This window comes from Streptomyces sp. NPDC029292, assembly GCF_055569295.1.
Map to the genome: position 1 here is coordinate 113,359 of NZ_JBVHXR010000008.1, position 113,305 is coordinate 226,663.

The 113,305-nt window shown below is 70.6% G+C and carries 97 protein-coding genes and 8 pseudogenes (2 of these 105 running past the window's edge); 53 read left to right on the forward strand and 52 right to left on the reverse strand.

The window, feature by feature from the left end; all coding sequences use genetic code 11:
* The 3 genes from ACZ4WS_RS19290 to ACZ4WS_RS19300 all read right to left on the reverse strand — a co-directional run.
* Positions 1–686, reverse strand: the 5' portion of a protein-coding gene (locus ACZ4WS_RS19290) for an ABC transporter substrate-binding protein (RefSeq protein ID WP_467981871.1). It extends 580 nt beyond the left edge of the window; only the first 686 of its 1,266 coding nucleotides appear in the window; it begins with the start codon at positions 684–686; the stop codon falls past the left edge of the window.
* Between the two features lie 390 nt (positions 687–1,076).
* On the reverse strand, positions 1,077–2,342 hold the full coding sequence (locus ACZ4WS_RS19295) for an ROK family transcriptional regulator (RefSeq protein ID WP_467981873.1): 1,266 nt from the start codon (positions 2,340–2,342) through the stop codon (positions 1,077–1,079).
* Positions 2,343–2,481: 139 nt separating this feature from the next.
* Complete coding sequence (locus tag ACZ4WS_RS19300) at positions 2,482–3,732, reverse strand: FAD-binding protein (RefSeq protein WP_467981875.1); 1,251 nt, start codon at positions 3,730–3,732, stop codon at positions 2,482–2,484.
* Between the two features lie 257 nt (positions 3,733–3,989).
* On the opposite strand from ACZ4WS_RS19300, the gene ACZ4WS_RS19305 reads away from it, so the two are divergent.
* The 4 genes from ACZ4WS_RS19305 to ACZ4WS_RS19320 all read left to right on the forward strand — a co-directional run bounded on the left by ACZ4WS_RS19305 (position 3,990) and on the right by ACZ4WS_RS19320 (position 9,356).
* Positions 3,990–4,997: a hydroxyacid dehydrogenase gene (locus tag ACZ4WS_RS19305; RefSeq protein ID WP_467981877.1), complete on the forward strand. Its 1,008-nt coding sequence runs from the start codon at positions 3,990–3,992 to the stop codon at positions 4,995–4,997.
* 299 nt (positions 4,998–5,296) lie between these two features.
* Complete coding sequence (locus ACZ4WS_RS19310; RefSeq protein WP_467981878.1) at positions 5,297–5,959, forward strand: pyridoxamine 5'-phosphate oxidase family protein; 663 nt, start codon at positions 5,297–5,299, stop codon at positions 5,957–5,959.
* A gap of 81 nt (positions 5,960–6,040) precedes the next feature.
* On the forward strand, positions 6,041–7,360 hold the full coding sequence (locus ACZ4WS_RS19315; RefSeq protein ID WP_467981879.1) for a radical SAM protein: 1,320 nt from the start codon (positions 6,041–6,043) through the stop codon (positions 7,358–7,360).
* Between the two features lie 499 nt (positions 7,361–7,859).
* Complete coding sequence (locus ACZ4WS_RS19320) at positions 7,860–9,356, forward strand: cellulose binding domain-containing protein (protein WP_467981881.1); 1,497 nt, start codon at positions 7,860–7,862, stop codon at positions 9,354–9,356.
* On the opposite strand, the gene ACZ4WS_RS19325 is transcribed toward ACZ4WS_RS19320, so the two are convergent.
* The 4 genes from ACZ4WS_RS19325 to ACZ4WS_RS19340 all read right to left on the reverse strand — a co-directional run bounded on the left by ACZ4WS_RS19325 (position 9,319) and on the right by ACZ4WS_RS19340 (position 12,608).
* On the reverse strand, positions 9,319–9,654 hold the full coding sequence (locus tag ACZ4WS_RS19325) for a hypothetical protein (protein ID WP_467981883.1): 336 nt from the start codon (positions 9,652–9,654) through the stop codon (positions 9,319–9,321). The two genes, ACZ4WS_RS19320 and ACZ4WS_RS19325, sit on opposite strands and share 38 nt — an antisense overlap.
* Positions 9,655–9,672: 18 nt before the next feature.
* The gene (locus ACZ4WS_RS19330) at positions 9,673–10,674 is read right to left on the reverse strand and encodes an ABC transporter substrate-binding protein (RefSeq protein ID WP_467981885.1); all 1,002 of its coding nucleotides are present in this window, start codon (positions 10,672–10,674) and stop codon (positions 9,673–9,675) included.
* 93 nt (positions 10,675–10,767) lie between these two features.
* Positions 10,768–11,829, reverse strand: coding sequence for an ABC transporter permease (locus ACZ4WS_RS19335; RefSeq protein ID WP_467981886.1), 1,062 nt, complete (start codon positions 11,827–11,829; stop codon positions 10,768–10,770).
* Positions 11,826–12,608 (reverse strand): ATP-binding cassette domain-containing protein, encoded by a 783-nt coding sequence (locus ACZ4WS_RS19340; protein ID WP_467982244.1) that lies wholly within the window; start codon positions 12,606–12,608, stop codon positions 11,826–11,828. The genes ACZ4WS_RS19335 and ACZ4WS_RS19340 overlap by 4 nt, the downstream gene beginning before the upstream one ends.
* Positions 12,609–12,815: 207 nt before the next feature.
* On the opposite strand from ACZ4WS_RS19340, the gene ACZ4WS_RS19345 reads away from it, so the two are divergent.
* The 3 genes from ACZ4WS_RS19345 to ACZ4WS_RS19355 all read left to right on the forward strand — a co-directional run bounded on the left by ACZ4WS_RS19345 (position 12,816) and on the right by ACZ4WS_RS19355 (position 16,890).
* Entirely contained in the window at positions 12,816–13,814 is a 999-nt protein-coding gene (locus ACZ4WS_RS19345) for a LacI family DNA-binding transcriptional regulator (RefSeq protein WP_467981888.1), read from the forward strand.
* A 295-nt stretch (positions 13,815–14,109) separates the two neighbouring features.
* The gene (rsgA, locus tag ACZ4WS_RS19350) at positions 14,110–15,210 is read left to right on the forward strand and encodes a ribosome small subunit-dependent GTPase A (RefSeq protein ID WP_467981890.1); all 1,101 of its coding nucleotides are present in this window, start codon (positions 14,110–14,112) and stop codon (positions 15,208–15,210) included.
* A 231-nt stretch (positions 15,211–15,441) separates the two neighbouring features.
* Positions 15,442–16,890 carry a DNA-3-methyladenine glycosylase 2 family protein gene (locus ACZ4WS_RS19355; RefSeq protein WP_467982246.1) on the forward strand — a complete coding sequence of 483 codons (1,449 nt, stop codon included), beginning with the start codon at positions 15,442–15,444 and terminating at the stop codon, positions 16,888–16,890.
* Here ACZ4WS_RS19355 and ACZ4WS_RS19360 read toward each other — a convergent pair.
* Entirely contained in the window at positions 16,887–17,627 is a 741-nt protein-coding gene (locus ACZ4WS_RS19360) for a Type 1 glutamine amidotransferase-like domain-containing protein (RefSeq protein WP_467981891.1), read from the reverse strand. The two genes, ACZ4WS_RS19355 and ACZ4WS_RS19360, sit on opposite strands and share 4 nt — an antisense overlap.
* An 81-nt stretch (positions 17,628–17,708) precedes the next feature.
* Positions 17,709–18,077, reverse strand: coding sequence for a PPOX class F420-dependent oxidoreductase (locus ACZ4WS_RS19365; protein WP_467981893.1), 369 nt, complete (start codon positions 18,075–18,077; stop codon positions 17,709–17,711).
* A gap of 141 nt (positions 18,078–18,218) precedes the next feature.
* Between ACZ4WS_RS19365 and ACZ4WS_RS19370 the strand changes: the two genes are divergently transcribed.
* Entirely contained in the window at positions 18,219–19,457 is a 1,239-nt protein-coding gene (locus ACZ4WS_RS19370; protein WP_467981896.1) for an SGNH/GDSL hydrolase family protein, read from the forward strand.
* Between the two features lie 30 nt (positions 19,458–19,487).
* Here ACZ4WS_RS19370 and ACZ4WS_RS19375 read toward each other — a convergent pair whose 3' ends face one another.
* The 3 genes from ACZ4WS_RS19375 to ACZ4WS_RS19385 form a co-directional block, all read right to left on the reverse strand.
* A complete protein-coding gene (locus ACZ4WS_RS19375; RefSeq protein WP_467981898.1) occupies positions 19,488–21,803 on the reverse strand; it encodes a glycosyl hydrolase family 95 catalytic domain-containing protein in 2,316 nt (771 codons plus the stop codon).
* 161 nt (positions 21,804–21,964) lie between these two features.
* Positions 21,965–22,447, reverse strand: coding sequence for a DUF456 domain-containing protein (locus tag ACZ4WS_RS19380; RefSeq protein WP_467981901.1), 483 nt, complete (start codon positions 22,445–22,447; stop codon positions 21,965–21,967).
* A 36-nt stretch (positions 22,448–22,483) separates the two neighbouring features.
* Complete coding sequence (locus ACZ4WS_RS19385; RefSeq protein ID WP_467981902.1) at positions 22,484–23,464, reverse strand: winged helix-turn-helix transcriptional regulator; 981 nt, start codon at positions 23,462–23,464, stop codon at positions 22,484–22,486.
* Positions 23,465–23,745: 281 nt separating this feature from the next.
* Between ACZ4WS_RS19385 and ACZ4WS_RS19390 the strand changes: the two genes are divergently transcribed.
* From ACZ4WS_RS19390 to ACZ4WS_RS19405, 4 genes are all read left to right on the forward strand, one after another.
* On the forward strand, positions 23,746–27,489 hold the full coding sequence (locus ACZ4WS_RS19390; RefSeq protein WP_467981904.1) for a S8 family peptidase: 3,744 nt from the start codon (positions 23,746–23,748) through the stop codon (positions 27,487–27,489).
* 204 nt (positions 27,490–27,693) lie between these two features.
* Positions 27,694–29,535 (forward strand): protein phosphatase 2C domain-containing protein, encoded by a 1,842-nt coding sequence (locus ACZ4WS_RS19395; protein ID WP_467981906.1) that lies wholly within the window; start codon positions 27,694–27,696, stop codon positions 29,533–29,535.
* Between the two features lie 75 nt (positions 29,536–29,610).
* Positions 29,611–31,353, forward strand: a complete 1,743-nt coding sequence (locus ACZ4WS_RS19400; RefSeq protein WP_467981907.1) for a pyruvate dehydrogenase — start codon at positions 29,611–29,613, stop codon at positions 31,351–31,353.
* Positions 31,354–31,400: 47 nt separating this feature from the next.
* Positions 31,401–31,958 carry a GNAT family N-acetyltransferase gene (locus ACZ4WS_RS19405; RefSeq protein WP_467982248.1) on the forward strand — a complete coding sequence of 186 codons (558 nt, stop codon included), beginning with the start codon at positions 31,401–31,403 and terminating at the stop codon, positions 31,956–31,958.
* 162 nt (positions 31,959–32,120) lie between these two features.
* On the opposite strand, the gene ACZ4WS_RS19410 is transcribed toward ACZ4WS_RS19405, so the two are convergent.
* On the reverse strand, positions 32,121–35,129 hold the full coding sequence (locus tag ACZ4WS_RS19410) for an alpha-mannosidase (protein WP_467981909.1): 3,009 nt from the start codon (positions 35,127–35,129) through the stop codon (positions 32,121–32,123).
* Between the two features lie 186 nt (positions 35,130–35,315).
* On the opposite strand from ACZ4WS_RS19410, the gene ACZ4WS_RS19415 reads away from it, so the two are divergent.
* Entirely contained in the window at positions 35,316–35,798 is a 483-nt protein-coding gene (locus ACZ4WS_RS19415) for an ATP-binding protein (RefSeq protein WP_467981911.1), read from the forward strand.
* Between the two features lie 72 nt (positions 35,799–35,870).
* Here the strand turns inward: ACZ4WS_RS19415 and ACZ4WS_RS19420 are convergent, their stop codons facing one another.
* Entirely contained in the window at positions 35,871–36,911 is a 1,041-nt protein-coding gene (locus tag ACZ4WS_RS19420; RefSeq protein ID WP_467981913.1) for a DUF2637 domain-containing protein, read from the reverse strand.
* 327 nt (positions 36,912–37,238) lie between these two features.
* Positions 37,239–38,117 carry a (2Fe-2S)-binding protein gene (locus ACZ4WS_RS19425; RefSeq protein ID WP_467981914.1) on the reverse strand — a complete coding sequence of 293 codons (879 nt, stop codon included), beginning with the start codon at positions 38,115–38,117 and terminating at the stop codon, positions 37,239–37,241.
* 156 nt (positions 38,118–38,273) lie between these two features.
* On the opposite strand from ACZ4WS_RS19425, the gene ACZ4WS_RS19430 reads away from it, so the two are divergent.
* From ACZ4WS_RS19430 to ACZ4WS_RS19440, 3 genes are all read left to right on the forward strand, one after another.
* Positions 38,274–39,131, forward strand: coding sequence for a GntR family transcriptional regulator (locus tag ACZ4WS_RS19430; RefSeq protein ID WP_467981916.1), 858 nt, complete (start codon positions 38,274–38,276; stop codon positions 39,129–39,131).
* 77 nt (positions 39,132–39,208) lie between these two features.
* A complete protein-coding gene (locus ACZ4WS_RS19435; protein WP_467981918.1) occupies positions 39,209–39,676 on the forward strand; it encodes a hypothetical protein in 468 nt (155 codons plus the stop codon).
* A 146-nt stretch (positions 39,677–39,822) separates the two neighbouring features.
* On the forward strand, positions 39,823–40,113 hold the full coding sequence (locus ACZ4WS_RS19440; RefSeq protein WP_467981920.1) for a hypothetical protein: 291 nt from the start codon (positions 39,823–39,825) through the stop codon (positions 40,111–40,113).
* A gap of 133 nt (positions 40,114–40,246) precedes the next feature.
* Here the strand turns inward: ACZ4WS_RS19440 and ACZ4WS_RS19445 are convergent, their stop codons facing one another.
* Together ACZ4WS_RS19445 and ACZ4WS_RS19450 are read right to left on the reverse strand one after the other, a co-directional pair.
* Complete coding sequence (locus tag ACZ4WS_RS19445; protein ID WP_467981922.1) at positions 40,247–41,020, reverse strand: hypothetical protein; 774 nt, start codon at positions 41,018–41,020, stop codon at positions 40,247–40,249.
* Between the two features lie 149 nt (positions 41,021–41,169).
* Positions 41,170–42,843, reverse strand: a complete 1,674-nt coding sequence (locus tag ACZ4WS_RS19450) for a PucR family transcriptional regulator (protein ID WP_467981924.1) — start codon at positions 42,841–42,843, stop codon at positions 41,170–41,172.
* A 385-nt stretch (positions 42,844–43,228) separates the two neighbouring features.
* On the opposite strand from ACZ4WS_RS19450, the gene ACZ4WS_RS19455 reads away from it, so the two are divergent.
* From ACZ4WS_RS19455 to ACZ4WS_RS19475, 5 genes are all read left to right on the forward strand, one after another.
* Positions 43,229–44,119 (forward strand): FAD binding domain-containing protein, encoded by an 891-nt coding sequence (locus ACZ4WS_RS19455; RefSeq protein ID WP_467981926.1) that lies wholly within the window; start codon positions 43,229–43,231, stop codon positions 44,117–44,119.
* Positions 44,119–44,721: a (2Fe-2S)-binding protein gene (locus tag ACZ4WS_RS19460; RefSeq protein WP_467981928.1), complete on the forward strand. Its 603-nt coding sequence runs from the start codon at positions 44,119–44,121 to the stop codon at positions 44,719–44,721. Before ACZ4WS_RS19455 ends, ACZ4WS_RS19460 begins: the two co-directional genes overlap by 1 nt.
* Before the next feature lie 2 nt (positions 44,722–44,723).
* On the forward strand, positions 44,724–47,111 hold the full coding sequence (locus ACZ4WS_RS19465) for a xanthine dehydrogenase family protein molybdopterin-binding subunit (RefSeq protein ID WP_467981930.1): 2,388 nt from the start codon (positions 44,724–44,726) through the stop codon (positions 47,109–47,111).
* A gap of 254 nt (positions 47,112–47,365) precedes the next feature.
* On the forward strand, positions 47,366–48,823 hold the full coding sequence (locus tag ACZ4WS_RS19470; protein ID WP_467981932.1) for an NCS2 family permease: 1,458 nt from the start codon (positions 47,366–47,368) through the stop codon (positions 48,821–48,823).
* Positions 48,824–48,888: 65 nt separating this feature from the next.
* Positions 48,889–50,040, forward strand: coding sequence for an XdhC family protein (locus ACZ4WS_RS19475; RefSeq protein WP_467981933.1), 1,152 nt, complete (start codon positions 48,889–48,891; stop codon positions 50,038–50,040).
* An 8-nt stretch (positions 50,041–50,048) separates the two neighbouring features.
* Here the strand turns inward: ACZ4WS_RS19475 and ACZ4WS_RS19480 are convergent, their stop codons facing one another.
* Positions 50,049–50,216, reverse strand: coding sequence for a hypothetical protein (locus ACZ4WS_RS19480; protein WP_467981934.1), 168 nt, complete (start codon positions 50,214–50,216; stop codon positions 50,049–50,051).
* A complete protein-coding gene (locus ACZ4WS_RS19485) occupies positions 50,213–50,482 on the reverse strand; it encodes a hypothetical protein (protein ID WP_467981936.1) in 270 nt (89 codons plus the stop codon). Before ACZ4WS_RS19485 ends, ACZ4WS_RS19480 begins: the two co-directional genes overlap by 4 nt.
* Before the next feature lie 226 nt (positions 50,483–50,708).
* On the opposite strand from ACZ4WS_RS19485, the gene ACZ4WS_RS19490 reads away from it, so the two are divergent.
* Positions 50,709–51,881 carry a glycoside hydrolase family 6 protein gene (locus ACZ4WS_RS19490; protein ID WP_467981938.1) on the forward strand — a complete coding sequence of 391 codons (1,173 nt, stop codon included), beginning with the start codon at positions 50,709–50,711 and terminating at the stop codon, positions 51,879–51,881.
* Between the two features lie 22 nt (positions 51,882–51,903).
* Here ACZ4WS_RS19490 and ACZ4WS_RS19495 read toward each other — a convergent pair whose 3' ends face one another.
* Positions 51,904–52,131 carry a hypothetical protein gene (locus ACZ4WS_RS19495; RefSeq protein ID WP_467981940.1) on the reverse strand — a complete coding sequence of 76 codons (228 nt, stop codon included), beginning with the start codon at positions 52,129–52,131 and terminating at the stop codon, positions 51,904–51,906.
* A 583-nt stretch (positions 52,132–52,714) separates the two neighbouring features.
* Between ACZ4WS_RS19495 and ACZ4WS_RS19500 the strand changes: the two genes are divergently transcribed.
* Entirely contained in the window at positions 52,715–52,999 is a 285-nt protein-coding gene (locus tag ACZ4WS_RS19500) for a hypothetical protein (RefSeq protein ID WP_467981942.1), read from the forward strand.
* 101 nt (positions 53,000–53,100) lie between these two features.
* Here ACZ4WS_RS19500 and ACZ4WS_RS19505 read toward each other — a convergent pair whose 3' ends face one another.
* Both ACZ4WS_RS19505 and ACZ4WS_RS19510 read right to left on the reverse strand, forming a co-directional pair.
* Complete coding sequence (locus ACZ4WS_RS19505; RefSeq protein ID WP_467981943.1) at positions 53,101–53,952, reverse strand: helix-turn-helix domain-containing protein; 852 nt, start codon at positions 53,950–53,952, stop codon at positions 53,101–53,103.
* A gap of 15 nt (positions 53,953–53,967) precedes the next feature.
* Positions 53,968–54,723: a DUF6879 family protein gene (locus ACZ4WS_RS19510; protein WP_467981945.1), complete on the reverse strand. Its 756-nt coding sequence runs from the start codon at positions 54,721–54,723 to the stop codon at positions 53,968–53,970.
* 171 nt (positions 54,724–54,894) lie between these two features.
* Between ACZ4WS_RS19510 and ACZ4WS_RS19515 the strand changes: the two genes are divergently transcribed.
* The 7 genes and pseudogenes from ACZ4WS_RS19515 (at position 54,895) to ACZ4WS_RS19545 (ending at position 57,957) form a co-directional block, all read left to right on the forward strand.
* The gene (locus ACZ4WS_RS19515; protein WP_467981947.1) at positions 54,895–55,101 is read left to right on the forward strand and encodes a hypothetical protein; all 207 of its coding nucleotides are present in this window, start codon (positions 54,895–54,897) and stop codon (positions 55,099–55,101) included.
* Entirely contained in the window at positions 55,098–55,319 is a 222-nt protein-coding gene (locus tag ACZ4WS_RS19520; protein ID WP_467981948.1) for a hypothetical protein, read from the forward strand. The genes ACZ4WS_RS19515 and ACZ4WS_RS19520 overlap by 4 nt, the downstream gene beginning before the upstream one ends.
* Positions 55,316–55,504: a hypothetical protein gene (locus tag ACZ4WS_RS19525; protein ID WP_467981950.1), complete on the forward strand. Its 189-nt coding sequence runs from the start codon at positions 55,316–55,318 to the stop codon at positions 55,502–55,504. Before ACZ4WS_RS19520 ends, ACZ4WS_RS19525 begins: the two co-directional genes overlap by 4 nt.
* Complete coding sequence (locus tag ACZ4WS_RS19530; protein WP_467981951.1) at positions 55,501–55,707, forward strand: hypothetical protein; 207 nt, start codon at positions 55,501–55,503, stop codon at positions 55,705–55,707. The genes ACZ4WS_RS19525 and ACZ4WS_RS19530 overlap by 4 nt, the downstream gene beginning before the upstream one ends.
* Before the next feature lie 544 nt (positions 55,708–56,251).
* On the forward strand, positions 56,252–56,428 hold the full coding sequence (locus ACZ4WS_RS19535) for a hypothetical protein (RefSeq protein ID WP_467981953.1): 177 nt from the start codon (positions 56,252–56,254) through the stop codon (positions 56,426–56,428).
* 106 nt (positions 56,429–56,534) lie between these two features.
* Positions 56,535–56,716 (forward strand): annotated as a pseudogene (locus ACZ4WS_RS19540) (cytochrome P450); the annotation flags it as partial.
* Positions 56,717–56,739: 23 nt separating this feature from the next.
* Positions 56,740–57,957 carry a cytochrome P450 family protein gene (locus tag ACZ4WS_RS19545; protein ID WP_467981955.1) on the forward strand — a complete coding sequence of 406 codons (1,218 nt, stop codon included), beginning with the start codon at positions 56,740–56,742 and terminating at the stop codon, positions 57,955–57,957.
* A 7-nt stretch (positions 57,958–57,964) separates the two neighbouring features.
* On the opposite strand, the gene ACZ4WS_RS19550 is transcribed toward ACZ4WS_RS19545, so the two are convergent.
* Both ACZ4WS_RS19550 and tnpA read right to left on the reverse strand, forming a co-directional pair.
* Positions 57,965–58,753 (reverse strand): polysaccharide deacetylase family protein, encoded by a 789-nt coding sequence (locus tag ACZ4WS_RS19550; protein ID WP_467981958.1) that lies wholly within the window; start codon positions 58,751–58,753, stop codon positions 57,965–57,967.
* 223 nt (positions 58,754–58,976) lie between these two features.
* Positions 58,977–59,390, reverse strand: a pseudogene (gene tnpA, locus ACZ4WS_RS19555) (IS200/IS605 family transposase).
* Positions 59,391–59,415: 25 nt separating this feature from the next.
* Here tnpA and ACZ4WS_RS19560 point away from each other — a divergent pair.
* A complete protein-coding gene (locus ACZ4WS_RS19560; RefSeq protein WP_467981960.1) occupies positions 59,416–60,639 on the forward strand; it encodes an RNA-guided endonuclease InsQ/TnpB family protein in 1,224 nt (407 codons plus the stop codon).
* A gap of 56 nt (positions 60,640–60,695) precedes the next feature.
* Here the strand turns inward: ACZ4WS_RS19560 and ACZ4WS_RS19565 are convergent, their stop codons facing one another.
* From ACZ4WS_RS19565 to ACZ4WS_RS19585, 5 genes are all read right to left on the reverse strand, one after another.
* Positions 60,696–62,141, reverse strand: a complete 1,446-nt coding sequence (locus ACZ4WS_RS19565) for a family 43 glycosylhydrolase (protein ID WP_467981961.1) — start codon at positions 62,139–62,141, stop codon at positions 60,696–60,698.
* Between the two features lie 18 nt (positions 62,142–62,159).
* Positions 62,160–63,644: a family 43 glycosylhydrolase gene (locus ACZ4WS_RS19570; RefSeq protein ID WP_467981963.1), complete on the reverse strand. Its 1,485-nt coding sequence runs from the start codon at positions 63,642–63,644 to the stop codon at positions 62,160–62,162.
* 173 nt (positions 63,645–63,817) lie between these two features.
* Positions 63,818–64,540 (reverse strand): FAD:protein FMN transferase, encoded by a 723-nt coding sequence (locus ACZ4WS_RS19575; RefSeq protein WP_467981965.1) that lies wholly within the window; start codon positions 64,538–64,540, stop codon positions 63,818–63,820.
* A gap of 1 nt (position 64,541) precedes the next feature.
* Complete coding sequence (locus ACZ4WS_RS19580; protein WP_467982250.1) at positions 64,542–64,979, reverse strand: FMN-binding protein; 438 nt, start codon at positions 64,977–64,979, stop codon at positions 64,542–64,544.
* A gap of 25 nt (positions 64,980–65,004) precedes the next feature.
* Positions 65,005–66,342 (reverse strand): ferredoxin reductase family protein, encoded by a 1,338-nt coding sequence (locus ACZ4WS_RS19585; protein ID WP_467981966.1) that lies wholly within the window; start codon positions 66,340–66,342, stop codon positions 65,005–65,007.
* Between the two features lie 152 nt (positions 66,343–66,494).
* Here ACZ4WS_RS19585 and ACZ4WS_RS19590 point away from each other — a divergent pair, with 152 nt between their 5' ends.
* The 3 genes from ACZ4WS_RS19590 to ACZ4WS_RS19600 are packed head-to-tail and all read left to right on the forward strand — an operon-like array spanning position 66,495 to position 69,304.
* Complete coding sequence (locus tag ACZ4WS_RS19590) at positions 66,495–67,199, forward strand: response regulator transcription factor (protein WP_467981968.1); 705 nt, start codon at positions 66,495–66,497, stop codon at positions 67,197–67,199.
* Positions 67,196–68,662, forward strand: coding sequence for a sensor histidine kinase (locus ACZ4WS_RS19595; protein WP_467981970.1), 1,467 nt, complete (start codon positions 67,196–67,198; stop codon positions 68,660–68,662). The genes ACZ4WS_RS19590 and ACZ4WS_RS19595 overlap by 4 nt, the downstream gene beginning before the upstream one ends.
* Positions 68,663–68,686: 24 nt before the next feature.
* Positions 68,687–69,304, forward strand: a complete 618-nt coding sequence (locus ACZ4WS_RS19600) for a PadR family transcriptional regulator (protein WP_467981972.1) — start codon at positions 68,687–68,689, stop codon at positions 69,302–69,304.
* Positions 69,305–69,587: 283 nt separating this feature from the next.
* Here the strand turns inward: ACZ4WS_RS19600 and ACZ4WS_RS19605 are convergent, their stop codons facing one another.
* The gene (locus tag ACZ4WS_RS19605; RefSeq protein WP_467981973.1) at positions 69,588–70,310 is read right to left on the reverse strand and encodes an FAD binding domain-containing protein; all 723 of its coding nucleotides are present in this window, start codon (positions 70,308–70,310) and stop codon (positions 69,588–69,590) included.
* 161 nt (positions 70,311–70,471) lie between these two features.
* Here ACZ4WS_RS19605 and ACZ4WS_RS19610 point away from each other — a divergent pair.
* Positions 70,472–70,685: pseudogene (locus ACZ4WS_RS19610) on the forward strand (enoyl-CoA hydratase); the annotation flags it as partial.
* A gap of 31 nt (positions 70,686–70,716) precedes the next feature.
* Here the strand turns inward: ACZ4WS_RS19610 and meaB are convergent.
* From meaB to ACZ4WS_RS19625, 3 genes are read right to left on the reverse strand one after another with little or no spacing between them, the layout of a single operon-like run.
* Positions 70,717–71,748, reverse strand: a complete 1,032-nt coding sequence (meaB, locus tag ACZ4WS_RS19615) for a methylmalonyl Co-A mutase-associated GTPase MeaB (protein WP_467981974.1) — start codon at positions 71,746–71,748, stop codon at positions 70,717–70,719.
* Positions 71,749–71,753: 5 nt separating this feature from the next.
* Positions 71,754–73,928 carry a methylmalonyl-CoA mutase gene (gene scpA / locus ACZ4WS_RS19620; protein ID WP_467981975.1) on the reverse strand — a complete coding sequence of 725 codons (2,175 nt, stop codon included), beginning with the start codon at positions 73,926–73,928 and terminating at the stop codon, positions 71,754–71,756.
* Positions 73,928–75,733: a methylmalonyl-CoA mutase family protein gene (locus ACZ4WS_RS19625; protein ID WP_467981977.1), complete on the reverse strand. Its 1,806-nt coding sequence runs from the start codon at positions 75,731–75,733 to the stop codon at positions 73,928–73,930. Before ACZ4WS_RS19625 ends, scpA begins: the two co-directional genes overlap by 1 nt.
* A 421-nt stretch (positions 75,734–76,154) precedes the next feature.
* Here ACZ4WS_RS19625 and ACZ4WS_RS19630 point away from each other — a divergent pair, with 421 nt between their 5' ends.
* The 4 genes from ACZ4WS_RS19630 (at position 76,155) to ACZ4WS_RS19645 (ending at position 79,271) form a co-directional block, all read left to right on the forward strand.
* Entirely contained in the window at positions 76,155–76,892 is a 738-nt protein-coding gene (locus ACZ4WS_RS19630; RefSeq protein WP_467981979.1) for a flavodoxin family protein, read from the forward strand.
* An 8-nt stretch (positions 76,893–76,900) separates the two neighbouring features.
* Positions 76,901–78,157 carry a molybdopterin-dependent oxidoreductase gene (locus ACZ4WS_RS19635; protein WP_467981980.1) on the forward strand — a complete coding sequence of 419 codons (1,257 nt, stop codon included), beginning with the start codon at positions 76,901–76,903 and terminating at the stop codon, positions 78,155–78,157.
* A complete protein-coding gene (locus tag ACZ4WS_RS19640) occupies positions 78,157–78,636 on the forward strand; it encodes a hypothetical protein (protein ID WP_467981982.1) in 480 nt (159 codons plus the stop codon). The genes ACZ4WS_RS19635 and ACZ4WS_RS19640 overlap by 1 nt, the downstream gene beginning before the upstream one ends.
* A gap of 128 nt (positions 78,637–78,764) precedes the next feature.
* On the forward strand, positions 78,765–79,271 hold the full coding sequence (locus ACZ4WS_RS19645; RefSeq protein WP_467981983.1) for a MarR family winged helix-turn-helix transcriptional regulator: 507 nt from the start codon (positions 78,765–78,767) through the stop codon (positions 79,269–79,271).
* A gap of 502 nt (positions 79,272–79,773) precedes the next feature.
* Here the strand turns inward: ACZ4WS_RS19645 and ACZ4WS_RS19650 are convergent.
* From ACZ4WS_RS19650 to ACZ4WS_RS19665, 4 genes and pseudogenes are all read right to left on the reverse strand, one after another.
* The gene (locus ACZ4WS_RS19650; protein ID WP_467981985.1) at positions 79,774–80,514 is read right to left on the reverse strand and encodes a DUF4142 domain-containing protein; all 741 of its coding nucleotides are present in this window, start codon (positions 80,512–80,514) and stop codon (positions 79,774–79,776) included.
* Between the two features lie 355 nt (positions 80,515–80,869).
* Positions 80,870–81,060 (reverse strand): annotated as a pseudogene (locus tag ACZ4WS_RS19655) (CorA family divalent cation transporter); the annotation flags it as partial.
* Positions 81,061–81,563: 503 nt separating this feature from the next.
* Positions 81,564–83,048, reverse strand: a complete 1,485-nt coding sequence (locus ACZ4WS_RS19660) for a nucleobase:cation symporter-2 family protein (protein ID WP_467981986.1) — start codon at positions 83,046–83,048, stop codon at positions 81,564–81,566.
* Between the two features lie 289 nt (positions 83,049–83,337).
* The gene (locus tag ACZ4WS_RS19665) at positions 83,338–84,060 is read right to left on the reverse strand and encodes a helix-turn-helix domain-containing protein (RefSeq protein WP_467981988.1); all 723 of its coding nucleotides are present in this window, start codon (positions 84,058–84,060) and stop codon (positions 83,338–83,340) included.
* Between the two features lie 497 nt (positions 84,061–84,557).
* On the opposite strand from ACZ4WS_RS19665, the gene ACZ4WS_RS19670 reads away from it, so the two are divergent.
* The 5 genes and pseudogenes from ACZ4WS_RS19670 to ACZ4WS_RS19690 form a co-directional block, all read left to right on the forward strand.
* Positions 84,558–85,871 carry a nucleobase:cation symporter-2 family protein gene (locus ACZ4WS_RS19670; protein ID WP_467982252.1) on the forward strand — a complete coding sequence of 438 codons (1,314 nt, stop codon included), beginning with the start codon at positions 84,558–84,560 and terminating at the stop codon, positions 85,869–85,871.
* A gap of 104 nt (positions 85,872–85,975) precedes the next feature.
* Complete coding sequence (locus ACZ4WS_RS19675) at positions 85,976–86,581, forward strand: carbohydrate ABC transporter permease (RefSeq protein WP_467981990.1); 606 nt, start codon at positions 85,976–85,978, stop codon at positions 86,579–86,581.
* A 69-nt stretch (positions 86,582–86,650) separates the two neighbouring features.
* Positions 86,651–87,217, forward strand: coding sequence for a sugar phosphate isomerase/epimerase family protein (locus ACZ4WS_RS19680; RefSeq protein WP_467981993.1), 567 nt, complete (start codon positions 86,651–86,653; stop codon positions 87,215–87,217).
* A gap of 21 nt (positions 87,218–87,238) precedes the next feature.
* Positions 87,239–87,784: pseudogene (locus ACZ4WS_RS19685) on the forward strand (hypothetical protein); the annotation flags it as partial.
* Positions 87,669–88,283 (forward strand): annotated as a pseudogene (locus tag ACZ4WS_RS19690) (polysaccharide lyase family 8 super-sandwich domain-containing protein); the annotation flags it as partial. The pseudogenes ACZ4WS_RS19685 and ACZ4WS_RS19690, both read left to right, overlap by 116 nt.
* Before the next feature lie 509 nt (positions 88,284–88,792).
* Here ACZ4WS_RS19690 and ACZ4WS_RS19695 read toward each other — a convergent pair.
* Positions 88,793–89,953: a magnesium and cobalt transport protein CorA gene (locus tag ACZ4WS_RS19695; protein WP_467981995.1), complete on the reverse strand. Its 1,161-nt coding sequence runs from the start codon at positions 89,951–89,953 to the stop codon at positions 88,793–88,795.
* A 172-nt stretch (positions 89,954–90,125) separates the two neighbouring features.
* Between ACZ4WS_RS19695 and ACZ4WS_RS19700 the strand changes: the two genes are divergently transcribed.
* Positions 90,126–91,229 carry a winged helix DNA-binding domain-containing protein gene (locus ACZ4WS_RS19700; RefSeq protein ID WP_467981997.1) on the forward strand — a complete coding sequence of 368 codons (1,104 nt, stop codon included), beginning with the start codon at positions 90,126–90,128 and terminating at the stop codon, positions 91,227–91,229.
* Positions 91,230–91,250: 21 nt separating this feature from the next.
* On the opposite strand, the gene ACZ4WS_RS19705 is transcribed toward ACZ4WS_RS19700, so the two are convergent.
* Positions 91,251–91,898, reverse strand: coding sequence for a LysE family translocator (locus ACZ4WS_RS19705; protein WP_467981999.1), 648 nt, complete (start codon positions 91,896–91,898; stop codon positions 91,251–91,253).
* A 63-nt stretch (positions 91,899–91,961) separates the two neighbouring features.
* Between ACZ4WS_RS19705 and ACZ4WS_RS19710 the strand changes: the two genes are divergently transcribed.
* Positions 91,962–92,837, forward strand: a complete 876-nt coding sequence (locus tag ACZ4WS_RS19710) for a LysR family transcriptional regulator (protein WP_467982001.1) — start codon at positions 91,962–91,964, stop codon at positions 92,835–92,837.
* On the opposite strand, the gene ACZ4WS_RS19715 is transcribed toward ACZ4WS_RS19710, so the two are convergent.
* A complete protein-coding gene (locus ACZ4WS_RS19715) occupies positions 92,825–92,947 on the reverse strand; it encodes a hypothetical protein (RefSeq protein ID WP_467982003.1) in 123 nt (40 codons plus the stop codon). The genes ACZ4WS_RS19710 and ACZ4WS_RS19715 overlap by 13 nt on opposite strands.
* Here ACZ4WS_RS19715 and dmpI point away from each other — a divergent pair.
* Positions 92,946–93,128 (forward strand): 4-oxalocrotonate tautomerase DmpI, encoded by a 183-nt coding sequence (gene dmpI / locus ACZ4WS_RS19720; protein ID WP_467982006.1) that lies wholly within the window; start codon positions 92,946–92,948, stop codon positions 93,126–93,128. The genes ACZ4WS_RS19715 and dmpI overlap by 2 nt on opposite strands.
* Before the next feature lie 100 nt (positions 93,129–93,228).
* On the opposite strand, the gene ACZ4WS_RS19725 is transcribed toward dmpI, so the two are convergent.
* From ACZ4WS_RS19725 to ACZ4WS_RS19735, 3 genes are all read right to left on the reverse strand, one after another.
* Positions 93,229–94,017 (reverse strand): S1 family peptidase, encoded by a 789-nt coding sequence (locus tag ACZ4WS_RS19725; RefSeq protein ID WP_467982008.1) that lies wholly within the window; start codon positions 94,015–94,017, stop codon positions 93,229–93,231.
* A gap of 259 nt (positions 94,018–94,276) precedes the next feature.
* Positions 94,277–97,126: an ATP-binding protein gene (locus ACZ4WS_RS19730; RefSeq protein ID WP_467982009.1), complete on the reverse strand. Its 2,850-nt coding sequence runs from the start codon at positions 97,124–97,126 to the stop codon at positions 94,277–94,279.
* Positions 97,127–97,320: 194 nt separating this feature from the next.
* Positions 97,321–98,157, reverse strand: coding sequence for a response regulator transcription factor (locus tag ACZ4WS_RS19735; protein ID WP_467982011.1), 837 nt, complete (start codon positions 98,155–98,157; stop codon positions 97,321–97,323).
* A gap of 103 nt (positions 98,158–98,260) precedes the next feature.
* On the opposite strand from ACZ4WS_RS19735, the pseudogene ACZ4WS_RS19740 reads away from it, so the two are divergent.
* Both ACZ4WS_RS19740 and ACZ4WS_RS19745 read left to right on the forward strand, forming a co-directional pair.
* A pseudogene (locus ACZ4WS_RS19740) lies at positions 98,261–98,755 on the forward strand (AMP-binding protein); the annotation flags it as partial.
* A pseudogene (locus ACZ4WS_RS19745) lies at positions 98,752–99,291 on the forward strand (AMP-binding enzyme); the annotation flags it as partial. The pseudogenes ACZ4WS_RS19740 and ACZ4WS_RS19745, both read left to right, overlap by 4 nt.
* A 27-nt stretch (positions 99,292–99,318) precedes the next feature.
* On the opposite strand, the gene ACZ4WS_RS19750 reads toward ACZ4WS_RS19745, so the two are convergent.
* Positions 99,319–99,663 (reverse strand): hypothetical protein, encoded by a 345-nt coding sequence (locus ACZ4WS_RS19750; protein ID WP_467982013.1) that lies wholly within the window; start codon positions 99,661–99,663, stop codon positions 99,319–99,321.
* Positions 99,664–99,873: 210 nt separating this feature from the next.
* On the opposite strand from ACZ4WS_RS19750, the gene ACZ4WS_RS19755 reads away from it, so the two are divergent.
* Both ACZ4WS_RS19755 and ACZ4WS_RS19760 read left to right on the forward strand, forming a co-directional pair.
* Entirely contained in the window at positions 99,874–100,530 is a 657-nt protein-coding gene (locus tag ACZ4WS_RS19755; RefSeq protein ID WP_467982015.1) for a response regulator, read from the forward strand.
* A 51-nt stretch (positions 100,531–100,581) separates the two neighbouring features.
* On the forward strand, positions 100,582–102,540 hold the full coding sequence (locus ACZ4WS_RS19760) for a histidine kinase (RefSeq protein WP_467982017.1): 1,959 nt from the start codon (positions 100,582–100,584) through the stop codon (positions 102,538–102,540).
* Positions 102,541–102,596: 56 nt separating this feature from the next.
* Here the strand turns inward: ACZ4WS_RS19760 and ACZ4WS_RS19765 are convergent, their stop codons facing one another.
* Positions 102,597–103,478 (reverse strand): hypothetical protein, encoded by an 882-nt coding sequence (locus ACZ4WS_RS19765; protein WP_467982018.1) that lies wholly within the window; start codon positions 103,476–103,478, stop codon positions 102,597–102,599.
* Positions 103,479–103,729: 251 nt separating this feature from the next.
* Here ACZ4WS_RS19765 and gcl point away from each other — a divergent pair, with 251 nt between their 5' ends.
* Positions 103,730–105,514, forward strand: a complete 1,785-nt coding sequence (gene gcl, locus ACZ4WS_RS19770; protein WP_467982020.1) for a glyoxylate carboligase — start codon at positions 103,730–103,732, stop codon at positions 105,512–105,514.
* Positions 105,515–105,764: 250 nt separating this feature from the next.
* Here gcl and ACZ4WS_RS19775 read toward each other — a convergent pair whose 3' ends face one another.
* Positions 105,765–105,989 (reverse strand): hypothetical protein, encoded by a 225-nt coding sequence (locus ACZ4WS_RS19775; RefSeq protein ID WP_467982022.1) that lies wholly within the window; start codon positions 105,987–105,989, stop codon positions 105,765–105,767.
* Between the two features lie 93 nt (positions 105,990–106,082).
* Here ACZ4WS_RS19775 and ACZ4WS_RS19780 point away from each other — a divergent pair, with 93 nt between their 5' ends.
* Positions 106,083–107,327 (forward strand): Shedu anti-phage system protein SduA domain-containing protein, encoded by a 1,245-nt coding sequence (locus ACZ4WS_RS19780; protein WP_467982254.1) that lies wholly within the window; start codon positions 106,083–106,085, stop codon positions 107,325–107,327.
* 318 nt (positions 107,328–107,645) lie between these two features.
* Here the strand turns inward: ACZ4WS_RS19780 and ACZ4WS_RS19785 are convergent, their stop codons facing one another.
* The 6 genes from ACZ4WS_RS19785 to ACZ4WS_RS19810 form a co-directional block, all read right to left on the reverse strand.
* On the reverse strand, positions 107,646–109,103 hold the full coding sequence (locus ACZ4WS_RS19785; protein ID WP_467982023.1) for a catalase: 1,458 nt from the start codon (positions 109,101–109,103) through the stop codon (positions 107,646–107,648).
* 170 nt (positions 109,104–109,273) lie between these two features.
* A complete protein-coding gene (locus ACZ4WS_RS19790; RefSeq protein ID WP_467982025.1) occupies positions 109,274–110,167 on the reverse strand; it encodes a 2-hydroxy-3-oxopropionate reductase in 894 nt (297 codons plus the stop codon).
* A 44-nt stretch (positions 110,168–110,211) separates the two neighbouring features.
* Positions 110,212–111,051, reverse strand: a complete 840-nt coding sequence (locus tag ACZ4WS_RS19795; RefSeq protein ID WP_467982027.1) for a TIM barrel protein — start codon at positions 111,049–111,051, stop codon at positions 110,212–110,214.
* Between the two features lie 180 nt (positions 111,052–111,231).
* The gene (locus ACZ4WS_RS19800; RefSeq protein ID WP_467982029.1) at positions 111,232–112,095 is read right to left on the reverse strand and encodes a hypothetical protein; all 864 of its coding nucleotides are present in this window, start codon (positions 112,093–112,095) and stop codon (positions 111,232–111,234) included.
* A 34-nt stretch (positions 112,096–112,129) separates the two neighbouring features.
* On the reverse strand, positions 112,130–112,657 hold the full coding sequence (locus ACZ4WS_RS19805; RefSeq protein ID WP_467982256.1) for a hypothetical protein: 528 nt from the start codon (positions 112,655–112,657) through the stop codon (positions 112,130–112,132).
* A 38-nt stretch (positions 112,658–112,695) separates the two neighbouring features.
* On the reverse strand, positions 112,696–113,305 hold the 3' end of the coding sequence (locus ACZ4WS_RS19810; protein WP_467982030.1) for an MCE family protein. The gene runs 668 nt beyond the window's last position; only the last 610 of its 1,278 coding nucleotides appear in the window; its start codon lies off the right edge, out of view; its stop codon occupies positions 112,696–112,698.

Below are 113,305 nucleotides of genomic sequence, written 5' to 3' on the forward strand. Positions count from 1 at the left end.
CCTTCCTTGACCCCGTCGGTGTGGTAGGCGATCTGGTTCTTGTCGTCGAGGGTGTCGGCGCCGGCCGACCAGATCAGCGGGTTGATGACCGCGTGCAGGTCGTTGCCGAGGAACAGGCCCTTGACTTTGTCGGTGGTGAGCTTGGCGGCCGCCTCGATCAGCTCGTCGAGCGTGGTCGGGACCTTGACGCCCGCCTTCTCCAGCAGCGAGGGCCGGTAGAAGAAGAACTGCGGGTCGTCGATCATCCGGACGCCGTATATCTTGCCGTCCACCGTGTGCGACGCGATGTCGGCCGGGTTGAAGTCGTCCTTGACCGGGTTGATGATGTCGCTCAGGTCCGCCACCTGGCCGCTCTTGACGAGCTGGATCTGCGGGTGGAACTCGAAGAGGTCGGGCGCGTTCTTGGTGAGCAGCGAGGCGAAGAGCTTGCTCTCGAAGTTGGAGCCGGTGATCCACTGCGTGGTCACGTTGGCCTTGTCGTAGGCCTTCGCGTACTTCTTGATGGCCTGCTCGGTGCCGGCCTCACCGTACGCGTGGAAGTACTGAACCAGGCTCTTGCCCGAACTCCCGCCTCCGGAACGCCCGTTGTTGCTGCCGCACGCGGCCAGCGGGCCGAGGGCGGCGAGGCCCGCGGCGGCCCGCAGTACGGATCGACGGTCCCAGTTGCTGCTGCTCATTGCCGACATGCTGACGTCCTTGTCTCGAGTACGGCTGCGGCTCAGTCGCTGAGTCGGTGATGGCTCAATTCGTGCTGCGGTGCGGGACGTTAACCTTCGGCTAAGCCTTCGGCAAGGGGTTGGACGAAGCCTGTTCGAAGTGTTGTGGAGGGTTCGGGATACCGGACATGGCGGCATGCGGGCCGCCGCAGCAGCGGCCCGCAGCCCTCAACTCACCTCTGTGGGCGCTCCTGCTTGTTACTGCCTGGACCAGGCCCCGTTGGCATCACTGATCCTCAACGGAGCACTCCGGGCGGGCAGTCGGCGACGAAGCGGGAAACCCCATGGCGCGAGCCGTAGGAATCCGCCCTCATGCACGAGTGGGGAGGCAGCCAAGTGCATCCCTTCCGTCGTCATGCGTCACGAAGGCGGTGCTGTACGGCTCCTTGCCGGGGTGGCGGTGCGACGCGGGGCGGTCCTGCCGCCCGCGGGTTTCTGGCCCACTGAGGTGAGGGCTCCCTCGAGGGCGAACGTCGCGGCGCCCAGGCAGACCGGATCGGTGGGGATGGGGGAGAGGACGATCTCGGTGGCGGCGAGCGGGCGGCGCAGCGCGTGCCGGGAGACGGCCTCGCGCACCTCGTGCAGCAGCGGCTCGCCGAGCGTGGCCGCGACCCAGCTGCTGAGCACGACCACCTCGGGGTTGAGGAGGTTCACCAGGTCGGAGATGCCGGCACCGAGGTAACGGGCGGTGTCCCGCACGACCTTGAGCGCCACGGGATCCTGCGCGGCGACACCCCGGGCGAGCGCGTTGATCGTGGCGGTCTGGTCCTCGGGGTGCAGCAGGGTGCTGCGCGGGCTCAACTCCCGCAGGTTCAGCATGATTCCGGGTGCCCCGACGTACGTCTCCACGCACCCGTGGTTGCCGCAGTGGCACAGCCGGCCGTCCAGCACCAGCGTCGTATGGCCCCATTCGCCCGCGCTGTTGCTGACCCCGCGGTGCAGCCCGCCGCCCAGCGTGAGCCCGGCGCCAACTCCCGTGCCCAGATTGACGACCACGGCGTCACCGCGCCCGCGCGCCGCGCCGAACCAGAGCTCGGCGACCGCGCAGGCGCGCAACGGATTGTCGAGGTACAGCGGGTAGGCGATGTGCTCGGCGAGCAGATCGAGCAGCGGCACATCGTGCCAGTCCCAGTTCGGGGCGTACTCGGAGACACCGCCCTCGCGGTCCACCTGACCCGGCACGCTCACCCCGACGCCGAGGACGCGCGCGCCCTCGACCCCGGCCTGCGCGACCACCGAGCCGACGGCCGCCGCGACATGCCCGACGACCTGCTCCGGGCGGCTCTCACCGGGGCGCATGTCCTCGTCGGCGCGGGCCAGCACGTTCAGTGCGAGGTCGAACAGCTCGACGCGGACGTACGTCTCCGCGATGTCGACGCCGATCAACGCGCCCCCCGACGCGTTGACGGCCACGAGTCCCCGAGGGCGGCCCCCCGCGGAGTCCTCGAACCCGACCTCGGTCAGCATCCCGAGGTCGAGCAGCTCACCGACGAGCGTGGCGACCGTGGCCAGGCTGAGCCCGGTGGCGGCCGCCAACTCCTGCCGTGAGGTGGGAGATTCGGCGATGATCTGGCGAAGTACCTCATAGCGGTTCGCGGTGCGGATGTCGCGTGATGTGCGCTTCACCGGATGTGCCACCTCGATCCCTCCGAACCACGACAGGTTCACTGCGCCCCACAGCGGGGCCACGGCGGCCCATGGCGGGGCGCTCGGCGGCCGCGGCGCGGCGCAAGGCTATGGCCTGGGGCGGACTTTCGACAAGGGGTTAGGAAAGGGGGTAGAGAAAGTTCCGTACGAAGGTGTTGGTGAACTTGCCCGCGGGGTCGAGGGAATCGGCCAGTGCCCGGAACTCGCCCAGCCGCGGGTACCGCCCGCGCAGCACCGCCGAAGGCACCGTGAACACCTTGCCCCAGTGCGGCCGGGGATCGAACGGCTCCAGCGCCTCCTCCACGCGCCGTACCACCGGCAGCACGGCCTCCGTGTCCTCGATCCAGGTGAAGTGCAGGGCGACGGTGTCCCGCCCGTACGCCGGGCTCAGCCACTGGCGGTCGGCGGCGACGGTGCGCACCTCACAGATCTGGAGCACCGGCGCGATCGTCGCGCGGATCTCGTCGAGGGCGTGCAGTGCGGCCAGGGCGTCCGAGCGCGGCAGCAGATACTCGGACTGGAGCTCGGCCCCGCTGCTCGGGGTGAACTCGGCCCGGAAATGCGGGAGTCGCTCGTGCCACGGCCCGGGGACACCGAACTGCTCGGTGCAGTTCTCCGCCGGCATTCCCGGCACGGGGTGCATCGCCTCGGTGGCGGGCGCGGCCCACGGGAACTCCGGCAGCGACTGGTCGGTGCGTCGCTTCAGCCACACCTGCCGGAAGCCCGGCCGCCCCCAGTCGGTGAACAGACTCACGCTGTACGCCGTCGCCGCCACCGACTCGAAGTCCAGCCCGGCGAGGGGGAGTTCGGTGAAGACGTGCTGGCTCACCTCGAAGTCCGGCTCCAGGTCGAGGGTGAGCGCGGTGACGACACCGAGCGCGCCCAGCGAGGTCACGGCGCCGTCGAAACGCTCGTCGCCCCGGCCGATCATCACGGTCGAGCCGTCGGCCGTGACCAGCTCGACCTCGCGTACGGCGGAGGCGAGCGAACCGTTCGTGATCCCCGAGCCGTGCGTGCCGGTCGCCACCGAGCCCGCCACGGAGATGTGCGGCAGGGACGCCATGTTGTGCAGCGCGAACCCGTGCTCGTGCACCCGGCGGGCGAGTTCGGCGTACCGGACGCCGCCCGCGACCCGTACCGTACGGGCCGTCGTGTCGACGTCCACGGCGGGCGGCAGCGCGGTCAACGAGAGCAGGACGCCGTCGCCGCCCGGCTCGGCGATCTCGTTGAACGAGTGCCCGCTGCCCAGGACGCGCACCCGCGCGCTGTCCGCGACCAGCGCGCCGAGCGCGTCGAGGGAGTGCGGCCGGTGCAGCTCCTTGGCGGTGTACGTGATGTTGCCGGCCCAGTTGGTCAGGGTCTCGGTCATCCCTGTCGTCCCTCCCCGGGAAATTGCCGTTCGCGGCCCGTGTGATGCCACCTGGGGAAACTACCTCGCGATGTCCGGGGCGGGTCGACCCGCCCGGGTCACCCCACCGACGCTCCCGTCCACCCACGGACGCTCCCGTCTCCTCACGGACCCTCCCGTCGCCTCACCGCCCCGTCCATTGACCCTCTCGCTCGGCCGCACCTACCGTAGAGACCGGTTGCTATCAGTGGAGTCACCGAGCCGGAAGGTCACCTCTCTTGCCCGAGCGTCCTCAGGCTGTATTCGCCATGTCCGCGCAGAATGTGCCGCAGATCTTCCCTCCGGAGGTGCTGGCCCGTCTGCGTGACGCCGTAGAAATCGATCCCGCTCTGGTGGCCGAGGACTTCACCGATCCACGGGTGCGCGAAGTCCTCGCCAGGACCGAGATCCTGATCACCGGCTGGGGCTGCCCGAAGCTCGACGAGGCCACGCTGGACGCGGCGCCGAAACTGCGTGCCGTGCTGCACGCCGCCGGTTCCGTCAAGAGTTTCACCACGCCCGCGGTCTGGGGGCGCGGGCTCGTCGTCTCGTCGGCGGCCGGGGCCAACGCGCTGCCCGTGGCCGAGTACACGCTCGCCATGATCCTGCTCACGGGCAAGGACCTCTTCACATACCGGGACCGCCTCCGTACCGAACGCGCCTTCCCGTACGGGGAGATCGTGCCGGGCATCGGCAACTTCGGCCGCCGTGTGGGCATCGTCGGAGCCTCCCGCATCGGCCGACGGCTCATCGAGCTGCTGCGGCCCTTCGATCTGCGGGTGAGCCTCGCCGACCCGTACGTCGACGAGGCCGGGGCCGCCGCACTCGGTGTCCCCCTGCTGCCGCTCGACGACCTGCTCGGCGGCAGCGACATCGTGACCGTCCACGCCCCGCAGACCGCCGAGACCCGGCACATGATCGGCCGCCGCGAACTCGCCCTGATGCCCACCGGGTCGGTGCTCATCAACACCTCGCGCGGCGCGCTCGTCGACCACGACGCCCTCACCGACGAGCTGCGCGCCGCCCGACTCAGCGCCATCCTCGACGTCACCGACCCCGAGCCGCTGCCCCCCGACTCCCCGCTCTACGACCTCCCCAACGCGTTCATCACTCCGCACCTCGCGGGATCCCAGGGGAACGAGGTCGCCCGGCTCGGCCTCACGGTGGTGGAGGAAGTCGAACGGCTGCTCGCAGGGCGTGAGTTGGCCTTTCGGGTGGACCGTGACGGGCTGGGGCGGGCGGCGTGACGGGAAGTTCCGCGGGCGGGCGTTGGATCACTGGACCGGGGGCGGCTCCTCGTTGTCGAGCGACGCCGAAGTTCACCCGTCCCGCGCACTTCCACGCACCTGCTGCCATGTGGGCACCGTGACGCGGGGCCGACCCCGGGGACAGGGCCATCCGGTCCGCATGCGCCTAGTGGTCGTCCTCCAGATGGAGCTTGAGCAGGTCCCGCAGGGTGCTGCGGATTTCGTTGTCTCGTGGCTCATGCGTGACTGATGTCGTCAATTTGTGGCGCCTTGCATGCGATATCGGTAGCTTCTTGCCCATGACGTACGGCCCCCTCCCTGAAACCGACCTCACTCGCCACCGCCGCCTCCGCGAGCAGGGCAGCCTCGATCGCGCCGACCTCGACGCCATCCTCGACGCGGGATTCATCTGCCATCTCGGAGTGATCGTCGAGGGGCGGCCGGTCGTCGTGCCGACCGTGTACGGGCGGGACGAGACGCAGCTTTACGTGCACGGCTCGGTGGCCAGCCGGAGTCTTTCCGGGTCGGCGCCCGTGTGTGTCACCGTCACGCATGTGGACGGGCTCGTGCTCGCGCGGTCCGTGTTCGAGCATGGGGTGAACTATCGGAGCGCGATGATCCACGGCGTGCCGCGCAAGGTCACCGACCCGGAGGAGAAGGCCGAAGGTCTGCGGCGGCTCACCGAGCACGCCACGCCCGGTCAGTGGGACTACGCGCGCAGGCCCAGCCGCAAGGAGCTGGCCGCGACCACCCTGCTCGCGCTGTCCCTCCAGGAGGCCTCGGTGAAGATCCGTACAGGCGCTCCGGACGACGGGGACGGGCCCGACGCCGCACTGGGCCTGTGGGCCGGGACCCTGCCGCTGGCCTCGACCTGGGGCGCGCCCGAGCCCGACCGGCTGCTGCCGCCGGAGCTGGCCCCTCCGGCGCACATCGCGCGGCGCGAGGGGACCCGGCACGGCTGACGCCCAGGCAGGGGCATACCGTGAGGAGTCGAGCACAGAGCCGGGAGTCACCGGACGCGAGCCGGGAGCGAGGAGAACGGGATGGGCAGCCGCACCGCGCTGGTCGAGGATCTGATGGAGCGGTTTCCGCACGTGCCGCGCGAAGCGGTCTTCAAGGAGGACCTGCTCCGTGGGGGAGTGGCCTTCGACGATTCGGCGCTCTCCGACAACGAGGACGGGGACGTCAAGCCGAAGTCGTACTTCATCTTCTCCTTCGACCACGGCACCCTGCCCGAGCTGGGCGAGGCGGCGCTGCGGCGACCGCCCGAGGAGATCATCCTCACGGGCGGCCCGTACGACCTGCGGCGGACCGTGGTGTCCGTGCGCGTGAATCCGGCCTCGCCGTACCGGGTGGCGGCGGACCCGGACGGGATGCTCGGGCTCTACCTCGACGGGAAGCGGATCTCGGACGTCGGGGTGCCGCCGATGCCCGAGTACTACCGGCACACCCTCTCCAACGGGAAGTCCGTGATGGAGGTGGCCCCGACGATCCAGTGGGGGTATCTCATCTACCTCACCGTCTTCCGCGTCTGCCAGTACTTCGGCGCCAAGGAGGAGTGCCAGTACTGCGACATCAACCACAACTGGCGCCAGCACAAGGCGGCCGGACGCCCGTACACCGGCGTCAAGGACGTCGAAGAGGTCCTCGAAGCGCTGGAGATCATCGACCGGTACGACACCGCGAAGGCGTCCACCGCGTACACCCTCACCGGTGGTGCGATCACCTCGAAGCTGCAGGGGCGCGACGAGGCCGACTTCTACGGGCACTACGCCAAGGCCATCGAGGAGCGCTTCCCGGGGCGTTGGATCGGCAAGGTCGTCGCGCAGGCGCTGCCCCGGGACGACGTGCAGCGCTTCAAGGACTACGGGGTGCAGATCTACCACCCCAACTATGAGGTGTGGGACCGGCGGCTCTTCGAGCTGTACTGCCCCGGCAAGGAGCGCTACGTCGGCCGCGACGAGTGGCACAAGCGCATCCTCGACTCGGCGGAGATCTTCGGCCCCCGCAATGTCATCCCCAACTTCGTGGCGGGCGTGGAGATGGCCGAGCCCTTCGGCTTCACGACGGTCGACGAGGCCATCGCGTCGACGACCGAGGGCCTGCGCTTCTTCATGTCGCACGGCATCACGCCCCGCTTCACCACCTGGTGCCCGGAGCCGACCACCCCGCTCGGCAAGGCCAACCCGCAGGGCGCGCCGCTGGAGTACCACATCCGCCTCCTGGAGGCCTACCGCTCCACGATGGAGGACTTCGGCCTCTCCTCGCCGCCCGGATACGGCGAGCCCGGCCCCGGGCGAGCGGTGTTCTCCGTCAGCTCCTTCATGGACAGTCTTCCGGCGGAAGAAGGCACCCGGGTGTAATCCGCGCCGCCGGACATTGAGGGGTGTCACCCCGGGCAGGGAGTCGTCCCGGATGCCGATCCCGTGGTGCCGGCCCGCATCCTGGCCACCGACCCGCGGGCGGGTCGGTGGCGCCCGCCACGGCACCGGCCGCCCACCCGCCGCCGGGTCGTGGACACCACCGCGCTCGCCGGACGGCGGCATCGAGAGTCCCGTCAATGTCGACGGGAATCGAGACGTCCCGGCCTTCCTTGCGTACAACACTCGGGACGCCGGCGACTGGGCGACCTGCAAGGCCGAAGCACATCGCAGCGCATGGCATCGCATGGCATGCATCGCACCGCACAAGCGGTGCGATGCAACCGCTTGCCGCATCATTTGAATACGTCGCTTGTCAGTTGTGTGGGAACCGTGAAAGGCTCGGGCACCGTCGTGAGACGGGTCCCCAACTCCCTTGTGTCGATGCCGAGTTGGGAATTGCATGACTTCGCACATGAAAGCAGCGGATGCAGGAGCCCCCATGCCCGACCTGCCGACCCCCCAGGACGCCGCCGAGGCCGCGCTGTTCTCGGAGTGCTGGGACGCGGTCCTGTCGTACGCCGATCTGTGCACGTCCGGCTCCGCCGGGGCCACCCAGCTGGCCACCGAGGCGTTCACGCACGGCATTCGTGAGGCGCGCGCCGTCGATGCGGGAACGAGGAGCACCGGACGCAGGACACTCCGGTTGCCCCGAATTCCCTTGCTGCTGACGTCGGTTCGGACCACGGCCGCCGTCTGGGAGGCGCACGGGCAGGGCCACCGCCTCGACCCCGACCTCAGGCTGTGGCTCAACTCCGAGAAGGCCGCCCGCTACACCGGGCCGCCGCTGCACCGCCCGCTGGCGCTGCGCGGCCTCAGGGACATGCAGGAACCGGACGCGGCGCTGCTGTGGCTGGCCGAGGTCGAGGCGCTGCCGTTGCCCGCGGTGGCCCGGCGGCTCGGCCTCGACCCGGCGGCCGCCAGCGAGGAACTCGCCCAGGTGCGGGCGCTGTTCAGGGACCGGTGCCATCGCAATCACCTCGACACACCGATGGACGCCAACTGCCGCAGCTACGCCCGGCTGCTCGACGCGGTCACCCGCTCGCCCGGCGCAGAGACGCCCGAGGACCTCTCGCGGCATCTCGCCCGCTGCGTGGAGTGCTCGGAGGCGGCCGCCTGTCTGCGGCTGCACGGCGGCGGGCTGCCCGCGGCGCTCGCGGGCGGGGTGATCGGCTGGGGCGGCCTCGCGTATCTGGAGCGCCGGCGCCGGGCCGCCGAGGCCGGCCTGGCGGGCGGCCGTACCGACGCGACCGTGGACACCGGCATCGCCGAGGGCAAGGTGGCCGGGCCCCGCATAGGCCGCACGGGTTTACTGGTCGCGGCGGTCATCGTGTCGGCGCTCGCCCTCGCGGTCTCGCTGATGCCCTTCGGCGGTTCCACGGACGGAGGAGCCTCCGCGCGCGGCGACTCGGCGGACCGGCAGCCGGTGGCCGACCCGGCCCCGTCGTCCCCCTCGGCCACCACCCGCCCCGCGGGCTCGCTGGTCTCGCCCCCCGACCCGTCGGAGTCGGCGAACGGCGACACCACGAACCCCGACACCACGAACCCCGACACCGAACCCCAGGGCACGTCCTCGTCCCCGGCCCACACGGGCGACAGCTCGGCGAGCCCCACGAAGAGCGGGTCCTGCGAGGTCAAGTACGAGATCGTCAATCAGTGGCCGGACGGCTTCCAGGCCACCGTCACCGTCACCTCCGCCAAGGCCCTCGCCACCTGGGACGTCGCCTGGACCTTCGACGACGGCCAGCGCGTCAGCCAGATGTGGGACGGCACCTTCGTCCAGCACGACTCCCGGGTGACCACCACCGCCGCCGACTACAACAAGACCGTCCAGGCCGGCGGCTCCTTCGCCGTCGGCTTCCTCGCCTCCTGGCACGACAAGAACACATCGCCGGACAACTTCACACTGAACGGCGGGAGTTGCGCGACGGCCGGCTGACGACGCCGGTGCGCACCACCGACCTGTCGGGAGTCTCCGGCATGCCGACGGCCAGCAGCCCACCGAAGGCGCCGCGGCCCGCGTCGCCGTCCCGCGCCCGGCGCAGCGCCGTGAGCGTCGGAATGTACGAGGAGACGACCCGGTCCGGCACCGACGAGGCCTCGGCCTGCCCCGCCGTACCCGGTGGGTCATCGCCTTGACCGAGGTGACCGACATGAAAGTGGTCAAGTCCTGCCCGTGACGACGGCTCCGGGCACACCGGGTGGACCCGCCGGATGAGCGGAAGAGCGGGGTCCACCCGGTCGCTGTGCGCCGGTCAGCAGCCCGACTTGTAGAAGTACTTGCTGATCGCGGGTTCGTTCATGTTGGCCTTGGTGATGGCGACCATGTTGGTGCCGACCGACTTGCTGACGGCCTTGCCCTCGAAGGCGGCGGCGAGCTGGTCGACGGCCTCCTTGCCGATCGCCGCCGGATCCTGGGCGACCAGGACCTGCAGGGTGCCCGCCTTGAGCGCGGCGATCTCGTCGGGTTCGGCGTCGAAGGCGGCGACCTTCACGGTGCCCTGCTTGCCGGCCTGCTTGAGGCCGGTGGCGATGCCCTGGCCGGTGTTGGTGTTGCCCGCGAAGACGCCTCCCAGGTCGGGGTGGGCCGCCAGCGTCGACTGGATCTGGGAGGCCGCGGTGGCCGGCAGGTCGTTGTCGTAGAGGGTGGGCAGCAGCTTGATCTTCGGATACTTGGCCATCTCCTCGGTGAAGCCCTTGATCCGGGCGTCGGTGGTGGAGACGCCGGGCTTGACGCTGATCACGATGGCCGAGCCCTTCTCGTTCATCAGCTTGGCGAGCGCGTCGGCGGCCACCCGTCCGCCCTTCTCGTTGTCGGACGAGATGCGGGTGATGCCGATCGACGAGTCGCTGACCGTGGTGTCCACGAGCGCGACCTTGGTTCCGGACGACTGGATCTGCTTGAGCGAAGGGGTGAGCGCGCTGGTGTCGACCGGCGAGATCATCAGCCCGTCGGGCCGGGCCGCCGCGACGGAGTCGAGAAGGGGGCGCTGGACCGACACGTCCCACTGCGCGGAACCGTCGGCGGTGAAGTCCATGCCCTTGGCCTTGGCCTCGGTCTGCGCGGCGCACTTCATGGTGATGTAGAAGGGATCGCTCTTCACACCGGTGATCAGCCTGACTTTCTTGCCGGCGGCGCCGCCCGCCGACCCCGAACTTCCGCTGTCGCTCGACGAGCTGCATGCGGCGGCGCCGGCGAGGGCCAGCACGGCACCTGCGGCGACCAGGACCCTGCGCTTGCTGCGAATGCTCGGCATAACGGTGTTCTCCTTAGCGTGGGCTTGCTGTTTCGGCACACGTGGGGTGTTGAGGCGGATGGAGGTGGTCATGCGTTGCGGCGGACGGGGTGGTCATGCGCGCTCTCGGGTCCTCCTGCGCATCTGGTCGATGTAGACGGCCGCGACCAGCACGACGCCCACCGCGACGTCCTGCCAGTACTGCTGGACGCCGATGACGATCAGTCCGGTCGTGAGCACCGCGGGGATGAACACGCCGATGACGGTGCCCAGCACCGATCCGCGCCCACCGAACAGGCTGGTACCGCCGAGGACCACGGCGGTGATCACCTTCAGGTTGTCGGTGGAGTGTCCGGCGATGGATGTCGTGCCGTACGAGGCCAGCCACATCACCGCGCCCAGTCCGGCCAGCAGGCCCATCAGCCCGTACACCTTGATCAGGTGCCGCCCCACCGGGATGCCCGCGCGCCGTACGGCGGTCGGGTTGGATCCGATCGCCAGGGTGTAGTTGCCGAACTTCGTACCGCCGAGCAGCGCGCCGAACAGGGCGGTGACCACCGCGGCGAGGATCACCATCCACGGGATGCCGAGCACCTTGCCGAAGCCGAGGCTGTTCTGCAGGTGGGCGGCGGCCGCACCGGCCGGATCCTGGCCGCCGGTGGCGAGTTCGGCCAGCCCCAGCGCCGCGCCCAGGCCGCCGAGCGTCACGATCAGCGGGGGCACCTTCCCGGTCGCCACCACCGCTCCCTGCAACGCGCCCCACGCGGTGCCGACGGCAAGAGCGATGAGGACACAGACCGCCACCGTGCCCCAGCCGGCGGTGGGCCCGCCGTGGTGGATGTTGTATTCGCCCGCGGCCACCGCGGCCAGGACCAGGACCGAGCCGATCGACAGGTCGATGCCCGCGGTGATGATCACGTACGTCATGCCGACGCCGAGAACCAGGTAGATGGCCGCGTTGACGGCGATCTGCGTGAGGTCGTACGTGGTGAAGAACTTGCCGGGAGCGGCGATGGTGAAGAACGCGACCAGCGCCGCGAGGATCACGAAAGTCCACAGTTCACTGATCGAGGCCGCCCGCCGCAGCCATGTGGGTACGGCGATCCCTCCACTGGCGGACCGGGGCGGATCCTGCACCGGTGCGGCCGGCTGGGTTTCCTGGCTGTCGGCGGTCATCGCCCGTCCTCCGATTCCGTCGCACCGGCCGGGCCGAGGGCTCCGTTCGTCGGCGCGGCGCCGTCCAGCGATCCGGTCATGGCCCCGACGAGTTCCTCGATCGTGGTGTCGGCCGCGGTGAACGAGGCGACCCGTCGACCCAGCCGCAGCACCTCGACCCGGTCCGCCACCGACAGCACCTCGGGCATGTTGTGGCTGATCAGCACCACGCAGATGCCCTGGTCGGCGACCCTTCGCACGGTCTCCAGGACGCGGGCGCGCTGCACGACACCCAGAGCGGCGGTCGGCTCGTCCATGAAGATGACCTTGTTGGCGAACGCGACCGCGCGAGCCACGGCCACGGACTGACGCTGCCCTCCCGACAACGTTGTCACAGCTGCCGTCACGTCCTTGAGTTCGACGCCGAGTTCGGCGAACGCCTTGACCGCCTGCCGTCGCATCGCGGGTCGGTCAAGGACGCCCAGGCGGCCGAGCAGGCCACCGCGCAGGAGCTCCCTGCCGAGGTACAGATTGGCCGCCGCATCCAGATCGGGTGCCAACGACAGATCCTGGTAGACGGTCTCAACGCCGCGGCGCTGCGCGTCCATTGGCCCGGCGAACCGAACCGGCACCCCTTCCAGGCGGACTTCGCCGCCGTCAGGGACGATCACGCCCGACAGTACGTTCACCAAAGTCGACTTGCCGGCGCCATTGTCACCGATCAGCGCTACGACCTCTCCGGGGTACGCCGTGAAATCGGCGCCCTGGAGCGCCTGGACGTGGCCGAAACGCTTGACCACGCCATGTGCCGTGAGAAGTGGTTCCCTTGCAGAGGCCATGTGGTGCCTTCTGGTTGGTATCGTTAACAGCTCGTCGATTCTGGGAGGCCCGTGGGTGGGCGTCAAGGGTCGGGTACGAACGGGAAGTTGTGCGGACACCGTCGGCACCACAATGCCGGTCGCACCGGATGAGATCTGGGAGGACGCGGCGTGGCCACGCGGCCCAGGATGAAAGACGTAGCCGCGGAAGCGGGCGTCAGCGTGATGACGGTGTCCCGGGTCGTCAACGGCGATGCGGGCGTGGCGCCACAGACCGCCGCGCGAGTCGAGGCCGCGGTCCGCAAGTTGGGCTACCAGCGCGACGACGTGGCCCGCCAACTGCGCCGCACCGATCAGTTGAGCCAGACCATCGGGCTGATGGTCGACAACGTCGCCGACCCCTTCATGGCCGCCGTCGCATCGGCCGCCGAGGACGTCGCCCGCCAGCGCGGCAGCATGGTGCTCATCGGCTCCAGCCGTGCCGACCTGCGCCGGGAACGGGAGGTCATCGCGGCCTTCACCGCTCGCCGCGTCGACGGGCTGATCCTCACCCCGGTCGTGGGCAGCCACCGCTTCCTGCGCTCGGCCCAGGAGCAAGGGACCAAGATCGTGTGCGTGGACAGGGCGGCACCCGGCCTGGATGCGGACGCCGTGGTGGTGGACAACTTCGGCGCGGTGAAGGAGGCCGTCCACCACCTGATCGCGCACGGCCACCGCCGCATCGGCTACGTCGGCGACAAGCAGGAGATCTGGACCTTCGGCGAACGCCACCGGGGTTATCTGGCAGCGCTGGAGGCCGAGGGCATCGACGCGGACCCGGCGATCGTCCGGCAGGGACTGAGGTCGGGCCCGGACGCCGCCCGGGCCGTCACCGAGATCCTCTCCTCGCCCGAGCCCCCCACGGCGGTACTGGCCGGCAATGAAGTCCTCGCGTTCGGGGCGCTGGCCGTCCTGCCCCCCGACATCGCGTTTCTCAGCTTCGACGACTTCGCCCTGGCCGCGCAGTTGACTCCGCCGGTCACCGTCATCGCCCAGGACCCGGTCGCGCTCGCGACGAGCGCCGCCCATCTCCTGTTCGCCCGCATCCACGGGGACACCTCCCCGTCCCGCACCGTCGTCATGCCCACCGAACTGATCCGGCGAGGGTCGGGGGAGATCCTGGGTCCCCATGCGCCGCACGGGCGTTGACCTGGAAGCAGGGCAAGGCGACGTGGGCGGGGGCGCGACAGGACGTGGGCGGGGGCGCGGTAATTCGGTGGCGCCTCGGTCCGGATGTCTTTATCTTGGGTGTCGTTCGCACGGCGGCGGTGGCCGCCGTTGTCGGCCGAGCGAGGAAAGGGAGGTGTGACCGTGATGGCTGTCTCTGTGATGGGCGCTGCCCGCATCCCGAAGTTCATCAAGTCCACCTCCGTGGCCGCCGGCTGACCTTCCTCTTCCTTCGCGCCTGAGCGCGTGCCGGGGCCGCCCTTGTGAAGGGTCTCCCTTGACTTCCAGCTCTGCCTCTTCTGTCTTTTCCGCGCTCGCTCCCTATGGCTGGGACGACGCATGGGCGGACGAGTTCGCCCCGTACGACTCCGAAGGGCTGATCGCCGGACGAGTGATCCGGGTCGACCGCGGTCAGTGCGACGTGGTCACCGCCGACGGGGTGATGCGCGCGGACACCGCGTTCGTCACGCCGCACGATCCGATGCGGGTCGTGTGCACCGGTGACTGGGTCGCCGTCGAACCCGCGGGCAACCCGCGCTACGTACGGACGTATCTGCCGCGCCGTACCGCCTTCGTACGCTCCACCTCCTCCAAGCGCTCCGAGGGGCAGATCCTCGCCGCCAACGTCGACTACGCGGTCGTGGCCGTGTCACTCGCCATGGAACTCGACCTCGGTCGCATCGAACGCTTCCTGGCCCTGGCCTGGGAGTCCGGCGCACAGCCCGTGGTCGTGCTGAGCAAGGCCGACCTGGTGCCCGACGCGGCGACGCTCGGGCATCTCGTCCAGGACGTGGAGACGGCGGCGCCGGGCGTGCCGGTGCTGCCGGTCAGCTCCACCAGCGGAGAGGGCCTCGATGTGCTGGAGGCCGTTCTCTCCGGTGGGACGAGCGTCCTGCTCGGGCAGTCCGGCGCGGGCAAGTCGACCCTCGCCAACGCGCTCCTCGGCGAGGACGTCATGGAGGTGCAGGCCGCTCGTGACGTGGACGGCAAGGGCCGCCACACCACGACGACCCGCAACCTCCTCGTCCTGCCGGGTGGAGGTGTCCTCATCGACACCCCGGGGCTGCGGGGCGTCGGCCTCTGGGACGCCGAGAGCGGTGTCGGCCAGGTCTTCTCCGAGATCGAGGAACTCGCCGCGGGGTGCCGATTCCAGGACTGCGCCCACGTTGTCGAGCCCGGGTGCGCCGTCCTTGCCGCCGTCGACTCCGGCACCCTGCCGGAACGCCGCCTCGACAGCTACCGCAAGCTCCTCCGCGAGAACGAGCGCATCGTCGCCAAGACGGACGCGCGGCTGCGGGCCGAGATCCTGCGGGGCTGGAAGCGGAAGGGGGCGGAGGGGAAGGCGGCGATGGAGGCGAAGCGGGGGCGTTGGCAGTAGGGTTTTCGCCCCCGCCGCCCCTACCCTCCCCCACTCTCGGCTTCGCTCGAGCGGGGGGGACCCCATCGTCCCCGGGGGCTGCCGCCCCCAGACCCCCGCTGTCGGCCTGAACGGCCTCGTCCTCAAACGCCGGAGGGGCTAAAACATTTCAGCCCCTCCGGCGTTTGCCTTCAACGCCATGTCCGTTTTCCGCCAGCCCCGCGGCGAGCGGCACCGCACACTGGAAGGGTGATTGACGAGGAGACCGGATACGAGGCGGTGCGGAGCCGGGACGCCCGGTTCGACGGGGAGTTCTTCTTCGCTGTGGAGACGACGGGGATCTACTGTCGGCCGAGCTGCCCGGCGGTGACGCCGAAGCGGCAGAACGTCCGGTACTACGCGACCGCGGCCGCCGCGCAGGGCTCGGGCTTCCGGGCCTGCCGCAGATGCCGCCCGGACGCCGTACCGGGGTCCGCGGAGTGGAACGTACGGGCCGATGTGGTGGGCCGGGCCATGCGCATGATCGGGGACGGCGTCGTCGACCGCGAGGGCGTCGGAGGTCTCGCGACGCGGCTCGGGTACAGCACCCGCCAGGTGCAGCGCCAGCTCACCGCGGAGGTCGGCGCGGGCCCCGTCGCCCTGGCCCGCGCCCAGCGCGCCCACACCGCGCGGGTGCTGCTCCAGACCACCGGCCTCCCGATCACGGAGATCGCGTTCGCGGCCGGGTTCGCCAGTGTGCGGCAGTTCAACGACACGATCCGCGCGGTCTACGCGTCGACGCCCAGCGAGCTGCGCGCGGCCGCCCCGCGCACCGGCACCCCAGCCCGGCGCACGGCCACCCCGACCGCCGGTATCCCGCTGCGCCTGGCCTACCGGGGGCCGTACCAGTCCACCGCCGTCTTCGACCTCCTCGCCGCCGAGGCTGTCGCCGGGATCGAGGAGGTCGGCGGCGCCCGCGGCCGCCGTACCTACCGGCGCACCCTCCGCCTTCCGTACGGCACCGGAATCGTCGCGGTGGACGAGCGTGCGGACGGGGGCACGGGCCGTCCCGCACCCACCGACGCCGCCCACCCCGGCGGCTGGCTCGACGCCCGCCTCCACCTCACCGACCTCCGCGATCTCACCACCGCCGTCCAGCGGCTGCGGCGGCTGTTCGACCTCGACGCCGATCCGTACGCCGTGGACGAGCGGCTGGGAGCCGACCCGATGCTGGGGCCCCTGGTGGCGGCACGTCCGGGGCTGCGGTCGCCGGGTGCCGCCGATCCGGACGAGCTGGCCGTGCGCGCGCTTGTGGGGGCGGCGGAGGCCGAGCGGCTGGTGCGGCGGTACGGGAAGGCGCTGGACGCCCCGTGCTCCACGCTCACCCATGTGTTCCCGGAACCGGCCGTCCTCGCGGAGGCCGAACCGGACGGCACCCTCGGTGCCCTGACGGCCGCCCTCGCCGACGGTGCTCTGCGGCTGGACGCGGGCGCCGACCGTGACGACGCGCAGGAGACGCTGCTGACACTGGCGGGCATGGACGAGCGGACCGCCGCCGTCATCCGCACCCGCGCCCTGGGCGATCCCGACGTGGCCCCGCCCGACGAGGACGTACCGGACGCCTGGCGGCCGTGGCGTTCCTACGCCGTGCAACACCTCAGGGTTGCAAAGGAGTTGGGACAAATTCTCCAAAGGCCCCCCGGGAGCCCGGAAGGTTCCTAGTCCCGCGGCGGCGGCAACAGGCGTGGCTCGACGCGCTCCTCGACGGCCGAGTCGCCCGCGCGGCGGACGACGTACGCGCCCTTCCCGGGTATCTCGGTGACGGCCTCCACGAGTCGGGTGCCGCGGTAGACCAGACCCACTCCGTCGTCGGTGCAGTGGGTGACGGGCAACGTGCCGTCGGCGACGAGCCGGTGCACCAGCGGGCGGCGGCCCTGGTCACTGTCGTAGTGGACGCCGTTGCCGTAGGGCAGATAGCCGAGTCCGTCGGTGAGCGGGCGCAGTTCGGGTCCGAAGGAGTCGGTGGTGCCGCCCTGGAACCAGCAGATCGACCCGGCGCTCACCCCGCTGAGGACGACCCCGGCTTCCCAGGCGCGCCGGAAGATCGCGTCGAGCCCGTGCACGCGCCACACGGCGAGCAGGTTCGCGGCCGAACCGCCCATGACCCACACGACGTCCTGTTCGAGCACCGATCCCTCGATGTCCTCGAGGTTGGGCATCGGGAAGAGGTGGAGCGGGGTCAGGTCGAAGCCCGCCACGCGCGCGGCCTCGCTCATACGGGTGGTGAAGTGCTCGGCGTCACCGATCGCCGTCCCGACGTACATGACACGGGGCCGGCGCCCCCGGACGCCCGACAGCTCGACCGCGTGATGCACGAGGGCGTCGAAGGTCAGCCTGGTGCGGTCTCCGAGGCGGTGACCACCCGAGGTGGCCAGGATGGTGGGCTCGGCGGCGGTCATGGTCGGTGACCTTACCAAGCCGTCCAGGGCGCGCGATCTTCAATGTCCCCTGTCTTCACGGGTGTTGATCGGCGAGGTGCCTCAGTCCTCCAGCCCCCAGCTGTGGATCCGCTTCGGGTGGATCCGGATCAGCTCCTCGCTGAAGTGCGGCCCCAACTCGTGTGGCCCGGTGAGGAGTTCGGCCTCGCCGCGGATGTCGATGCCGCGTACCTTCCACGGCTGGAAGCTGACGATGTCGTCGACGACCAGGGCGACCTTCGGGTTCTTCTGCAGGTTGCGCCACTTCTTGGTGGTCCCCATGGCGTAGCCGCCGATCAGGATCGTCCCGTCGTCCTGCGGGAAGAACCCGACCGGGTTCGCCTGCGGCTGCCCGTGGGCGTCGACGCTGGCCAGCCTCCCCAGCGGCTGCGATGTGAGGTACGCGCGCTCTGCCTCGCTGAATTGGGTCATGACAGCAGCCAAACACGCGCGTGCGGGCCGCGCATCGGGTCGTGGCCCTAGGACCAGGGATGTATGAGGGACGTACTACGGGTGCGGCCAATGGTGTGACAGTGCGTTGAGGGGGCCGATGGCCAGGGAAACCATGCCCCCATGACCCGCGCGATCAAGGTCCGGCACCTCCTCGCCACCCTGGTGACAGCCCTGACGCTCGCCCCGCCGGCCGTGAGCGCCGACGCGGGGCCCGCTCCCGCCGCCCATCGCACGCCCCGCCGGACCTGGACCGGCACCTGGGAAGCCGCCGCCTCCGGCACCGCCCCCGCACTGCCCGGCGCCTCGATCCGCAACGTCGTGCACACCAGCGTCGGCGGCACCGCCGCCCGTGTCCGGATTTCCAACCGGCTCGGCACGGCACCGCTCCAACTCGCTGCCGTCACCGTCGCGTTGCAGCGTCCGGGCGCGCCCGGGAGCCCGGACGCCGTCCCGGGATCCCTGCGCACCGCCACCTTCGCCGGCGCCCGATCGGTGACGATCCCCGTGGGCAGAGACGTGGTCACCGACCCCGTCGCCCTCCCGGTCCCCGCCGACGCCAACCTCCTGATCTCGGTCCACACCCCCGCCGACTCGGGGCCGGCGACGTACCACCGCTCCGCCCTCCAGGCCAACTTCCTGGCCCGCGGGGGCAATCGGACCGCCGACGAGAGCGGCGCCGCCTACACCGCCGCCCTCGGCAACTGGTACTACGTGACCGGAGTCGACGTGCTCGGCCCGTCCGAGGCGGGCAGCGTGGTCGCGCTCGGCGACTCCATCACCGATGGCTCCGGCTCGACGTTCGGCGCCAACCACCGCTGGCCCGACCGGCTCGCCGACCGCCTGCGGCACCTCCCGCCGCACCGCAGAGCCGGCGTCCTCAACGCGGGGATCGCCGGAAACCGCGTCCTGTTCGACGGCCGCGGCCCCAGCGCCCTGTCCCGGCTCGACGCCGACGTCCTCTCCCGCACCGGCGTACGCGCGGTGATCTTCCTGGAGGGCATCAACGACATCAAGGGCACGCCGGAACAGACGAACCCCCGCGCCTTGGAGGACGCCTACCGGCGCATCGTGCGCCGCGCCCACGCCCATGGCCTTCGCGTCATCGGCGCCACGATCACCCCGTACGGCGGCCACAGCGCGTACACGGAGAAGCGCGAGGAGGTGCGCCGAGCGGTCAACGCGGCCATCCGCGCAGGCGGGCTGTTCGACGCGGTCGCGGACTTCGACGCCGCCGTCCGCGACCCGTCCCACCCGAACCGGATCCTGCCCGCCTACGACCCGGGCGACCACCTCCACTTCAACGACGCGGGCATGAGGGCGATGGCCGACACGATCGACCTGACCGCCCTCGCTCCCTAGCGTCTGGCTTTGGAAGGGCCTGTCTTTGGATCAGGCCGCCCCCGGCAGTCCCCACCTTGGTGCTGCCTCGTTCGGCGCGACCGGCGCGACGGTGAGGTCCGGCCGGTCACCCTTCGCCGTGATCAGCGCCGACTCGCCCTTGCGCAGGGCCACTTGGACCGCGCCGTCGCCCACCTCCTCGTACAGCAGCGGCCGTCCCCGTCCGTCCCGTACCTCGATCGCGCCCGCGATGCCATGCCGTACGACGCAGGGGGCGCCCGCCTCGCTGACCAGCCGGACCCAGCGGGTCGCCCCGCCCTCGCGTACCGCGCTCAGCAGAAAGGCGCCCTGCGTACGGAAGTTGTGGATCACCAGGTCCGCCCAGGCCGCGGGCAGGGCCGGGAAGACCCGGATGGTGCCGCCCCACGACTGGCAGACCATGTCGTGCAGGGACTGGGCGGCCGAGAGCGGGGTCTCGATGACCGGGCCCGACTCCTTGTACATGGTGTTGGCCTGGATGAAGCGGGTCATCAGCTCGCCGAGATACTTCAGTGCGTCCTCGCCCTTGCCGAGCAGCGCGGACATCGACGCGGCGCCGGTGAAGGTGTAGCCCTGGAGCGCGCCCTCGAAGCCGACCCAGTGCGCCAACGACGTCTCGATCAGGGCCCGTTCGTCGGAGGTGCGGCCGGTCAGCTCGTACAGCGGGTACACGGCGAGCAGGTGTGAGTAGTGGCGGTGCGACTTCGCGAAGGGGATGTCCGCGCCGATCATGAAACCGTTGGCGTCGGTCGGATACGCCACCCGCCTGGCGAGCACCTCGCGCCAGCGTGGCGCCAACTCGTCGTCGATGCCGAGGAGTTCGGCCGACTCCAGAAGGGTGCGGCAGCCCCATGTCAGCAGCATCAGGTCGTAGTTGCAGTCGCGCGAGTTGCCGCCGTACTCGGGGGAGAAGGTGGCGGGAAGGTGCAGCCTGCCGTCGGTGCCCGGCTCCAGGAAGTGCAGGTAGTAGTTGATCGCCTTGCGGAGCAGGGGGAACAGGACGTCCCGGAGGATCGACTCCTCCATGGTGTGGCGGTAGCTGAGCCAGACGTTGTGCAGGGCCCACGTGAGGTTGCCGACCTCGGGAGTCGGCGGGTCCTGGCCCGGGATGCCGACGCCGTAGCCGGTGAGGGTGCCCGCCGCGCCGTTGACCAGCTGCGGGTCCGTGGTGCGCGGGATGCCGAGCGAGTCGCCGCGGTACTGGGTGGCGACCTCTTTGGAGAGGTTGTCCCGGAACTCGCTCAAAGCCCTGGTCACCGCGTCGAGTTCGAGGTGGTTCGCGCCGTGGATCAGCCAGTACTCCAGCTGCACGTTGAGGTTCCACCATGTGTTCGGCCACGGCGTGGACTCCAGCCAGGGCCCGCTCGTCGCCATCACGGGCGCGTCGCGCCGGGCGGCGGACGCCGTCTTGTAGAGCTGGATCCAGTAGAAGCGCTGGATGCGCGCGTCGGGGAGGGAGAGGAAGCTCTTGCGGTAGTAGGCCTGCCACCAGGCGCGATGCGCCACGGCCAGTGCGGAGTACGGGAGTTGGGCGGCGTCCAGGACAGCCTTCAGCGCGCGGTCGAGGGCCGTGGCCTTCGGGTACGAGTGCGCCACGTGTGCGTACAGCGTCCGCGTCGTGCCCCGTGTCCGCTCCCGCCACGCGGTCACGTGCTGCCCGCCCGACAGCAGCGGCTGTACGGCGGCCCAGGTGCCGTCGTGCTCGCCGACCTCAGCGGGCGGGTTGCCCTGGTAGCCGTCCGGCAGCGGCTTGAACGCGGCGCGCGGGCTGATCGCGTCCGCCGGATGGAACACCCACCGGAAGTCGCGTTCGCCCTCGCTCGGTGTCACCTCCACGGCGAGGACCGAGCGGGAGGTATGCACCAGGGCGCGCAGCGTGAGCGTGCCCCGGTCCGTGGTGAGCGTGCCGCTCAGCTCGGCGTCGCGCAGCCCGAGCCGCCAGTCCAGTCCCGTGATCGTGCCCACCGGCTCCAGCGTGAAGTACCCGATGGGCAGGCGGGCGAGCCCGAAGAGCGAGCCGAACTCGGGGCGGTGGTCCTGCACCTCGGAGTGCTGCACGTTGAAGCGCACGGCGCGCGTCTCGGCTCCGGGCTCCGCGTAGATCCCGGAGCCGAGGAAGCCGTTGCCGAGGTACGGGCCCTCGTACCAGGTCTTCGGCATCCGCTGCCAGAGCAGGTCGGCGTCGTCGAGGACCGCCTTCCAGGGATCGGCCGGGGGCGCGGCCTCCCGGCCCGCCGCCCCGGCCTGCGTGGGCAGGCCCCCGGCGAGCAGCGCCCCTCCCAGGGCGGATCCGGTGGCGAGCACGGTACGTCTTGACGGGCTGGGCATCGCGCCTCCTGGCGGCTCATACGGCAACGTACGCACGGTGATTCATCGGAGCTATCCCAGATCGCAACCTAGGGATGGTGCGGTGAGTGGTCAATGGTCGGGGAGAGATCCGATGTGTTGATGCGTACGTGAATGACGGCCGTCTCACTGGACGGGAGGCCTCAGCGCCAGATCACCGCACCCAGCCACGCCCCCATGATCAGCAGACAGGCGAACAGCTCCGTGAGCACGCTCCACCCGCCCGACCGCATCGCGGTCCGCACGGCGGCCACCGCGTGCCCGTGTCCCCCGAGCCGCAGCCGTTCGGAGAGGTAGATCCCGCCGAGGAAGCCGGGTATCGCGCCGAGCACCGGCACCAGAACGAAGCCGAGGAGCGCCCCGGCCCCGGCGTACACCGCCATTCGGGTGGTGGCCCCGCCGGCGCGCAGTCGTCGGGGAGGCAGCATCCAGCGGACCGCCTGGGACAGCAGCAGGACCACGGTCGCGCCCACGAGGACGGCCCAGGAGAGCGCCTGCGGGTCGCTCAGCGCCCACCACAGGACCGCGGCCCAGACGAGCCACGACCCCGGGACGCCGGGCACCAGTACTCCGGACAGGCCGAGCAGGATCACCACGCCGACCAGCAGGAGTTCCCACACTCCCATCTGCCCAGGGTGCCGGAGCGGGCGGGAAAGCGCAGGTCAGTCCCGCGCCACCCAGCCCCGCTCGTACGCGTGCCAGCCCAGCTGGAGCCGTGTCGTCACGCCCGTCAGCTCCATCAGCCGCTTGACCCGGCGCTGCACGGTCCGCAGCCCCAGATCCAGCTGCTTGGCGACGCTCGCGTCGGTCAGCCCGGCGAGCAGCAGCGACAGGATCTCCAGGTCGGTGCCGTCCGGGCCGTCCTGCTCCTGCTCCGTCACGCCCCGGCTGCCGAGCCGTAGCGGCAGCGCCTCCCGCCACACCGACTCGAACAGGCCCGACAGCAGTTCCAGCAACCCGCTCGCGTGCACGACCAGCGCGGCGGGCTCCGCGCTGTGCGCGGTGAGCGGCACCATCGCGAGCGCCCGGTCGGCGATCACCAGCTTGGTCGGCACCTGGTCCACGACCCGCACCTGCTCGTCCCGGCTCAGCGCGGCCGACAGCTCGGTGATCCCGTTGGGCAGGTCGAGGACCGCCCGCTCGACCACCACCCGGTAGCCGACGCCGCGCCCCGCTGCCTGCTCCTCCGCGTCGTTGTCCATCCCGGACACCACGACCGGGTTCCCGGTGACCAGCGCGCATACCTCCTCGCTCGCGCCGAGCTGGAGCTGCAGGAACCGCTGGGAGACCGCCGCCGCGCCGATCACCACCTCGACCAGGTCGTGCACGGCGGGCTCTGCGGCCTGCGCCCGGTACTCCTCGGCGAGCAGCGCGGCCGCCAGCTCCGCCTTCTCCAGCTCGTGCCGCTGCTGGGTGAGGAGTGCGCCGAGGGCGACCCCGGGCGGCGCCGCGACCCAGCGGCCGGGCCGGGCCGACGACTGGGCGGCGAGACCGTGCCGCTCCAGGCGGCGCAGCGCGCGCTCCGTGTCGTACTCGCCGAGCGTGAGCCGCCGCGCGAGATCGGGCACGTCGGCGGCGCCCACGGACACCAGTGCCCGGTACGCCGACTCGTGCGTGTCGTCCAGGCCTATCGCTCCCAGCATGCGGCGACGTCCCTCCCCAAGGATCCGTTCCGGCCGGTGGGTGGCGTCCGTGGCGGAAAACGGCCACGGCGCAAACCCGCCTCGGCACATCATCGCCGCACCACCCGGCTCTCTGACAAGCTCACGCCACCGCAGCATCAACCACCGCCCGTAATGCCCTGCTTGGGCCTGCTCGGCCTGCGCGGATGCGAGCCTCACGGGCTCGTGCGGACAGGGCCTCACCGGCTCGTGCGGACACGGGTGGAGCGATCTTGGGGAGTGGGATTTTGGGGAAAGCGACAGTGCGTACGGCTCTGGGCGCGGCGACCGCCGCCGTCCTGGCCGTCACGACCGCCGTGCCCGCAGGGGCCGCGCACGCCACGAACGTGCCCGCGGGGGCCGTGCAGAACACGAACGTGCCCGCAGGGGCCGCACAGGACACGAAGAGGCCACTGACCGGTAGCGAGGCCACCGCCTCGGGCGCCGTCGTCACACTTGTCACGGGCGACCGCGTCCTGGTGACGAAGGACGGGGCGACCGCCCTGCCCGGTGCGGACGGCACCACTCCCTTCACCCAGACCCGGCAGTCCGGCAAGGACCTGTACGTCTACCCCGAGGGCGCCGTGGCGGCCATCGCGGCGGGCCGCGTCGACGAGGAACTCTTCAACGTCACCGGTCTGGTCCGGCAGGGCTACGACGACGCGCACAGCGCGACGTTGCCGCTCATCGCCACGTACGACACGTCGGTCGCGCGGAGCGCCCCGGTCACCCCGCGCGGCGCGGAGCGCGGTCTCGTCCTCGACCCGATCGACGGTGTCGCGCTCAAGGCCGACAAGAAGAAGGCCGCCGAGTTCTGGGCCGACGTCACCAACTCCCGTACGCGGGCGGCCGGTGACCTGAAGAAGCTGTGGCTCGACGAGAAGGTGCAGGCCACCCTCGACCGCTCCACGAAGCAGGTGCACGCCCCCGAGGCCTGGGCCGCGGGCTACGACGGCAAGGGCACCAAGGTCGCCGTCCTGGACACCGGAGTCGACTCGGACCACCCCGACCTCAAGGGCCGGATCGCCGCGTCCAAGAACTTCACCGACTCCGAGGACGCGAGCGACCACCAGGGCCACGGCACCCACACCACGTCCACGGTCGGCGGCACGGGCGCGGCGAGCGGCGGCAAGAAGAAGGGCGTCGCCCCCGGAGCCGACCTGCTCAACGGCAAGGTCCTCAATGACTACGGCTCCGGTGAGACCTCGTGGATCATCGCCGGCATGCAGTGGGCGGTCGACCAGGGCGCCGACGTCGTGTCGATGAGCCTCGGCAACCCGGCCCGGACCGACTGCACCGACCCGATGGCCCAGGCCACCGAGGAACTCGCCCAGTCGGCCAAGAACACCCTCTTCGTCATCGCGGCCGGCAACACCGGGCCCGCCAACAACACCGTCTCATCGCCGGGTTGTGCGCCCAGCGTCCTCACCGTCGGCGCCGTCGACCGCGACGACTCCACGGCGTCCTTCTCCAGCCGCGGCCCGGCCTACGGCTCGCACACCCTCAAGCCGGAGATCACCGCGCCGGGCGTGGGCATCTCGGCCGCCAACGCGGGCGGCCGCGGCGTCTACGCCTACCAGTCCATGAGCGGTACGTCGATGGCGACCCCGCACGTCGCGGGCGCCGCCGCCATCGTCAAGGAGCGCCACCCCGGCTGGAACGCCCAGCAGATCAAGGCGGCCCTCGTCTCCTCCGCCGACGCGGACATACCCGGCGACGTACGCGAGACCGGCGGCGGACGCCTGGACGTGAAGGCCGCGATCGACCAGACCGTGCTCGGCGCGCCCGCCGTGCAGGGCGGCACCTTCAACTGGCCGCAGGACGCCGGCGACCGTACGACGGTCGACGTGCCGTACACGAACACGACCGACACGTCAGTGCAGTTGAAGCTTGACCTGAGCGGTGTCACCGGCAACGACGGCTCCGCCGTACGCTCCTCGATCGCCCGGCTCGGCGCGCGCTCCGTCGCCGTCCCCGCGGGCGCCACCGTCAAGGTCCCGATGACGCTGGACCCGGACGCGTCGCTGACCAGCGCCCAGTACGGCGATATCACCGGCCGGGTCCTCGCCACCGCCGACGGCGTCACCGTCTCGACCCCCTTCTCCCTCTACGTCCAGCCGGAGACCGTCACCCTGCGCGTCAAGCTCGTCGACCGACTGGGCAAGCCCGCGAACGGGGCCTCGTCCCTGGACCTGATCGGCACGGACGACGCGAGCGGCGAACGGCGCTTCAACGAGGGCGCGAGCGACCAGACGTACGAGATACGCCCCGGCAGCTACTTCCTCTCCAGCTTCATCGCGACCCCCGAGAGGGAGGGCACGCTGCTCAACTCCCTCTCGTACATGGCCCGTCCGCAGCTCGACATCCGCAAGGACACCACCGTCGTCCTCGACGCCCGCACGGCGCACAAGCTGAGCGTCAAGACGGACAAGGCCTCCGAACTCCGGGGAGCCACCCTCGGGTTCGCCCGCTCCTGGGGCGACACCTGGCTGCACGCGGGGACCGCGGCGGGCGGACGTGCCCTGCGCGGTTACTACGCCTCCGTCAGCGGCCGGGCGAGCGACGGCACCTTCGAGTTCGACAGCTTCTGGCGGGCAGTCGCTCCGCAGATCTCCGAACTCGCCGTCGTGGGCGGGAAGTTGCTGCATCCCGTGACCGGCTCCACCACTTCCGCCAACCTCGACGGGACCGGACAGGCGCAGCTCGTCGACGCCAAGTCGGGCACGGCGGAGGACCTGGCGGGCGCCAAGGGGAAGATCGCCCTCGTCAAGCTGCCGGACAGCGGCAGCGCGTCGGCCGTCGCGGCGGCGGCGAAGACGGCGGGCGCGCTCGCGGTCCTCGCCTACCGCGAGGCACCCGGCCGCTGGTACCCGGCCACCGGATTCACCGGCGGACCGCTGCCCGTCCTCGCCATCCCGACCGAGGAAGCGACAGCCCTGCTCGCCGCCGGCGACGTGACCCTGCGCTGGAAGGCCACCGCCAAGAGTCCGTACGTCTACAACCTGGCCTTCCCGGAGACGGGCCAGATCCACGACGACCGGACCTACCGCGTCCATGACCGTGACCTGGCGGCCACCAGCGCCACCTACCGCGCCATGGGCACCGCCACCGACTACATCGACCTGCCCGCCGTCACCCGCCCGAGCGGACTCACCGGCTACTTCGGCGACTTGGAGACCGTGCCCGCGCCATTCCAGCGCACCGAGTACTACTCGGCGGGCACGACCGGCTGGGAGCACGAGGTGTCCAGCAGCTTCCCGTGGGGCGAGTTCATGATCGACCCGGTGCGTACGTACGAGAAGGGGGAGCGGCGGACCGAGGAGTGGTACGGGGGAGTGCTCTCGCCGGTGGCGCCCCTCGACTCCTCGGGTGAGCAGGCGCTCGCCGCCGAGCGGCAGGGCAATCTGATCGGGGTCGCTCCCGGGTTCTGGGGCGACGCCCAACACCAGGGCGTGCAGGGGAGTTTCGGGGACATCGGCTCCATGGAGCTGAAGCGCGACGGGGAGACCATCGGCGACAGCCCCTTCCCCTCCGGAGTGTTCGAGGTCCCGGCCGACGACTCCTCGTACCAACTCACCCTCACCACGATGAAGATCGGCTCGCGGGTCTGGAACCGATCCCCGCGGACGGTCACCACCTGGTCCTTCCGCTCGCATCTCGACGAGGACGCGTACTCACAGGGAATCCCGCTGCTCTTCCCGCGTTACGAGCTCCCCGAGGACGGTCTCAAGACGCTGGCGGCGCGCGACGGCCAGCGGATCTCGCTGACCGCGACCGGCCACGCGGGGTACACGCCCGGTGCGCTGACCTCGGTGAAGCTGGCGTACTCGTACGACGGCGGAGAGACCTGGACGCAGGCCGAGACCGCGCAGCGGGACGGCCGGTGGACGGCGACCGTGAATCACAGCGAAGCCTCAGGAAAGCAGGTCACACTCAGGGCCGAACTGACCGACAGCTTCGGCAACTCGGTCGTCCAGACCGTGACCCGGGCCTACGACGTGCGCTAGGCCCCGGTCACCCCGGCACCGCCGGGCGGTTCTCCCGTGGGGGGTGGAACCGCCCGGCGGTTTCTTTCCGGACTCTTTTCGGGCCGGCCGCTCTCGCATTGCCGTTCGAGGCGTCGTCCGACACGCCGTTCGACAATCAGTCCCCTGGCCGGTTTTTCCGGATGCCCCGTTTTCATCCGGCTCTCGCGGTGGACAATTAGGGGCATGAGCCAGCAGGGGGAGAAGCCCACCGGTCATGAGGACGACTGGTGGGGGCAGTTGTACGACGACTCCACCGAGGACACGGGACCCGTGTCCGCGGCGGATTCCCTCGACGACCGGTTCGCGTCGGCCGCCGGGACGGTGGGGCTGGGGGCTGCACCGCGACCGGATTCGACCGAGCTTGAGCTTGAACGTGGGGGTGAGCGCGGGCTCGAGGCCGAGTCCGGGCCCCGGCCCGAGGGGGATTTCGATGTCCCGCCTCAGCCGGAGCGGCCTCCTGCCCCGCAGGGACTGCCTCCTGCCTTGCGGGGACAGCCTCCTGGCGTGCCGGAGGGGCCACCCGCCGTACCGCAACAGTCACCTGCTCTTCCGGAGCGGCCCTCCGCCCTACCGGAGCAGTCTCCCGCCGTGCCGGACCAGCGCGCCGGTGGCTCCGGGGCCTGGCCCGGCGCGACGCCGCGTGGTGAGGGGCCGCGCGGTGAGGGCGGGCGCGGTGCGGGGCCGGCGCCGCGCCCCGGCCGGTGGGAGCGCGATGACGTCCCCGGGGCGAGCGCCGACCCCGGCCCGCTCCAGCGCAGTGGTCTCACCCCGCAGCCCGCCCCCTGGGCGCCCCCGCCGGCCGATCCGCCGGCTCCCGCGACGTTTCCGCCCGGGCCGACACCGCCGGGATTCCGCGCGCAGGAGCCCCCGAGCCGTCCGTCCACGGAGCCGCCCGTCGCGGCGGTGCCCGGGTCGAGGGCGCCCGCGGACGCGCCACCGCTCCCCGCCACGGCCCCGGGCGACACCGTGCCCCTCGCCCCGGCCGACGCCCCGCGACCCGGCTCCGCCCCGCAGGACACGCCGCCCCGCGAGCCCGCCCTCTCCGTCCCCCACCAGCCACCCGCCGTCGACCACGTGGGCTCCGGCCCGCCCACCTACGACGCCGAGCCGACCGCGCTCCCGCCCGCGGACCCGGACGACCTGGACGACCTGGTCGCCGACACGGTGCTGGACGGGGCGCACTACGGGACCAGCACCCTGCGCGCGGTGTCCGTGCGCGGGGACTCCGCGCGCTACCGGGGCGAGCCGCGCCGGGACTCGCTGCTCACCGCACGGTTCGGGACGGGGGAGCAGGCGCTGGTGCTCGTGGCGATGGCGACCGGGGCCCGGGCCACGCCGGACGCGCACCGGGCGGCCGCCGAGGCGTGCCAGTGGATCGGGCGGGCCGTGGGCCGCAGCCACGCGCAGCTGGCCGAGGACATCCGGGCCGCCCGGCGCGGGGACCTCAAGTCCGGGCTGCACCGGCTCACCGACCGCAGCCTCGGCAAGCTGCGGGCGACCGCGGCCGAGCAGGGCATCGAACCCGAGGAGTACACCGCCAGCCTGCGGTGCCTGCTGCTGCCCGCCGACCCGGAGTGCCGTACGCGCGTCTTCTTCGGCGTCGGGGCCGGGGGCCTGTTCCGGTTGCGGGACGGCGAGTGGCAGGACATCGAGCCGCGGGTCGCGGAGGCCACCGGCGATGCCGTCGTCGGCTTCGGATCGCTGCCCCACGAGACGCCCGAGGGCGACCGGCTCACCATGGACCTGGGCATCACGACGCCCCCGAGCCCGTACGAGCCCGCCCCCGTGCCACCCCGTGACCCCTTCCGTTTCCGCGCCTCCGTAGCCCGCCCGGGTGACACGCTGCTGCTCTGCACCGGCGGCCTGGCGGAGCCCCTGCGCGGCGAACCCGAGCTCGCCGAACATCTGACGACGCGGTGGTCGGCGGGGGAACCGCCGGGCCTCGCGGCGTTCCTCGCGGACACCCTGGTACGGGTCAAGGGGTACGCCGACGATCGGACGGCCGCGGCTGTTTGGGAGGCGTAATCGCGCTCCCTGTGAATTCATGGACCCAAGGGATGGACCCGAGGGATCCCAGGATCACAAAGGGGTGCGTGCAGCATGGCCAAGCAGAACGTCGCCGAGCAGTTTGTCGACATCCTCGTCCGTGCGGGCGTCAAACGTCTGTACGGAGTCGTCGGCGACAGCCTCAACCCGGTCGTGGACGCGATCCGGCGCAACTCCGCGATCGACTGGATCCACGTCCGGCACGAGGAGACCGCCGCCTTCGCCGCGGGCGCGGAGGCGCAGATCACCGGCAAGCTCACCGCCTGCGCGGGCTCCTGCGGCCCCGGCAACCTCCACCTCATCAACGGCCTGTACGACGCCCACCGCTCCATGGCCCCGGTCCTCGCCCTCGCCTCGCACATCCCCTCCAGCGAGATCGGCCTCGGCTACTTCCAGGAGACCCACCCCGACCAGCTCTTCCGCGAGTGCAGTCACTACAGCGAACTGATCTCCAGCCCGAAGCAGATGCCGAGGCTGCTCCAGACGGCCATCCAGCACGCGGTGGGCCAGTCGGGCGTCAGCGTCGTGTCCCTCCCCGGCGACATCGCCTCCGAGCCCGCCCCGGACAAGGCCGTCGAGACCGCCCTCGTCACGTCCCGGCCCAGTGTCCGCCCCGGCGACGCCGAGATCGACAAGCTCGTCGCGATGATCGACGAGGCCGACAAGGTCACGCTCTTCTGCGGCAGTGGCACGGCGGGCGGGCACGCCGAGGTGATGGAGTTCGCGGAGAAGATCAAGTCCCCGGTCGGGCACGCGCTGCGGGGCAAGGAATGGATCCAGTACGACAACCCCTTCGACGTCGGCATGAGCGGACTCCTCGGCTACGGCGCCGCCTACGAGGCCACCCACGAGTGCGACCTCCTGATCCTGCTCGGCACCGACTTCCCGTACAACGCGTTCCTGCCCGACGACGTCAAGATCGCCCAAGTCGACGTCCGGCCCGAGCGCTTGGGCCGCCGCTCCAAGCTGGACCTGGCGGTCTGGGGCGATGTGAAGGAGACCTTGCGCTGTCTCATCCCGCGGGTGAAGCCCAAGGAGAACCGGCGCTTTCTCGACAAGATGCTGAAGAAACACGCCGACACGCTCGAAGGCGTCGTCAAGGCGTATACGAGGAAGGTCGAGAAGCACGTCCCGATCCACCCCGAGTACGTCGCCGCCGTGCTCGACGAACTCGCCGCCGAGGACGCGGTGTTCACGGTCGATACCGGCATGTGCAATGTCTGGGCGGCCCGCTACATCTCGCCCAACGGCCGCCGCCGCGTCATCGGTTCGTTCTCGCACGGCTCGATGGCGAACGCGCTGCCGATGGCGATCGGCGCCCAGTTCACCGACCGGAACCGGCAGGTCGTCTCGATGTCCGGCGACGGTGGATTCTCCATGCTGATGGGCGACTTCCTCACCCTCGTCCAGCACGACCTGCCGGTGAAGGTCGTCCTCTTCAACAACTCCTCCCTGAGCATGGTCGAGTTGGAGATGCTGGTGGCCGGTCTTCCCTCGTACGGCACGACGAACAAGAACCCCGACTTCGCCGCGGTGGCCCGCGCCTGCGGCGCGTACGGCGTCCGCGTCGAGAAGCCCAAGCAGCTCGCGGGCGCCCTGAAGGACGCCTTCAAACACAAGGGCCCGGCCCTCGTGGACATCGTCACCGACCCCAACGCCCTGTCCATCCCGCCGAAGATCAGCGCGGAGATGGTGACGGGCTTCGCACTGTCCGCGTCGAAGATGGTGCTGGACGGCGGGGTCGGCCGCATGGTGCAGATGGCCCGCTCCAATCTGCGGAACGTGCCGCGGCCTTAGCCTGTCGCTCGACGTCGGGTGCGCGCCGCAGCGTGATCAAATGGGGGATGGCTTCATTCTGGACTGGCAAGCGGGTACGCCTGCGCGGTATAGAGCCCGACGACTGGACCGCGTTCATGCGCTTCGCCCATGACGAGGAGCGGTTGGGGGACCTGTTGCACGCCCCCCGTTCCGCCGAGGGCTACCGTGCCTGGACGAAGGAGCAGGCCGCCGGCAACCCCGATGGCGACTGCTTCCAGTTGGCGGTCGAAGCCGTCGACACGGGGGAAATGGTCGGTACGGTCGGCTCGCACCACGCCGATCCACGTGCGGGCCGGTTCGAGTACGGCGTCACGATGGGCGCTGATCATCGGCGTAAGGGCTACGCGGCGGAAGCCGTGGTGATGCTGCTGCGCTTCATGTTCGCCGAGCGGCGCTTTCACAAGTGCGGAGCGCGGGTCTTCGCACACAACGAGGCATCGCTGGCACTTCAACGTCGGCTCGGTTTCATCGAGGAGGGCCGCCTCCGCGATCACGCGTTCTTCGCCGGCCGGCACCACGATGTCGTCATCATGGGCATGCTCGCCGACGAGTTCGCCCGACTGCATTCGATGGGCGAACTGTGAGCCGGCTTCAGCTGGTGAGAGGGACCCACTGGCGGTTGGCGTACCAGTACCGGGGCAGATCCCTACGGTGCTCCGCACCGCAGCCAGTGGGCACACCTTGTACGGCTCCGCCGGACAGGAATCCGCGACCCTCCGCGTAGCACAGCCCGCCCCGGCCGGGGCCTACGCCGGGCGCAACCGCAGCGTGAGGATCTGGAACGGCCGCAGCTCGAAGTCCGACGGGGCTTCGTGCAGCGGCCGTTCCAGCAGGTCGGTCACCTCGGCCCGCGCCACCGCGAAGCCCGTGCTCAGCCTGGCCCGCGCGCGCCCGCCCCGGGACTCGTACAGCCGGACCACCACATCGCCGCTGCGGTCCTCCGCGAGCTTGACCGACTCGATGGTGACGGCCGGGTTGTCCACGCCGACCAGCGGATCGAGCGAGGGAGCCTCGGCCGCCCGCAGCGGCAGGTTCAGCGCGAGCCCCTCCGCGACGGCGTCCCCCACGCCCGCCCCCGGCAGCAGCGCGTACGTGAACCGGTGCGTGCCCAGGTCCGTCTCCGGGTCCGGGCTGTGCGGGGCGCGCAGAAGGGTCAGCCGTACGGTGGTGCCGAGGCCCTCGGGGTGCGGAACGCGGGTCACATCATGGCCGTACGTCGAGTCGTTGAGCACCGCGACCCCGTACGCCTCCTCCGCGACCCGCAGCCAGCGGTGGGCGCAGATCTCGAAACGGGCGGCGTCCCAGCCGGTGTTGGTGTGGGTGGGGCGGTGCACGTGCCCGAACTGGATCTCGGCGGCGGACCGTTCGGCGTGCACGTCCAGCGGGAAGGCGGCCTTGAGCACCTTCTCCGACTCCTGCCAGTCGATGTCCGTCACGATGTCGAGGCGGCGGCTCGCGGCGCTCAGCCGGATCTCCTGGGTGACGCGGGACTTGCCGAAGACGCGGATGACGCGCACCACCGCCCGCAGCGGCCCGCTCTCCACGAGTTCCACCGACTCGGCGGCCGTCAGATCCGTGTGCGTGCGCCGGTAGTGCCGGTCGATGTCCCAGGCGTCCCACGCGTTGGGGTGGTCCGGGTGCAGCTGGAGGAGGTTGCCGGGTCCGCTGAGCACTTCCCGGTCCGCCGTCCGGTCCCGGACCGAGGAGAGCAGCCCGTCGCGGTCGACCGTCACGCGCAGCCACCCGTTCTCCAACAGGATCGAGCCATGCGCCCGTTCCGCCCGGACACCCTCGGTGTCCACGGCCGGGCGGGCCGCGCTCCCCAGCCCCGGCACGGTCACCAGCTCGTCCCCGACCACCTCCGTGCGCTCGTACGGCGAGGCGTTCAGCACCGTGGGCGAGCCCGGCCCCAGCGCCCGTACCGCCTCCGCCGTGATCTCCGCCAGCTCCGCCAGTACCCGCGCGTACGTCTCCCGCGCCTCACGGTGCACCCACGCGATCGACGAGCCCGGCAGGATGTCGTGGAACTGGTGCAGCAGCACCGTCTTCCAGAGCCGGTCGAGGGCGTCGTACGGGTAGGCGTACGACGGATCGCGCACGGCCGCCGCCGTGCACCACAACTCGGCCTCGCGCAGGGCGTGTTCGCAGCGCCGGTTGCCCTGCTTGGTCTTCGCCTGGGTGGTGTACGTGGCCCGGTGCAGCTCGAGATAGAGCTCGCCGGACCACACCGGAGCGAGCGGGCCGTACTCCTCCTCGGCGGCCGCGAAGAACGCCGACGGCTTCTCGATCTCGACGCGCGGCGAGCCCTCCAGGGACCGCAATCGCCGGGCCTTCTCCAGCATTTCGCGGGTCGGGCCGCCTCCGCCGTCGCCCCAGCCGAAGGGGACGAGGGAGCGGGTCGCGCGGCCCTTGTCGGCAAAGTTGCGTTCCGCGTGGGCGAGTTCGCGGGCGTGGAACTGTGAGTTGCACGTGTCCACGGGCGGGAAGTGGGTGAAGACGCGGGTGCCGTCGATGCCCTCCCACCAGAAGGTGTGGTGCGGCATCTTGTTGGACTGGTTCCAGCTCAGCTTCTGGGTGAGGAACCAGCGGACGCCCGCGAGCTTCGCCAGCTGCGGGAAGGCGGCCGTGTAGCCGAAGGAGTCGGGCAGCCAGATCTCCTCGGTCTCGACGCCCAGCTCCTCCTGGAAGAACCGCTTGCCGTGCACGATCTGCCGGGCCAGCGCCTCGCCGCCGGGCATGTTGGCGTCGGACTCGACCCACATGGAGCCGACGGGAGCCCAATTCCCCTGCCCCACCGCCTTCTTGATGCGCTGCCAGATGTGCGGCTGGTGCTCCTTGACCCAGGCGTACTGCTGGGCCTGCGAGCAGGCGAAGACCAGCTCCGGGTAGTCGCGGGCCAGCGCGGTGACATTGGCGAAGGTGCGGGAGGCCTTGCGGACCGTCTCGCGCAGCGGCCACAGCCATGCCGAGTCGATGTGCGCGTGACCGGCCGCCGAGATCCGGTGCGCGCTCGCCGAGGCGGGCCGGGACAGGATGTCCGTGAGCCGGGACCGCGCGGCGCCCGCCGTGCCGGCGACGTCGTGCAGGTCGAGAGCGTCCAGCATGTCCTCGAGGGCGCGCAGGATCTCGTGCCGCCGCGACCGGTCCGCGGGCAGCTCGTGCATCAGCTCCGACAGCACCTCGGCGTCGAGGACCAGCCGCCACACGTCCTCGTCGAGTACGGCGAGATCGGCAGCCGCGAATCGGTAGATGGGCCGATCGCCCGCGGTCAGCACGTCCCCGAGGAGCGTAGGCTCGAAGCCGTGCAGGACGGCCGGGTTGGCCGCCGCCTCCAGCAGCAGATGGACCGCCTCCCCTCCCCTTGCGGGCGCTCCGACGGTCAGGTGCCGGTTGCGTGGATGGATGCCCTTGAGGGGGACGCCCGCCGCGTCGTACAGGAGGCCCTCCGCCTGGAAACCGGGCCCGTCCCCCGTGAACCCGGGGTCGACCAGCACCTCCACCTGGCGGCCCGCCCACTCCTCGGGCACCCGGCCCTCGATGCGGAACCAACTCGTCGACCAGGGCTTTCCCCAGACCGTACCGGTCGTGAAGGGCTCGTACGCGGCCTGGAGTGCCTGGTCGACCGGGACCGGCTCGCCGGGCAGATGCCACACGGACAGCACCAGCGGCACCCGGTCCGCGTACTGCGCGGGGCGCAGGAACTGCCGCAGCGCGCGCTCCAGGCGCCCCTCCACCAGCGAACGGTCGTCGTGCACGGCGGCTCCTCGGCGTTGGGACGGCTCTGCCCAGAGTTTCACTTCCCCGGACGAACGCGGCGCATCCGCGGCGGCACGGCGGGTGGTTGACGATTCGACATGACTGTCGCGTTCCTGACGGGGCATGGATTCCCGTGAACGTGGTTGAGCAGGAGGGGAATCGACATCGGCGTGCAGGCGGGGGTCATGAAGAGGCAGGCACGAGGAGGTGGTCCCGTGGCCACCGGAGCCTCCTCTGCGAAGGCAGTGGAGGAAGAGGCCGACAAAGCGACGGACCAGCCGGGCGGCGCGCAGCTCAGGCGCAGGCTGGGCAGGGCGGACCTGCGGGCGGTGCCCGAGGCCCGGAAGGCACTGAGGGAACTGTTACGGCACTGGGGGAGGCCGGGAAGGTCCGAGATAGCCGAGCTGCTGACCAGCGAGCTCGTCACCAACGCACTCATTCACACCGACCACGACGCGGTCCTGACGGCGACCGTCGGACCCCGCGGACTCCGCGTGGAAGTAAGGGACTTCGTGGGACGCAGGCCCAGACTGCGGGTACCGAACGCCGACGACGGTACACATGGCAGAGGCCTCGTCCTCGTACAGTCCCTCGCGGACGCGTGGGGAGTACGGGCACATGGCGTGGGCAAGGCGGTGTGGTTCGAACTGGACGGCGGCGTGGTGTAGACACCACGCCGCCGTTGTCCTGTCCGGGCCCGGCCGGAAACCGGCCGGGCCATGCGGGCCTGAGCCTGGCAGTCAGCCGAACTGCTGCTCGAGATCCTTGAGCTTGCGCTCCAGGGAGTCGAGTCGCGGCAGGGCCGTCGTGTCGTCCTCGGCGGTGAGGTCGACGGTGAACGGCTCAGTACTGTGGCGGACGGGCGTAAGGGAGGGCCGTGAGCGTACGGGCAGCTGCTCCGGGGTTGATATGGCAGGCTCCGCGGAGGCCTGAGCGGAGGCCCGCTCCACGGTCGCCGTCTCGAGTTCCCGTCCGCCACCGCGGCCGGCCAGGCCCCGGTGGCCACGGCTGAGCGCCTTGAGGTGCGCCCGGTTGACGCGCTCCTCGTTCCGGCGGCGCAGTCGGTTCTGCTCCTTCTGGCGGCGGTCCTCGCGCACCTCGTCCACGGCCTCGTCAAGGCTGCGGACGTTCTCAAGCAACATCAGCGACCAGGCGCTGTACGTCTCACGGGGCGCGCGCAGCCAGCGGACGATCCGGATCTGCGGCAGCGGACGCGGGACCAGGCCCTGCTCACGCAGCGCGGCACGGCGGGTCTGCTTCAGTGCGCGGTCGAACAGCACCGCGGCCGACAGCGACATGCCCGCGAAGAACTGCGGGGCACCGGCGTGGTCGATGCCCCGGGGAGCGTGCACCCAGTTGAACCAGGCCGCCGCGCCCGCGAACGTCCACACGAGTATCCGGGAGCCGAGCGCCGCGTCACCGTGGCTGGCCTCGCGCACCGCGAGTACGGAGCAGAACATGGCCGCGCCGTCCAGGCCGAACGGGACCAGGTACTCCCAGCCGTCGGAGAGACCGAGGTTCTGCTCACCGAAGCCGACCAGGCCGTGGAAGGAGAGTGCCGCGGCGACCGCGGCACAGCAGAACAGCAGTACATAGGAGGCCGTGCCGTATATGGCCTCCTTACGCCTGCGGCGCTCCTCGCTGCGCTCCCACGAGTCGTCGCTGCTCGCGCTCTCCCCGGACCGCTTGCCGCGCGTGAGCACCGCCACCGCCGCCAGCAGTCCCAGGAGCAGAACGGCGCCCGGAAGCAGCCAGTTCAGCGATATGTCGGTAAGTCTCATCTGGGGTCCCTTGCATTGGGATAGGGCGTAACGCCCGCCATAGTGGCCCAATCACGTCGGCCCTCAGGGGGTTTCGGGGCAAGAGGCCGCCAAGGGAGTGCAAGGGGATGCGCAGGGCGACTTTCTGCTCGAACTGCCGGGCGAGGGACGGGAGTTGAGTGCGAATAAGATTACCCGCACGGATGGTTCCAAGGAAACTTCCTGCGACAAGTGAGGAAGTTGTGAATCGCCTGTAATCCGCGCGGAACCCCGTGGGGAAGTCGGTGGGGAGTCTCAGTGGGGGTTGATCTTAGGACACGCGCGGGCCGGAACGCTCCGCGGGACGCCTCAACTGGCCGCGCCAGCCGTCAACTTGGCGACGCGGTCGGCGTCGCAGGTGCGCGGGCAGGTGGCGCAGGTGTCCTCGGGGCGCAGCGTGTAGAAGAGGCAGCAGCTCGCGCGGTCGCGGGTGGGCAGCGACTCTCCGTCCGGACCGGTCAGTTCGCGGAACGCGGCGGAACCGACGTACGGCCGGGTCGCCCCCGGCAGCAGCTGCTCCAGCTCGCGCATCGCGCGCCGCTCCTCGCCGAGGAGGTGGGCGACGTACCAGAGGCCCTCGACGATCTCGTCGGTCGCCATGCCCCACAGGGCCCGGCCGCGCCGCCGCATGCGTGGGCCGAAGCCGCCGAGCACCGGTTCCAGGTGCTCGGCCACGGCGGCCCGCACCTCGGCCCGCAGGGCCTCCTCGTCGGGTACGACGCGGGCGCCGGGCAGGCCGGCCGCCGGGTCGTCGGGCAGACAGGCGAAGGTGGTGACGCGGACGGCCATGCGGCCGAGGGTGCGCTCGTATGTGACGTGCTCCACAGGGAAGCGGGGCACGCGGCGCAGCAGGAACCACGGCGCGGTGATCAGCAGACAGGCGGGCCAGGCGTACCGGTGCAGCCCGAAGCTGGCGATGACGTCCGGGCGCGCCCGCTGTCCGTAGTCCCGGATCACCTGCACCTCGTCCCACGCGAGAAACGTGTCGAGATCGGCCCCGCCCTCCGCGAGCCGCGCGGCGGCGACCCAGCCGCCGTCCCGTGGCTCCGCTTCCCCGTGTCCCAGCTCCGTGACGCTCAGCCCGGGAAAGACCTCGGTCAGCTGGGCGTACGCTTCCGCGACGGCCGAGGGGGCCGGGCGTGCGTCGGGGCCGGCCGGGGTGCCCGAGGGCAGGGCGGGAGCGGGCATGGGGAACCTTCGCTTCACGATCGTTAGCAGGTTAGGCTTACCTTACCCATTTTTTTGGATGTTTGAACTGAGGCCATGTGCGCCTATGGTGCTTGGCGGACGGGTGACAACCGCCGCAATGACCCCCAAGTACGACCAAGCCCGGAGGAGGACCCCGTGGAGCAGGCCGGTCCGCGCAGCGCGCACGGCTCCGCCGGGGCGGGGGTCCCGGACATCCGTACGGGGGCCGTTCGGGTGCCCGTGCAGCCACAGGCCTCGGACATGGACCGCAAGCGGGGGGTCGGCTCCGGAGGTGCCGGGATCGGAGCCGGTGTCGGGGCCGCGGCTCGTGGTGAGCACACGCACAGCGAGACGCCCATCCCGCGCCCCCGCGCCGAGGGCGCCCGCCCCGTCGTGCAGCGTGCCTCCGTGCGCGGGCAGATCCTCGACGCCCTGCGGACCGCCCTCGTCGCGGGAGAGCTCGCCCCGGGCGAGGTGTACTCGGCGCCCGCGCTCGGCGAGCGCTTCGGGGTGTCCGCGACGCCCGTACGGGAGGCGATGCAGCAGCTCGCGCTGGAGGGCGCCGTCGAGGTCGTACCCAACCGGGGGTTCCGGGTCGTCCGGCGCGGCACGCGTGAGCTGGCCGAGCTCGCCGAGATCCGCTCCCTCATCGAGGTCCCGGTGATGCTGCGCCTCGCGCGCACCGTGCCCGCCGCGCGCTGGGCGGAGCTGCGTCCGCTCGCCGAGGCGACGGTACGGGCCGCGTCCTCGGGCTGCCGCGCGACCTACGCCGAGTCCGACCGCTCCTTCCACCGCGCGGTGCTCGCGCTCGCCGGCAACGCCCAGCTGGTGCAGATCGCGGACGACCTGCACCGCCGCGCCCAGTGGCCGCTCGTCGGCGGCCCCGTCTCCCGCGGCCGCGCCGACCTGGTGGCCGACGCCGCAGAACACACCGCCCTCCTGGACGCCTTGATCGCCGAGAACCTGACGGTCGTGCAGTCCCTGGTGCGGGAGCACTTCGCCGGCGCGTCCTGAGCTGGTTCCCCGGCCTCGGGGCCGGGCGCGCAAAAACGCGTATCGCCGCACGCGACGGCGCGTCTAGCCTGTGGGCCATGCATCAGGACCGAAGCCGCGGCCGGCGGTCGGCCCGCCGCGTGGGGACGGCACGGACGGGGCACCAGGGGGCTCCGGCCTTGACGGTCGCGGGGGCCGATGTCGTCCTCGTCGGGTACTTCTCCGCCAAGCAGAAGGACTTCGCCGCGCTCATGGACTCGGCGGCCGCGGAGATGACGGCGCGCGGCGCACGGGTCGTGGGGCGGATCATCCAGCGGCGTGGCGTCTCGGGCGGCGGAGCCAAGAAGATGGCCCTGCCGTATTCGTCGCGAACTCTCCTGAGCCGGGGAAAGGCCCGCGAAGTGGCCGAGGCCTGTGCGCGGACCGATGCTGACGCGGCGGTGTTCCTGACGCCGCTGACATTTCTGACGGAGCATCAGGGGCAGGTCCTGGCAAGGCTGTTCGGCTGTCCCGTGGTGGGTCTCGGTGAAGTCCTGGGAGCGGAGGGCCTCAGAGGCGGCCGCTGAAGCCGTGGGTGCGTGCCCTTCCGCTCGCCCGTGTCACGGATCCGTACGGTCCGCGCAACACCCCCCGACGTCGGGAACCCGGCCTGCCCCGCCCGCGTGCCCCCGGGTACACGGCGAGAGCCGGACCGAACCCGGGGGAGATTCCGATGCCCGACCCGTCCTGGATGGCGCAGCAGGCCGCCCAGCAGGCCCAGCAGATCCACCAGAACAATGTGCGCCACCACCGCCACATGCACGACATGGCCCGCATTCACGGCGGCACACCCCAGATGCACCGCCCCATGTCGTACGGCGGGCGCCGAGGCGGCGGCCTGCGCGGCTTCCTGACGCTCCTGGTGATCGTGGCCGTGGTCGTCTACGTGGCTCACGACCCCGAACTCCGCACCACCGTGGCGACGTTCGCCCGCAACCTCTTGGCGCGTGTGCAGAGTGGCTAAGCGGTTCTTGTGGACCCTGGGCTGTGCAGCGCCCCGTCAGGGGCGCGGGGCTGTGACCTGTGCGACTCCGCCGCGTGGGCGCGACCAGCCACGAACAACCCGCAGCCGCCCCACAAGAATGCCCCCCGAGCTCTCACGCGGTCGCCGCAGGCGGAGTCAACTGCTGTGCCAGCCAGGTAGGTACACCCCCGAGCAACCGAAACAACCGCCCCGCCTCCGCCCGCAACCGAGACGCCTCAGGTTCGGCCTCGGCGTCGGCCAAAGACGCCAACGCCGGAGCCGTCCCCACGAGATACCCCAACTCCTCCCGGATCCGGAGGGATTCGGCGAACCCGTGCCGCGCCTCCGCCAACTCCCCGTCCCGCAGGGCAAGTCCGGCGAGATGCCGCCAGGTGAACGAGAGCAACAGCGGGTCCCCGTGGGCGACCGCGCCCGCGTGAGCGCGCCGATACGCGGCACGCGCGGCCTGCGGCGAGCGCGCGAGATTCTCGGCGAGCAGCCCGCGCCGGAAGTCAAGGAGGGCCCGCCCTGGCGCCCCGGGCGTGAGCAGCGCGGCGGCCCGGCCGAGCGCGGCCCGCGCCTCGTCCGCCCGGTCGCGCACGCCGAGCAGCGTGGCCGCGTACGCCAGCTGCCCGCGCTCACAGGCGGCAGCCCCCCGCTCGTCGTCGCTCCGGGCCACTGCCTCCGCCGTCCGCAGCGCGTCCTCCGCCTCGGCCCAGCCCTGCTCGGTGTACAGACACCGTTCGACGAGCAGCGACGCTCTTTGCAGTGCCGCCGGGGCGGTGTGCGGCTGGAGCAGCGCGGCCGCGTCGGCCCAGCAGGCTCGCGAGCGCAGCCGCCATACCGCGGTCTGGAGTGGATCGTCCCCTGCAGTCGTTCCGGAACCAGACATGGCGGTATGCGCCACGTTGCCCTCCCCGAGCACACCATTGAGCTGTTGAGTGGTGGCATCTCAGCACGGATCGCGGGGCCCGGCCAAGGGGGTGGGTGAAGGATTTCACAAAGTCGTGGGACAGCGGCGGCACTTGGGGACCTGCCGCCCACGGCTCCGCGACCTCAGCTCATGCGCAACGCCAGGAAGAAGTCGAGCTTGTCCTCCAGGCGCGACAGGTCCCGACTCGTCAACTGCTCGATACGGCCCACCCGGTAGCGCAGTGTGTTGACGTGCAGGTGCAGCCGCGTGGCGCAGCGCGTCCACGAGCCGTCGCAGTCGAGGAACGCCTCCAGCGTCGGGATCAGCTCGGCGCGGTGGCGGCGGTCGTAGTCGCGCAGCGGGTCGAGGAGCCGCGCCGTGAACGCCCGGCGCACGTCGTCCGGCACGAAGGGCAGCAGCAGCACGTGCGAGGCGAGCTCCTGGTGCCCGGCCGCGCACACCCGCCCGGGGCGCGCCGCGGCGACCCGGCGGGCGTGCCGGGCCTCCTCCAGCGCGCCGCGCAGCCCCTCCGCCGAGTGCACGGAGGCGCTGACGCCGAGCGTGAGCCGCCCGTCGTCGTTCAGACCGGCCGTCAGCGGGTCCCGTACGGCCTCCAGGAGCGCGTCGGCGAGCAGTCCCGACTCGGAGCCGTCGTGCTCCGTCGACACCGCCGGAAGGGGTACGAGCGCGATCGCCTCGTCACCCGTGTGAGCGACGGCGATGCGGTCGGAGTGCTCGGGACCGAACGACAACGGGTCGACGAGGATCTCCTCAAGGAGCGACTGGGCGACCGGACCGCCCTCGAGCTCGCCGCCCTCCCATTCGACGCGCGCCACCACCACCTGCCAGTGCGGCGCGGCGCCGAGGCCCGGCAGCAGCACCGGCGCGGCGACCCGCAGGCGCGCCGCGATCTCCGCGGGCGCGGCGCCCGTCTGCACCAGCTCCAAAATCTCCTGCGCGAGCCGCCGCCGCACCGTGCGCGCCGCGTCCCGCCGGTCCCGCTCCACCGCGATCAGCTGGGTGACGCCCTGGAGCAGGTCGATCCGCTCATCGGGCCAGTCCCCGGCGTCCGCCTCGACGGCGAGCAGCCAGTCGGAGAGCACCGTCTCGCGCACGTCCCGGGACGCGCCCGTGGAACGGCCCGAGGAGCGGATCGGGAAGAGCGAGTACGACGTCGTGCCCACCATCACCCGGTGCGGCCCCCGGCGCCCGGTGCGCGACGCCGCCAGGTGCTCGGCGGCCAGCTTGGCGCACACGTCGGCGGGCAGCCCGGGGCCCGCGAGCTTCGAGCCCGCGATGGGCCGTCCAGTGGGCGAGAGGACCCAGGCCCGCAGATCCAGGTCGGAGCCGAGCAGGTCCAGGACCACGTCGGGCCCGCCCCCCGCGGGACCGGACGTCATCATCCGCCGGTGCCGGTCCACCACGGCCGCCAGGTCTCCGGCGCGCTCGCCCGAGACCTGCCGTACGACGTGCTCGGTGATCGTCGCGAAGGCCACCGACTCGTTCACCGCGAACAGCGGCAGCCGGTGCCGGGCGCAGGCCAGGATCAGATCGTCCGGTACGTCGCCCAGCTCCGCCTCACCGGCGGCGAGGGCCGCGACCCCGGCGCTCGCGAGGATGCGTACGAAGGGCTCGGAGTCGCCGGCGTCGTGCCGCCAGGCGAGGCCGGTGAGGACCAGCTCGCCGCCCGAGAGGTAGCGGCTGGGGTCCTTGAGGTCCGTGGTCATCACACCGCGCACGGTGCGGTCCAGCTCGTCCTCGCCGCCGAGCAGCCGCAGGCCCAGCGCGTCGGTGTCCAGCAGTGCGCGCAGCCGCATTCTCGTCGCCGCCGTTCTTTGTCTCGAAATCTACGATGGATCTGTGGTGAGGACCCGCGAGCGGGTTCTCGGGCTCCGGAGAGCGGGCCCATGGGTCCCGAGGACGGTGGGTCCCGGCCCCTCCGAGGCTGTGTCCTGGGCTTTCGAGAGCTGTGCTCACTGTTTCCAGGGAAGAACAGAGAGGTTACTGATGACCTCCGTTCATACGAATCTACAAGATGAGCGCCCTGGCCAGCCAACTCCTTCATGGTTTCGGTGACTGACCCCGGTGGAGGACGGAACGGTGTACTGGCCCCAATCCGCGTTAACAACTCATGAACGAGCCGGGCCCGCCGCACACGATCTGGCTTGATCAGAACGACGATACGAATGAAGAGAGCCACTCATGGACTTCCTTCGCCCCGCCAGCTGGGAGGAGGCGCTCGCCGCCAAGGCTGAGCACCCCACCGCTGTGCCGATTGCGGGTGGCACCGATGTGATGGTCGAGATCAACTTCGACCACCGTCGGCCCGAGTACCTCCTGGATCTGAACCGCATCGGCGAGCTGAGCGAGTGGGAGGTCGGCGAGGAGAGCGTGCGCCTGGGCGCCTCCGTTCCGTACACCCAGATCATGGAGAACCTGCGCGGCGAACTGCCCGGCCTGGCCCTCGCCTCCCACACCGTGGCCTCCCCGCAGATCCGCAACCGCGGCGGCGTCGGCGGCAACCTCGGCACCGCCTCCCCGGCCGGTGACGCCCACCCCGCCCTCCTCGCGGCGGGCGCCGAGGTAGAGGTCGCGTCCGTACGCGGCTCGCGCCTGATCCCGATCGACGAGTTCTACACCGGCGTGAAGCGCAACGCGCTCGCTGCCGACGAGCTGATCAGGGCCGTACACATCAAGAAGGCGGACGGCCCGCAGCAGTACTCGAAGGTCGGCACGCGCAATGCCATGGTCATCGCGGTCTGCGCCTTCGGCCTGGCGCTGCACCCCTCGTCGCGCACGGTGCGCACCGGCATCGGTTCCGCCGCGCCCACGCCCGTCCGCGCCAAGGCCGCCGAGGAGTTCCTGAACGCGGCGCTCGACGAGGGCGGCTTCTGGGACAACGGCAAGATCATCACCCCGTCGGTCGCCAAGCAGTTCGCGGACCTCTGCTCCGCCGCCTGCAACCCGATCGACGACGTCCGGGGCACGGCGAGCTACCGCCGCCACGCGGTCGGCATCATGGCCCGACGCACGCTGACCTGGACCTGGGAGTCGTACCGCGGCACCGCCGCCAGCACGGAGGGAGTCGCGTAATGCGCGTCAATTTCACGGTCAACGGCCGCAAGCAGGAGGCCGACGACGTCTGGGAGGGCGAGAGCCTTCTGTACGTCCTGCGCGAGCGCCTGGGCCTGCCCGGTTCCAAGAACGCCTGTGAGCAGGGCGAGTGCGGTTCCTGCACGGTCCGCCTCGACGGCGTGCCGGTGTGTTCGTGTCTGGTCGCGGCCGGTCAGGTCGAGGGCCGCGAGGTCGTCACGGTCGAGGGCCTCGCGGACTTCGCCAAGCAGCGCGCGGAGCACGGCGGTTGCGCCACCGGAGCCTGCGGCACGTCCGGGAAGTCGGGCACGACGCTCGACGAGGCCAAGCACTGGGCCGCCAAGGGCCACGACTCGCAGACCGGTGAGGGCGGCGAACTCTCGCCCATCCAGCAGGCGTTCATCGACGCCGGAGCCGTCCAGTGCGGCTTCTGCACCCCGGGTCTCCTGGTGGCCGCGGACGAGATGCTGGAGCGCACCCCGAACCCGACCGACGCGGACATCCGCGAGGCGCTCTCGGGCAACCTGTGCCGCTGCACGGGCTACGAGAAGATCATGGACGCGGTCCGCCTGGCGGCCGCCCGGCAGTCTGAGGCGGTCTGACCATGGGTACGACTGGTACGCCCACCAACATCACACAGGGCTCCAAGACCAAGGGCGGCATCGGCGAGTCCACGCTCCGCCCGGACGGCACCCTCAAGGTCACCGGCGAGTTCGCGTACTCGTCCGACATGTGGCACGAGGACATGCTCTGGGGTCAGATCCTGCGCTCCACGGTCGCGCACGCCGAGATCGTCTCGATCGACACGGTCGAGGCGCTGAAGACCCCGGGTGTCTACGCCGTCATGACGTACGACGACCTGCCGACCGAGGTGAAGAACTACGGCCTGGAGATCCAGGACACCCCGGTCCTCGCGCACGGCAAGGTACGCCACCACGGTGAGCCGGTCGCGATCGTCGCCGCCGACCACCCGGAGACCGCGCGCCGCGCCGCCGCCAAGATCAAGGTGGAGTACAGGGAGCTGCCGGTCATCACGGACGAGGCGTCCGCGACCGCGCCCGACGCGATCCTGATCCACGAGGGCCGCGACGACCACCACATCGGCCACGTCCCGCACCCGAACATCGTGCACCGCCAGCCGGTCATCCGCGGCAATGTCGAAGAGGCCGCCAAGAAGGCCGACTTCATCGTCAAGGGCGAGTACACCTTCGGCATGCAGGACCAGGCCTTCCTCGGCCCGGAGTCCGGTCTGGCCGTCCCCGCCGAGGACGGCGGAGTCGACCTGTACATCGCCACCCAGTGGCTGCACTCCGACCTGCGCCAGATCGCGCCCGTTCTCGGTCTGCCCGAGGACAAGGTCCGTATGACGCTCTCCGGCGTCGGCGGTGCCTTCGGCGGCCGCGAGGACCTGTCGATGCAGATCCACGCCTGCCTGCTCGCGCTGCGCACGAACAAGCCGGTCAAGATCGTCTACAACCGCTTCGAGTCCTTCTTCGGGCACGTCCACCGCCACCCCGCGAAGCTCTACTACGAGCACGGGGCGACCAAGGACGGCAAGCTCACCCACCTGAAGGCCCGGATCGTCCTGGACGGCGGCGCCTACGCGTCGGCCTCCCCGGCGGTCGTCGGCAACGCGTCCTCGCTGGGCGCCGGCCCGTACGTCGTCGACAACGTCGACATCGAGGCCATCGCGCTCTACACCAACAACCCGCCCTGCGGCGCCATGCGCGGCTTCGGCGCGGTCCAGGCGTGCTTCGCCTACGAGGCGCAGATGGACAAGCTCGCCGACAAGCTGGGCATGGACCGGGTCGCCTTCCGCCAGCTCAACGCGATGGAGCAGGGGACCATCATGCCGACCGGGCAGCCGGTCGACTCGCCGGCCCCGGTCGCCGAACTCCTGCGCCGCGTCAAGGCGATGCCGATGCCGCCGGAGCAGCAGTGGCTCGCGGCCGGTGAGGCCGCCGACGTACGGCAGCTGCCGGGCGGCCTCTCCAACACCACGCACGGCGAAGGCGTCGTACGCGGTGTCGGCTACGCGGTCGGCATCAAGAACGTCGGCTTCTCCGAGGGCTTCGACGACTACTCGACGGCCAAGGTCCGCATGGAGGTCGTGGGCGGCGAGCCGGTGGCCACCGTGCACACCGCGATGGCGGAGGTCGGCCAGGGCGGCGTCACCGTCCACGCGCAGATCGCCCGCACCGAGCTGGGCGTCACCCAGGTGACGATCCACCCGGCGGACACCCAGGTGGGTTCCGCGGGCTCCACCTCGGCCTCGCGTCAGACGTACGTCACCGGTGGCGCCGTCAAGAACTCCTGCGAGCTCGTCCGCGAGAAGGTCCTGGAGATCGGCCGCCGCAAGTTCGGTACGTACCACCCGGCTTGGGCCACCGCCGAACTGCTCCTGGAGGGCGGCAAGGTCGTCACCGACGGCGGCGAGGTCCTCGCCGACCTGGCCGACGTCCTCGAAGGCGAGGCCGTCGAGATCGAGGCCGAGTGGCGGCACCGTCCGACGGAGGCCTTCGACCTGCATACCGGGCAGGGCTTCGGCCACGTCCAGTACACCTTCGCCGCGCACCGCGCGGTGGTCGAGGTGGACACCGAGCTGGGCCTGGTCAAGGTCATCGAACTGGCCTGCGCCCAGGACGTCGGCAAGGCGCTCAACCCGCTGTCCGTCATCGGCCAGATCCAGGGTGGCACCACCCAGGGCCTGGGCGTGGCGGTCATGGAGGAGATCATCGTCGACCCGAAGACCGCGAAGGTCAGGAACCCGTCCTTCACGGACTACCTGATCCCCACCATCCTCGACACGCCGACCATCCCCGTCGACGTGCTCGAACTCGCCGACGACCACGCCCCGTACGGGCTCCGTGGCATCGGCGAGGCCCCGACCCTCTCCTCGACTCCGGCCGTCCTCGCGGCGATCCGGAACGCGACGGGTCTGGAGCTCAACCGGACGCCGGTACGCCCCGAGCACCTCACGGGCACCGCGTAAAGGCACCGGGCACGACTCTCCGGGCGGCGCAGGAACGTCACACTTCGACGCGCCGCCCGGAGTACTCAAGTACCGCACCGCTCACGGAACTTGGACTCCAGTCAGTACCGCACCAGTCCCTTTCGTTCGTCTCGGGCCGTCCCCCGGGTCGTGCGGCCGAAGCACCTTCCCAAATCCCGCAACCGCGCTCGCGGTTGACCAGCCGTCAGGGCGGCTGGGGCGGGTGCCCCTTTGAACCTTGGGAGTAGGCCCACATGACCCAGCAGTCACTGGAGCCGAAGACCGCCGCGGAGGACGCGGGCACGGGTAGCCGTGTCCCGGCCGGACGGTCTTGGCTCGACCGGTACTTTCACATATCCCAGCGGGGAAGCTCGATCGCGCGTGAGGTGCGCGGCGGCACCACCACCTTCATGGCGATGGCGTACATCCTGCTGCTCAACCCCCTCATCCTGTCCGGCAAGGACGCGGCGGGGGACACGCTCGGCCAGAAGGCCCTGATCACCGCGACCGCGTTCGCGGCGGCCTTCACCACGCTTCTCATGGGCTTCGTCGGCAAGGTGCCGCTCGCCCTCGCCGCCGGACTCTCCGTGTCCGGTGTGCTCTCCTCGCAGGTCGCCCCGCAGATGACCTGGCCGCAAGCCATGGGCATGTGCGTCATGTACGGCGTGGTCATCATGCTCCTGGTCGTCACCGGGCTGCGCGAGATGATCATGAACGCGATCCCGCTGGCCCTCAAGCACGCCATCACCATGGGCATCGGGCTCTTCATCGCGCTGATCGGTCTGGTGAAGGCGGGCTTCGTCCACCAGGGCAAGGCGACCCCGGTCACCCTCGGCCCGACCGGTGAACTCGCCGGCTGGCCGGTCCTGCTCTTCGCGGCGACCCTGCTCCTGATCTTCATGCTGCAGGCGCGCGGCATCCCCGGCGCGATCCTGATCGGCATCGTCTCCGGCACGGTCGTGGCCGTCGTCCTCAACGGGCTCGGCGTCATCGACCCCAAGCAGTGGGCGAGCGGCGCCCCCGAGCTGCACGGCAGCGCGGTCTCCATGCCGGACTTCTCGCTCTTCGGCAAGGTCGAGTTCGGCGGCTGGGGCCAGGTCGGCGCGATGACGGTCGGCATGATCGTCTTCACCCTCGTGCTCGCCGGGTTCTTCGACGCGATGGCCACCATCATCGGCGTCGGCACGGAGGCCAAGCTGGCCGACGCGCAGGGCCGGATGCCGGGGCTGTCCAAGGCGCTGTTCATCGACGGCGCGGGCGGTGCGGTCGGCGGTGTGGCCGGCGCGTCCGGCCAGACGGTCTTCGTCGAATCGGCGACCGGCGTCGGCGAGGGCGCCCGTACCGGCCTCTCCTCGGTCGTCACGGGTCTCTTCTTCGCGGCCTGCCTCTTCTTCACCCCGCTGACGGCGATCGTCCCCGGCGAGGTCGCGGCGGCGGCGCTGGTCGTCATCGGCGCCATGATGATGACGAACGCCCGCCATGTGGACTGGGCCGACCGCGCCACCGCGATCCCGGTCTTCCTGACCGTCGTGATCATGCCGTTCACGTACTCCATCACCGCGGGCGTCGCGGCCGGAGTCATCAGTTACGTCGCCATCAAGATCGCCCAGGGCAAGGCCCGGGAGATCGGGGCGTTCATGTGGGGCCTGACGGCGATCTTCCTCGTCTTCTTCGCCCTGAACCCGATCGAGAGTTGGATGGGCGTGCACTGACGCCCTGGGCCCTCTCGGCACACCGGGCCCGCCTTCCACACAACCGCTGTTAAGGAGACCGAGAGATGCTGGACATCGCCGAAGAGCTGCACCGGTGGGTCGAGCAGGGACGCGACTTCGCCGTCGCCACCGTGGTGGCCGTCGGCGGCAGCGCACCCCGCCAGCCGGGCGCCGCACTCGCCGTCGACTCCGACGGCACGGCGATCGGCTCGGTCTCCGGCGGGTGTGTGGAGGGCGCGGTCTACGAACTGTGCCAACAGGCGTTGGAGGACGGCGAAACGGTCCTGGAGCGCTTCGGCTACAGCGACGACGACGCCTTCGCGGTCGGCCTGACCTGCGGCGGCATCATCGACATCCTGGTCACTCCGGTCCGTTCCGGCGACCTCGCCCGGCCGGTGCTCGCGAACGCGCTGGCCGCCACGGCCGGCGGCGAGGCGGCGGCGGTCGCGCGGATAGTGAGCGGTCCTCTCGAGTTGCTGGGCCGGGCCGTGGTGGTCCGCCCCGACGGCTCGTACGAGGGCGGCTTCGGCGCCCACCCCGAGCTGGACCGCACGGTCGTCGGCGAGGCGGCCGCCTTCCTGGACGCGGGCCGCACCGGCACCCTGGAGATCGGAGAGCAGGGCTCTCGTTGCGGAGCACCGCTCACGGTGCTGGTGGAGTCCTCGGTCCCGGCCCCGCGCATGATCGTCTTCGGCGCGATCGACTTCGCCTCGGCGCTGGTCCGCATCGGCAAGTTCCTCGGCTACCGCGTCACGGTCTGCGACGCCCGCCCGGTCTTCGCGACCGCCGCCCGCTTCCCCGACGCCGACGAGATCGTCGTCGAATGGCCCCACAAGTACTTGGAGCGCACGGAGGTCGACTCCCGCACGGTGCTGTGCGTGCTCACGCACGACGCCAAGTTCGACGTGCCCCTGTTGCAACTGGCGCTGCGGCTTCCGGTCGCCTACGTCGGCGCGATGGGCTCGCGGCGCACACACCTCGACCGGAACGAGCGGCTGCGCGAAGTGGGCGTGACCGAGCTGGAGCTGGCCCGCCTCAGGTCCCCCATCGGCCTCGACCTGGGCGCGCGTACGCCCGAGGAGACGGCGCTGTCCATCGCCTCGGAGATCGTCGCCAACCGGCGCGGCGGCACCGGGATTTCGCTCACCGGGGCGCACACGCCGATCCATCACGACACGGCTTCGGTGCCCGCGGGGCGGATCGGGTCGGTTGCCTGAGCTGCCTCTCAGGTGTACTTCGAGGGGGCGTATCCGAGCTGCACGCCCAGCGCCGAGTGCCGGCCGACCAGTGTGCCGCGCCCGGGCGGTTGCCGACTCGGCTTGACCGTTCCCAGCAACGGCCTTTCGGACGGATCGCCGGAGAGCACGAGGCCTTGTGCGCCGTGCTCTTTCATCCCCCGGACTCATGGCCGCCGAAGGCGATGAACAGCGGGTCTGCCTCGAAATCGAGGAGCACCGGGGACAGAGTGGTGTCGTCGACGCCGATGGCGACGCTGTGGCCGGGGTGTTCGCCCCGCCGGGAAGTTCGGTGGCGGGCCGCAGCTCCGACCCGCAGCAGCCCCAGCGTGCGCAAGTCACGGTACAGACCGCTGATCTGACGATCCGTCTGCTCCGTGGTGGCCTCGGGACCCGAGTCGATCCGGAGCTCCAAATGGTGCACGGTCTCCCCTTTCGCCGGTGCTCCGTGGCGACGTCGGTCGCGACGAACGGGGCATCGGCCCGCGGAGTGATCGTATCCACATCGCCTGACGCGCGACACGAGTTCGGGGTGGGCCGCGGAATCACGCGTGTGAGTCATCTTGACGACTGCAGGTCCCTCGGCGAGTCTCCTGTGGGAGCGCTCCCGCAAGTCCCTCGTGACCGTCGCGACCCAGGAGTGAACCCAGATGAGACGTGCCCCAACGTGGCTCGCCGCCCTGTCGGTCGGGCTGGCGGCCCTCTTCGCCGCACCCTCCGCGCACGCCGCCGATTCGGTGGATCACGGACCTTCGCTGTATGTCCCCGACGCCAACCCGGAGGCGTACACGCAGGCCTACGAACTCGCTCGCGCGGGCCACTACCTGGACGCGGCGGGCATCTTGGCCATGGTGAACACCCCGCAGGCCGTCTGGTACGGCGACCAGAGCCCGGCCCAGGTGGAGCGGCTGATCCGCGCGGTGGTACGGGACGCGGACCACGACGACGCGATCCCCGTGCTCGCGCTGTACAACATTCCCGGCCGCGACTGCTCCAACTACTCGGCGGGCGGAGCCGCCAACACCGCGGAGTACAAGGAGTGGATCGACGCGGTGGCACGGGGGATCGGGAGCCGCGACGCGATCGTCACCCTGGAGCCCGACGCACTCGCGCTGCTGCCGTCCGACTGCGGCCAGGACGACGCTCAGGGCACGAAGACCGCCGCGCGGTACGTGGAGGTCAACTACGCGGTCGACAAGCTGGAGCCGCTGGCCGGGACCCGGGTCTATCTCGACACCGGGCACCCGGGCTGGCACACCGTCAGCTCCATCGTGCCGCGCCTGATCAAGGGCGGTGTCGCGCACGCCTCCGGCTTCTACGCCAACGCCTCGAACTACAACACCGACGACGCCAACTCCTGGTACGGAAAGCTGATTTCGTCGTGCATCGCGTACGTCGACGGGGGCGGCGACGTGGCCGAGTGCCCGAACCAGTGGTGGCCGCGGGCCGACGCGCAGGCCTGGCTCGACACGCACGTACACCTGCCGGCGTCCCGGATGAAGCACTTCGTCACGGACTCCAGCCGCAACGGACAGGGTCCCTGGACCCCGCCCGCGGGCACGTACTCGGACCCGCAGGACTGGTGCAACCCGCCCGACCGGGGTCTCGGTGCCCGACCGACCCTGCGCACCGGTGACCCGTTGCAGGACGCCCGGCTGTGGATCAAGACGCCGGGCGAGTCGGACGGGCTGTGTCTGCGCGGCACGGCGGGGCCCGAGGACCCGGAGCGCGGGATGGTCGACCCCGACGCGGGGGACTGGTTCCCCGAACAGGCCCTGGAACTCGTCCGATTCGCCAACCCGCCGATGTTCAGTGGGTCTTGAGGGCCGCGGCAGCGCTTGAGGGCTACGGCAACGTCAGCGTGAACGCGTCCAGTTCCGCCAGCTGGCGCAGGAACGCGGCGGCGCGGAAGGCCTCGGCGGGCGCCGGTAATCCCGTCTTCTCCGGGCCGTCCCCGCTTGCCAGTTGGACGGCGGCCTCGACCGAGGCGACGGCGCCGGCCCGCCAGATGTCCCGGCCGCGTACGGGGGCGTTCCGCCCGCCCCGGGACGCGGCGGTGAGCTGGACCGCCACCGTGAACTCGGTCCGCGCGCGCTCGCACGCAACGCCTGATCGCTCCGCCGCTCGGCCAGGTCCAGGACCTTCCGGCCGGTCTCCCGGCGCTCCTCTGCCATGAACCAGGGTGCCCGGCGGCCCTCCGCCACGATGTCCTCGAAGCGTGTCCGCGCGGTCTCCAGGGCCTCGCGCAGCTCATCGTCGGCGGGACCGAGGGCGACCTTGTGTCGGACGTTCCGCCACTTCCGTACGCCCTGCCATGTCCCCGTCCCGACGGCCCACAGGAAGGCCAGCCAGCCGGGCGTGAACTTGAGCCAGTCGTCCCATCAGTGAGTGGGCGAGGGCGGTGCAACCATGCGCCAGATTCTGGCGGTAGTTCAGTGGGCTGTGTGGCCGATCCGCGAAGGTGTTGATCGTGAGGCTGGTGTGGCGCCCGGCTGCGGGTGATCCCTAGCCGTCCAGGGCAGCGAGCGGGGGCGCGCGTAACCAGGGCGTGCTCCAACGCGCCGTACACCTCGCTGTGCGGAGACTCGACAGCGACGCCACGCGGCAGGACGCTGGTCCGACCGTTGGGGGAGCCGCACATCCGAAGGTGGGGATTATGAGCACGGACGATGAACTACGGGACGTGAAGCGTCGGCGCGGTGCAGCGGACCACCAGGCGCACAACGCGCAGCTCAACTGGAAGCTGTCGCAGGAGGGCGCGCGGGCGTACCTCAAAGCCACAGAGGACGCGCTGGCCATCGTCAAGGAGCATGTGCAGATGGACCCCAGCTACGACCCTCACATGGCTGCGTACGCGATCCAGAGCCGCGAGGAGACCATCGCCGAAGTCAAGGCGGAGCTGCCGAACATCGACCGAGTATTCCCAGATCCCGAGTGGTAGTCGGCTCGGAGTTGGCAGCGGCCCATAGCAGGAACACCCCGGGCCGCCACTAGGAACAGCTACAGTCCGAATGTTCGACATGGACGCTCGGACGTTCCGACTCAGGTTGTGTTGAGAGCCCGACGCGCGGCGCTGATCACGCGCTGGGCATCGGTGCCGTACACGGCGGACTCACGGAGTCTGTTCCAGGTGCGGAGGTAGGTGTTCACGTTCGGCTCGTCCTCGATCCACAGCTCCGAGTGCCACGTCTCGACGATCACGCGGCTTTCGTCGTAGACCCAGAAGGCCGTGGCGGGCGGGATCTTCAGGGACGTGCTGAAGGGAATGATCCCGAGTTCCACCGTGTCCAGGCCGACGGCGCCGGACAGCCGATCGAGCTGTGCGGCCAGCACGGACGGCGGGCAGACGAGCGCGCGGAGCGCGGCCTCCCACAGGATCAAGTGGAAGCGCTTCGCAGGGTCGTACAGCGCCTCCTGGCGCTTGATCCGGGAACGCACGGCCTCCTCGGTGTCCCGGGGTGACTGCTGGAGTTCGGCGTACCGGTTGAAGATGTGCCGAGCGTAGTCCGGGGTCTGGAGAATCCCGAAGATCATGGAGGATTCCCAGCCTCGGAACACGGAGGCGTCGGCGTGCGCGGCCAGGTGCGTGTCCTGGACAGGCTTGTGCCCGGAGGCGAGCTGCCGCCGCCATGACCGGATGTGGGACTCGAATCCCCGCAGCCGGGCGAGCAGTTCGTCATACGCGTCCGGCTGGCCGGTTGCCTCGGCCCACGCTTTGAGGTCGTCGGGCGTGGCGGTCTGCCTGCCGTTCTCTAGCTTGCTGACCTTGGGCTGCGGCCAGCCGAGCTGCCGGGCGAGTGCGGAACCGGTGAGCCGACCGTCCGGGGCCGTGAGCCTCAGCTCACGCAGCCGAACGCCGAGCGCCTCGCGCGCCTGCTGAAAGTCTGTGCTCACCGGTTCCGCTCACTGCTACTCGGTCGCGGACAGGTCCGCCGCGAACGTCTCGTACGGGATTGCGTAGTGCCAGGCAGCATCGCGCACCTGGGCGTACCGGTTAACTTCCACCGGTTCCGTGATCAGCTCCACGTTCACGAGGTTGTCGGCGTCGTCGAAGTTGAGCCGGGCCACGAGTCGGGAGTCGAAGATCCAGAAGTCCTCTTCGGGGAGCTGGAGCCGTTCGGCGTCCGCGCGCCAGAGCTGCCGGATGTCCTCGCCGACCGCGCTGTTCCGGCGGGCGTTGTCGAGGAGGTAGAGCTGCCCAGGGGTGGGCGGGTCGTCGACGATGCGCACGCGCTCGAACCGCTTGCCCAGCGCGGTCTGTTCGCGGCGCTCGGCGCACCATTCAGCGTCTTTGCCCTCCCAGTCCACGGGCTCGCCCCGGGTGAACTGCGCGTAGGTGTCGGTCACCTCGTCTGAGGCGTACCGGCGGCGGGTCTCCAGCCGCCATGTGGTGTGCTCGAACTGGGTGAACAGCAGGTCGAACTCGTCCAGGCCGATGATGGTCGGCACGCGGGTGACCTCCTTGGGGCCAAAGTCGACGAGCAGTTCGCGCGGGACGACGATCGGGACCTCACCCTCTCCGAGATGCCGCAGGCGGGCGACGTCGTCGGGGTCGGTGAGCGCCGGACCGTGAATGATCACCTCGCCGGTGTCGAGGTCTTCGTGCACGGCGGGGCAGCCGTTCACGCCGCTCCCGGTGCCGTTGAAGCGAAGCCGTCGGGCCATGATCAGTTCCTTTCGCCGGGTCCTGATCCATTCATGATCAACGTGCTCAGGGTCGGACGGTACAGCTGCGCCGCGCCCTCGTGGATATGAACGGCTATAGATGGCCTGGTCTCGCGAATAACCGAGTATAGATGCTGGCCCTCTCAACTCGCCCACGCTGACGCTGAGTTCATGGTCACAGCGCAGCAAGAACCGGACACCGCGGATGTCACAGCAGCCGTGGAGGCTCTGCGGGAAGCACTGACGGCAGCGAAGATCGTGCTGCCGTCGCTGGGGGCGGACCAGGCGTCGCCCTCACTGAATCTGATCATCCTCGGCCGGGTGCGTGCCGATGTCGCGTTGCGGCTGGCCGACGTGATCCGGCGGGGGTGTGCATGAACGGGTATACGCCCCAGATCGACGATCTGGTGTGGGACGAGGCGACCCGCAAGGTCGGCCAGGTCATGGGTCGCGTGGGCCCGTGCTGGCAGCTCCGGCCGCCCGGTGGCGGGCGCGAGTGGGACGCGAGCGGTCCTCTGCGGCCTGCGACGGCGGCGGAGAGCCTGTCGGCGGGCGTGGCGCCGGCCAACGCCCGGAGCCGGGGAGAGCTGCCGTGAGCGCGGCCACCGCGACCGACGACGTGACGCTGTCGGTCGAGTGCACCTTGGGCCACCGGCCTGGCTACAAGGAGGTGCACCGGGAGTGCCGCCAGACCAAGGACGTGCCGCTCCCGCACTCCACCGGCATCCTCCTCGTGCGCAGGTGCGGCTGCGCCTGCCACCGCCGGGGTGGTGCATCGTGACCGCGACCCTGCACGTATGCCGTGCCTGCGACGAGGTGATCACGGACCCCGGGGACGCTGTCGCCGTCGCTCATGAGCTGGGCAACAGCGGACCGGGCTGGACGGTGTGGGCTCACCGTGATCACGCCGACGACGTCGAACTGATCGACCCGGACCTGTTGCGGATCATGACGCGCATCTGGGCCGCGAAGATCCAGCAGTAGTCCCGCGCCCCAACAGCACGACGCCCGGCCGGTACTCCCCCTGGCCGGGCGTCGTCGTGTGCAAATGATCAGGCTTAGGACCGCCACGGCTCGCGGCTGCTGGCGCAGCGGCTGCACTGATCCACTTTGTCTAGATCAGCTAGTCAAGTTTTGTAACCCTGAACAGGCCTCTCACCAGGCACGATGAGTCGCGGAACCGTACAAAACCTTCGGCTTGCGTTTCCCGCTCCGGGCGGGTCTACTGCACCTCTGCAAGCCCACGAGGGAGACCCCCGAACGGCCGTGTGTGCAACGTCACTTGAGGAGTTCGGCGGGCAACGGAACCCGGGTGTACGCCGTAGCAACACCCCACGAACACCCTGGGAATACGTTGGGCGGCGCTTGGCGCACGCGAATGCACCGAATCGCTGTCTCTTCTCCGTGTCCCTACACTCCTCATCACGTGCAAAGGAGCCCAGCCACCGCCCAGTTGGCCTACGAAACCGAGGGCGGGAAGCGGGCTCCCTGCACGTACCCCTACCGATGTGAAAATGGAAGGAGACCCATGCACCATAACCAGTCCGGCCCTGGCCTGCCCAGGCGGACCCTCACCTGTCGCGCCGCCGGGTGGCTCAAGCGGTACCGGCACGCTTTCGTACTCCGCGCCCTCTACGGCGCCGCGTACGGCGCGAGCACTACGGCCGCCAGTCTGTTCCTGCTCTGGCTGCACTCCCGCTTCTGAGCGGAGCCGGGCCGGACAACGGGCCCGTCACCTTCTGGTGGCGGGCCCGCCATGCCAACGGTTCTCGTGGCACTCACACGTCCGCCCCGTCGGCGTCGACCCACCTCTCGCCTTCGGGTCAGGCGTGCACAGCTGCCCCGGGTCGCAGCTCGCGCGCGAGCAACTCCGGCTCACCCTGGAGCTGTTGACGCGCCGACTGCCGGACTGCGACTGTCCGGGGACCACCCGGTTACGATGCGACCGACCATGATCCACCGCTCGCCCGAAACACTGCACCTCGACTGGTGACCCACCCCGCGACAGGAGCCCACGTGCCGGACCAGCCCTATGTCATCGACCCCGCGGGAGCCGACATCCACGGTGAGGCTGACCGCCTGCGCGACCGTGGTGGCGCCGCGGCCCTCATCGAACTGCCCGCCGGTATACGGGCCTGGGCCCCCACCCAGTACGAGACCCTCAAGCAGCTCCTCGCCGACGACCGGGTCTCGAAGGACCCCAACCAGCACTGGCCCGCCTGGATCGGTGGCGAGTTCCGCGAGAGCTGGGTCAACCTCTGGGTCGGCGTGACCAACATGTTCACCGCGTACGGCGCCAACCACCGCAGGCTGCGCAAGCTCGTCTCACCCGCGTTCACCAAACGCCGCACCGACGCCCTCAGGCCCCGTATCGAGGAGCTCGCCGCCACACTCCTCGACCGGATGGCCGAAGCGCCCGACGGACGGGCCGACCTCCGGTCCGCCTACGCGCATCCGCTCCCGATGCAGGTGATCTGCGAGCTGTTCGGTCTGCCCGAGGACAAGCGGGCCGACACCGCGCGCCTCATCGAGGCCAACATGGACACCACCATCACTCCCGAACAGGCCATGGCCACCTGGCAGGAGATCCATGAGCTGCTGGCCGGACTGGTCGAGTCGAAGCGCGAGCAGCCGGGCGACGACATGACGACCGCCCTGATCGCCGCCCGCGACGAGGAGGGCTCGCAGCTCAGCGAGAGCGAACTGATCGACACACTCCTCCTCGTCATCGGCGCGGGCCACGAGACGACGGTGAACCTGATCGGCAACGTGGTGCATGCCCTGCTGAGCCACCCGGACCAGCTCGCCCGCGTGCTCGACGCCGAAATCCCCTGGAGCGACGTCATCGAGGAGACCCTCCGCTGGGCCCCCTCGATCGCCAACCTCCCGCTGCGGTACGCCGTCGAGGACATCAAGCTCCCCGACGGCACGCTGATCCCGCGGGGCGAGGCGATCCTGGCGACGTACGCGGCGGCGGGCCGTGACCCGCTGCGGCACGGCGAGAGCGCGGCCCGCTTCGACATCGCCCGCGCCGACAAGGAACACCTCGCGTTCGGCCACGGCGTCCACTACTGCATCGGCGCCCCGCTGGCCCGCCTGGAGGCGTCCGTCGCGCTCCCCGCGCTCTTCGAGCGTTTCCCGGCGCTGAGTCTCGACGACTCCCAGGGACCCGCCCGCCTCGCCGAGTCCTTCATCGGCCACGGCTACCGGGCGCTGCCGGTGCGCCTGACCTGATGCTCCGTCAAGGCCGGTACACGGTACCCGGCTTGGCCTTCCCCGGTGCCAGCAACTGCGGCACCGTCACGAACACATACCCCCGCTTCTTCAGCGCGTCGATGATCCCGGGCACCGCGGGCACGGTGCCCGGGTAGAGGTCGTGGAGCAGGATGATCCCGTCCCGGGAGGCCTGCTCGAGGACGCGCTTCTCTATCAGCTCGGAGTCGTTGGTCGTGTAGTCCTTGGCGGTCACGCTCCACAGGACCTCCGCGAGGCCCAGCTCACGGCTGATCCGGTGCACCGTGTCGTTCGTGCGCCCCTGCGGCGGCCGCATCAGGGTCGGCTTGTGTCCCGTGAGCCGCTCTATCTCCTTGTTCGGCCGCTCCAGCTCCTCGCGTATCTCCTCGGGCTTGATCCGCGTCAGGATCTTGTGGTCCCACGTGTGGCTGGCCACCTCGTGTCCCTCGGCGGCCATCCGCTGGACGAGCTCCGGGTACTTCTCGATGTGCCGCTTGCCCAGCAGGAAGAAGGTCGCGGGGACCTTCTTCTCCTTCAGGATGTCGAGCAGCCGGGCCGAGTTCTCGCTCGGCCCGGCGTCGAAGGTCAGCGCGATGCACTTGGCCTCCCGGCAGTCCACCGTCCCGAACCGCCCCTGGACGTCGGCCGCGGCCTGTGCGCGGGCGGCGCTGGGCGCGGTGGTGTGGAGGGTCGTACACCCCGTGAGCGGCAGGGCCAGCGCGACGGCCGCCGAGATGGCGGCGGCCGCACGGAACCTGGTACCCGGTCTTTTCATCTTCTTGGTCGGAGAAGGCATGCCGAGACTATACATGCGGTGTATACACCGCATGTATAGTCTTTGAGTGCGCGCTACCGGGATTCATACGCAGTGCTCCGGCCTTCAGTCCGGGGTGAAGCGAATCTGATGGCCGTGACGCGGAGTGTCGCGCATTCTTGTCCGGCGGGGCCGGGCGCGCGCGTATTCACCGCCTGTGGCGCGGAGCGGCGCGAGGACCGGTCCCGGCGGAGCCGGGCGATGCTCACACGGGCCGGTTCTGCTGTTCGACGTACTGCTTGACCGCGAAGAGTGGGGCGCCGCCGACGGTGCCGGCGAAGTAGGAACTGGACCAGAGCCTGTTGGCCCACCAGTAGTGGCGTACCAAGTTGGGAAACTCTTGGCGCAGGCGGCGGGAGGAGACGCCCTTGACGGAGTTGACGAGTTTGGTGACGGCGACCTTGGGTGGGAAATTCACGAAGGTGAACGTGGTTGTCCTCGCCGTTGAACTCCACCAGCTCGCACTCGAAGTCCCCGCACACCGACCGCATGATCTCCTCCATGCGTGTCAGATGAGCTTCCGTGAACACCTTGTGCCGGAACTTGGTCACGAAGACCAAGTGAAGCTGCATCACGAAACACAGTGCCGGCCAGTTCTGATCTTCTGTATCCCGCCCATAACCCAAGTATCTAGCGTGGCCGTCATGCAACTTCGGTACGGCTTCCGCCTGTACCCGGATTCCGGCCAACGCATCGCGCTGGCCAAGGCGTTCGGGTGCGCTCGCGTCGTGTTCAACGATGCGGTGCGCGCCCGGGAGGACGCCCGCAGAGCGGGCGAGGCCTTCCCGGTGGCCGGTGAGCTGTCGAAGAGGCTGATCAACGAGGCGAAGCGGACCGAGGCCCGCTCCTGGCTGGGCGAGGTCTCCGCCGTCGTGCTCCAGCAGGCGTTGCGCGACGTGGAGGCCGCCTACAGGAACTTCTTCGCCTCCCTCAAGGGCGAGCGCAAGGGTGCGAAGACCGGTGCGCCCCGGTTCAAGTCGCGCAAGGACAAGCGGCAGTCGATCCGCTTCACGGCCAATGCCCGCTGGTCGATCACCGATTCCGGGAGGCTGAACCTTCCCAAGGTCGGCGCGGTGACAGTGAAGTGGTCACGCCCCCTGCCCGCACAGCCCTCTTCGGTCACCGTGATCAAGGACGCGGCCGGGCGGTACTTCGCCTCCTTCGTCATCGATACCGACCCGGCCACCGACGCCACCCGGATGCCCGACACCGACCAGACCATCGGCATCGACCTGGGCCTGACCCACTTCGCCGTCCTCTCCGACGGCACGAAGATCGACTCCCCGAGGTTCCTGCGCCGCGCGGAGAAGAAACTCAAGAGAGCCCAGCGGGAGCTGTCCCGTAAACAGAAGGGATCCAGGAACCGCGAGAAGGCCCGCCTCAAGGTCGCCCGCGCCCACGCACAAGTGACTGACGCCCGCAGTGAGTTCCACCACCAGCTCTCCACTCAACTGATCCGCGACAACCAAGCGATCGGTGTGGAAGACCTGGCGGTCAAAGGACTCGCGCGCACAAGACTGGCGAAGAGTGTGCATGATGCGGGCTGGGCGCAGTTCGTGCACATGCTGGAGTACAAGACGGTGAGGTACGGGCGGTCCCTGGTGAAGATCGGCAGGTTCACTCCGACCAGCCAGGTCTGCTCGGAGTGCGGGGCCAAGGACGGCCCCAAGCCCCTGCACATCCGGACCTGGACCTGCGCCGCCTGCGGCGCGGTCCATGACCGGGACCACAACGCTGCGAAGAACGTCAAAACGGCCGCCGGACTGGCGGTTGCAGCCTGTGGAGCGCAGGTCAGACCAGGACTCGTCCTGGCACAGCGCGAGGAAACAGGAAGCCACGGATTGTCTCCCGAACCCCGTGCCGCGTAGCGGCACAGCAACGGACGAGAAGGCCAGAATCCCCGGGCTTCAGCCTGAGGAGCAAGTCAATCGGCGTAGAACGTCGCGTCCGCCTTGGCCGTCGTGGTGTCGGCGGGCTGGGTGTAGAGCAGGTAGTTGTAGTGCCGGATGTAGCGGCCGGCACTGCTGTACGACTCGAAGGAGACGCCGGAGGCAGAGTCGGCGAGGCCCGCCCGCCGGTAGAAGCTGGCGTCGCTCCTGAAGGCCGCGGTCCCGTCGTCCTTCTCCACCCACACCTCGTAGTTCTTCTGGTGGAGGTAGTAGCCGGGATAGTTCGCCGATTCGAGCGAGACGGTCCCGGTGCCCGCGAGCCCGGTCACCACCCGGAACTGCGAGTCGGCGAGGTTGGTGACGTTCGGTTCGATCTTCGCGCGGAAGTCCCAGTGGCGGATGTAGCGGTCCGGGTAGTTGTACGAGGAGAAGCGGACCGGGCTGACGCCGTCGGCGACCGGGATGCCGAAGTTGGGGGTGCCGTCGGCGTTCCAGTAGATCTTCTGCAGGCGGGTGCGGCGGTTGGGGTCGTTGAGCGGGTCGCCGGTGATGTCCTTGTAGTTGCGGTCGTGGTAGACGAGGATGTCCGATTTGCCGTCCTCGGAGACGGTGAACGAGTTGTGGCCCGGTCCGTACTGCGAGGTCGCGGCGTTGCTCTGGAACACCGGCTGCGCGCCCTTGCTCCAGGAGGCGGCGTTCAGCAGGTCGGACGAGGCGGACGCGGTCAGCATGCCGAGGCAGTAGTTGGCGTCGGTGGCGCTGGCCGAGTACGTCAGGAAGACCTTGCCGCCGTGCTGGATGACGGCCGGACCCTCGTTGACCTTGTAGCCGACGGTCTCCCAGGGCAGCGTGGGCTGCGAGATCTCGGTCGGCGTGCCGCTGAGGGTCCACGGGTTGGCCATCTTGGCGATGAACAGGCTGGTGTTGTTGTCCTCGGCGGGATTGCGCTGGGCCCAGGCGAGATAGCGGACGCCGCCGACGACGAAGGTGGTGGCGTCGAGCGAGAAGGAGGACACCGGGGTGGCGATCTGGCCCTTCTCGGTCCAGGTCCCGGTCAGCGGGTTCGCGGCCGAGGTCTCCAGCACGTACATCCGGATCGCCCACACGTCACTGGTCGACCCGGCGGCGAAGTACACGTACCACTTGCCGTCGATGAAGTGGATCTCCGGGGCCCAGATGTGGGCGCCCATCACCCCGCTGGCGTGCTTGGTCCAGATGGTGGTCTCCGGCGCGGTGGCCAGGCCCTGGAGCGTGGTGGCCCGGCGCAGCACGATCCTGTCGTACGTGGGCACGGTCGCGGTGAAGTAGTAGTAGCCGTCGGTGTGCTTGAAGATGTGCGGGTCGGCGCGCTGTTCGGCGATCGGGTTGGTGAAGGTCACGGCCGGCGAGGCCGGGGCGGCCGCCTGGGCAGCCGTCCCCGACGTCAGCAGGCCGATCGCGACGAGCACCGCCATCAGCGCACGGGCAACAAGGCGTCTCATGGTTCCGTCGGCTCCCGGTCAGGTGGTGGGCTTGAACTGCCATTGCTGACAGGTGTTGTTGAGCCAGGTCCACTGGCGTACGTCGGTGCCGTCGGCCGTACCGCAGTCGGCGACGTCGGCGACCTTGCCGCTGTTGGCGTTGACGATCCGCACGTAGTCGCCGGTCGCCGTGTAGACCAGGCGGAACTTCTGGCAGTTGTTGTTCAGCCACGACCACTGCCGGATGTCGGCGCCGTCCGCGCTGGAGCAGTCCGCGGTGTCCACGACCTTGCCGGTGGCGACGTTGACCAGCCGGCTGGTGTCGTTGCCCTGGTCCTCGATCCGCCACTTCTGGTTGGTGCCGCCATTGCACGTCCACTGGAGGATGTTGGCGCCGTCCGCGGTGCTGCCGCCCTCGACGTCCAGGCACTTGCCGCTGTTGCGGTTCACCAGGGTGTAGGCGGTGGGTGTCGTCGCGGTCTCCCCGGAGGGCCCGGCGAGGGTGGTGCCGGTCGCGACGGGGGTGCCGAAGTTCGGCGTGCCGTCCGCGTTCCAGGTGAACTTCTGCGCCCGTGTCGTACGACCGTTGCCGCACCCGCCGCTCGCCGAGCTGTTGGCGTGGTAGACGATCCAGTTCTCGGTGCCGTCCGGCGAGGTGAAGAACCCGTTGTGACCGGGCCCGTAGACCCCGGCCGCGTCGTCGCGCTGGAAGACCGGGGTTTGCTTCTTCGTCCAGGACGCGGGGGAGAGCGGGTCGCTGCCGGTCAGTTCGAGCTGGCCGAGCTTGTAGTCGGCGGTCTGGCAGTAGCTCGCCGAGTAGGTCAGGAAGGTCCTGCCTCCGTGATACAGCGGCTCGGGCCCCTCGTTGACCGGGGCCCCGGAGGTCTCCCAGCTCAGCGTGGGGCTGGAGATGACCGTGAAGGTGGCGCTGCTGAGCGTGTACGGGTTGCTCATCGGCGCGATGACCAGGCTCTGCTTGCTGCCGCCGACGGAGCCGCTGCCCACCAGGTACAGCTTGCTGTTGTACTGGAGCACGCTCGCGTCGATCAGCCAGCCGCCGGGGTCGAGGTTGGAGCCGGTCAGGCTGTTCTTGTACGTGTACGGGCCCATGGGATCGGAGCCCGCGCTCTCCAGGACATGGGTGCGCTGGGTGTCGCAGCAGGCGGCTCCGCTCTGCGCGCCCGAGTAGTAGAGGTACCACTTGCCGTTGAAGAAGTGGATCTCAGGGGCCCAGAAGTTCGCGTTGCGCCCGGAGGTGGTGTCCGACCAGATCTGCACGCTGGGGGCGGTGCTGAGCCCGGCGAGCGTCGGTGACTTGCGCATGGTCAGCTCGTTGGTGAACGAGGTTGTCACCAGGTAGTAGTTGCCGTTGTAGTACTCCAGCCAGGGGTCGGCGCCCTTCTGGGCCTTGATGGGGTTGGTATACGGCCGGCCTTCGGCAGCGGCGGCGGGCTGGGTCAGCAGTGACCCGAGCAGGGCCAGCAGCGCTGCCCCCAGGACGAACCAGTGGCGGGTGCGGAACACGGCGAGTCCCCTTTGACGGCCAAGTGTGTTCGAAATCGCGAACGTTGTGCGGAGGTTCGACCAGAAGATAGGTTTCCGACGAGGACACGTCAACGCTTCTGACAGGTTTCGATTCCGGTTCGACTCACGCCACTTCAGGGCGGTCACCCGGCGACAGGGAACCCTGTCGCCGGTCAACGGGAGAGAGGGAACCCCTCGGTGCGGAACACCCTGTGTCCGGCGTCAACGGCGAACACTTCGCAGCCCTCCCGCGCGGCGGCCCACTCGATCCCCTCCGCACCCATGGCGAACGCCGCCGTCGCGGTCGCGTCCGCCTCGGTCAGCGACGGCGCCACGACGCTCACACTGAGGAGCTCGGTCGCCGGGCGGCCGCTGCGCCCGTCGAGGATGTGGTCGCCCCGCTCGTACCGCGCGGAGGTCGCCACCGCGCCGTCGGTGATCTCCAGCACGGCGCAGAGCCGGTCGGCCTGCTCGGGGTGCCGTACGCCCACCCGCCAGGGACCGCCGTACGCCACCACATCGCCACCGGCGTTCAGGCAGAACCTCCTCGCCCCGCGCGCCGCCAGCAGCTCCGCGGCCCGCTGCACCGACCAGCCCTTCACCATCGCGCACGGATCGAGCCCGCGGCCGGGCAGCCGCACCTGGAACGCGCCGCGGGTCGCGGCCCGGTACTGCTCGCACAGGTCGAGGACTTCGGCCACGTCCGGGCTGAGCTCGTGGGGTTCGAGCTCACCCCCGTCCAGCCGGGACACCTCGCTGTCCGGCCGGAACGGACTGAATCGCGCGTCGACCTCGCGCAGCCACGCGAACACCGGGTCCGCGGTCTCGTCGGACGCGCTCTCGTCGTCGATCCGCACCGAGACCGGGAACCCCATGACGTGCTCGACGCGCAGCACGTCACGCGCCCTTCGCGTCGATCGCGGCCTGGAGCGACCGGACGTATCCGTCGCTGGTGATCGTGGCGCCGGACACGGTGTCGATGTCGGCGCTCTGCGCCTGGAGCGTCTCCTCGATCAGCTTCGGCACGGCGGCCGTGGTCTGCGGGTGGTTCGGCTGCTGCAGCATCCGTACGGAGGCGATCTTGTCGCCCTCGAAGGTCACCTCCACCTGCACGGCACCCTTGTCGGTGTCGACGGTGCTGCCCTGGATGGTCTGTGCGGCGGACGCTCCGGACGAGGCCGAAGCCGAAGCCGAGGACGACGAGTTCGGGGTGGGCGTCGACGGCGCGGGCTGGGCGGCCGTGCTGGTCTGCGTCGTACCGCTCGACGGTGCGTACCGCCACAGCGGGATCAGCCCCGCGATCGACAGGGCCACGACGGGCAGTGCTCGGGGTATGGATCGCTTCACGGTGTGGTCCCCCTCATCCGGCCAGGCTGAAGCGCTCGGCGTGAATCTGCGGCTTGGGCACGCCCAGCTGTCGCAGGGTGCGCATGACGGCGGTGGTCATGCCGGGCGGTCCGCAGACGAAGACGTCGCGGTCGATCAGGTCCGGTACGAGCCGGGAGAGCGCCTCGGGGCCGAGCAGGTCAGGTACGGCCGGGCCGGTGACCAGGTGCAGTTCCGCGCCCTTGCGGTGCGCCAGGTCCCGCAGTTCGTCGAGGAGTACCGCGTCCTGGTCGGTGGCCACCCGGTAGATGAGGACCACGTGATCGTGGAGCTCCTCCAGGAGCGCCCGCATCGGGGTGATGCCGACGCCGCCGGCGATGAGCAGGGTCTCGGGGCGGGTGCGGTGCAGCGCGGTGAAGGCGCCGTAGGGGCCCTCGGCGAAGACGCGCGTGCCCACCTTGAGGTGGCGCAGCGCCGCGGTGCCGTCCCCGGCCGTCTTCGCGGTCAGCCGCAGCCTCCGGCCGTCCGGGGCGGCCGACAGGGAGAACGGATTGGCCTGCCACCAGCGGTCCCTGGTGAGGAAACGCCACAGGAAGAACTGGCCCGCCCGCGCGGGCAGCCGGTCCAGGTCCCGGCCCGTGATGTAGATCGACACCACGTTGTCGGACTCGGGCACCACGGCCGAGACCCGCAGCTGGTGCCGCAGGTTCCGCCACACCGGAAGCACCACGCGCCCCAGACACACCGAGCCGAGCGCAACGCCCCACAGGCACCACCAGTAGGCGGTGGCCGCGGACGACGCGGTGAAGGTCGTCCCCACCGCGACCTGGTGCGTGAAGGCCAGCACCACCGCCACGTATGTGTAGAGGTGGATGAAGTGCCAGGTCTCGTACGCGAGGCGGCGGCGGGCGTACCGCGCCGACACCGCGCCGATCACGATGATCAGGGCCAGCGCGACGATCGCCCGCAGGACGCCCTCGGTCGTGGTGGCCAGCTCCACCAGCTCGTCCCAGAAGGACATCGACGACGCCCCCGCGTAGCCGAGGACGATGAACAGCGCGTGCGCCAGCAGCGTCCACAGCAGGCCGAAGCCGACCCAGCGGTGCCAGGAGGTCAGCCGGTCCATGCCGATCCGGTGGTCGAGCCACGGGAGCCGGGCGACGAGCAGCAGCTGAAAGGCCATCAGCAGCGCGCCGTACAGCCCGGCCAGCCGGCCCAGCAGGAGCAGCGTGTCCGAGCCGGACCCGGCCTGGAAGAAGAAGACGGTCACCACGCACACGTTCGCGGCCAGCACGGCGTACAGGCCGGCGCGGGCCACCACCTGGGGACGTACCGCCGTGGGGGGTGGCTGGACGCGTTCCACAGTCGTCACGGACGCAGGCTCCTCGTTCGGGTGTGGGGAACACCGAGCCTGCCGGGTGGGAGCTGTCGTTTTCCTGTCGGTCGACTTTCAAGTCGTTATCGATGTGGATCAGGGGGGTCGCCGGGTATGGCGCGAGGAGACGCGTCACGCACTATGAGCGGGTGGAAAAAGTGCGCCTCCTGGTCGTGGACGACGACCCTCCCATCGCCGATCTGGTCGCGACCGTCGCCCGCTACGAGGGCTGGGAGGCGATCACCGCGAACTCCGGCGAGGAGGCGCTGCACCGTGCCGCCGAGTTCCACCCCGACATCGTGGTGCTCGACCTGATGCTGCCCGGCCTGGACGGTTTCGCCGTCCTCGACCGGCTGCGCCGGTCCGGGACGATGGTGCCCGTCGTGTTCCTCACCGCGCGCGACGGCGTCGCCGACCGGGTCGCGGGACTCACCCGGGGCGGCGACGACTACCTGGTCAAACCGTTCGCGGTGGAGGAGCTGATGGCGCGGCTGCGGACCGTGCTGCGGCGCAGCGCGGGACCCGGCTTCCAGCGGTCCGTGCTCCGGGTGGCGGACCTGACGATGGACGAGGACACCCGCGAGGTGCGGCGCGGCGACCGGCTGCTCACGCTCACCCCGACCGAGTACGAGGTGCTCCGCTATCTGATGCGCAAGTCGCCGACCGTCCTGACCAAGGCCCAGATCCTGGACCACGTCTGGGAGTACGGCTTCGGAGGCCGCTCCAACGTGGTGGAGCTGGTCGTCAGCCGCCTGCGCCGCAAGCTCGACGACAGCGGTGAGCCTGACGGTGGCGAGTCGCTCATCCACACCGTACGAGGCGTCGGATACGTGGTGCGGCAGGCCGCCGAGTGATCGGCCGCCTGAGCGGGACCTACCGCCGCATGCGCCTCGGCACCCGGCTGGCCCTGGGGATCGGCGCGCTGTCGCTGGTGGTGTTCGCGGTCGTCGGCACGGCGCTGACCACGTTCATGGGGGACTACCTGGAGCGCCAGCTGGGCGAGCAGATGAAGCTCGTCCAGGTCGCCCAGTCCAAGGACGCCCAGACACACGGCACCGTGGAGCGACAGCCGTACTACGGCTGGTACACCGCTGTGTACGACGTCTCGGGCGGCACGGCCGTGCTGCGCAAGCCCGCCGACGTACCGGCGGACACCGCGGCGCTCACCGCCGCGGCCGAGGCGCTGCCGTCCGCGGACTCCGGGCACATCCTGCGCACCGCGGACATCGAGGGGAAGGGCACGTACAAACTGCGCGCCTGCGAGGTCGAACCCGGGGTCGTGCTGGTCACGGCGGCGCCCACGGAGGACCTGCGGGCCACCCTGCGGCAGCTGATCACGGTCCAGGTCGTCACCTTCGCGCTCGCGCTGCTGGGACTCGTCGTGATCGGCCGGGCGGTGCTGCGGCGCGGCCTGAAGCCGTTCAGCGACATGGCGCACACGGCCCGCGGCATCACCTCGCACAATCTGACCGGCTCGGCGCGGCTCCCGGTGCGCGCGGGCGGCGGGCGGGGCGGACCGGAGGTCGAGGAGCTGCGCACCGCGTTCAACACCATGCTGGAACACATCGACGACGCGCTCGCCGTGCGCACGGAGGCCGAGCAGCGGTTGCGCCGGTTCGTCGCGGACGCCTCGCACGAACTGCGCACCCCCTTGATGTCGGTACGCGGCTACGCGGACCTGTTCCAGTACGCGGCGGCCAACGAACCCGAGGAACGGGAGAAACACCTGGCCCGGCTGCGCGCCGAGGCCGCCAGGATGGGCGTACTCCTCGACGACCTGCTGCTGCTCGCCCGCCTGGACGCCGCCGAGGTGGAGACACCGCTGCGGCTGGAGGACGCGGACCTGGTGGAGCTGGTCGGCCAGGCGGCGGACGCCTTCCGCGCCGCCCGGCCGGACCACCCGCTGTCCGTGACGGCCGGCCCCGAGACGGTGCGGCTGCGCCTCGACCCCCTGCGCATCCGGCAGGTGCTGGACAATCTGCTCACCAATGCCGCCGTGCACACCCCGGCCGGTACGAAGGTGAGCGTGGCGGTGTCGGTCTCGTCCGGCGCGGCGGTGGTGCGGGTCGCCGACTCGGGCCCGGGCATACCAACCGCCGACCAGGAGCGGGTCTTCGACCGCTTCTACCGCGTCGACAAGGCCCGCAGCCGCGACCGCGGCGGCAGCGGCCTGGGCCTCGCGGTGGCGCGGTCACTCGTCCGTGCCCACGGCGGCACCGTCGAACTGGCCGGCCGCCCGGGTTCGACGGCCTTCACGATCACGGTCCCGCTCGGCGAGAGGGACCGACAGCCGTCTGATAGTCGCCCCCTTGACTAATCAACGAGGTGTTAACTTGGGGTAATGGCTCTGCGCAATGCGGTGATGGCCGCGCTTCTGGAGGGCGAGGCGTCCGGGTACGACCTGGCGAAGGGCTTCGAAGCCTCCGTCGCCAACTTCTGGATGGCCACCCCCCAGCAGCTCTACCGCGAACTGGAGCGCATGGAGAGCGAGGGCCTCGTCTCCGCTCGTGTCGTTCAGCAAGAACGCCGGCCCAACAAGCGGCTCTTCTCGCTCACCGGGACCGGGCTCGAGGTCCTGCGCTCGTACGTCGCCGAAGGCACCGCGAAGCCGACCGCCATCCGGGACGAGCTGATGGTCAAGGTCCAGTGCGTCGACATCGCGGACACCGGCGACATCGAGGCCGTACGGGCCGCGGTCGCCGAACGCGTGGAGCGGTCCACGGCCAAACTCGCCCGCTACCAACGCCTCCAGGAACGCCTGCTGGCCGGACGTACAGAAGAGGAGTACTTCGCCACCGCCGAGCGCATCGGCCCCTACCTCACCCTGCTGGGCGGCATGGCCTTCGAGCGGGGGAACCTCCAGTGGGGCGAGACGGTCCTGAAGCGACTCCAGCAGCGCGTCGCGACGCCCGGCGCGTCGGCCCGCACCACGGACGCGGGCGAAGTTGATGTTGTATGACGTGGCGTGTGCCCATGCGCAACCTCCCCCTTCTCGCCGTGGTGTACGGCCGGGGGTCCGCCGGCGCCGTGGAGATTCTCGCCTCGGCCAAAAGGCTGTGCTCCGTCGTCTTCGTCTGTGATGAGGATCTGCCCGGATCGGCGGGCGCGGTGGCGCGGCTTGGGGAGTTGTCGCAGGCCCTCGACGTCACCGGGATGTCGCCCGAGGCACGGTGCGCCGCGCTGTCGGCGCTGGGGGCCGACGGGATCGGCATCACCGCAGGTGCCCGGTCAGGCGGGAGTCCTCAACGGTCGGCGGGGCGGGACAAGAGGTCGGCGACCTGTTGGCGGACCACTTCCCAAGCCGTGGTGTGAAGCGCGCCGACGGCCGTACGACGCAGGTCGTCGAGGACCTGTTCGGAGTCGGCGTCGCACTCGATGCTCTCCGTGAGCACCTCGTATCCGTCGCGGACGGCGACACGAAGGCGGGTTCCTCCGTCGTCGGCGGCGTGCAGAGCGGCGGCGACGACGAGAGGCGGCGGCCCACCCGCTTCGCCGGCCAGCTTGCGGTATCCGCTGGCGATCGGATCGCGCCAGCGGAGGCTGAGCAGCAGGTGACCCTTGGCCAGAACCTCGGCCAGATCGGTCTCGTAGATGCTGTCCGGCTCCAGGACCACTGCACGGGCATCCAGTACGAGGGCTGCGGGCAGCAGGCAGCGCAGCGTGCTGCCGACGAGGTTGCCGCCGACCGTGGCCGTCCGGCGCACGGCTCCGGTCCCCACGGTGGCGGCCGCCCGCTGCAGCGCCTCCGGCACACGGTCACCGATCCGGTTCAGCACCACAGCCGCGCCCAACGTCTCGGGCCCGATCGCATTGGCCTCCGGCAGGTCGCGCAGCGACATGGCGTGTTCGGGGAAGCCGTCCCGCTGCCAGGTGGCCCACACCAGCGTCGCCCCGCCGATCGGCACCGCCCCCTCGGCCATGCACTCCTGTGCTTCGGAAACGGATGTGGGCAGACGCAACAGCACGGCAGCCGACCTGCTTTCTGGAAAATTGGCGGCGGGGTACGTGATACCTCAGCCACATGACCGTCGACATGGCTCATTTTCCCGGGACACGCGGGGGCGCGTACAGGGCTCACTCCTTCACCCGGTGCGCCCCTCGCGCACGGGCGGGCTGCCGGTGAGTTGCCGGTGAGTTGCTGGGCGAGCCACTCGCGGTCGCCGCGACCGTGGCGGGGGATGTCATTGCCCGTCTCGATGACGGCGAAGGAAGCGGTAGTCCGCGCCGTCGAGGCGCCGCTCGCGGAGGGCGTCCGCTTCGAACGCCGCCTCTTTCACGCGGTGTTCGCGACCGCCGACCAGAAGGAAGGCATGGGCGCCGTCGTCGACAAGCGTCCACCCCACCCCACTTCGCCCACCGCTGACCCGCAGTTCACTCCGGCCGCGCCGCCTCCGCGGGACGAAGATCACGGCAGGAGGTGCTGGGCCTGCTGCCGAACACCCCAAGGATGCGCTCGGCGGCGAGCGTGGCGGTCAACTCCCCGTCCCGCACCTGCTGTTCGAGGCCGGGGGCGAGGGCGCGTACCGCCGGGTCGGCGTGCAGGCGGCCGAGGAGTTCGTCGCGGACCATCGTCCACGTCCAGTCGATCTGCTGGTCGCGGCGCTTGGCGGCGAGGCGGCCGGTGGACTCGAGGAGCGTACGGTGCTGTTCGAGGCGCTCCCAGACGGTGTCCAGGCCGGTCGACTCGCGGGCGCTGCAACTCAGTACCGGCGGGGTCCAGGCGGCGTCGGCCGGATGCATCAGCCGTAGTGCGCCCGCCAACTCCCGTGCCGCAGCACGGGCGTCACGCTCGTGCGGTCCGTCCGCCTTGTTGACGGCGATGACGTCCGCCAGTTCCAGGACGCCCTTCTTGATGCCCTGCAGCTGGTCCCCGGTGCGGGCGAGGGTCAGGAGCAGGAAGGAGTCGACCATGTTCGCGACCGCGGTCTCGGACTGGCCGACGCCGACCGTCTCCACGAGGACCACGTCGTAGCCGGCCGCCTCCATCACCACGATCGACTCGCGGGTCGCCTTGGCGACCCCGCCGAGCGTCCCGGCGGTGGGGGAGGGGCGTACGAAGGCCGCCGGGTCGACGGCCAGGCGTTCCATGCGCGTCTTGTCGCCCAGGATGGAGCCGCCGGTGCGGCTGGAGGACGGGTCGACGGCGAGCACCGCGACCCGGTGCCCGAGCGAGGTGAGCAGGGTGCCGAACGCGTCGATGAACGTCGACTTGCCCACGCCCGGTACCCCGCTGATGCCGATCCGCCGCGCCCGGCCGCTGTGCGGCAGCAGCTCGGTCAGCAACTCCTGTGCCAGGACGCGGTGTTGGGGCTTCGTCGACTCGACGAGCGTGATGGCGCGCGCCACCAGCGCCCGCTTCCCGTCGAGTACGCCCTTCACATAAGTGCCGAGGTCGATCGCCATGGGGCTCAGAGGACGTGACCGAGATCGGTGGCCAGGCGCTCGACCAAGTCGTACGCCGCGTCCGGGATCACGGTCCCGGGCGGGAAGACGGCCGCCGCGCCCATCTCCAGGAGCGTGGGCACGTCCTGCGGTGGAATCACCCCGCCGACCACGATCATGATGTCCTCGCGGCCCTCCTCGGCCAGCTGCTCCCGCAACGCCGGTACGAGGGTGAGGTGTCCGGCGGCCAGCGAGGACACCCCGACGATGTGCACGTCCGCCTCGACGGCCTGGCGGGCCACCTCGCCCGGGGTCTGGAACAGCGGGCCGACGTCGACGTCGAAGCCGAGGTCGGCGAAGGCGGTGGCGATCACCTTCTGGCCGCGGTCGTGGCCGTCCTGGCCCATCTTGGCGACCAGGATGCGGGGCCGGCGGCCCTCGGCCTCCTCGAAGGAGGACACCAGCGTGCGGGTGCGTTCGACGGACGGCGACTCGCCGGCTTCGGTGCGGTACACACCGGAGATCGTACGGATCTGGCTCGCGTGCCGCCCGTACACCTTCTCCAGGGCGTCGGAGATCTCCCCGACGGTGGCCTTCGCGCGGGCCGCGTGCACGGCGAGCTCCAGCAGGTTGCCGGTGCCTTCGGCGGCGCGGGTCAGGGCGTGCAGCGCGTCCTGGCAGACCTGTTCGTCGCGCTCGGCGCGCAGCCGCCGCAGCTTCTCGATCTGCTGGGTGCGTACGGAGGAGTTGTCGACCTTGAGGACGTCGATCTGCTCGTCGGTCTCGACGCGGTACTTGTTCACGCCGATGACCGGCTGGCGCCCGGAGTCGATCCGGGCCTGGGTGCGGGCCGCGGCCTCCTCCACCCGCAGCTTCGGGATACCGGCGTCGATGGCCTGCGCCATGCCGCCCGCCGCCTCGACCTCCTCGATGTGCTGCCAGGCCCGGCGCGCGAGGTCGTACGTCAGCTTCTCCACGTAGGCGCTGCCGCCCCATGGGTCGATCACCCGGGTCGTACCCGACTCCTGCTGGATCATCAGCTGGGTGTTGCGGGCGATGCGCGCCGAGAAGTCGGTGGGCAGGGCGAGCGCCTCGTCGAGGGCGTTGGTGTGCAGCGACTGGGTGTGGCCCTGCGTCGCCGCCATCGCCTCCACACACGTACGCGTGACGTTGTTGAAGACGTCCTGCGCGGTCAGCGACCAGCCCGAGGTCTGCGAATGGGTGCGCAGGGAAAGGGACTTGGCGTTCTGCGGGTCGAACTGCTTGACCAGCTTCGCCCACAGCAGCCGCGCGGCCCGCATCTTGGCGATCTCCATGAAGAAGTTCATGCCGATCGCCCAGAAGAAGGAGAGCCGGGGCGCGAACGCGTCCACGTCCATCCCCGCGTCCCGCCCCGCCCGGATGTACTCCACTCCGTCGGCCAGCGTGTACGCCAGCTCCAGGTCGGCCGTCGCTCCCGCCTCCTGGATGTGGTAGCCGGAGATGGAGATGGAGTTGTAGCGCGGCATCCGCTGCGAGGTGAAGGCGAAGATGTCGGAGATGATCCGCATCGACGGCTTCGGCGGATAGATGTAGGTGTTGCGGACCATGAACTCCTTGAGGATGTCGTTCTGGATGGTCCCGGCCAGCTTCTCGGGCGGTACGCCCTGTTCCTCCGCGGCCACGATGTACAGCGCGAGGACGGGCAGCACGGCGCCGTTCATCGTCATCGACACGGTCATCTTGTCCAGCGGGATGCCGTCGAAGAGCTGCCGCATGTCGTAGATCGAGTCGATCGCCACGCCCGCCATGCCGACGTCACCGGTCACCCGCGGGTGGTCGCTGTCGTAGCCGCGGTGGGTGGGCAGATCGAAGGCGACGGACAGGCCCTTCTGACCGGCCGCCAGATTGCGCCGGTAGAAGGCGTTGGACTCCTCGGCGGTGGAGAAGCCCGCGTACTGGCGGATGGTCCAGGGCTGGTTGACGTACATCGTCGGGTACGGGCCGCGCAGATACGGGGCGATGCCCGGGTAGGTGCCGAGGAAGTCCAGGCCCTCCAGGTCCTGCCCGGTGTACAGGGGCTGGACCGCGATGCCCTCCGGGGTCTCCCACAGGAGGTCGTCGCCGCCGGTGGCCTTCTTGACGGCGCTGCGCCATTCGTCGGTGCCGCCGTCGGCCTTCGGGGCCCCCAGCTCGATCCCGGAGAAGTCAGGGATTGGCATTAGGACACTCCCAAGCGGTCGAGGGTGGCGGAGAGCACGGCTACGGCGTCACAGCCCGCGAAGACATAGGCGTCGACACTGGGGTACTGGGCGGGGCGGCCGGCGAGGAACACATGCCCGGCGCCCGTCGCCTTCAGCTCCCCGGCGACCTCGGAGGCCCGCTCCTCGTACAGCGCGTCGCTGGAGCACAGGCAGACCTCGGTGGCACCGCTGTCCTCGAACGAGCCCTCGGTGACGGGCTCGATGCCACCCGCCTGGAACAGGTTCGAGGCGAAGGTGAGGCGGGCGGAGTGGGCGGCGGCGGGGCCGAGGGCGGCCAGGAAGATCCGTGGCCGGGTACCGGTCGCCGCGAGGTGGGCGTCGGAGCGGGCGCGCAGGTTCTCGTACGCCTCGTCGCGCCGCACGCGCGGCAGCCCGCCGGACGGCTGCACGGGGGCGGCTTCGCGTTCTACGAGGCGTTCGGCGAGGTTCGGGAACTCGCTGACCCCGGTGACGGGTTCGCGTCGCTCGGCGAGCTTCGCGCTGCGCGCCTCCCAGGTGTCGGCGAGGTCCTGGCCGAGCCGACCGGAGCGCAGGGCGGCCGCCTGGCCACCCTCCCGCTCGATCCGCTGGAAGAACTCCCAGCCCGCGTGGGCGAGTTCGTCCGTGAGTCGCTCCACGTACCAGGAGCCGCCCGCCGGGTCGATCACCCGGGACAGATGTGACTCCTCGACCAGGATCGTCGAGGTGTTGCGGGCGATCCGGCGGGCGAACGCGTCCGGCAGGCCGAGGGCGTGGTCGAAGGGCAGCACGGTGACGGCGTCGGCGCCGCCCACCCCGGCGGCCAGGGTGGCGACGGTCGTGCGCAGCATGTTCACCCACGGGTCGCGGCGGGACATCATCACCGGCGAGGTCACGGCGTGCTGGACCTGCCCGCCCGGGGCCCCGCAGACCTCGGCCACCCGCGCCCACAGCCGGCGCGCCGCCCGCAACTTGGCGATGGTCAGGAACTGGTCGGCGGTGGCCGCGTACCGGAACTCCAGCTGCCCACAGGCCTGTTCGGCCGTGAGCCCCGCCTCGGTCAGCTCCCGCAGATAGGCGACACCGGTCGCCAGCGAACTGCCCAGCTCCTGGGCCGCCGAACCGCCGGCCTCGTGGTACGGCAGCGCGTCCACGGTCAGCGCCCGCAGCTCCGGGTACTCCTCGACGCACAGCCGCGCGAGACCGGCCACGGGCGCGAAGTCGAAACCGTCGTCTCCCGTACGGGCCAAGTAACCCAGCGGGTCCGCACCCAGGTTGGCGCGGGCCGCCTCCTTGGCCACGCCCCGCTCCTCGTACAGCCGCAGCAACTCCCTCGCCGCAGGCTCGACGTCACGTCCGGCGTCCAGGACGACGGGGGCCAGGTCGAGATAGACACCGTCGAGGACCCGGCCGAGCGACGGCACGGGGATCCCGCGTTCGCCCATGACCAGCCACAGCGAGGTGACGCCGTTCTCCAGGTCCCCGAGGACCGCGTCGCCGTCGGCGGCCGTGTGCTGCTGCCGTACGTCCCAGCCGCCGAGGGTGTTGCCCTCGGGGCGACCGCCCCGGACGAAGGGAGCGCAACCGGGAAGGCCGGGATCGGGCGCGGAGTCGTCCGCGGTGTACAGGGGCCGGGCGCGCAGCCCGTCCTCCAGCGTGGTGGACAAGGAGTGCTCCGCTGCCGCGCCCGAGACTTCCTTGCCCGACTTGCGCAGTACGCCTTCTACCAGGCGTTGCCACTGCTCATGGGTCGCATCAGGGAACTCGGCGGCCAGCGAGAGCCCGTCGTCAGGCAGGACCGTCATGCTCGGATGTTAGGCCAGATTCGCAGGTGAGCAGCAGAGGATGCGGCTGTGACCTTGACCTCTGCGGGGCGGCCTTGATCCTCGGGCCGGGTGCGTACTAGGGCAGTACGTGGGCCTTGGACAGCGCCGGGTGCCGCGGGGCGAGGAAGACGACCGGCGCGCTGTTCGTCCAGCTCCGGTGAACGGTCGCGCGCCGACAGCAGCCGCAGGTGCACGAACTCCTCGACGACGTCGAGCGCCGGGGCCCGGCCGGAGTGACTGCCGACGGATACCGGCCCGCGCCTGAGCTCAAGCACGGTAGGCGCTGCCGGGGCCATTCGGAGTCGTTGTGGTGGCGCCCGCCGCGGTCGGCCCGCACGCTGGATCCGGATGTGGACGCGCCGCCGCGCACCGTGCGGCGGCAGGGCTCTGGGAGGACCGCGTGACCGCTTCGTCGCCCGCCACCGACGCACCGCCGGCCCGGTACGACGACCTGCGTGCTCTGGTGATCAACTGCACCCTCAAACGCTCGCCGGAGACGAGCAACACCCAGGGACTGATCGATCGCAGCATCGCCGTCATGGACGCGCAGGGAGTGCACGTCGATGTCGTACGGGCGGTGGACCACGACATCGCCACCGGTGTGTGGCCCGATATGGCGGAGCACGGCTGGGAGACCGACGCCTGGCCGGACCTCTACCAGCAAGTCCTGGCGGCCGACATCCTCGTGCTGGCCGGCCCCATCTGGCTGGGCGACAACAGTTCCGTGATGAAGCAGGTGATCGAACGCCTCTACTCCTGCTCCAGCCTGCTCAACGAGGCTGGACAGTACGCCTATTACGGCCGCGTCGGCGGCTGCCTGATCACCGGCAACGAGGACGGCGTCAAGCACTGCGCCATGAACGTCCTCTACAGCCTGCAGCACCTGGGTTACACCATCCCTCCCCAGGCGGACGCCGGATGGATCGGGGAGGCGGGCCCCGGCCCCTCGTACCTCGACCCGGGCTCGGGCGGCCCGGAAAACGACTTCACCAACCGCAACACCACCTTCATGACCTGGAACCTGCTGCACCTGGCCCGGGTGTTGAAGGATCTCGGTGGCATCCCCGCATACGGCAACCAGCGCACCGCGTGGGACGCCGGCTGCCGCCGCGACTACGAGAACCCCGAGCACCGGTAGGACAAGACGTGTGCCGCGCAACCCCGAAGCTCCCCACCTCCCCCGCGTTCTGGCGCAGCCCGCTGCGCGGTCCCTGGTTCACCTCGGTGCTCGGCGTTGTGCTGCTCGGCGGGATCATGGTGCTGTTCGTGACGGGGCTGCTGTCGTACGCCGCGTACAACCCGGACCTGGCCCCCGTGAACGACCAGACCCCGGACAAGGGTCTGCTCGGCTTCTACCTCTTCTCCTGGCCGACCGACCCGTCCTGGCTGTACCGCCTCACCCAGGGCGTCCACGTCACGCTCGGGATCACGCTGATCCCCGTACTGCTGGCGAAGCTGTGGTCGGTCGTGCCGAAGCTGTTCACGCTGCCGCCGGTGCGGTCACTCGCGCACGGGCTGGAGCGGATCTCGTTGCTCCTGCTGGTCGGGGGCGGGCTGTTCGAGTTCGTCACGGGCGTGTTGAACGTCCAGCTCGACTACATCTTCCCCGGCTCCTTCTACCCGCTGCACTTCTACGGGGCCTGGGTGTTCTTCGCGGCGTTCGTGGTGCATGCGGTGCTGCGGGTGCCCATGGCCGTACGCAATCTGCGCCATCTCCGGGACGAGGGTCAACGCCCGGAAACACAAGACGAGTTGGTGGCACCGGACCCCGACCCGCCCACCGTCTCGCGGCGTGGCGCCCTCGGGTTCGTGGGCGGCGGATCGCTGCTTCTGTTCGCCACCACGGCCGGGCACAGCTTCGACGAGCCGCTGCGGGAGACGGCCGTACTCGCCCCGCACGGCGGCCCCGAACCGGGCACCGGTCCCGGCGGCTTCCAGATCAACAAGACGGCCGCGGCGGTCGGCATCGACATGCGGGAGACGACCGAGGAGACGTGGCGGCTGGTCGTCGAGGGACGTGGCCGCACGGTCCGGCTGCGCCGGGCCGAGTTACTGAAACTCCCGCTCCACAGCGCCGCGTTGCCCATCGCCTGCGTGGAGGGCTGGTCGACCTCCGACCAGTGGTGGCGGGGGGTGAGGCTGCGGGACCTTGCGGCACTCGTGGGATACGAGGAGGACGCGGCGCCCGACGTGCTGGTGGAGTCGTTGCAGCGGCACGGGGCGTTTCGCCGGGGCGCCCTGCGCTACAACCAGGTGCGCGATTCGCGTTCCCTGCTGGCCCTGTTCGCCAACGGCGAGGACCTGACCCCCGACCACGGCTATCCGGCGCGGATCATCGTGCCGGCGGCGCCCGGTGTACTGAACACCAAGTGGGTGGCCCGGATGACGTTCGGAGATCTCTGATGCGGACACCTGTGATGCGACGGTCGTTCGGGAAGCCCGTCCTGGGCAGTCCGCTGCAGATCCTGCTGCTGGCCTGCTCGTTCGCGCTCGCCGGGTACGCGGGGGTGCGGCTGTTGGCGGGGGACTGGTTCGAGGTGGCGCTGTGGTTCGTGGGGGTGGCGCTCCTGCACGATCTGGTACTGGTGCCCTTGTACGCGGGGGCGGACCGGGCCCTCACGCGGGGCTTGGACGCGGTCGGCCATCGGGAGTGGACGCTCTACGTCCGGTTCCCGGCGGCCTTCTCCGGTCTCCTGCTGCTGATGTGGTTTCCGCTGATCAGCGGGCAGATGGCGGAGCACTACCGGTTGGCCACCGGCCTCTCCGGCGACGGCTTCCTGGCCCGCTGGCTGCTGGTCACGGCGGTGCTGTTCGGGGGTTCCGCCGTGCTGCTCGTGCTGCGCTCGCGGAGGTCGCCGCGGGGAACGAAGAGTTCGAACTGATGCCGCGATTCTCCTGCTCCGGTATGACGGACACGCGGAAGGAAGATCTGTTCCCATCGGGTGAGTGGGCAGCGACGTCGGCGCGGTAGAAAGGACGCATGCCGGAGAGGGAGACCCCTGCAGGGGCGATGGATGATGTCGATGCCGTCACCCGGGCGGTGCTGACCGCGTCCCGGCTGCTGGTGGCGGTCTCCGCGCGGTCGCTCTCCGAGGTCGAGGACCGGGTGACCCTCCCGCAGTTCCGGATGCTGGTCGTGCTGTCCACCCGTGGTGCCACCAAGCTGGTCACGCTGGCCGACCTGCTCCAGGTGGCGCCCTCCACCGCCATGCGCATGGTCGACCGGCTGATCGCGGCAGGGCTCGCCGGCCGCCAGACCAACCCCGGCAACCGGCGTGAGACCCTGCTGCAACTCACCGAGGAAGGGCGCAGCGCGGTCGAGGACGTCACCGCCCGGCGCCGAGTCGAGATCGCCACGATCGTCGAACGGCTGGACCCGCAGCACAGGGCAGCGCTCATCGAGGCTCTTGCCGCCTTCAACGAGGCGGGGGGAGAGCCCCCGGCTCCCGCGGCGGACGACCCGGAGCCGCATCCGCTCGGCTGGGTGATGGACGCCGCGGTGGCACACGACGCGTGACCCCTCGAGGGCGGTCGGCGGCGGATTTCGAGGCCGTCCTTCTCTGAGCCTGACGGATTGTGCAGAACGTGGGAAAGACGGTGGGGGTGGAGCGGGCATGCGCCGACGACGTCGACTCTCTCCTGTTGTGGAGCCACACCTGATGGCATACCTGCGGCGCGTGGTGTGAGGGCCCGCGGAGTTCGTCGGTCTGCCGCCGTGGTGGCCGGCCGGGCAGGGGCTCCTCGCCGGGACCCTCGGAGCCGGGGCTGTCGCCGACATGACGTTCGTCGGTGTCTGGACCGGGATGCCCGCGCCGGCCGACGGCGAGGCGGGCTCGGCCGCTACCTCTGCTCGGTGGCGGATCATCACGGGGCGCCGCTCAAGGTCGACACTGCCAGGGCTGTGAGCGGACCACCCGGCCCAGAGACGCGTTCGCGGTCGTCCGCTCCTATCGGCTTTCCGGCCCTTCCCCGCCATTGCCCTGATGTCCCCCGGAGGGGAAGGCGCCGGCCGGCGTTGATCAGCCGGCCGACGGGCTGGGCGTCGGGGAGGCGGTGTTCACGTTCAGGTCCGGCCGCGGGGTGAGGGCGACGACCGGCGCGCCCGGCTGCGGCGGGGGAGGGGTGACCTGGTCCTTGGGGAGCTTCGGCGGGGTGGTCTGCTGGAAGAGGACTTGGTCGAAGTTGACCGTGCCAGTCTTCTCCAGCACGGTGATGTGGTCGAGGACCGTGTCGTTGGCCAGGTCCGCCAGCTGACGCACCAGGGTGTTCTCGGTGCTGGCGCGGATCTTCGCGATGGCCGGGAAGATCTGGCCGTGCGTGACGCGCATGATGTTGGCGGCCGTGGTGTCGAACTGCTTGCCGGACTGGGCGTTCGAGGTCGCCACGAACTGCTGCTGTTGCGGGGTGGCCTGGTTGGGCAGGGTGATGTTCAGTTCCGGGGCGATCTTGCGACACAGCGCGTCGAGGCCGGCGTGTCCCACGATCAGGTGTTTGCCGGCCTCCCGCATCTCCGGTGTCGAGCCCTTCTTCATCGCGATCTCGCCCAGGGGGTACTCCCACAGTCCGGCTGAGCGGACCTTGACGACGAAGTCGCGGTCGGCCTCGGTGAGTGGGCCGTAGCGGGTGTTGGCGATGATCCGCGTGGGGGAGCTGGATGTGGTCTGGACGCCGAGTATGGCCGGGTAGGCGAGAGCGGCGAGGGTCAGGCTCAACGTGCCGCCCACGAACACCGTTCCTACCAAGTTGCGTGAGACGGGCATGGTGCCTCCTGACGTACGTACGGGGTATGGCAGGGGGTACGGACGTGACAGGCCGGTCGATCATTGCCCTGGGTAAAACTTGCATTGTGCTATGTGTTGTGCGTCACAGCAGGGGGTGGTGTGGCGGGTGGAGCGCACGTGCGACGTGGGCCTTGTGGCGAGCGCGACTGCCGGGGTGCCGACGGAGTGACCTGGGCGGCAGTCCATTGCAGGTCAACGCCTGTGATCGAGGGAAACCGCCCGGATCGGAGCGCGGCTCATTCTCCCCAGATTCTCCCCAGCGGCCTCGAACGCGTCGTCGGCGCCTGCGATCCGGGTTGCACTCCCTCACGGCAGCGCCTCTCGCGATGATTACTCAGGGCCAGTCCCGCCGCTTGAAGATCACGTACAGACTGACGCAAACCACTCCCATCAAACCGATCGCGAAGGGGTACCCGAAGCCCCAGTTCAACTTCGGCATGTTCTCGAAGTTCATGCCGTAAATAGTTCCAACGAGCGTGGAGCAGAGAGAATGACGGCCCAGCTGGAGATCTTCTTGAAGTTGTCTACCGGAAAGCCCTGACTTGCGGCGATGCCGCTGATCCTGCTTCTTGCCTGGGCTGATCCAACTTTCTGGATCTTTCAGATTCCTGTGCTGTTGCGCAGTCGATTCCCCCCACGCGCTCCCCAGCGTCGGCCGTACTCCCCGGATTCTCCCCGGAGGGCCTCGCCGCCAGTGGTCGATGGGGCATGTCGGCACGGCTCTTCCGATGACTTTCCACGGTCACGAAGGGTGGTCACGAGCAGTGTGCACGCGGCGTCCTGGAAGCTGTCGGTGGCCGCGTGGCCGCGTGGCCGCGTGGCCGCGTGGCCGCGTGGCCGCGTGGCCGCGTGGCCGCGTGGGCGATGCCGGCGATGGTCGACGGGCACCCGAGAGACATCGCCACTCTGTCCGCCGTGTGACGCCATCGCGCGATCGTGGATCCCAAGACCGTGAGACGACCCGCGAGAACAGGAAGTTCTCGTGGGTGGGGGCGGCGTGCCGGGACCGCCGCCCCCACCGCCTGTGCTCAGTGCACGGGGGCAGCCGGCGCGAGTGCCGTTTCCGCCGTGGTGTCGTGCTCCGTGGCGTCGGTCCGGTTGCCGCGGCCGATGTGGTTGAAGGCGAGGTTGAGCAGTACCGCGACGATGCAGCCGGTGCTGATGCCGGAGTCGAGGACGATGCGGACGCTCTCCGGGAAGTCGTGGTAGAAGTCCGGGGCGGCCATGGGGATCACGCCGATGCCGAGGCTGATGGCCACGATCAGGACGTTGTCGCCGCGCTCCAGGGCGGCCCCGGCGAGGGTCTGGATTCCGCTGGCGGCGACTGTGCCGAACAGGACGAGGCCGACTCCGCCGAGGACGGGCTGCGGCACCAGGGCGACGACGGACGCCAGCATCGGGCAAAGGCCGAGCAGGATGAGGATGCCGCCGCTCGCGGCGACGACGTACCGGCTGCGGACCTTGGTGATGGCGACCAGGCCGACGTTCTGGGCGAAGGCGCTCGCGGCGAAGCCGTTGAAGAGCGGGCTGACCGCGGTGCCCAGGCCGTCCGCGCGCAGTGCCGCGGCGAGGGTCTTCTCGTCGGCGGGCTTGTCGACGATCTGGCCGAGGGCGATGACGTCGGCGGTGGTCTCGGTCATCGACACAATCATCACGATGATCATGGAGAGGACCGCGGCGACCGTGAACTGGGGCGCACCGAAGTGGAACGGCGTCGGGAAGCCGATGACGTCGGCGTCGGTGACACCGCTGAAGTCGGCCATGTCGAGCGCCAGGGCGATCAGGGTGCCGACCACCAGGCCGAGCAGGATGGAGATCTGCTTGAGGAAGCCGGTCAGCACCCTGCGCAGCACCACAGTGATCAGCAGCGTCACGGCGGCGAGACCGATGTACTTGGCGTCTCCGTAGTCCTTGGCCGACGAGTTGCCGCCCTGGGCCCAGTTGAAGGCGACGGGCAGCAGGGACACGCCGATGAGCGTGATGACCGTGCCGGTGACGACCGGCGGGAAGAACCGGATGAGCTTGCAGAACCAGGGCGCGAGTACGACGCCGAAGATGCCGGCCACGATCACGGCGCCGTAGATCACGGGCAGCGCGTTCTCGGGGCCCTCGGCCTTGGCGATGGCCAGCATCGGGGCCACGCCCGCGAAGGAGACACCGTTGACGAAGGGGAGGCGGGCGCCGACCTTCCAGAAGCCGATGGTCTGGAGCAGGGTGGCGATACCGGCGGTGAAGAGGCTCGCGCTCATGAGGAACGCGATCTCTGTCGTGCTCAGTCCCACGCCGATGCCGACGACCAGCGGCGGGGCGACGACACCGGCGTACATGGCGGCCACGTGCTGGAGCCCGGCGCCGAGGAGTTTGGCGGGCGGCAGGATCTGGTCGACCGGGTGTTTGGCGTTGGGGTCCGCGGCCGGGGCCGGATCGGGCTCGGTGGCCGGTGCAGGGGTGGGACTGGGAGTGGATGGCACGGGACGTTCCTCCTGGACTGCTGTGACGCGCGATGCGCTCATCGAGGGCCCGGCGTCGGGGAGCGGCCGACGCCACCTGGAGCCGGTGGTGTGTTTCGACGACGCGGTCGAGCGGGCGGCAGGAGTGCCCGAGGAGACGGGCAACGCGGAGGTTGCCCGTGGTCAGGTGTCGCGGGGTGAGCGAACTCTGTTGTGCCCTGCCGAAGACTGCACCATCTGATCGTCCACGATGCGGAAAGCAGAATCCATTGGGCTGGGTCCACTCAGTGCCTCATGAGGCGGCGACTCTGTCAAGGGTTTCCCGGCGATGAGTAAGTCGGAGAGGTGCACGTCAGCGCGGTTCCTGGCCGCCGAGCCAGGCCCACAGACGCTCGTCGATCCAGTCGAGGAACACCGCCGCCTCCTGCTCGACCGCCTCGGCGGCGGCCCCCGTCCGGTCGTGGTTCTCGATCCGCTGGTATGCCAGGTGCAACTGCTCCAGGGTGCGCCGGATCTCCTCCTCGGGCACCGGGACGATCTTCGCGACGGGCCGTACGTAATTCGGCCACCACCCGGTGACCGCCTCGCGCAACAGCACACGCAGCTGCCCGGTCCGCCCGCACGCCCTGACGAAACACGCGGGTGGCGGGCGCAGCACGGTGAACAGCGCCTGGGTCTGCCGCGCGGACCCCCGCCAGCGATTGCGCCGCTCCGCCTCGGCGTAGCGGCCGAGTGTCATGCCGACCTCCGTGGCCACCTGTTCCACCGTCAGCCCAAGCAGCGTCCGGCACTGCAGAAGCGTGGCGGGCTCGCCGAGCAGATCGGCCGGCGAACACCACAACGCGGCGGCCAGGGCCTTGATCTGACGGGGTGTCGGTACTCCGGTGCCCTGCTCCCAGGCCAGGAGCGTGTCGGGGTGGAGCAGGTGTCCCTGGAAGGCGGACACGGCCCCGGCGACCTGGTCGGGTGTCAGGTCGAGTCGCTCGCGCTCCTCGGCGGCGCGGCGGGGTCGGAGTGGGGGATAGGCGGAAAATTCGCCCTCGGACAGGCTGTGGAGATCATCTGGGCGTGACATAGCCGGACACCGTAAGCGCGTGTGGCGCCCCCGCCAAGACCCGTGCCTCCGGCAGGCCTTGCGCATCCCTCGTAGGTACCTCCGAGGAATCACAGGAATCGCATGGGTTAATTGGAGGTGTTGACGGAGCCTACCGGAGTCCATAGAGTCCGGTCGTCCACAGCGGAAAGTAAGTTCCGCAAGAAGGAATTGCGCCGATCTCTGCACCACAGAACGCGGCGCGATTCCCATGTCCCCCCTCGGGCAGGTCCGTCCACCTGTTCCGGGTTCCACCGGCCGCACCATGCTCGTGACCGTCCGGCCGTGCGTCTGCCGGGCGGTCTCTCGGAGGGACTGTCCGCATGCGTTCCCCTGGCTCGCGCACGTCAGCCAAGCATCACCGCTCCACCCCGGCCCACTCCGGGCTGCCCACTCTTCCGACTCTTCCCGCGCATCCCGCCGACGAAGTGCTCCCGATACGCCGGATGATCCCCGCCGCACTGCAACACGTGGCCAGCATGTACGCCGGCCTCGCCGCACCTCCCCTGATCATCGGCGGCGCGCTCGGTCTGCCGCCTGCCCAGCTCACTGCCCTGCTGGCCGCGAGCCTGCTCGTCGCGGGCCTCGCCACCGTCGCCCAGACCCTGAACCTCTGGGGCGTAGGGGCCCGGCTGCCCGTCACCAACGGCGTCTCGTTCGCCGTGGTCTCGCCGATCCTGGCCGCCTCCGTGCCGCGCGGGCAGGACACCCTGCCCCTGGTGTTCGGCGCCACGCTCGTCGCCGGGGCCGTCTGCTTCCTGCTCGCGCCGGTCTTCTGCCGGCTGGTCCGCTTCTTCCCAACCGTCGTCAGCGGCTCCGTCATCACGCTGGTCGGCCTCTCGCTGCTGCCGGTGGCAGGGGAGTGGGCCCGGGGCGGTGACAGCGAGGCCGCCGACTTCGGCTCGGCGTCCAACCTGGCGCTCGCCGCCGGAACCCTCGCCGTCACCCTGCTCCTCCACCGGCTCCTCAGCGGGCGTTTCCTCCAGCGGGTCGCGATCCTGCTCGGCCTCGTCGTCGGCACGGCCGCCGCGATCCCGATGGGCAAGGTCGACTTCCAAACCCTTGCTCAGGCACCGCTGTTCGCGCTCCCCGAACCCTTCGCCTTCGGCGCCCCGCAGTTCGAGGCACCGGTCATCGCCACCATGCTCGTCGTCATGCTCGTCTCCATGACGGAGTCCACCGCCTCCCTCATCGCCGTGGGCTCGGTCGTCGGCAGACCCGTCGACGGCCGCGTCATCGCGGGCAGCCTGCGCGCCCAAGGACTGGGCACCGTGCTCGGCGGCACACTGGGGGCCTTCGTCAGCTGCTCCTACGCGCAGAACGTCGGCCTGGTGGCGATCAGCCGCATCCGCAGTCGCTACACGGTCACCCTGTGCGGGGCGATGCTCGTGCTCATGGGTCTCCTACCGGTCCTGGCCTCGCTGGTCGCCCTGGTGCCGCTGCCCGTGCTCGGCGGGGCGGGCGTGGTCTTCTTCGGCTCGATCACCGTCGCCGGCATCCGGACCCTGGCCAAGGCGTCCCTGAGTACCGGCCACAACGGCATCATCGTCTCCGTCGCCCTCGCGTTCGGCCTCTTCCCCGTCGCGTCGAGCGGCTTCTACGACGGTCTGCCCACGCCGGTCACCATGGTGCTGGGATCGGGCATCACGGCGGGATGCCTCGCTGCCGTCCTCCTCAACCTGCTCCTCAACCACTTCGGCCGGGGCAGCGAGGCCAACGAGAGCCACGTCCCCACGGCACAGGTCAACGCCTTCGGCGGCATCGACAGTCAGGCACACCTTCCCCCTCGTTGAGTCAGGCAACGCCGACGACTCAGGGCATGCCGCGCGATGTCGCGCGGCATGCCCTGAGTCGTTGCCGGTCCAGCCCTCGAAGGGCCGGGCCTGCGCCTTGACATGTGATCTTCGAGGTAGGGCTGGCGATCCTGTGGGGCTTCCTCTTCCAGCACGACGGGATCGCGGACGCCCTCGCCGGGGTGATGGGCGTGGACGACCCGCCCAACTGGCTCGGCCAGGAGAACCTGTTCACGGTCATCATGATCGGCCTGGTGTGGACCTCCACCGGCTTCTACACCACCATTCTGATGGCCGCCGTGGACCAGATCCCGCCCGGGCTGTATGAGGACTGCGACCTGTCCGGCGCCAACGCCCTGCAGAAGTTCCGGCACGTCACGCTGCCGCTGATGTGGGACGTGGTCGGGGTGTGCGCGGTGCTGTGGACCATCAGCGCCGTCAAGGTCTTCGAGTTCATCTTCGCCTTCGCGGGCGCCGCCGGGCAGATGCCCGACACCGGCGTCTGGAACACCCGTCTACACGTACGGCGAGGCGTTCGCCTCCGGCGGCATCCCTCGCTACGGCTCCGCCGCCGCGAGCGTCGTCGTCATGCTCACCCTCGTCGGCGTCCTCGTCGTCCTCATCCGCCGGGTGATGCGCCGCGATGCCGTCCAGTACTGACACCCGCACCTCATCAGGAAGGTCACCTCCCTGGAGCCTCCGTTGCCTGACCTGCCCTGCGGCCCCCGCCGGAGTGGGCCTTCAGTACCCTCGGCTGCCCCGAGGCCGGCCTCGACGAAGTGGCCGACCTCGCCCGGGCGAGCGGCAGCACCGGAGTGGAGCTGCGCTGCGCCCCACCCGAGGGCCTGCTCACCCCCATCTCCCCGGCTGCCGCGCGCGACCGTCTGGTCACCCGGCTGAGCTGGGCCGGCGCACGCGGTCTGTGGGTGGCGTCGTACGTACGGGTCGCGGACGAGCGGACCGGCGACTGCGAGGTACTGGCCGAGCTGCGCGGGCTGATCCAACTCGCCGAAGACATCGGCGCGTTGGGGGTACGGGTCTTCCCAGGCGCCTCGGCACCTGGGCGGTCCGCCGACGCGACGGCCGTACGCCGGCTGCGTGCCGCCGTCCCGCTCGCCGCCGACGCCGGGACGCGTCTGCTGCTGGAGACCCACGACTCCCACCCCCGCGCCACGGACGTGGCCCGCGTCCTCGCGGACGTGGACCATCCCGCCGTAGGAGCGGTCTGGGACGTCCTGCACACCTGGCGCGGCGGGGAACGCCCCGCCGACTCCGCGGCGACGCTGGCGCCCTGGCTGCACCACGCCAGCACACCTACGTCCCGTACACCGGCACGTACGGCATGATCCTGCTGCGCAGGCCTCGCCGCCCTCTTCGAGCTGACGGCCGGCTCCGACTGGGAGATCACCGACACCGAGGCCACCCACATCCACGACTCGGTCGACAGCGCCTTCGCGCCCTGGATGTGGAACGGCCTGTGCATGGACGCGGTCCGCGGCAGAGCCGTCAGCCGCTACGCCGAGACCGACTTCTACGACGGCAACCTCATCATCCAGTCGGTACTGAGAGCCGCCAACTCGGCTTCAACGACGGCCCGGTCGACCCGCTTCAAGCAGCTCGCCAAGGGTTCGATCACCCGGGGCGAGTCGTACGCGCCTTCGCCGACTCCTCGACCATCGCCGGTATCGCGCTGGCTGCACCCGTGCTTGCCGACTCCTCGATCACCGCCGCCGAAGAGCCGAACGGCCACGTCCAGTTCCCGGCGATGGACCGGGCCGTGCACCGCGTTCGGGCTGGGCGTACGCCCTCGCCATGTCGTCGTCGCGTGTGGCTTGCTACGAATCGATCAACACCGAGAACACACACGGCTGGCACACGGGCGACGGTATGGGCTATCTGTATCTGGCCGCTGACCTGGGCCGGTTCACCGACGCCTTCTGGCCCAGGTGGACCCGTACCGCATGCCGGGCACCACGGTCGACACCCTCACCCTCGCCGCCGCCGCCGGCCGGCACCGGAACCCGCTCCGCCGCGACCTGGGTGGGCGGGGCGAGCCTCGCGGGCCTGTACGGCAGTGTGGGGATGGACTTCCGGCAGTACGGCTCCACGCTGGTCGCGAAGAAGTCGTGGTTCTGCCTCGACGACTCGGTCGTCTGCCTCGGCGCAGGCATCACCGGCGGCAGCGGCGCGAACGTAGTCACGGTCGTCGAGAACCGAAACCTGCACGAGGGCGGCACTCAGGTGCTGACCGTCGACGGCACCGCCCAGTCCACCTCGGCCGGCTGGTCGAGCACGCTCACTGTGGCGTCGTACACGCATCTGGCGGAAGCGGGCGGCTATCTCTTCCCCGGCGGTGCGACGGTCCAGGCGGTCCGCACCGACAGGACGGGTGCCTGGAGCGACATCAACGTGAGCGGGTACGGACAGCCTGACCCGCCAGTACGTGTCGTTGTGCCTCCCGCACGGAACGGCTCCTTCGTCGGCCTCCTACGCCTACGTCCTCCTCCCCGGCTTCACCAAGGCCCGGACGTCGGCCCGCGCGGCCTCGCCCACGGTCACGGTGTTGTCCAACACGGCCTCGTGCGCTCCGCCCGGACGCGGACACCCCGGCCCCGCCGCGCACGACCGCGACCCTCACGGCCTACGGCGTCTCCGACACGTCGTGGACGGAATCGGCCCTCACCTGGAACACGAAGCCCGCACTTGGCACGGCCCTGTCGACGGTCACCCGCCACCACGACGAAGGCCTGGCTGGCCTTCGACGTGACGTCACACGTCGACGCTACTGGAGACCCGGTCTGCCTCGCCCTTGCCGAGGCGAGCGCGGGACTCGCCGTCATCGTCAACTCCCGCGAGAACACCACGAATCCACCGGTCCTGCGGCTCGTCCTGGCGGATGGCTGATCTCTCGGAGCGGTCCCTCAGAGCCAGTCCCGCCGCTTGAAGATCACGTACAGACTGACGCAAACCACTCCCATCAAACCGATCGCGAAGGGGTACCCGAAGCCCCAGTTCAACTCCGGCATGTTCTCGAAGTTCATGCCGTAAATAGTTCCAACGAGCGTCGGAGCAAAGAGAATCGCCGCCCAGCTCGAGATTTTCTTGATCTCCTCGTTCTGCTCGAAGCCCGCCTCGGCCAACGCGCGCATTTCGGCGTTCTGTTGCTGGGTGACCAGAGTCGCGTTGACCGTGAGGATGTCGGTGAGGGCCAGGCGGAAGGCGTCGACGCGTTCGCTGGTGTGGGTGACGTGGTCGGCGACGTCGCGGAGGTAGCGCTGGAGTTCCTCGTCGGTGCCGTACTTGGCGAAGCCGGCCATCAGGCCGTGCAGCATGCCGACCAGGGGGCGGGTGGCGCGCTGGAACTCGACCATCTCGCGGGAGAGTTCGTAGATGCGGCGGGAGACCTCGGGGTCGCCGCGGAAGACCTCGGTCTCGATCTCGTCGACGTCGTTCTGGACGCCGGAGACGACGGGGACGTAGCCGTCGACGACGGAGTCGAGGATCGCGTAGAGGACGGCCTCCGGGCCGAGCTTCAGCAGCTCCGGGGTGTCCTCCATGCGGCGGCGCACCGCCGAGAGGTCCGGTGCGGCGCCGTGCCGGACGGTGATCACGAAGTCGGGGCCCACGAACACGTGCAGCTCGCCGAACTCGACCTCCTCGGGCGCGTCCAGATAGCGCGCGGCGCGCAGCACGACGAAGAGCGTGTCGCCGTAGCGCTCCAGCTTCGGGCGCTGATGCGCCTCCAGCGCGTCCTCGACGGCGAGCGGGTGCAGGTCGAACTCGGCGGCCAGGGAGAGGAGTTCGGCCTCCGTCGGACGGGCCAGGCCGATCCACGCCATGCCGTGCGGCTCGTCGCGCAGCTGACGGAAGGTCTCGGCCAGTGTCGCCGGGGTCGAGACGCGTACGCCGTCGCGGTAGAGGGCTGCCTGGACGACGCTGCCGGCGTCGGCGGGCTCCGGCTCCGGCGGGTCGGGGCGGGGCGCCAGGGGATTCGCGGGCGGCGCGGCCGGTGGGGTCAGGGCGCGTCGCCAGACGGACTTCCTGGCGCTCTTCGAGGCCGGGCGGGCGCGTCGCTCGGACATCGCGGCTGCCTCCCCTGTCGAATGTCGAACAGTCGGTCGTGCGTCTGTGTGATCACGGAGCAGGATATACGGGTCAAATGTCCCCGGCGCGGGGGCGGGGCACAGTCGAGGGTACGGATCCCCCAAGGATTGCGGACAGGGGGTGTCCGCAAGTCCCACTAGCGTGCGGAGCATGACGAAGACGACCTCCGCGGCACCCGTGCTCGACACCCGCGCACTCAACCGCGCGACCCTCGACCGGCAGCACCTCCTGCGCAGGGCCACCCTCTCCGCCACCGACGCCGTCCGGCACCTCGTCGGCCTCCAGGCGCAGAACGTGAAGCCGCCGTACTACGCCCTCGCCGCCCGCCTGGAGGGGTTCCGGCCCGAGAAGCTGTCGGCGGCCATGGAAGCGCGCGAGGTCGTCCGCATCGTCACCCTGCGCTCCACCATCCACACGCACACCGCCGACGACGCCCTCACCCTGCGCCCGCTCGTGCAGGCCGCGCGCGACCGGGAGTTGGTCACCTTCCGCAAGGGCCTCACCGGCGTCGACCTGGACCGGCTCGCCGCGGTCAGCCGTGAGCTGGTGGAGGCCGAGCCGCGCACCATGAAGCAGCTGCGCGAGGAGCTGCTGGCCGAGTGGCCGGACGCCGACCCGTTCGCTCTCTCCGTCGCCGCCCGCTGCCGGCTGCCGCTGGTCCAGGTCACCCCGCGCGGACTGTGGGGCCGCAGCGGCCAGGTCGCGCTCACCACCGCCGAGCACTGGCTCGGCCGCCCCTCGGAGCCGTCCCCCGCCCCGGACGCGACCGTACTGCGCTACCTCGCCGCCTTCGGGCCCGCCTCCGTCAAGGACATGCAGGCCTGGGCGGGCCTGACCCGGCTGCGTGACGCCTTCGAACGGCTCCGGCCGCAGCTGGTCACCTTCCGTGACGAGAGCGGCGTCGAACTCTTCGATCTTCCCGACGCGCCCCGCCCGGACGCGGACACCCCGGCCCCGCCGCGCTTCCTGCCCGAGTTCGACAACCTGCTCCTGTCGCACGCCGACCGCTCCCGGATCGTGCCCGCCGACCTCAAGGGCCGCACCTGGCAGGGCAACCAGGCGTACTGCACCCTGCTCGTCGACGGTTTCCTGGCGGGCCTGTGGCGGCAGGAGGGGGCGGTCCTCACGATCGAGCCCTTCGGCAGGCTCACGCAGGTCCAGCGGGAGGAGGTCGTGGCGGAGGCCGAGCGGATGCTCACGGTGATGGCGGGCTCGTCGTCGTACGACATCCGTTTCGGGACCGTCGTCAAGTGAACCCTCACCCCGTGGGGGAACTCAGTCCGCCCGCCCCGTTACCGCCACGGTCAGCCCCAGCCCGATCATCGTGAAGCCGCCCGCGCCGCCGATCAGCGACAGACGACGGTCCGAGCGGGCGAACCAGGAGCGGGCCGCGGACGCGGTGAGGCCCCACAGGGTGTCCGTGACCAGGCCGATGGAGATCGGGACCAGACCCAACAGGAGCATCTGGAGGGGGAGTCGGCCCGCCGAGTGGTCGACGAACTGGGGGAGTACCGCGGCGAAGAAGACGATGCCCTTGGGGTTGGTGACGCCGACGAGCGCGCCGTCCAGGACGGTACGCAGATCGCCGCGGGCCGGGGCCGCGGACTCCGCCCGTATCGCCGAGACCTTCATCTCCTTGCGATGCCGGAACGCCTGCACGCCCAGGAGGACGAGATACGCCGCGCCGGCCAGCTTCACCGCCAGATAGACCGTCACCGAGCGCTCGACCAGCGAACCGATCCCGAACGCGACCGCCACGACCAGCAGATACGAGCCGACGACGTTGCCCAGGGCCGTCGCCACCGCCGTACGGCGGCCGTGCGCGAGCGCCCGCCCGATGACGAACAGCACGCTGGGCCCGGGAATCACGATCACCAGCAGCGACATCGCGGCGAAGGCCAGGAAGCGGTCCGTGGACACCACGCCCATCACCTCCAAGGGGGGCTCATTGAAACACGGCTCCCGTCGCGGCCTACAGTCCCGGACATGGAACTGCGGCAGCTCAGTTATTTCGTGACGGTTGCCGAGGAGCTGCACTTCGGCAGGGCGGCGGATCGGCTGCATATCGTGCAGTCGGCCGTCAGCCAGCAAATCCGGCGTCTGGAGCGGGAGCTGGGCGCCGAGCTCTTCGACCGTTCACCTCGGCACGTACGGCTCACCGGTGCGGGCGAGCGGCTGCTGCCCGAGGCGCGGGCGGTGCTGGCCGCGGCGGACCGGGCGCGTGCGGTGGTCGCCCCGGCGCGGGGGCTGCGGATCGGCACCAGCACCGGGCTCGGTGAGCATCTGGACCGGGTGCTCGCCGCCTTCGCCGAACGGGAGCCGGACATCCAGGCCGAGCTGGTCTCGCTGCCGGTGCGGGAGCGGCTCGTCCGGGTCGCGGACGGGCGGCTCGACGCGGCGTTCGTCCGGGCCGCGACGTCCGAAGGGCCCGTACCGGGCGTACGGGTGGTGCCGCTGTGGACCGACCCCCTGGTGGCCGCCCTGCCCGCCGGGCACCCGCTGGCCGCGCGGGACGAGGTGGCCCTCGACGAGCTGGCCGGGCTGCCGCTGATCATCACCGCGCGCCGTCTCAATCCCGCGCTGGTCGACCTGGTGATCGGAGCCTGTCACGACGCGGGGTTCGAGCCGCTGCCGGGACCGGTGAGCGGCTCCTTGCAGGACACGCTCGCGACCATCGGGACTCGGCCGCTGTGGACGGTCGTCTACGCGTCCCACGCGCGCGTCCTGCACACGCCCCGGGTCGCCTATGTGCCGTTCCGGGCGCCGGGGCTCGCGCTCACCACGAGGCTCGCCGTGCACGGCTCGACACCGCCGCCGTACCTGGACGCCCTGCTCGCGGCCTGCGGCGATCACGAAAGCTGATCGCTGCGGTCGCGGGCTGCTTCTTGGTCGGCGACGCCCCACGCGATGGACTGTTCCCACACCGCGGCGAGCACGTCGGAAGGCCGCCGTACACAAGGGAGTTCAGCCATGCCCATCGTCACCATCCAGCAGGGACCGCGCGACGTCGAGCTCAAGCGGGACCTCGTCAAGCGCGTCACCGACGCCTTCGTCGACGCGTACAAGATCCCGGCCGAGAGCGTGCACGTCTGGATCCACGAGGTGCCGGCGGACAGTTGGGGCACTGCGGGGAAGCTGACCGCCGACAAGTAGCGGGAACCGGAGTATGGATAGGGGGCGTTGCGGGCCGCTCGTGGTGGCCCGCAACGCCCCCTGGCATTCACCTGAGTGGTACTCAGGAGGTCATCGGTGACTACGAGTTGACCTGCGTGGTCACCAGGCTCGAGAAGGTCGTCAGACGGGTGTAGACACCCGGGTAGCCGGCCTCCGCGCAGCCCTCGCCCCAGGAGGTGATGCCTGCCAGGACGCCGCCTATGAGCAGCGGGCCGCCGCTGTCGCCCTGGCAGGTGTCGACGCCGCCGGAGGTGTATCCGGCGCAGACCATGTCGGTGGCCACGTAGTCGGAGCCGTAGGAGCTCTTGCAGCTGGCGTCGGAGATCGTCGGGACGGTCGCGGTGCGCAGCTGGTTGGAGGAGCTGCCGTTCTCCGAGGTGGTGCCCCAGCCGACGATGCGGGCGGTGGTGCCGGCCGCGTACACGCCGGTGTCGGAGGACGAGACGTACGACGCCGGGGTGTACGACATCGCCGTCGACAGGGTCAGCACGGCCACGTCGTCGCCGTTGGTGGCGTCCGTGTAGCTGGGGTTGACCCAGATCTTGCTGACCTTGCTGACGGTGCCGTTCGTGCCGTTGAGGTAGGTGCGGCCACCGACCACGCGGACGCTGCTCGTGGTCTCGCCGACCATACAGTGCGCGGCGGTGACGACCTTCTTGGCCGCGACCAGGGTGCCGCCGCAGAACTGGCTGCCGGACGCGTCCGTGATCTGCATCATGAACGGGTATGCGGTCGTCGTGGTCGTCGTGCCGCCGACGATCGGCTGCGACGCGGCGACGGCGGCGGGCGCGCCGAGCAGCGCGGTCGCCGCGGCGGCGGTCGCCGCGCAGGCGGCAGCGGTCTTCTTGGCGCGGTTGAGCCCGAACATGGGTCTCCTCGAAAGTTGCCGGTGGGGGGACGCGCGGGTGTGGGGGGTCAGGCACGGCGCGAGTGGGTGTGCGCCGTGTGCCCGAGCGAGCGGCACGACGTTCACGCTAGAAGGGGTTGCCTTCCGCCTCCAATGAGGGAACCCCCTAGGGGAGTTGGGGGAGGGAAAACCCTTGGTCGCGAGGGATCGTGTTTAGTGCGCGGTGCCGCCCGGTTGGTCCCGTTCAGGGGCCTCGGGGCGGGCTGGCATCTCCCCTGCGTTACCCGGTCCTGCGCTCCGCCGCCAAGCGCACGATGTCGACCCGCGACCGAATCCCCAACTTCCGGTACACCCGCGTCAGTGTCGCCTCCACCGTCTTCACACTGATGAAGAGACGCGCGGCGATCTCGCGGTTCGTGGCGCCCTCCATCACGAGTGCCGCGACCTGGCGTTCGGTCGCCGCGAGGGTGTCGAGGGCGGCGGAGGCGAGGGGGGCCGGGGCGGGACGGGCGGTGGACGCCGTTTCGACCTGGCGGAGCCAGGGGTGGGCACGGCAGCGGCGGAAGAGGCGGGCCGCCTCGTCGTAGGAGGTGGGGCCGGGCATGGGGGTCCCCCCTGCTCGAGCGAAGCCGAGAGCTTGGGGGAGGGTGCGCAGACCGGCGAGGGCGTACGCGGCCCGCGCCTCCTCGAGGCCGTAGCCCAGCTTGGCGAGGCGGTCCTGGGCGGAGGTCAACTGCCGTTCGGCGGGTCCCTGCTCGCCGCGTGCGGCGCGTATCAGGGCCTCGGCGCGGTCGAGGACGGCGAGCACGCTCTCGCGGCCGAGGCGCAGCGCCCGTTCCCGGGTGGCGTCGACGACGTCCTGCGCCTCGACGGGTTCACCGATCCGCACCAGCGCCTCGGCGAGGTCGCCGTGCCAGCGGCCCCGGGCGGGGTCGGTGACCCCGAGCCGCTCCTCCAGTTCCCGTACCCGGCGCAGCGCCCGGACCGTGGCCGGCGCGTCCCCGGCGACCAGATGGGCGTGCCCGAGGGCGCCCAGAGCCCGCGACAGATAGATCAGGTCGCCGTCCTCCTCGGCGCGGTCGACGGCCTCCTGGGCCAGCGCGAGCGCCCGGTCCACATCGCCGCCCGCGGCCTCGGCGAGCGAGGCGAACATGGCGGTGGCCGCCTCACCGATCCCGGTGTCCCGCGCCAGGCGCAGGCTCTCGCGGGCGAGGTCGAGGGCCCGGCCGCAGTGCCCGGAGCGCAGCTCGGTCTCGGCGAGCCCGCGCAGGAAGTGCACCTCGCTCTCGACCATGCCGCGCCGCCGCACCTCGCGCAGCAGCGCCGTGATCGTCGTACGGGCCTCGGCGAGCTGGTCGCTCATGATCAGCCAGCGGAAGCGGACCGCGCCCGCGCCGTTGTGGTCGCACGCGACCCGGGCGTCCTGCGGTTCGCGCATCGCCCGCTGGATGGTTCCCGGGGCGCCCGGGTGCCCCATCAGGGTCTCCATCTGCGCCTGGAAGGCCAGCGCGAGGAGTTCGGTGGGCCGGTCCGCGGCCCGGGCCGCGAGCCGCGCGGCGCTGGCGGCCTCCTCGCGGGCCTTGGCCATCTCGCCCTCCACGAGGAGCGCCCGCCACGCCAGTTGGTAGCGGACGAGGGCGAGCAGTCGCGGGTCGTCGCCCGCGTCCGCGAGTGCCTGCGGGAAGACGGCGTCGATCTCGGCCATGGAATGGCCCGCGGCGTCGATCACGACGATCCAGGCCCGTACCCGGTCCGCGGGCGCGGTGGCGCGGGCCAGCACCTGACGCGCGATGTCCCGCGCGATGTCCGTGTCGCCGGCCGTCAGCGCGTCCTCGGCCGCCTGCAACCGCCGCTCGTCCCGGCCCGGAACGGTGTCCGGCGGGGTGTGCCGGGCGGCCAGCAGCCCGAGCCCCGCGGCGACCGACGGCGCGCCGCGGTCCCGGGCCACGTCCGCTGCCTCGCCGAGCCGCGCGGCGACCCGCGGGTCCGTACCGGTCGTGGCCAGGGCGAGATGGCGGGCCCGCTCGATGGGGTCGGAGGCCGCCGTGGACAGCGCGGCGTGGGCCGCGCGCCGCTCCTGGGGACTCGCCTCCGCGTACAGGGCGGCCGAGATGAGGGGATGCGCGAACCGGATGCCCGGTGTCTCGCGCTCCGTGGCCAGGAGCCCGAGCGAAGCGGCGAGCGCCGTCTCCGCCTCGGCGTTCACGCGCCCCGCGGAGTGCAGCAGCGCCAGCGTGGGGCGGGCGCCCGCGCTCGCCACGAGCAGGGTGCGGCGGGCCTCGGCGGACAGCATGTCCAGGCGGCTGAGGACCAGCGCGCGCAGCGAGGTCGGCACCGGGAGCGGTTCGCCCGGACTCGGCGGGGTCGGGGACTCGGCGAGAGCGCGCCCCAGCTCCAGCGCGAAGAGCGGGTTGCCGCCGCTGGTGCGGTGGATGTCCCGCACGGTGGAGCGGGGCAGGCCGGTGTAGCCGCGGTGGCCGAGGAGTTCGGCCACATGGGCGCGGGAGAGCGGGGCGACCCGCACGGCCAGGGTCTCCGGCGGGGACGCGCGTAGATGGCGATCGTGCTGTTGTCCCTGGGGTTCGGTGTCCGTGCGTACGGCGCACAGCATCCGTACGGGCATGCCGCCGAGGCGGCGGGCGGCGAAGCCGAGCAGCTCGGTACTGGCCGGGTCGAGCCACTGCAGGTCGTCGGCGACGATCAGCACCGGGCCCTGGGCAGCCAGCGCGCGCAGCACGGACAGCACCGCGAGCCGCAGGGCGAGCCCGTCGCGTTGCAGGGTCGATTCGCCGCGGCCGGTGAGCGCCGATTCCAGGGCGGTGCGCTGCGGGGCGGGCAGCCGGTCGGAGACCTCGTCGACGACCAGGCCGATGAGGTCGGCCAGCGCGAGGAAGGGGAGATGGGATTCGGACTCGGTGGCCGAGCAGCGCAACACGGTCCGTGCCGATTCGGCGCATTCCGCGGCCAACGCCCGCAGGATGGTCGACTTTCCTATTCCCGCGGGGCCGTGCACCAGCACACTGCCTCCGCCGGAGAGCTGCTCACGCGCCCCCGCGAAGAGCTCCTCCCGGCCGATGACCAGGTCGGGGCGGGGTCTCGCAGGCTCCTTGAAGTCCCCTCGCACGGTCACCGCTCCCCTCGTGTGTCGTGTCCGGGCCAATATTAGGCAATGTCTCTTTGAATTTCGGACTGTCGGGGTGGTGAGGGAAATAACAGGGGTTACGCATAAGGCATTTCAGTGGGGCGCCAAATGAATGGCCAACAACTTCACGGGGCCCGCGGAGCGGCCGGGGCAGGGGCGCGGAGCGTCAAAAGCCGCCGGACCTACGGCAACAGCCCGGCCCGCCGCGCGGCGACCACCGCTTCCAGCCGCGTATGAGCACCGAGCTTGCGCATGGCCGACCGCAGGTAACCCTTCACGGTCTCCGCGCGCAGCCCGAGCCGCTCCGCGGCGACCGCGTTGGTCGCCCCCGCCGCGACACACGCGAGAACGTCCACCTCACGCGGCGCGAGATGGACGTGCCGCGCGCCGATCCCGGGCGAGGCACCGGCCAGGCGCCCGCACACGGAGAGGAGTTCGGCCCGCAACGCCGGGTCGGGAATCCGCGGCGCCAGCGCACGCAAGGCACCGTGCGCCTCGCGCACCTCCTCCCACGCGGCGCCGCCCACCGCCGGGTCGGGCTCGCGCGCGAGGGCCAGCAGCTCCCGCGCCTCGTCGCGGACGACCAGCGTCTGCTCCACGTCCCGGGCCGCCGCCACCGCCGCGCTGAGCGTGCGGTCACCCAGAGGCTGGGCGGTTCGCAGGGCGCCGTACAACACGCCGCGCACCCGGCGCCGTACGACGACAGGGACCGCGAGCACGGAGCACAGCCCCTCCGTGGCGACCGCCACGTCGTACTCGTGGCTGATCTGCCGTGAGGACGAGTAGTCCGTCACGGCGCACGGCCGGGCGAGGGCCACCGCCTTGCCGCCCAGGCCGTTGCCCGACGACACCGCGAGCGCGCTGAGCGCGGCCGTCGCCGTACCGCTGAGTTCGCTGATGCGTACCTGCTGGCGCCCGGGCTCGACCAGGCCGCCGAAGGCGACCGGCAGTCCCGTCGCGCGCCGCAGCCGTACCAGCGCACCACGCATCTCCACCGCCTCGGCTGCGTCTGCTGCCACCTGCTCGCCCCTTCATCGCGGCGCACCCCCCGTTCGGGGGTGGTGAGACCTGCATCACGGAATACACGATGTTATGCGGCTGTCCGGCAACCAGGAGGACAACATGACGGCGACGAAGAGTGCCACGGACGAGTTCCGTGCCGCGCGGGACTTCCTGCTGGAGCACCGCGAGGACTATGCCACGGCCTACGAGGGCTTCGGCTGGCCCCGCCCGGAGTACTTCAACTGGGCGCTCGACTGGTTCGACGTCATCGCGCGGGACAACGACCGCACGGCCCTGCACATCGTCGAGGAGGACGGCGAGCGCGTCGAGGTCTCCTTCGCCGAGATGTCCGAGCGCTCCGACCGGGTGGCCAACTGGCTGCGCGCGCAGGGTGTCGGAGCCGAGGACCGCGTCCTCGTCATGCTCGGCAACCAGGCAGAACTGTGGGAGACGGCCCTCGCCGCGATGAAGCTGCGCGCCGTCGTCATCCCGGCCACCCCGTTGCTCGGCGTCGCCGACCTGCGTGACCGCGTCGAGCGCGGCCGGGTCCGGCATGTCGTCGTGCGGGCCGACGACGTGGAGAAGTTCGCCGAGGTGCCGGGCGGCTACACCCGGTGGACGGCGTGACCCGGCCCCGGGGCAACCCCGGTGAGCTGTGCACCCGCGGCTACAGCGTGATGCTCGGCTACTGGAACGAGCCCGGGAGGACCGCGGAGGCCATCGACCCGGGGCGCTGGATGCACACCGGCGACCTGGCCGTGATGCGCGAGGACGGGTACGTCGAGATCGTCGGGCGCATCAAGGACATGATCATCCGGGGCGGCGAGAACATCTACCCGCGCGAGATCGAGGAGTTCCTGTACGCCCATCCGAAGATCGCCGACGTCCAGGTGGTGGGCGTGCCCCATGAGCGCTACGGCGAGGAGGTGCTCGCCTGCGTCATCCCCCGCGACCCGGCCGACCCGCTGACGCTCGCGGAGCTGCGGGCCTTCTGCGAGGGGCAGTTGGCGCACTACAAGATCCCCAGCCGGCTGCGGATCCTGGAGTCCTTCCCGATGACGGTCAGCGGGAAGGTGCGGAAGGTCGAACTGCGGGAGACGTACGCCGAACAGTCGGACCCACTGGTCGGTCCCGCTGGTCGGTCCCAGTAGGCCGGACCTACTGGCCGGACCCACTGATCAGTCCCAGGTGCCGATGTCGGGGGCCGGAATTTCGATCGGTGTGTCCGGGCAGAGGTAGTCGCCGGGGAACGCGCAGGTGGCCGCGGGAGGGTCGTCCGGCGTGGTCACGTCGGGATACACCGGGTCCACCGGGTCCACCGGATCTGTCGGGTACTCCGGGTCCACCGGGTCGGTGGGATCAACCGGTACGTCGCTCGGGTCGAGTCCGCAGTCCCAGCTCAGGCTGCAGTCGCCGGTGTCGCCCTCGTCGGACTCATGGCCGGACGAGCCGCAGGCGACGGCGCCCAGCAGGAGTACTCCGGAAAAGCCGCAGGCCGCGGCGTGTCGCAGGGTGGTGCGCATGGTTCCCCCGTGTGCTGTGTCGATCGGTTCCCGACACCCTGGCGCGCCCCGCGGGCCCCTCGCATGAGGCGGTTGTCCCTGCGAGGGCGGGCGCAGTGCCCGGAAAGGCCGGGACAGCGAGGGGTGGTTGACGGGACGTCGACCGCGGGAAGCTGGACGGGCGGTGGCGAGCGCCGCAGGTCCCACCGCGGCACGGCCTCGGGAGGAAGCGTGACCGGACGACCCGCTGTCCGGGTGGTCGTCGCCGACGACCACCCCATGTTCCGCTACGGCCTGGTGGCCGCGCTGGCCGCCGACGACGAGGTCGAGGTCGTGGCCGAGGCGGCGAACGGTGACGAACTGCTCGCCGCCGTCGACCGGACGGACCCCGACGTCGTGCTCACCGACCTGGCCATGCCGGGGCTCGACGGCGCCGCCGCCACCCGCTCCCTGCTCGCGCGCCATCCGGAGGTGGGGGTCCTGGTGCTCACCATGCACGAGGACGACCAGGCCCTGTTCGGCGCGCTGCGCGCCGGGGCCCGCGGCTACCTCCTCAAGGGCGCCGACCGTACCGAGATCATCCGTGCCGTGCTGGCCGTCGCCTCCGGGGACGCGGTCTACGGCGAAGCCGTCGCGCGCAGGATCGTCGCCTTCTTCACCGGCGCGCACCGCGAGTACGTCGCCCGTGTCTTCCCCGAACTCACCGAGCGGGAGCGGGAAGTCCTCGACCTCGTCGCCGCCGGCTGCGGCAACCACGAGATCGCCCGACGGCTGACCCTGTCCGACAAGACCGTCCGCAACCACGTGTCCGCGATCCTGTTCAAGCTCCAGGTCCGGGACCGCGCCGCGGCGGTCGCCAAGGCCCGGGACGCCGGACTCGGCACATGAAGGGTGGAGGAGCCATGTCCTCCGGGTCAACGTGCCCGCCAGACTGGCGACATGGCCGCACGCGCGGCCGTCGGGGCGGTGGTGTGCACGGCCGTTGCCGCGGTGGCCTTCGCCGGCTGGGTGACGACGCTGCCGCACGCCGCGAGCGTGGGGGTCGTCGGCCGCCTCGCCTACGTGGTGCCGGTCGGCGGGGCCAGCGTGATCTGCGCCCTGACCGGCGCGGTGCTCGCTGTGCTGCGCCCGGCCAACATCGTGGGCTGGCTCTTTCTCGGGGAAGGCGTGACCTCGGCCTGGCAGGTGGGACTGGCCGCCTACGGGGGGCACGGCATTCTGGTGGCTTCGTGGCCGGGTGCCGAAGTGGCGCTGTTCCTTGCCGGGGGGCTGTTCGTCCCGGGCTGGATGATCTCCATCACCGTGTTGATGGCCCTCTATCCGGACGGTCATCTGCCCGAGCCCTGGTGGCGCTGGCCCGTCGCCGGTGCGACCGCCGGGATCGTGCTGCTCACCCTGACGTCACCGTTCGATCCGGAGGTCTACGCACACCTCTTCGACGGCCTGACCCCGCCGGTTCCCCTTCCCGACGCCGTGGTGGACGTGCTGCTGAAAGGGGTCTGCCTGCCGCTCCTGGTGCTGTCCGGCGTCGCCATCTGGATCGGCACCGGCCTCCGGCTCGCACGCGCCCGGCCCCCGGTGCGCCAGCAACTGGCCCTGCTCGTCTGTGTGGAGGGGCCCCAGGTGGTGGCCGACTTGATCGGCGTGCTGCTGCTGCAGGCCACGATCGCGGCGACGATACCGGTGGCCGTGGCCGTCGGAGTGCTGCGCTACCGGCTGATGGGCATCGAGAGAGTGCTGCGCCGGGGTCTCGTCTACGGCACGCTGACCGCCGGGGTGCTCGTGGTCTTCCTGGCCGTCACCACACTGGCCGGCTCCGCGCTGGACCGTCGCCCCCTGCCCGGCGTCCTGGCCGCCGCCGTGGTGGCCGTCCTGCTCTCTCCCATGCGCGAGCGGCTCCAGCGGGCGGCCGACCGGCTGGTCTACGGCGCGCGGCAGGACCCGCTCGGCGCGATCACGAGACTCGGTGACGAGATCGCCGGCTCGGAGGAGCTCGACCTGCTGTCGGCCGCCCTGCGGGTCGTCGTCGGCGCCGTGCGCGCGCCCGGTGCCACGGTGATGGCGTCCGGCGGACGCACGCTCACCTCGGTGGGGGCGCCGCCGGTGGCCGGCCAGGCGCTGCCGCTCAGCGTCGGCGGCCGTGACGTCGGCACGCTGACCGTGGCGCTTCGCGCGCCGAACGAGCCGTACGACGACACCGAGCTGCGGCTGCTGACCGCGCTGGCGCTGCAGATCGCGGTCCTGGTGCGCGCTCTGGAACTCACCGAGGCCCTGGAGGCCGAACGGGACCGGGTGGTGACCGCCACCCGGGTCGAGCGCGACCGGCTGCGCCACGATCTGCACGACGGCCTGGGACCTTCGCTCTCCGGTGTGGGTCTGGGGCTCCAGGCCCTGTCCGACGCGCTGGCCCGCGGCGACACCGCGACCTGTGACAGGTTGCTGACCCGGATCCGGGCCGAGGTCGGCACGTCGGTCGGGGAGATCCGCCGCATCATCGACGGACTGCGTCCCACCGCCCTGGACGCGCTGGGGCTGATCGGCGCCGTACGGGAGCACGCGCGCAGCGTGTCGCCGACGGTGCCCGTGGAGGTCATGGCCGCCGCGCTGCCGAGACTCGTGCCGGAGGTGGAGACCGCCGCGTACCGCATCGTGATGGAGGCGCTGACCAACACCGCCCGGCACGCGGGCGCCCGTCGTGCGCGGGTCGCCATCGGCGTGGACGGCTCGGCGCTGCGCGTGGTGATCACCGACGACGGCCGGGGGTTCTGCGGGGCCACCCCGGGTGTGGGGCTGGGCTCCATGCGCCGTCGGGCCGAGGCGCTCCACGGGACGCTGACCGTGACCTCCTCCGGGGCGGGGACCACGGTCGATGCGACCCTGCCGCTGGACAGCGGCTGACTGGTCCGCCCGCTGGGCGAATGCGGCGCCGGGCCACTGCGCGCCCGGCGCGGCCGTCAGGCCCCTGTGGCGATGAGCGCGTCGGCCGGGCTGTTCACCGGCTGCGGGGTGCCCGTGAGGTCGAGGACGAAGAGGGGGACGCCGAGGGTGTCGGCGCGGACCCGGGCGTCGTCCGCGTAGCCCGCGAGGGAGAAGTACACGCATCCCGCCGACTCCGTCATGGCCGTCAGCCACAGACACTCCACGTCGCGCAGTGAGGCCGGGCGGACGGTCGGGTCCACCTGGGCCAGGATTCCGCGCGCGGCCAGCCCGATCCCGGACGGCGGCCGCTGGTCCGCCCGCCGGACGTCCCGGTAGCCGAGCCACCGGAGGTACAGCGCGGCCGCCGTGACGGCGTCCCGGGCGGTACGGATGGTGACCGGCTGGAACGGCGGGCGGGGGGTCGGGGCGGGCACCGGGGCACCGGTGTCACGGGGCGCGCCGCCGGTGCCCCGCGGCGATCCGCCGCCGTCGCGCGCAGATCCCCCGGCCAGGTGCGGGTGGGCGTCCGAGGCTGTCCCCGGGTGCGGGTCCCGGTCCGGGGCTGAGCCCGCGTCGGCGGCCGTGCCCGGGGCCAGCTCCGCGCGCTGGGGTCGCCGTATCCCTCGCACCGGAATCCGCATGGCGGTTCCGCACGAGCACCCCAGCTCGGGGTGGGGCCACTGGTCCTCGCGGCCGCACGCCTCGCAGCGGACCGTGACCCAGTCCTCGTCCCAGACGCGGTCGGTGACGGGTGCCGGATCGGCGAGCCGGTCGAGCGGAGGCGTGACAGGGGCGCTGCACACGCACGGGTAGGACGGGGCCGCGAAGAGATGCTCGCGGCGGCAGACCGGACACCGCACCGGCACGCTCTCGGCCATGGCCCACTCCAGGACGTCACGTCGGGACAGCGCATTCATCGTCCTCCAGTCGGAGGACCTCCGGCAGGGAAACGGTTCGACAAGCCCCGTCGGATGCCTCGAGATGCGCGCTCTTGACGCTCCTCGGCGCGCCGCCTACATTGCTTCCAGATAGTAGAAGTTAGTTTCCGCATTACGGAATCTCGGAACCTTCGGGGTCAGAGAAGCCGATGCGGAACCGCAACGGAATCACCAGCTCTCCGACGGGCGCGACGGGAGCGAGAATCCGACAGCCGAAGCAGGAGTACTCCATGGCTCGTATGACCGCTGCCCGCGCGGCAGTCGAGATCCTCAAGCGCGAGGGCGTCAGCAACGCGTTCGGCGTCCCGGGCGCGGCGATCAACCCCTTCTACGCGGCTCTCAAGGCGTCCGGCGGGATCAGTCACACCCTCGCCCGGCACGTCGAGGGCGCCTCGCACATGGCGGAGGGCTACACCCGGACCCACCCGGGCAACATCGGCGTCTGCATCGGTACGTCGGGCCCGGCCGGCACCGACATGATCACCGGGCTCTACTCCGCCATCGGTGACTCGATCCCGATCCTGTGCATCACGGGCCAGGCCCCGACCGCCGTGATCCACAAAGAGGACTTCCAGGCCGTCGACATCGCCTCGATCGCCAAGCCGGTGACGAAGATGGCCGTCACCGTCCTGGAGGCCGCGCAGGTCCCCGGCGTCTTCCAGCAGGCCTTCCATCTCATGCGCTCGGGGCGTCCGGGCCCGGTCCTCATCGACCTGCCCATCGACGTCCAGCTCACCGAGATCGAGTTCGACCCGGAGACGTACGAGCCGCTCCAGGCGTACAAGCCCGCCGCGACGCGCGCCCAGGTCGAGAAGGCGATCGCGCTCCTGAACGAGTCCGAGCGCCCGCTGATCGTCGCCGGCGGCGGTGTCATCAACGCCAACGCCTCCGAACTCCTCGTGGAATTCGCCGAGTTGACGGGCACTCCGGTCGTCCCGACCCTGATGGGCTGGGGCATCCTGCCCGACGACCACGAGCTGAACGCCGGCATGGTCGGCCTCCAGACCTCGCACCGCTACGGCAACGCGACCTTCCTGGAGTCCGACTTCGTCCTCGGCATCGGCAATCGCTGGGCCAACCGCCACACCGGCAAGCTGGACGTCTACACGGCCGGCCGGAAGTTCGTCCACGTCGACATCGAGCCCACCCAGATCGGCAAGATCTTCGCGCCGGACTACGGCATCGCGTCCGACGCGAAGGCCGCGCTGGAGCTGTTCGTCGAGGTGGCCAGGGAGCTCAAGGCCGCGGGCAGGCTGCCGGACCGGTCCGTGTGGGCCGCGTCCGCGCAGGAGAAGAAGGCCACGCTCCAGCGCCGTACGCACTTCGACGACATCCCGATGAAGCCGCAGCGCGTCTACGAGGAGATGAACAAGGCCTTCGGCCCGGAGACCCGGTACGTCACCACCATCGGCCTCTCGCAGATCGCCGGCGCCCAGATGCTGCACGTCTACCGGCCGCGCCACTGGATCAACTGCGGTCAGGCGGGCCCGCTCGGCTGGACGATCCCGGCCGCGCTCGGCGTCGCCAAGGCCGACCCGGAGGCTTCCGTGGTGGCCCTCTCCGGCGACTACGACTTCCAGTTCATGATCGAGGAACTGGCCGTCGGCGCCCAGCACAAGATCCCGTACGTCCATGTCCTGGTGAACAACGCCTACTTGGGTCTGATCCGTCAGGCGCAGATCGGTCTGGACATCAACTTCCAGGTCAACCTGGAGTTCGAGAACATCAACTCTCCCGAGCTCGGGGTGTACGGCGTCGACCACGTCAAGGTCGTCGAAGGCCTCGGCTGCAAGGCGATCCGCGTCACCGACCCGGCCGAACTGGGCGCCGCCTTCGAGCAGGCCAAGAAGCTCGCCGCCGAGCACCAGGTTCCGGTCGTCGTCGAGGCGATCCTGGAGCGCGTCACCAACATCGCCATGAGCAAGACGAACGACATCAGCAACGTCGTCGAGTTCGAGGAGATCGCGACCGAGCCGGGCCACGCGCCGACCTCGATCAAGACGTTGAAGGTCTAGACGTTGAAGGTCTGACAGAGGCCACGGACAGGGGCGGCTCACTCCGGGGGGAGAGCCGCCCCTTTGGCGTGCGCGGCGCGCTCAAGGGGGGTTCCCCCGGACGAGGCCCGCCGCCCCCGTGTCGGCGGGCCCCGTGTGCCGAGAATGTGCCCGCACCCGGGGGGATTTGAAGCCTCCGGACCCGTGTTCAGAGCTTGATTTGAGGTTTCGGCAGACCGCGTACGTCCGGTTGCGTACGCCAGGGGTGTCCTCACTCGGCCGGGTGCTCGCTCAGCCCCGGCCAGTCGTCCGGACCGCCGCCCTGCCAGTCGATGATGTCGCTCTCCTCGACCTCGATCTCGTCGAGATCCGCCCGGCGCAGAATCTCCACGACGTCATCGAGGTGATAGGCGATGCCTAGCGTCTCGTCCCCCGCGGTGACCCGCCGTGACCCGTCCAGACCCGGGACGTGCACAACGATGCTGGGATAGTCCATGCCCTCAGACTCCAGCGCGTCGGCCGAAATCGCACCTCGGAGGGCATTGTCAGACCATCCCCGCACCATTGCCTCATGACGGGGCGAAGTGACATGACACTCGAATGGCAGCTGCGCGAGGTGGACGGGGCGGCGGCCGACGCGGCGGTGAAGGACGCGCTGTCCGCGGTCTTCAAGCACATGCACGGAGGCCGAAGCCGCAAGCGCCGGGGCGGCCGGGAGCTCGTACGGCTGCTGGAGGAGGCGCGGGCGACGGCGGCGCGTGTGGCGGAGTGGCAGGTCGTGCGCCTGGTCCAGGACTCCCTGGACTACGCGCAGGGCCGCATCCTGCAGCACGACCTTCAGGAGCGGTACCGCCTTTTCCAGGACGGTGCGCGCAATGAGGGCAGGCGCGACTTCGTCGCGGGCACGGTGCGGGCGGCCCATCAGTGGATCGTCGCCGATGGCGGGGACTTCCTGAAGGACCATCCCGAGGCGAGCGCGGCGGAGATGCTGGCGCACTTCCGGGACCAGGGTGAGGACGCCCGGTTCATGGAGGCTCCGGAGGGCCGTCCGGGGCGTTACGTGATTCCGCGCGGGATGGCCGAGACATCGCTGTGGCTGGAGCGCGTCCTGCGTGACCACCGCATCGACGTGGAGGATCCTGCCCGGGCGGCCCGGAAGATCGTCACCTCGCCGGAGGCCATGGCCCTGCTCGCCGCCGACGAGGAGGGCCAACTGCTCCTTCAGGCAGCCGAGTTGCAGCGACGGGCCGCCGGGCTGGAGGCACTGCGCACGGTCGTCGAGGACCGCAGCGCTCTGGAGCGGGACCTTCAGCAGGCTCTGGAAGGGCAGCACTGGATCTTCGGCGGCCGGTTCGTCGGCGAGGCGGCCCACCGCCGGCTCGTCCCGGGCGACGAGGTGGACATCCCGCTGATACGGGGCGACGGCGCCCTGCACATCGTCGAGCTGAAGCGGTCCATGAGCCTCAAGGGTCCCTTGGTCAAACGGCACCGCAACGCCTGGGTGCCCGCGGCTTTGGTGCACGAAGCCGTCGGACAGGCCGTCAACTACCTCACCGGCCTGGACGAGAACCGCCACCGCATCCGCGAGGAGACCGGCATCGAGACCCGCAGAGCCGGCGCCCTCGTGCTGATCGGCCACCCGGCGCTCCAGCCGGAGGTTCCCGAGGAGGAGCTGGGCGAGGCCCTGCGCACGTTCAACGCGCACATCAGCAGGGTCGAGGTGCTCACGTACAAGGAGCTCGTCGACAACGCCCTGCGCTCCCTCGGAGGTTCCGAGGGGCACGGCAGAGCGCCGGGTACGGGACCGTCCGTACCCGGCGCTCTGGACCGGTGACCTGTGATGTTGTTGCCGTCCGACGGCGCGAGGCTGGGCGCGACAGGACGTTCGCGCCGCCGGACGGAGTCGGGTCCGCACCGGGAGAGGTGTGGCTGGGACCGCGGCGGATGCGATGGAACCAAGACGTCCTTCCCTCAGGTCAAGAAGGGGGTCCCGGGACCTTTACCACCGCACTGGCTCGCACGCCGCCGCGGTCCTCGGCCTGCCCGCTTCGGGTCCGTGTGACCACCCCTCATCCGGGTTCACGGCCGCCGCGGGCGCGCGCCTGGGATCCGACCTCCCGTCGGATCCTGGACGCAGCCCATGAGCGGAGGCTCAGTCCTCGCGCAGGGCGCGGACCGCCTCCTCCACGCGCTTGCCGTACTCCGGGTCGGCGGCGTGGAAGTGGGCGAGGTTCTTCTCGATCACGTCGTCGCGGGAGACCTGCGAGAGGCCGCCTGCGATGTTCGCGATCAGACGGGACTTCTCCTCGGCGGACATCAGGCGGTACAGCTCGCCCGCCTGGAAGAAGTGGTCGTCCTTGGTGTGGAGCGGGGCCTCGTGCGTGCCCGTGTGGCCGTTCACCGCGAGCGGGGCCGACAGCGGGCGGCCGGTCTCGGCCGGGCCGTCGTACGAGTTGGGCTCGTAGTTCTTCGCGGCGCGGCCCTGCGCGTTGGACGCCATGAGGCCGTCCCGGCCGTAGTTGTCCGCCGTGGTGGCCTTCGGGGCGTTCACGGCCAGTTGGGTGTGGTTGACGCCCAGGCGGTAGCGGTGCGCGTCCGCGTAGGCGAACAGGCGGCCCTGGAGCATCTTGTCGGGGGAGGGGCCGATGCCCGGAACGAAGTTGTTCGGGGAGAACGCGGCCTGCTCGACCTCGGCGAAGACGTTGTCGGGGTTGCGGTCGAGGACCAGGCGGCCCACCCGCTGGAGCGGGTAGTCCTTGTGCGGCCACACCTTGGTGAGGTCGAAGGGGTTGAAGCGGTAGTCGGCGGCCTCCGCCGCCGGCATGATCTGGACGTGGAGGGTCCAGGACGGGTTCACGCCCCGCTCGATGGCCTGGAGCAGGTCCGTCTGGTGCGAGTTCGCGTCCTTGCCCGCGATCTCCTGCCCCTGCTCGGTGGAGAGGCTGCGGATGCCCTGGTTCGTCTTGAAGTGGTACTTGACGAAGAAGGCCTCGCCCTCGGCGTTCGTCCACTGGTAGGTGTGCGAGCCGTAGCCGTTCATGTGGCGGTACGAGGCCGGGATGCCGCGGTCGCCCATCAGCCAGGTGATCTGGTGCGTCGCCTCGGGGGCGTGCGCCCAGAAGTCCCAGACGTTGTCCGGCTCCTGCTTACCCGTGAACGGGTCGCGCTTCTGGGAGTGGATGAAGTCGGGGAACTTGATCGGGTCCTTGATGAAGAAGACCGGAGTGTTGTTCCCTACGAGGTCGTAGTTCCCTTCCTCCGTGTAGAACTTCAGCGCGAAGCCGCGCGGGTCGCGGACCGCGTCCGCACCGCCGAGGTTGTCGGCCACGGTGGAGAAGCGCAGGAAGACCTCGGTGCGCTTGCCGACGGTGTCGAGGAAGTCGGCGTGCGTGAAGCCCGTGACGTCGTCGGTCACCTCGAAGTAGCCGTACGCGCCGGAGCCGCGGGCGTGCACCACGCGCTCCGGGATGCGCTCGCGGTTGAACCGGGCGAGCTTCTCCAGGAGGTGCTGGTCCTGGAGGAGGAGCGGGCCACCGACGCCTGCGGTGGCGGAGTTCTGGTTGTCGGCGACCGGGGCGCCGGACTCGGTCGTGAGCACGCGCTTCGACATCGTGGACCTTCCGTACGAGGGGCAGCGGAAAGCTTCTTCCGCTTTGTGGAGCCTAGGTTCGGGGCGATCTGAACGTCAACAGTTTGTTGAAGGTGAATCCGGGCCGCGGCGGCGCCTGGGCGCGACAGGACAGGTGTCAGCGCCGCCGCGGCCCGGAAGTTTTCAGGGACTCAGATCTGTGCGCCGGACAGCCGCTCGACCGCGCGCAGCAGTGCCGAGTGGTCCAGGCCGCCGTCACCCTGGGCGCGCAGCGAGGCCACCAGCTGGGCGACCACGGCACCGACCGGGAGGGCCGCGCCGACATTGCGGGCCGCGTCCGTGACGATGCCCATGTCCTTGTGGTGCAGGTCGATGCGGAAGCCCGGCTTGAAGTCGCGGTTCAGGAAGTTGTCCTTCTTCCGCGTCAGGACGGTGGAGCCCGCGAGGCCGCCGTTGAGGACGTCGAGGGCCGCCTTGAGGTCCACGCCGGACTTCTCCAGGAAGACCACGGCCTCGGCGCACGCCTGGATGTTCACGGCGACGATCAGCTGGTTGGCGGCCTTCACGGTCTGGCCCGAGCCGTGCGGACCGCACAGCACGATGGTCTTGCCGAGCGCCTCGAAGATCGGCTCGGCCTCGTCGAAGTCGGCCTGCTCGCCGCCGACCATGATCGACAGCACGGCCTCGACGGCACCGGCCTCGCCGCCGGACACCGGGGCGTCCAGGACGCGGATGCCCTTGGCGGCAGCGGCCTTCGCGAGGTCCACGGAGGTCTGCGGGGTGATCGAGGACATGTCGATCAGCAGCGCGCCGGACCGCGCGTTCTCCAGGATGCCGTCAGGGCCGTACGAGATGGCCTCGACCTGCGGGGACGCCGGCACCATCGTGACGACGACATCCGCGTCCCGCACGGCCTCGGCGATCGAGCCCGCCGCCGTGCCGCCGGCCGCGGTCAGCCGCTCCAGCTTGTCCTGCTCCAGCGTGAAGCCGGTGACGTCGTACCCGGCCTTGATCAGGTTCTCCGACATGGGGGAACCCATGATGCCGAGCCCGATCCAGGCGACCTTGGGGAGATTGCTGCTCATGAGGGTGCCTCTCTAACTACTGCGATACGTCTGGGAGTTGCCGCTCAGCGGGCGGCTCGGGCCTCGGTGGGCAGCCACTCGAAGGCCTCGGCGCTGGGCCTGTCGCCCGGCTTGTACTCCAGGCCGACCCAGCCCTCGTAGCCGGCCTTCTGCAGCTGGTCGAGGAGGTCCGCCAGGGGGAGGGAGCCGGTGCCGGGGGCGCCGCGGCCCGGGTTGTCGGCGATCTGCACGTGGCCGGTCTTGGCGGCGTACCGCTCGATCACCGACGGCAGGTCCTCGCCGTTCATGGACAGGTGGTACAGGTCCATGAGGAACTTGGCGTTGTCGAGGCCGGTCGCCTCGTTGACCTTGTCGACGACGCCGACGCCGGCCGGGGCGGTCACCAGCGGGTAGCGCGGCGACTCCGGCTGGTTGAGGGTCTCGATCAGCAGGATCGCGCCGATCCGGTCGGCGGCGCGGGCCGCGAGCACCAGGTTCTCCAGTGCGAGCGTGTCCTGCTCGGCCGGGTCCACGCCCTCGACGCGGTTGCCGTACAGGGCGTTGAGCGCTGTGCAGCCGAGCGACTGGGCGAAGTCCGCGGCCACGTCGATGTTGGCGCGGAACTTCTCCGACTCCGCGCCCGGGATCGACAGCGCGCCCCGGTCCGGGCCGGGCAGCTGACCCGCGTAGAAGTTCAGCCCCGTGAGCTGGACGCCCGCGTCCTCGATCGCCTTCTTCAGGGCGTCGAGCTCGGACTGCTCGGGGGTGGGGGAGTCGACCCACGGCCACCACAGCTCGACCGCGGTGAAGCCCGCCGCGGCGGCGGCCGCGGGGCGCTCCAGGAGCGGGAGTTCCGTGAAGAGGATCGACAGGTTGACGTTGAAGCGCTGGTCTGCGAATCCCATGTGGGTCGGCGCTCCCTTCCGTGCTGGCGGCTGTACCGGCGATTGCGAAGCGATTCCGTATTGTGGAAGTTCGTTTCTGCTTAATGGAAGATTGCCTGTGGTCGGGGAGCACTGTCAAGAGCGCGCGCAAAAAAGTGCCCCCGCGCGGCATGCGCGGGGGCACTTTCCGGCAGGGGCTGATCAGAGCGCGTCGACGGCGCTCACCTTCCAGCCGGCGGACGTACGGCTGAGCGTCATCCGCACCCGGTTCAGATCCACCCGGGACCCCGAGACCTGGGTGCTCTTGGTCACCTGGTTGACGAAGAGCAGGACCACGGCCCTGTCCGGCGAGGCCGACACCACGGAGGCCGCCGGGGCGCCGCCGGACGGCTCCACGACCGTGGCCTTCACGACCCCCTCGTACTTCTTGGCCGTGGGCCCGACCACCGTCGTCGTGGTCTTCGCGTACTCGTCACGGAAGCGCCCGGTGAGATGGGCGCGGGCCGCGGCGAAGTCGCGCTCCAGATGCCGGTAGTCGTACGACAGCACGACGGGCGCCGCCTGCCGCGCCGCCGTGAGTGCCTGGCCCCGCGCCTGGTCGGCCCGGCGGGCCTCCCGGTACTGCCACCCCAGCACGGCGACCGCGGTCAGGCCTGCGACGAGCAGGACGGCGAGCACCGCGGTGAGCAGCCTCCGCCCGCGCCGACGCGTCGGCGCACCGGCGCCGGGCTCCCCGGCCTCCTCCGCCGGATTCTCCTCGAAGGCCTCCGGCGCCGGCTCGGGTGGGTCGTCCCAGCCGTCCGGGCCGTCCGGGGCCTCGATGAGAAGGGTGCGCCCGGAAGGCTGCTTCTCCGGCAGCGGCTCATCGGCGGTGGCCGCCGCCACTCGGTCCCGGACCGCCGGAATCACCGGGACCGCCGGGTCCGCCGGAATCACCGGGGCCGCCGGGATCGCCGGATCGTGGGTGACACGCGCCGCGCGCTTGGCCGCCGCGCGGGCGGCAGCGGTCAGGGTACGGCGGGCGGGCGAGCCGGAGGTGTGGCCTCGGGAGGTCGGGTTCGCCACGGTCTTTCTCCTCACTGGTGGTGCGGGTAGGGGGTCATCCGACGAACTCGACGTCGGAGGTCAGCCAGCGCCCGTTCCGGTACACGAGGTCGAGCTGCAGCCGGTAGGTGCGCGCCTCCCCCTGGGGCACGGCGGTGTTGGTCACCTTGCTGTCGGCGACCACCAGGACGCGGGCCGAGTGGCCGTCGGAGCGCACGATGCCCGCCTCTAGGACCTGCCCCTCGGACACCGACTTGTTCTGGGCGACCAGCTGGGTCAGCTCCTCGGTCTGCGCGGCGAACTGCTTCTTGAAGTCGCCGGTGGCGCTCTTCAGCACGTTGCCGCTGTCCTGGTCGTAGTGCCGGTAGTCGAGCGAGGTGAAGTTCAGCGCCGACTGACGGGCCGCCGCCAGGATGTCCTGGCGCCGCTGCTCCGCCTCGTGCCGGTCGTACAGCTGGACGCTCAGCCAGATCGTCAGCGCCGTCGTCAGGACCGTCGCCACGGCGAGCCCCGCCGACAGGACCCTGGCCCGTACTCCCGGCGCGAGGAAACCCCAGTTCATCGCCGACACCTGCCCTCGCATCACGGTCACACGCCCCCTCATCGCGAACACCATTCCGCTCATGCCATCGGTCCGACGAGCAGCCATTGCCACGACTCCTTTCCGAACACGGTCTGCTGGCCGCCCGTCGAGCCGATCTCGACGGGCGTTCCGTCCGGCCCCATGGCGGTGCCGGTCTCCGGGTCGTACGGCGTGACGTACGCCGCCTGGTTCGCGCCGTCGGAACCGGACGACGTACCGGGGGCGTTCTGCGCGCCGCGTACCGAGGTGGCACCGCCGCGCGGTGCCGTGCAGCGCGCGGCGGTGTTCGCCGGGCGGGTGCTCGTGTCCGCCGGGTCGCGCCGACCCGTTCCGTATCCCTGGGTGCAGGGCGGCGGGTCGTCGGCGTTGACGACCAGACCGAAGTGGGTGGTGCCGTCGCCCGGGACGACGGTGTAGCTGCCCGCGACCACCACCGGGAAGGTGACCAGGGCCTGTTCCACGCCGGGCAGCCGCGCCAGCGTGACCTGGCCGCCGCTGATCAGATTGGCCAGCAGCACCGAAAGGCGCGGCCCGGTGGACTTCAGCAGCGAGTTCACCTGCTGCGCGGCGGGCGTCGCGTTGCCGATCAGCTTGCGCAGGTCCCCGTCGCTCGACTTCAACTCCGCGGTGAGCGCCGCCAGATCGCGC

Coding starts and splice junctions, on each gene's coding strand:
- ACZ4WS_RS19335 (WP_467981886.1), bottom strand. CDS start 11,829: ATGACCGCCGACAGCCAGGAAACCCAGCCGGCCGCACCGGTGCAGGAT.
- ACZ4WS_RS19785 (WP_467982023.1), bottom strand. CDS start 109,103: ATGTCGAAGCGCGTGCTCACGACCGAGTCCGGCGCCCCGGTCGCCGAC.
- ACZ4WS_RS19520 (WP_467981948.1), top strand. CDS start 55,098: ATGAACGGGTATACGCCCCAGATCGACGATCTGGTGTGGGACGAGGCG.
- ACZ4WS_RS19695 (WP_467981995.1), bottom strand. CDS start 89,953: ATGTCCGAGCGACGCGCCCGCCCGGCCTCGAAGAGCGCCAGGAAGTCC.
- gcl (WP_467982020.1), top strand. CDS start 103,730: ATGGCTCGTATGACCGCTGCCCGCGCGGCAGTCGAGATCCTCAAGCGC.
- ACZ4WS_RS19600 (WP_467981972.1), top strand. CDS start 68,687: ATGGCTCTGCGCAATGCGGTGATGGCCGCGCTTCTGGAGGGCGAGGCG.
- ACZ4WS_RS19380 (WP_467981901.1), bottom strand. CDS start 22,447: ATGGGAGTGTGGGAACTCCTGCTGGTCGGCGTGGTGATCCTGCTCGGC.
- ACZ4WS_RS19320 (WP_467981881.1), top strand. CDS start 7,860: ATGCCCGACCTGCCGACCCCCCAGGACGCCGCCGAGGCCGCGCTGTTC.
- ACZ4WS_RS19385 (WP_467981902.1), bottom strand. CDS start 23,464: ATGCTGGGAGCGATAGGCCTGGACGACACGCACGAGTCGGCGTACCGG.
- ACZ4WS_RS19710 (WP_467982001.1), top strand. CDS start 91,962: ATGGAACTGCGGCAGCTCAGTTATTTCGTGACGGTTGCCGAGGAGCTG.
- ACZ4WS_RS19775 (WP_467982022.1), bottom strand. CDS start 105,989: ATGGACTATCCCAGCATCGTTGTGCACGTCCCGGGTCTGGACGGGTCA.
- ACZ4WS_RS19640 (WP_467981982.1), top strand. CDS start 78,157: ATGCGGACACCTGTGATGCGACGGTCGTTCGGGAAGCCCGTCCTGGGC.
- ACZ4WS_RS19330 (WP_467981885.1), bottom strand. CDS start 10,674: ATGCCGAGCATTCGCAGCAAGCGCAGGGTCCTGGTCGCCGCAGGTGCC.
- ACZ4WS_RS19425 (WP_467981914.1), bottom strand. CDS start 38,117: ATGCCCGCTCCCGCCCTGCCCTCGGGCACCCCGGCCGGCCCCGACGCA.
- meaB (WP_467981974.1), bottom strand. CDS start 71,748: ATGGCGATCGACCTCGGCACTTATGTGAAGGGCGTACTCGACGGGAAG.
- scpA (WP_467981975.1), bottom strand. CDS start 73,928: ATGCCAATCCCTGACTTCTCCGGGATCGAGCTGGGGGCCCCGAAGGCC.
- ACZ4WS_RS19470 (WP_467981932.1), top strand. CDS start 47,366: ATGACCCAGCAGTCACTGGAGCCGAAGACCGCCGCGGAGGACGCGGGC.
- ACZ4WS_RS19440 (WP_467981920.1), top strand. CDS start 39,823: ATGCCCGACCCGTCCTGGATGGCGCAGCAGGCCGCCCAGCAGGCCCAG.
- ACZ4WS_RS19760 (WP_467982017.1), top strand. CDS start 100,582: ATGGCCGCACGCGCGGCCGTCGGGGCGGTGGTGTGCACGGCCGTTGCC.
- ACZ4WS_RS19535 (WP_467981953.1), top strand. CDS start 56,252: ATGCACCATAACCAGTCCGGCCCTGGCCTGCCCAGGCGGACCCTCACC.
- ACZ4WS_RS19625 (WP_467981977.1), bottom strand. CDS start 75,733: ATGACGGTCCTGCCTGACGACGGGCTCTCGCTGGCCGCCGAGTTCCCT.
- ACZ4WS_RS19660 (WP_467981986.1), bottom strand. CDS start 83,048: ATGAGCGCATCGCGCGTCACAGCAGTCCAGGAGGAACGTCCCGTGCCA.
- ACZ4WS_RS19420 (WP_467981913.1), bottom strand. CDS start 36,911: ATGAGACTTACCGACATATCGCTGAACTGGCTGCTTCCGGGCGCCGTT.
- ACZ4WS_RS19415 (WP_467981911.1), top strand. CDS start 35,316: ATGAAGAGGCAGGCACGAGGAGGTGGTCCCGTGGCCACCGGAGCCTCC.
- ACZ4WS_RS19375 (WP_467981898.1), bottom strand. CDS start 21,803: ATGCCCAGCCCGTCAAGACGTACCGTGCTCGCCACCGGATCCGCCCTG.
- ACZ4WS_RS19465 (WP_467981930.1), top strand. CDS start 44,724: ATGGGTACGACTGGTACGCCCACCAACATCACACAGGGCTCCAAGACC.
- dmpI (WP_467982006.1), top strand. CDS start 92,946: ATGCCCATCGTCACCATCCAGCAGGGACCGCGCGACGTCGAGCTCAAG.
- ACZ4WS_RS19490 (WP_467981938.1), top strand. CDS start 50,709: ATGAGACGTGCCCCAACGTGGCTCGCCGCCCTGTCGGTCGGGCTGGCG.
- ACZ4WS_RS19550 (WP_467981958.1), bottom strand. CDS start 58,753: ATGCCTTCTCCGACCAAGAAGATGAAAAGACCGGGTACCAGGTTCCGT.
- ACZ4WS_RS19370 (WP_467981896.1), top strand. CDS start 18,219: ATGACCCGCGCGATCAAGGTCCGGCACCTCCTCGCCACCCTGGTGACA.
- ACZ4WS_RS19400 (WP_467981907.1), top strand. CDS start 29,611: ATGGCCAAGCAGAACGTCGCCGAGCAGTTTGTCGACATCCTCGTCCGT.
- ACZ4WS_RS19455 (WP_467981926.1), top strand. CDS start 43,229: ATGGACTTCCTTCGCCCCGCCAGCTGGGAGGAGGCGCTCGCCGCCAAG.
- ACZ4WS_RS19560 (WP_467981960.1), top strand. CDS start 59,416: ATGCAACTTCGGTACGGCTTCCGCCTGTACCCGGATTCCGGCCAACGC.
- ACZ4WS_RS19395 (WP_467981906.1), top strand. CDS start 27,694: ATGAGCCAGCAGGGGGAGAAGCCCACCGGTCATGAGGACGACTGGTGG.
- ACZ4WS_RS19315 (WP_467981879.1), top strand. CDS start 6,041: ATGGGCAGCCGCACCGCGCTGGTCGAGGATCTGATGGAGCGGTTTCCG.
- ACZ4WS_RS19345 (WP_467981888.1), top strand. CDS start 12,816: ATGAAAGACGTAGCCGCGGAAGCGGGCGTCAGCGTGATGACGGTGTCC.
- ACZ4WS_RS19670 (WP_467982252.1), top strand. CDS start 84,558: ATGTACGCCGGCCTCGCCGCACCTCCCCTGATCATCGGCGGCGCGCTC.
- ACZ4WS_RS19725 (WP_467982008.1), bottom strand. CDS start 94,017: ATGTTCGGGCTCAACCGCGCCAAGAAGACCGCTGCCGCCTGCGCGGCG.
- ACZ4WS_RS19475 (WP_467981933.1), top strand. CDS start 48,889: ATGCTGGACATCGCCGAAGAGCTGCACCGGTGGGTCGAGCAGGGACGC.
- ACZ4WS_RS19650 (WP_467981985.1), bottom strand. CDS start 80,514: ATGCCCGTCTCACGCAACTTGGTAGGAACGGTGTTCGTGGGCGGCACG.
- ACZ4WS_RS19715 (WP_467982003.1), bottom strand. CDS start 92,947: ATGGCTGAACTCCCTTGTGTACGGCGGCCTTCCGACGTGCTCGCCGCG.
- ACZ4WS_RS19795 (WP_467982027.1), bottom strand. CDS start 111,051: ATGGGATTCGCAGACCAGCGCTTCAACGTCAACCTGTCGATCCTCTTC.
- ACZ4WS_RS19510 (WP_467981945.1), bottom strand. CDS start 54,723: ATGGCCCGACGGCTTCGCTTCAACGGCACCGGGAGCGGCGTGAACGGC.
- ACZ4WS_RS19365 (WP_467981893.1), bottom strand. CDS start 18,077: ATGACCCAATTCAGCGAGGCAGAGCGCGCGTACCTCACATCGCAGCCG.
- ACZ4WS_RS19790 (WP_467982025.1), bottom strand. CDS start 110,167: ATGAGCAGCAATCTCCCCAAGGTCGCCTGGATCGGGCTCGGCATCATG.
- ACZ4WS_RS19780 (WP_467982254.1), top strand. CDS start 106,083: ATGACACTCGAATGGCAGCTGCGCGAGGTGGACGGGGCGGCGGCCGAC.
- ACZ4WS_RS19500 (WP_467981942.1), top strand. CDS start 52,715: ATGAGCACGGACGATGAACTACGGGACGTGAAGCGTCGGCGCGGTGCA.
- ACZ4WS_RS19405 (WP_467982248.1), top strand. CDS start 31,401: ATGGCTTCATTCTGGACTGGCAAGCGGGTACGCCTGCGCGGTATAGAG.
- ACZ4WS_RS19750 (WP_467982013.1), bottom strand. CDS start 99,663: ATGCGCACCACCCTGCGACACGCCGCGGCCTGCGGCTTTTCCGGAGTA.
- ACZ4WS_RS19450 (WP_467981924.1), bottom strand. CDS start 42,843: ATGCGGCTGCGCGCACTGCTGGACACCGACGCGCTGGGCCTGCGGCTG.
- ACZ4WS_RS19700 (WP_467981997.1), top strand. CDS start 90,126: ATGACGAAGACGACCTCCGCGGCACCCGTGCTCGACACCCGCGCACTC.
- ACZ4WS_RS19645 (WP_467981983.1), top strand. CDS start 78,765: ATGGATGATGTCGATGCCGTCACCCGGGCGGTGCTGACCGCGTCCCGG.
- ACZ4WS_RS19515 (WP_467981947.1), top strand. CDS start 54,895: ATGGTCACAGCGCAGCAAGAACCGGACACCGCGGATGTCACAGCAGCC.
- ACZ4WS_RS19300 (WP_467981875.1), bottom strand. CDS start 3,732: ATGACCGAGACCCTGACCAACTGGGCCGGCAACATCACGTACACCGCC.
- ACZ4WS_RS19480 (WP_467981934.1), bottom strand. CDS start 50,216: ATGAAAGAGCACGGCGCACAAGGCCTCGTGCTCTCCGGCGATCCGTCC.
- ACZ4WS_RS19565 (WP_467981961.1), bottom strand. CDS start 62,141: ATGAGACGCCTTGTTGCCCGTGCGCTGATGGCGGTGCTCGTCGCGATC.
- ACZ4WS_RS19360 (WP_467981891.1), bottom strand. CDS start 17,627: ATGACCGCCGCCGAGCCCACCATCCTGGCCACCTCGGGTGGTCACCGC.
- ACZ4WS_RS19310 (WP_467981878.1), top strand. CDS start 5,297: ATGACGTACGGCCCCCTCCCTGAAACCGACCTCACTCGCCACCGCCGC.
- ACZ4WS_RS19460 (WP_467981928.1), top strand. CDS start 44,119: ATGCGCGTCAATTTCACGGTCAACGGCCGCAAGCAGGAGGCCGACGAC.
- ACZ4WS_RS19765 (WP_467982018.1), bottom strand. CDS start 103,478: ATGAATGCGCTGTCCCGACGTGACGTCCTGGAGTGGGCCATGGCCGAG.
- ACZ4WS_RS19435 (WP_467981918.1), top strand. CDS start 39,209: ATGCATCAGGACCGAAGCCGCGGCCGGCGGTCGGCCCGCCGCGTGGGG.
- ACZ4WS_RS19665 (WP_467981988.1), bottom strand. CDS start 84,060: ATGTCACGCCCAGATGATCTCCACAGCCTGTCCGAGGGCGAATTTTCC.
- ACZ4WS_RS19805 (WP_467982256.1), bottom strand. CDS start 112,657: ATGCGAGGGCAGGTGTCGGCGATGAACTGGGGTTTCCTCGCGCCGGGA.